General features: G+C 31.5%; 114 protein-coding genes, 1 tRNA gene and 1 pseudogene. 84 read left to right on the top strand and 32 right to left on the bottom strand.

All coding sequences use genetic code 11. The features are described from left to right. Positions 1 to 43 precede the first annotated feature (43 nt). From mnmG to OIF36_01435, 6 genes are all read right to left on the bottom strand, one after another. Positions 44 to 1,891 (bottom strand): tRNA uridine-5-carboxymethylaminomethyl(34) synthesis enzyme MnmG, encoded by a 1,848-nt coding sequence (mnmG, locus tag OIF36_01460; protein MCV6599138.1) that lies wholly within the window; start codon positions 1,889 to 1,891, stop codon positions 44 to 46. A gap of 1 nt (position 1,892) precedes the next feature. After that, positions 1,893 to 2,696: a YmdB family metallophosphoesterase gene (locus OIF36_01455; protein ID MCV6599137.1), complete on the bottom strand. Its 804-nt coding sequence runs from the start codon at positions 2,694 to 2,696 to the stop codon at positions 1,893 to 1,895. A gap of 91 nt (positions 2,697 to 2,787) precedes the next feature. After that, positions 2,788 to 4,026: a hypothetical protein gene (locus OIF36_01450; protein MCV6599136.1), complete on the bottom strand. Its 1,239-nt coding sequence runs from the start codon at positions 4,024 to 4,026 to the stop codon at positions 2,788 to 2,790. 64 nt (positions 4,027 to 4,090) lie between these two features. Further along, positions 4,091 to 5,842, bottom strand: a complete 1,752-nt coding sequence (gene argS, locus OIF36_01445) for an arginine--tRNA ligase (GenBank protein MCV6599135.1) — start codon at positions 5,840 to 5,842, stop codon at positions 4,091 to 4,093. Between the two features lie 177 nt (positions 5,843 to 6,019). Continuing rightward, a complete protein-coding gene (gene gpmI, locus OIF36_01440; protein MCV6599134.1) occupies positions 6,020 to 7,537 on the bottom strand; it encodes a 2,3-bisphosphoglycerate-independent phosphoglycerate mutase in 1,518 nt (505 codons plus the stop codon). A gap of 71 nt (positions 7,538 to 7,608) precedes the next feature. Next, the gene (locus OIF36_01435; GenBank protein ID MCV6599133.1) at positions 7,609 to 8,457 is read right to left on the bottom strand and encodes a hypothetical protein; all 849 of its coding nucleotides are present in this window, start codon (positions 8,455 to 8,457) and stop codon (positions 7,609 to 7,611) included. Positions 8,458 to 8,600: 143 nt separating this feature from the next. Between OIF36_01435 and OIF36_01430 the strand changes: the two genes are divergently transcribed. Next, positions 8,601 to 9,500, top strand: a complete 900-nt coding sequence (locus OIF36_01430; protein MCV6599132.1) for a sugar phosphate nucleotidyltransferase — start codon at positions 8,601 to 8,603, stop codon at positions 9,498 to 9,500. Position 9,501: 1 nt separating this feature from the next. On the opposite strand, the gene recJ is transcribed toward OIF36_01430, so the two are convergent. Genes recJ through OIF36_01415 form a run of 3 tightly spaced genes read right to left on the bottom strand, consistent with a single transcriptional unit; the run spans position 9,502 to position 12,345 of the window. Next, positions 9,502 to 11,241, bottom strand: coding sequence for a single-stranded-DNA-specific exonuclease RecJ (gene recJ, locus OIF36_01425; protein MCV6599131.1), 1,740 nt, complete (start codon positions 11,239 to 11,241; stop codon positions 9,502 to 9,504). 29 nt (positions 11,242 to 11,270) lie between these two features. After that, on the bottom strand, positions 11,271 to 11,957 hold the full coding sequence (locus OIF36_01420) for a hypothetical protein (protein ID MCV6599130.1): 687 nt from the start codon (positions 11,955 to 11,957) through the stop codon (positions 11,271 to 11,273). Positions 11,958 to 11,997: 40 nt separating this feature from the next. Beyond that, the gene (locus OIF36_01415) at positions 11,998 to 12,345 is read right to left on the bottom strand and encodes an HIT domain-containing protein (GenBank protein MCV6599129.1); all 348 of its coding nucleotides are present in this window, start codon (positions 12,343 to 12,345) and stop codon (positions 11,998 to 12,000) included. 88 nt (positions 12,346 to 12,433) lie between these two features. Between OIF36_01415 and OIF36_01410 the strand changes: the two genes are divergently transcribed. From OIF36_01410 to OIF36_01375, 8 genes are all read left to right on the top strand, one after another. After that, positions 12,434 to 13,720: a serine protease gene (locus tag OIF36_01410; GenBank protein MCV6599128.1), complete on the top strand. Its 1,287-nt coding sequence runs from the start codon at positions 12,434 to 12,436 to the stop codon at positions 13,718 to 13,720. Positions 13,721 to 13,793: 73 nt separating this feature from the next. Beyond that, positions 13,794 to 17,222: a response regulator gene (locus OIF36_01405; protein ID MCV6599127.1), complete on the top strand. Its 3,429-nt coding sequence runs from the start codon at positions 13,794 to 13,796 to the stop codon at positions 17,220 to 17,222. A 143-nt stretch (positions 17,223 to 17,365) separates the two neighbouring features. Then, entirely contained in the window at positions 17,366 to 18,769 is a 1,404-nt protein-coding gene (gene sufB, locus OIF36_01400; protein MCV6599126.1) for a Fe-S cluster assembly protein SufB, read from the top strand. Between the two features lie 13 nt (positions 18,770 to 18,782). Then, on the top strand, positions 18,783 to 19,514 hold the full coding sequence (gene sufC, locus OIF36_01395; GenBank protein MCV6599125.1) for a Fe-S cluster assembly ATPase SufC: 732 nt from the start codon (positions 18,783 to 18,785) through the stop codon (positions 19,512 to 19,514). Further along, positions 19,514 to 20,200 (top strand): SufD family Fe-S cluster assembly protein, encoded by a 687-nt coding sequence (locus OIF36_01390; protein ID MCV6599124.1) that lies wholly within the window; start codon positions 19,514 to 19,516, stop codon positions 20,198 to 20,200. Before sufC ends, OIF36_01390 begins: the two co-directional genes overlap by 1 nt. Further along, entirely contained in the window at positions 20,193 to 20,816 is a 624-nt protein-coding gene (locus tag OIF36_01385) for a DnaJ domain-containing protein (GenBank protein MCV6599123.1), read from the top strand. Before OIF36_01390 ends, OIF36_01385 begins: the two co-directional genes overlap by 8 nt. 1 nt (position 20,817) lies before the next feature. Then, entirely contained in the window at positions 20,818 to 22,110 is a 1,293-nt protein-coding gene (gene rsmB / locus OIF36_01380) for a 16S rRNA (cytosine(967)-C(5))-methyltransferase RsmB (protein ID MCV6599122.1), read from the top strand. Positions 22,111 to 22,168: 58 nt separating this feature from the next. Continuing rightward, the gene (locus tag OIF36_01375) at positions 22,169 to 22,933 is read left to right on the top strand and encodes a TatD family hydrolase (GenBank protein MCV6599121.1); all 765 of its coding nucleotides are present in this window, start codon (positions 22,169 to 22,171) and stop codon (positions 22,931 to 22,933) included. A gap of 43 nt (positions 22,934 to 22,976) precedes the next feature. On the opposite strand, the gene map is transcribed toward OIF36_01375, so the two are convergent. Together map and OIF36_01365 are read right to left on the bottom strand one after the other, a co-directional pair. Continuing rightward, a complete protein-coding gene (gene map / locus OIF36_01370; protein ID MCV6599120.1) occupies positions 22,977 to 23,777 on the bottom strand; it encodes a type I methionyl aminopeptidase in 801 nt (266 codons plus the stop codon). Then, positions 23,774 to 24,349, bottom strand: a complete 576-nt coding sequence (locus OIF36_01365; GenBank protein MCV6599119.1) for an epoxyqueuosine reductase QueH — start codon at positions 24,347 to 24,349, stop codon at positions 23,774 to 23,776. Before OIF36_01365 ends, map begins: the two co-directional genes overlap by 4 nt. A gap of 51 nt (positions 24,350 to 24,400) precedes the next feature. On the opposite strand from OIF36_01365, the gene OIF36_01360 reads away from it, so the two are divergent. Continuing rightward, entirely contained in the window at positions 24,401 to 24,781 is a 381-nt protein-coding gene (locus tag OIF36_01360; GenBank protein MCV6599118.1) for a PQ-loop domain-containing transporter, read from the top strand. A 90-nt stretch (positions 24,782 to 24,871) separates the two neighbouring features. Continuing rightward, a complete protein-coding gene (locus tag OIF36_01355; protein MCV6599117.1) occupies positions 24,872 to 25,150 on the top strand; it encodes a hypothetical protein in 279 nt (92 codons plus the stop codon). Here OIF36_01355 and OIF36_01350 read toward each other — a convergent pair. Further along, a complete protein-coding gene (locus tag OIF36_01350; GenBank protein MCV6599116.1) occupies positions 25,147 to 25,809 on the bottom strand; it encodes a M48 family metallopeptidase in 663 nt (220 codons plus the stop codon). The two genes, OIF36_01355 and OIF36_01350, sit on opposite strands and share 4 nt — an antisense overlap. A gap of 108 nt (positions 25,810 to 25,917) precedes the next feature. Here OIF36_01350 and OIF36_01345 point away from each other — a divergent pair, with 108 nt between their 5' ends. From OIF36_01345 to OIF36_01335, 3 genes are read left to right on the top strand one after another with little or no spacing between them, the layout of a single operon-like run. Next, positions 25,918 to 26,424, top strand: coding sequence for a DUF3576 domain-containing protein (locus OIF36_01345; GenBank protein MCV6599115.1), 507 nt, complete (start codon positions 25,918 to 25,920; stop codon positions 26,422 to 26,424). Further along, positions 26,424 to 28,901 carry a leucine--tRNA ligase gene (leuS, locus tag OIF36_01340; GenBank protein MCV6599114.1) on the top strand — a complete coding sequence of 826 codons (2,478 nt, stop codon included), beginning with the start codon at positions 26,424 to 26,426 and terminating at the stop codon, positions 28,899 to 28,901. The genes OIF36_01345 and leuS overlap by 1 nt, the downstream gene beginning before the upstream one ends. A gap of 4 nt (positions 28,902 to 28,905) precedes the next feature. After that, positions 28,906 to 29,391 (top strand): hypothetical protein, encoded by a 486-nt coding sequence (locus OIF36_01335; GenBank protein MCV6599113.1) that lies wholly within the window; start codon positions 28,906 to 28,908, stop codon positions 29,389 to 29,391. Here OIF36_01335 and OIF36_01330 read toward each other — a convergent pair. Further along, positions 29,386 to 30,768: a hypothetical protein gene (locus OIF36_01330; protein ID MCV6599112.1), complete on the bottom strand. Its 1,383-nt coding sequence runs from the start codon at positions 30,766 to 30,768 to the stop codon at positions 29,386 to 29,388. The two genes, OIF36_01335 and OIF36_01330, sit on opposite strands and share 6 nt — an antisense overlap. A 140-nt stretch (positions 30,769 to 30,908) precedes the next feature. Between OIF36_01330 and OIF36_01325 the strand changes: the two genes are divergently transcribed. From OIF36_01325 to trxB, 3 genes are read left to right on the top strand one after another with little or no spacing between them, the layout of a single operon-like run. Further along, positions 30,909 to 31,352, top strand: coding sequence for a transcription antitermination factor NusB (locus OIF36_01325; protein MCV6599111.1), 444 nt, complete (start codon positions 30,909 to 30,911; stop codon positions 31,350 to 31,352). Between the two features lie 46 nt (positions 31,353 to 31,398). Then, positions 31,399 to 32,364, top strand: coding sequence for a mitochondrial fission ELM1 family protein (locus OIF36_01320; protein MCV6599110.1), 966 nt, complete (start codon positions 31,399 to 31,401; stop codon positions 32,362 to 32,364). After that, positions 32,348 to 33,268, top strand: coding sequence for a thioredoxin-disulfide reductase (gene trxB, locus OIF36_01315; GenBank protein MCV6599109.1), 921 nt, complete (start codon positions 32,348 to 32,350; stop codon positions 33,266 to 33,268). The genes OIF36_01320 and trxB overlap by 17 nt, the downstream gene beginning before the upstream one ends. Before the next feature lie 51 nt (positions 33,269 to 33,319). Here trxB and OIF36_01310 read toward each other — a convergent pair whose 3' ends face one another. Both OIF36_01310 and OIF36_01305 read right to left on the bottom strand, forming a co-directional pair. Continuing rightward, positions 33,320 to 33,622, bottom strand: coding sequence for a septum formation initiator family protein (locus tag OIF36_01310; protein ID MCV6599108.1), 303 nt, complete (start codon positions 33,620 to 33,622; stop codon positions 33,320 to 33,322). Then, positions 33,615 to 34,265, bottom strand: coding sequence for a hypothetical protein (locus tag OIF36_01305; protein MCV6599107.1), 651 nt, complete (start codon positions 34,263 to 34,265; stop codon positions 33,615 to 33,617). Before OIF36_01305 ends, OIF36_01310 begins: the two co-directional genes overlap by 8 nt. A 181-nt stretch (positions 34,266 to 34,446) precedes the next feature. On the opposite strand from OIF36_01305, the gene OIF36_01300 reads away from it, so the two are divergent. The 9 genes from OIF36_01300 (at position 34,447) to OIF36_01260 (ending at position 43,842) form a co-directional block, all read left to right on the top strand. Then, positions 34,447 to 35,343, top strand: coding sequence for an RluA family pseudouridine synthase (locus tag OIF36_01300; protein MCV6599106.1), 897 nt, complete (start codon positions 34,447 to 34,449; stop codon positions 35,341 to 35,343). Positions 35,344 to 35,419: 76 nt separating this feature from the next. Then, positions 35,420 to 36,163: a 3-oxoacyl-[acyl-carrier-protein] reductase gene (gene fabG, locus OIF36_01295; protein MCV6599105.1), complete on the top strand. Its 744-nt coding sequence runs from the start codon at positions 35,420 to 35,422 to the stop codon at positions 36,161 to 36,163. A gap of 339 nt (positions 36,164 to 36,502) precedes the next feature. Next, complete coding sequence (gyrB, locus tag OIF36_01290) at positions 36,503 to 38,923, top strand: DNA topoisomerase (ATP-hydrolyzing) subunit B (GenBank protein ID MCV6599104.1); 2,421 nt, start codon at positions 36,503 to 36,505, stop codon at positions 38,921 to 38,923. Positions 38,924 to 39,068: 145 nt separating this feature from the next. Beyond that, a complete protein-coding gene (lpxC, locus tag OIF36_01285) occupies positions 39,069 to 40,019 on the top strand; it encodes a UDP-3-O-acyl-N-acetylglucosamine deacetylase (protein MCV6599103.1) in 951 nt (316 codons plus the stop codon). Between the two features lie 121 nt (positions 40,020 to 40,140). Further along, positions 40,141 to 40,389, top strand: coding sequence for a hypothetical protein (locus tag OIF36_01280; GenBank protein MCV6599102.1), 249 nt, complete (start codon positions 40,141 to 40,143; stop codon positions 40,387 to 40,389). A gap of 1 nt (position 40,390) precedes the next feature. Next, the gene (locus OIF36_01275) at positions 40,391 to 40,936 is read left to right on the top strand and encodes a hypothetical protein (GenBank protein ID MCV6599101.1); all 546 of its coding nucleotides are present in this window, start codon (positions 40,391 to 40,393) and stop codon (positions 40,934 to 40,936) included. Positions 40,937 to 40,951: 15 nt separating this feature from the next. After that, the gene (locus tag OIF36_01270) at positions 40,952 to 41,560 is read left to right on the top strand and encodes a hypothetical protein (GenBank protein MCV6599100.1); all 609 of its coding nucleotides are present in this window, start codon (positions 40,952 to 40,954) and stop codon (positions 41,558 to 41,560) included. An 85-nt stretch (positions 41,561 to 41,645) separates the two neighbouring features. Next, the gene (locus OIF36_01265) at positions 41,646 to 42,587 is read left to right on the top strand and encodes an acetyl-CoA carboxylase carboxyltransferase subunit alpha (protein ID MCV6599099.1); all 942 of its coding nucleotides are present in this window, start codon (positions 41,646 to 41,648) and stop codon (positions 42,585 to 42,587) included. A gap of 79 nt (positions 42,588 to 42,666) precedes the next feature. After that, entirely contained in the window at positions 42,667 to 43,842 is a 1,176-nt protein-coding gene (locus tag OIF36_01260) for a cyclic nucleotide-gated ion channel/potassium channel family protein (GenBank protein MCV6599098.1), read from the top strand. Positions 43,843 to 43,870: 28 nt separating this feature from the next. Here OIF36_01260 and ligA read toward each other — a convergent pair whose 3' ends face one another. Then, positions 43,871 to 45,970 (bottom strand): NAD-dependent DNA ligase LigA, encoded by a 2,100-nt coding sequence (ligA, locus tag OIF36_01255; GenBank protein ID MCV6599097.1) that lies wholly within the window; start codon positions 45,968 to 45,970, stop codon positions 43,871 to 43,873. A 95-nt stretch (positions 45,971 to 46,065) separates the two neighbouring features. Here ligA and OIF36_01250 point away from each other — a divergent pair, with 95 nt between their 5' ends. Genes OIF36_01250 through OIF36_01240 form a run of 3 tightly spaced genes read left to right on the top strand, consistent with a single transcriptional unit; the run spans position 46,066 to position 48,140 of the window. Further along, positions 46,066 to 47,016 carry an RluA family pseudouridine synthase gene (locus OIF36_01250; protein MCV6599096.1) on the top strand — a complete coding sequence of 317 codons (951 nt, stop codon included), beginning with the start codon at positions 46,066 to 46,068 and terminating at the stop codon, positions 47,014 to 47,016. Positions 47,017 to 47,026: 10 nt separating this feature from the next. Next, positions 47,027 to 47,242 carry an exodeoxyribonuclease VII small subunit gene (gene xseB / locus OIF36_01245; protein MCV6599095.1) on the top strand — a complete coding sequence of 72 codons (216 nt, stop codon included), beginning with the start codon at positions 47,027 to 47,029 and terminating at the stop codon, positions 47,240 to 47,242. Position 47,243: 1 nt separating this feature from the next. Next, positions 47,244 to 48,140, top strand: coding sequence for a polyprenyl synthetase family protein (locus tag OIF36_01240; GenBank protein ID MCV6599094.1), 897 nt, complete (start codon positions 47,244 to 47,246; stop codon positions 48,138 to 48,140). A 31-nt stretch (positions 48,141 to 48,171) separates the two neighbouring features. Here the strand turns inward: OIF36_01240 and OIF36_01235 are convergent, their stop codons facing one another. Then, complete coding sequence (locus OIF36_01235; GenBank protein MCV6599093.1) at positions 48,172 to 49,101, bottom strand: class I SAM-dependent methyltransferase; 930 nt, start codon at positions 49,099 to 49,101, stop codon at positions 48,172 to 48,174. 463 nt (positions 49,102 to 49,564) lie between these two features. On the opposite strand from OIF36_01235, the gene OIF36_01230 reads away from it, so the two are divergent. After that, complete coding sequence (locus OIF36_01230) at positions 49,565 to 50,137, top strand: hypothetical protein (protein ID MCV6599092.1); 573 nt, start codon at positions 49,565 to 49,567, stop codon at positions 50,135 to 50,137. Continuing rightward, positions 50,137 to 50,760 (top strand): DUF2778 domain-containing protein, encoded by a 624-nt coding sequence (locus OIF36_01225; protein MCV6599091.1) that lies wholly within the window; start codon positions 50,137 to 50,139, stop codon positions 50,758 to 50,760. Before OIF36_01230 ends, OIF36_01225 begins: the two co-directional genes overlap by 1 nt. A 967-nt stretch (positions 50,761 to 51,727) precedes the next feature. Here OIF36_01225 and OIF36_01220 read toward each other — a convergent pair. From OIF36_01220 to OIF36_01210, 3 genes are all read right to left on the bottom strand, one after another. Continuing rightward, positions 51,728 to 51,818 (bottom strand) — tRNA-Ser (locus tag OIF36_01220). A gap of 236 nt (positions 51,819 to 52,054) precedes the next feature. Then, a complete protein-coding gene (gene typA / locus OIF36_01215) occupies positions 52,055 to 53,872 on the bottom strand; it encodes a translational GTPase TypA (GenBank protein ID MCV6599090.1) in 1,818 nt (605 codons plus the stop codon). A gap of 71 nt (positions 53,873 to 53,943) precedes the next feature. Next, positions 53,944 to 55,200 carry a DEAD/DEAH box helicase gene (locus tag OIF36_01210; GenBank protein ID MCV6599089.1) on the bottom strand — a complete coding sequence of 419 codons (1,257 nt, stop codon included), beginning with the start codon at positions 55,198 to 55,200 and terminating at the stop codon, positions 53,944 to 53,946. Between the two features lie 371 nt (positions 55,201 to 55,571). On the opposite strand from OIF36_01210, the gene OIF36_01205 reads away from it, so the two are divergent. Both OIF36_01205 and OIF36_01200 read left to right on the top strand, forming a co-directional pair. Next, positions 55,572 to 56,453, top strand: a complete 882-nt coding sequence (locus OIF36_01205; GenBank protein MCV6599088.1) for a LysR substrate-binding domain-containing protein — start codon at positions 55,572 to 55,574, stop codon at positions 56,451 to 56,453. A gap of 98 nt (positions 56,454 to 56,551) precedes the next feature. After that, positions 56,552 to 57,154 (top strand): peroxiredoxin, encoded by a 603-nt coding sequence (locus tag OIF36_01200; protein ID MCV6599087.1) that lies wholly within the window; start codon positions 56,552 to 56,554, stop codon positions 57,152 to 57,154. 61 nt (positions 57,155 to 57,215) lie between these two features. Here the strand turns inward: OIF36_01200 and OIF36_01195 are convergent, their stop codons facing one another. Continuing rightward, complete coding sequence (locus OIF36_01195; protein ID MCV6599086.1) at positions 57,216 to 57,656, bottom strand: tRNA (cytidine(34)-2'-O)-methyltransferase; 441 nt, start codon at positions 57,654 to 57,656, stop codon at positions 57,216 to 57,218. Between the two features lie 179 nt (positions 57,657 to 57,835). On the opposite strand from OIF36_01195, the gene OIF36_01190 reads away from it, so the two are divergent. From OIF36_01190 to OIF36_01165, 6 genes are all read left to right on the top strand, one after another. Continuing rightward, positions 57,836 to 58,306, top strand: a complete 471-nt coding sequence (locus tag OIF36_01190; protein MCV6599085.1) for an Lrp/AsnC family transcriptional regulator — start codon at positions 57,836 to 57,838, stop codon at positions 58,304 to 58,306. Positions 58,307 to 58,443: 137 nt separating this feature from the next. Further along, entirely contained in the window at positions 58,444 to 58,674 is a 231-nt protein-coding gene (locus OIF36_01185; GenBank protein ID MCV6599084.1) for an acyl carrier protein, read from the top strand. Positions 58,675 to 58,830: 156 nt separating this feature from the next. Next, a complete protein-coding gene (gene fabF / locus OIF36_01180) occupies positions 58,831 to 60,099 on the top strand; it encodes a beta-ketoacyl-ACP synthase II (protein MCV6599083.1) in 1,269 nt (422 codons plus the stop codon). A gap of 150 nt (positions 60,100 to 60,249) precedes the next feature. Then, positions 60,250 to 61,230: an endolytic transglycosylase MltG gene (mltG, locus tag OIF36_01175; protein MCV6599082.1), complete on the top strand. Its 981-nt coding sequence runs from the start codon at positions 60,250 to 60,252 to the stop codon at positions 61,228 to 61,230. 63 nt (positions 61,231 to 61,293) lie between these two features. Further along, complete coding sequence (locus tag OIF36_01170; protein ID MCV6599081.1) at positions 61,294 to 61,659, top strand: hypothetical protein; 366 nt, start codon at positions 61,294 to 61,296, stop codon at positions 61,657 to 61,659. Positions 61,660 to 61,665: 6 nt separating this feature from the next. Further along, on the top strand, positions 61,666 to 62,016 hold the full coding sequence (locus tag OIF36_01165; GenBank protein MCV6599080.1) for a hypothetical protein: 351 nt from the start codon (positions 61,666 to 61,668) through the stop codon (positions 62,014 to 62,016). Here the strand turns inward: OIF36_01165 and OIF36_01160 are convergent. Next, positions 62,013 to 62,897, bottom strand: coding sequence for a hypothetical protein (locus OIF36_01160; GenBank protein MCV6599079.1), 885 nt, complete (start codon positions 62,895 to 62,897; stop codon positions 62,013 to 62,015). The genes OIF36_01165 and OIF36_01160 overlap by 4 nt on opposite strands. Positions 62,898 to 62,900: 3 nt before the next feature. Continuing rightward, entirely contained in the window at positions 62,901 to 64,124 is a 1,224-nt protein-coding gene (locus OIF36_01155; GenBank protein MCV6599078.1) for a DNA recombination protein RmuC, read from the bottom strand. Between the two features lie 87 nt (positions 64,125 to 64,211). Between OIF36_01155 and OIF36_01150 the strand changes: the two genes are divergently transcribed. Both OIF36_01150 and OIF36_01145 read left to right on the top strand, forming a co-directional pair. After that, on the top strand, positions 64,212 to 66,473 hold the full coding sequence (locus tag OIF36_01150) for a DNA translocase FtsK 4TM domain-containing protein (GenBank protein ID MCV6599077.1): 2,262 nt from the start codon (positions 64,212 to 64,214) through the stop codon (positions 66,471 to 66,473). Between the two features lie 78 nt (positions 66,474 to 66,551). Beyond that, complete coding sequence (locus OIF36_01145) at positions 66,552 to 68,069, top strand: YifB family Mg chelatase-like AAA ATPase (protein ID MCV6599076.1); 1,518 nt, start codon at positions 66,552 to 66,554, stop codon at positions 68,067 to 68,069. On the opposite strand, the gene OIF36_01140 is transcribed toward OIF36_01145, so the two are convergent. Next, positions 68,066 to 68,410: a hypothetical protein gene (locus tag OIF36_01140; GenBank protein ID MCV6599075.1), complete on the bottom strand. Its 345-nt coding sequence runs from the start codon at positions 68,408 to 68,410 to the stop codon at positions 68,066 to 68,068. The genes OIF36_01145 and OIF36_01140 overlap by 4 nt on opposite strands. Before the next feature lie 202 nt (positions 68,411 to 68,612). Here OIF36_01140 and rpsM point away from each other — a divergent pair, with 202 nt between their 5' ends. The 8 genes and pseudogenes from rpsM to OIF36_01100 all read left to right on the top strand — a co-directional run bounded on the left by rpsM (position 68,613) and on the right by OIF36_01100 (position 75,050). Then, entirely contained in the window at positions 68,613 to 68,984 is a 372-nt protein-coding gene (gene rpsM, locus OIF36_01135) for a 30S ribosomal protein S13 (protein MCV6599074.1), read from the top strand. Between the two features lie 181 nt (positions 68,985 to 69,165). Continuing rightward, positions 69,166 to 69,558 carry a 30S ribosomal protein S11 gene (gene rpsK / locus OIF36_01130; protein MCV6599073.1) on the top strand — a complete coding sequence of 131 codons (393 nt, stop codon included), beginning with the start codon at positions 69,166 to 69,168 and terminating at the stop codon, positions 69,556 to 69,558. A 39-nt stretch (positions 69,559 to 69,597) separates the two neighbouring features. Further along, positions 69,598 to 70,614 carry a DNA-directed RNA polymerase subunit alpha gene (locus tag OIF36_01125; protein ID MCV6599072.1) on the top strand — a complete coding sequence of 339 codons (1,017 nt, stop codon included), beginning with the start codon at positions 69,598 to 69,600 and terminating at the stop codon, positions 70,612 to 70,614. Between the two features lie 140 nt (positions 70,615 to 70,754). Continuing rightward, positions 70,755 to 71,138: pseudogene (gene rplQ, locus OIF36_01120) on the top strand (50S ribosomal protein L17). A 299-nt stretch (positions 71,139 to 71,437) separates the two neighbouring features. Next, positions 71,438 to 72,079: a histidine phosphatase family protein gene (locus OIF36_01115; GenBank protein MCV6599071.1), complete on the top strand. Its 642-nt coding sequence runs from the start codon at positions 71,438 to 71,440 to the stop codon at positions 72,077 to 72,079. A 180-nt stretch (positions 72,080 to 72,259) separates the two neighbouring features. Further along, entirely contained in the window at positions 72,260 to 73,939 is a 1,680-nt protein-coding gene (metG, locus tag OIF36_01110; protein MCV6599070.1) for a methionine--tRNA ligase, read from the top strand. 6 nt (positions 73,940 to 73,945) lie between these two features. Then, positions 73,946 to 74,722, top strand: coding sequence for a BPL-N domain-containing protein (locus OIF36_01105; protein MCV6599069.1), 777 nt, complete (start codon positions 73,946 to 73,948; stop codon positions 74,720 to 74,722). Beyond that, the gene (locus OIF36_01100; GenBank protein MCV6599068.1) at positions 74,694 to 75,050 is read left to right on the top strand and encodes an ASCH domain-containing protein; all 357 of its coding nucleotides are present in this window, start codon (positions 74,694 to 74,696) and stop codon (positions 75,048 to 75,050) included. The genes OIF36_01105 and OIF36_01100 overlap by 29 nt, the downstream gene beginning before the upstream one ends. Here OIF36_01100 and OIF36_01095 read toward each other — a convergent pair. Then, on the bottom strand, positions 75,037 to 75,645 hold the full coding sequence (locus OIF36_01095) for a hypothetical protein (GenBank protein MCV6599067.1): 609 nt from the start codon (positions 75,643 to 75,645) through the stop codon (positions 75,037 to 75,039). The genes OIF36_01100 and OIF36_01095 overlap by 14 nt on opposite strands. 181 nt (positions 75,646 to 75,826) lie before the next feature. Between OIF36_01095 and rseP the strand changes: the two genes are divergently transcribed. The 15 genes from rseP (at position 75,827) to OIF36_01020 (ending at position 94,573) form a co-directional block, all read left to right on the top strand. Further along, positions 75,827 to 76,969, top strand: coding sequence for an RIP metalloprotease RseP (gene rseP / locus OIF36_01090; protein ID MCV6599066.1), 1,143 nt, complete (start codon positions 75,827 to 75,829; stop codon positions 76,967 to 76,969). A 5-nt stretch (positions 76,970 to 76,974) separates the two neighbouring features. Beyond that, positions 76,975 to 79,227 carry an outer membrane protein assembly factor BamA gene (gene bamA / locus OIF36_01085; protein ID MCV6599065.1) on the top strand — a complete coding sequence of 751 codons (2,253 nt, stop codon included), beginning with the start codon at positions 76,975 to 76,977 and terminating at the stop codon, positions 79,225 to 79,227. Positions 79,228 to 79,291: 64 nt separating this feature from the next. Continuing rightward, complete coding sequence (locus OIF36_01080; protein ID MCV6599064.1) at positions 79,292 to 79,837, top strand: OmpH family outer membrane protein; 546 nt, start codon at positions 79,292 to 79,294, stop codon at positions 79,835 to 79,837. 2 nt (positions 79,838 to 79,839) lie between these two features. After that, positions 79,840 to 80,862, top strand: a complete 1,023-nt coding sequence (gene lpxD / locus OIF36_01075; GenBank protein MCV6599063.1) for a UDP-3-O-(3-hydroxymyristoyl)glucosamine N-acyltransferase — start codon at positions 79,840 to 79,842, stop codon at positions 80,860 to 80,862. Position 80,863: 1 nt separating this feature from the next. Beyond that, entirely contained in the window at positions 80,864 to 81,322 is a 459-nt protein-coding gene (gene fabZ / locus OIF36_01070; GenBank protein ID MCV6599062.1) for a 3-hydroxyacyl-ACP dehydratase FabZ, read from the top strand. 488 nt (positions 81,323 to 81,810) lie between these two features. Further along, a complete protein-coding gene (locus OIF36_01065; GenBank protein MCV6599061.1) occupies positions 81,811 to 85,563 on the top strand; it encodes a hypothetical protein in 3,753 nt (1,250 codons plus the stop codon). A gap of 99 nt (positions 85,564 to 85,662) precedes the next feature. Further along, entirely contained in the window at positions 85,663 to 86,700 is a 1,038-nt protein-coding gene (gene ruvB / locus OIF36_01060; protein MCV6599060.1) for a Holliday junction branch migration DNA helicase RuvB, read from the top strand. Between the two features lie 81 nt (positions 86,701 to 86,781). Beyond that, a complete protein-coding gene (rpe, locus tag OIF36_01055) occupies positions 86,782 to 87,417 on the top strand; it encodes a ribulose-phosphate 3-epimerase (GenBank protein MCV6599059.1) in 636 nt (211 codons plus the stop codon). A 1-nt stretch (position 87,418) separates the two neighbouring features. Next, positions 87,419 to 88,990 (top strand): heparinase II/III family protein, encoded by a 1,572-nt coding sequence (locus OIF36_01050; GenBank protein ID MCV6599058.1) that lies wholly within the window; start codon positions 87,419 to 87,421, stop codon positions 88,988 to 88,990. Positions 88,991 to 89,202: 212 nt separating this feature from the next. Then, positions 89,203 to 89,949: a 3-deoxy-manno-octulosonate cytidylyltransferase gene (locus OIF36_01045; GenBank protein MCV6599057.1), complete on the top strand. Its 747-nt coding sequence runs from the start codon at positions 89,203 to 89,205 to the stop codon at positions 89,947 to 89,949. A 140-nt stretch (positions 89,950 to 90,089) separates the two neighbouring features. Next, entirely contained in the window at positions 90,090 to 91,448 is a 1,359-nt protein-coding gene (gene radA / locus OIF36_01040) for a DNA repair protein RadA (protein ID MCV6599056.1), read from the top strand. A gap of 9 nt (positions 91,449 to 91,457) precedes the next feature. Next, positions 91,458 to 92,072 carry a CvpA family protein gene (locus OIF36_01035; GenBank protein ID MCV6599055.1) on the top strand — a complete coding sequence of 205 codons (615 nt, stop codon included), beginning with the start codon at positions 91,458 to 91,460 and terminating at the stop codon, positions 92,070 to 92,072. Beyond that, positions 92,047 to 92,757, top strand: coding sequence for a hypothetical protein (locus OIF36_01030; protein ID MCV6599054.1), 711 nt, complete (start codon positions 92,047 to 92,049; stop codon positions 92,755 to 92,757). Before OIF36_01035 ends, OIF36_01030 begins: the two co-directional genes overlap by 26 nt. A gap of 45 nt (positions 92,758 to 92,802) precedes the next feature. Continuing rightward, the gene (locus tag OIF36_01025) at positions 92,803 to 93,408 is read left to right on the top strand and encodes an outer membrane lipoprotein carrier protein LolA (protein MCV6599053.1); all 606 of its coding nucleotides are present in this window, start codon (positions 92,803 to 92,805) and stop codon (positions 93,406 to 93,408) included. Between the two features lie 106 nt (positions 93,409 to 93,514). Further along, positions 93,515 to 94,573: a hypothetical protein gene (locus tag OIF36_01020; GenBank protein ID MCV6599052.1), complete on the top strand. Its 1,059-nt coding sequence runs from the start codon at positions 93,515 to 93,517 to the stop codon at positions 94,571 to 94,573. Positions 94,574 to 94,576: 3 nt separating this feature from the next. On the opposite strand, the gene OIF36_01015 is transcribed toward OIF36_01020, so the two are convergent. Beyond that, on the bottom strand, positions 94,577 to 95,251 hold the full coding sequence (locus OIF36_01015; protein MCV6599051.1) for an MgtC/SapB family protein: 675 nt from the start codon (positions 95,249 to 95,251) through the stop codon (positions 94,577 to 94,579). Positions 95,252 to 95,395: 144 nt separating this feature from the next. On the opposite strand from OIF36_01015, the gene hfq reads away from it, so the two are divergent. From hfq to OIF36_00990, 5 genes are all read left to right on the top strand, one after another. Next, a complete protein-coding gene (gene hfq / locus OIF36_01010) occupies positions 95,396 to 95,596 on the top strand; it encodes an RNA chaperone Hfq (GenBank protein ID MCV6599050.1) in 201 nt (66 codons plus the stop codon). 16 nt (positions 95,597 to 95,612) lie between these two features. After that, positions 95,613 to 95,810, top strand: a complete 198-nt coding sequence (locus OIF36_01005; protein ID MCV6599049.1) for a hypothetical protein — start codon at positions 95,613 to 95,615, stop codon at positions 95,808 to 95,810. 2 nt (positions 95,811 to 95,812) lie between these two features. Further along, positions 95,813 to 96,010, top strand: coding sequence for a ribbon-helix-helix domain-containing protein (locus OIF36_01000; protein MCV6599048.1), 198 nt, complete (start codon positions 95,813 to 95,815; stop codon positions 96,008 to 96,010). Between the two features lie 68 nt (positions 96,011 to 96,078). Then, complete coding sequence (locus OIF36_00995; GenBank protein ID MCV6599047.1) at positions 96,079 to 96,687, top strand: hypothetical protein; 609 nt, start codon at positions 96,079 to 96,081, stop codon at positions 96,685 to 96,687. A gap of 12 nt (positions 96,688 to 96,699) precedes the next feature. Next, positions 96,700 to 97,941: a PQQ-like beta-propeller repeat protein gene (locus OIF36_00990; protein ID MCV6599046.1), complete on the top strand. Its 1,242-nt coding sequence runs from the start codon at positions 96,700 to 96,702 to the stop codon at positions 97,939 to 97,941. On the opposite strand, the gene OIF36_00985 is transcribed toward OIF36_00990, so the two are convergent. Continuing rightward, positions 97,933 to 98,349 carry a cell wall hydrolase gene (locus tag OIF36_00985; GenBank protein MCV6599045.1) on the bottom strand — a complete coding sequence of 139 codons (417 nt, stop codon included), beginning with the start codon at positions 98,347 to 98,349 and terminating at the stop codon, positions 97,933 to 97,935. The genes OIF36_00990 and OIF36_00985 overlap by 9 nt on opposite strands. Positions 98,350 to 98,353: 4 nt before the next feature. Further along, the gene (locus OIF36_00980) at positions 98,354 to 98,692 is read right to left on the bottom strand and encodes a hypothetical protein (GenBank protein ID MCV6599044.1); all 339 of its coding nucleotides are present in this window, start codon (positions 98,690 to 98,692) and stop codon (positions 98,354 to 98,356) included. A gap of 145 nt (positions 98,693 to 98,837) precedes the next feature. Between OIF36_00980 and OIF36_00975 the strand changes: the two genes are divergently transcribed. The 11 genes from OIF36_00975 (at position 98,838) to OIF36_00925 (ending at position 107,856) form a co-directional block, all read left to right on the top strand. Then, positions 98,838 to 100,367, top strand: a complete 1,530-nt coding sequence (locus OIF36_00975; protein ID MCV6599043.1) for a dipeptide ABC transporter ATP-binding protein — start codon at positions 98,838 to 98,840, stop codon at positions 100,365 to 100,367. A gap of 104 nt (positions 100,368 to 100,471) precedes the next feature. Beyond that, positions 100,472 to 100,882: a hypothetical protein gene (locus tag OIF36_00970; GenBank protein MCV6599042.1), complete on the top strand. Its 411-nt coding sequence runs from the start codon at positions 100,472 to 100,474 to the stop codon at positions 100,880 to 100,882. Between the two features lie 33 nt (positions 100,883 to 100,915). Next, a complete protein-coding gene (locus tag OIF36_00965) occupies positions 100,916 to 101,293 on the top strand; it encodes a hypothetical protein (GenBank protein MCV6599041.1) in 378 nt (125 codons plus the stop codon). Positions 101,294 to 101,688: 395 nt separating this feature from the next. Then, entirely contained in the window at positions 101,689 to 102,795 is a 1,107-nt protein-coding gene (tgt, locus tag OIF36_00960; GenBank protein ID MCV6599040.1) for a tRNA guanosine(34) transglycosylase Tgt, read from the top strand. Positions 102,796 to 103,027: 232 nt separating this feature from the next. Then, the gene (locus OIF36_00955) at positions 103,028 to 103,855 is read left to right on the top strand and encodes a hypothetical protein (GenBank protein ID MCV6599039.1); all 828 of its coding nucleotides are present in this window, start codon (positions 103,028 to 103,030) and stop codon (positions 103,853 to 103,855) included. Next, positions 103,848 to 104,672, top strand: coding sequence for a GNAT family N-acetyltransferase (locus OIF36_00950; GenBank protein MCV6599038.1), 825 nt, complete (start codon positions 103,848 to 103,850; stop codon positions 104,670 to 104,672). Before OIF36_00955 ends, OIF36_00950 begins: the two co-directional genes overlap by 8 nt. After that, entirely contained in the window at positions 104,653 to 105,501 is an 849-nt protein-coding gene (locus tag OIF36_00945) for a succinylglutamate desuccinylase/aspartoacylase family protein (protein ID MCV6599037.1), read from the top strand. Before OIF36_00950 ends, OIF36_00945 begins: the two co-directional genes overlap by 20 nt. A 57-nt stretch (positions 105,502 to 105,558) precedes the next feature. Next, complete coding sequence (gene rbfA / locus OIF36_00940) at positions 105,559 to 105,936, top strand: 30S ribosome-binding factor RbfA (protein MCV6599036.1); 378 nt, start codon at positions 105,559 to 105,561, stop codon at positions 105,934 to 105,936. A 2-nt stretch (positions 105,937 to 105,938) separates the two neighbouring features. Continuing rightward, entirely contained in the window at positions 105,939 to 106,439 is a 501-nt protein-coding gene (def, locus tag OIF36_00935; GenBank protein ID MCV6599035.1) for a peptide deformylase, read from the top strand. 326 nt (positions 106,440 to 106,765) lie between these two features. Beyond that, on the top strand, positions 106,766 to 107,584 hold the full coding sequence (locus OIF36_00930) for a phage capsid protein (GenBank protein ID MCV6599034.1): 819 nt from the start codon (positions 106,766 to 106,768) through the stop codon (positions 107,582 to 107,584). 17 nt (positions 107,585 to 107,601) lie between these two features. After that, a complete protein-coding gene (locus tag OIF36_00925; GenBank protein ID MCV6599033.1) occupies positions 107,602 to 107,856 on the top strand; it encodes a hypothetical protein in 255 nt (84 codons plus the stop codon). A 59-nt stretch (positions 107,857 to 107,915) separates the two neighbouring features. Here the strand turns inward: OIF36_00925 and aspS are convergent, their stop codons facing one another. After that, positions 107,916 to 109,736, bottom strand: coding sequence for an aspartate--tRNA ligase (gene aspS, locus OIF36_00920; protein MCV6599032.1), 1,821 nt, complete (start codon positions 109,734 to 109,736; stop codon positions 107,916 to 107,918). Positions 109,737 to 110,062: 326 nt separating this feature from the next. Between aspS and rpmB the strand changes: the two genes are divergently transcribed. Next, a complete protein-coding gene (gene rpmB / locus OIF36_00915; GenBank protein ID MCV6599031.1) occupies positions 110,063 to 110,368 on the top strand; it encodes a 50S ribosomal protein L28 in 306 nt (101 codons plus the stop codon). Positions 110,369 to 110,445: 77 nt separating this feature from the next. Next, on the top strand, positions 110,446 to 111,477 hold the full coding sequence (queA, locus tag OIF36_00910) for a tRNA preQ1(34) S-adenosylmethionine ribosyltransferase-isomerase QueA (protein ID MCV6599030.1): 1,032 nt from the start codon (positions 110,446 to 110,448) through the stop codon (positions 111,475 to 111,477). On the opposite strand, the gene OIF36_00905 is transcribed toward queA, so the two are convergent. The 3 genes from OIF36_00905 to OIF36_00895 form a co-directional block, all read right to left on the bottom strand. Next, complete coding sequence (locus OIF36_00905) at positions 111,416 to 111,655, bottom strand: hypothetical protein (protein ID MCV6599029.1); 240 nt, start codon at positions 111,653 to 111,655, stop codon at positions 111,416 to 111,418. The two genes, queA and OIF36_00905, sit on opposite strands and share 62 nt — an antisense overlap. A gap of 63 nt (positions 111,656 to 111,718) precedes the next feature. Then, a complete protein-coding gene (locus OIF36_00900) occupies positions 111,719 to 111,994 on the bottom strand; it encodes a hypothetical protein (GenBank protein ID MCV6599028.1) in 276 nt (91 codons plus the stop codon). 292 nt (positions 111,995 to 112,286) lie between these two features. Next, the gene (locus OIF36_00895) at positions 112,287 to 113,648 is read right to left on the bottom strand and encodes a hypothetical protein (GenBank protein ID MCV6599027.1); all 1,362 of its coding nucleotides are present in this window, start codon (positions 113,646 to 113,648) and stop codon (positions 112,287 to 112,289) included. A 276-nt stretch (positions 113,649 to 113,924) separates the two neighbouring features. On the opposite strand from OIF36_00895, the gene OIF36_00890 reads away from it, so the two are divergent. Beyond that, positions 113,925 to 114,650 (top strand): rRNA pseudouridine synthase, encoded by a 726-nt coding sequence (locus OIF36_00890; GenBank protein MCV6599026.1) that lies wholly within the window; start codon positions 113,925 to 113,927, stop codon positions 114,648 to 114,650. A 175-nt stretch (positions 114,651 to 114,825) separates the two neighbouring features. Then, on the top strand, positions 114,826 to 115,343 hold a 518-nt coding region (locus tag OIF36_00885), incomplete at its 3' end, for a hypothetical protein (GenBank protein MCV6599025.1).

Raw genomic sequence — 115,343 nt, 5'->3', positions numbered from 1 at the left:
AAAAAAGTTAAAATATGTTTTTTCAGTGTTTCACATGAAACATTTATTGTTTTTTTACATATCTTAATAGAGCAATTATAGCAGCAGGAGTTACTCCCGATATTCTAGAGGCCATTCCAATAGTGCTTGGTCTTGCTTGCTCCAGTTTTTGAATTATTTCATTTGATAAAGACCCTATATCAAAGTAATTTATATTGTCAGGAATTTCTAAAGCTTCATCTTTTTTAAAGGCTTTAATATCTGCTTCAATTCTTTTTAAATAACCCGAGTATTTAGCATCTATTTCTATCTGGTTTTTAATTTCTGCTGGTATTTCTTTTAATTCACTCCACACACTTTCGATGTCGTTAAATGAAATGCTAGCAAATGTCAATAAATCAAAAGCTGTTCTTCTTTTACCATCTTTGTTTATTTCTATACCTTTTTTAGAAAGCTCATTTGGAGTTGCATTTAAGCTATTAAGCATTACTTTGCTCTCAATCAATATTTTCATTTTTTGATGAAAGAATTCAACTCTTTCAGGAGAAATACAGCCTACTTCTTCACCTTTTTTGGTAAGTCTTTGATCTGCATTATCTGCTCTTAAAACCAAGCGATATTCTGCTCTTGATGTAAACATTCTATAAGGTTCTTTTGTCCCTTTTGTGATTAAATCATCTATCATTACTCCAATGTAGGCATCTGACCTATCTAATATAAACTTTTTGTCTATTTCTTGTGATTTTAAGGAAGCATTTACACCTGCAATTAATCCTAATCCTCCAGCCTCTTCATAACCTGTTGTTCCGATTATTTGTCCCGCTAAAAACAAGCCTTTTATTTTCTTTGTTTCTAGTGTCGCTTTTACTTCTCTTGGATCAATGAAATCGTACTCAATAGCATAAGCTGGTTGAGTCATAACTGCATTTTCTAATCCTGGAATAGTTTTTAAAAATTTTTCTTGTACATCGACTGGTAGAGATGTTGAAATACCATTTGGATAAACTAAATTAGAGTTTAATCCTTCAGGCTCTAGGAATACTTGATGTCTTTCTTTGTCGGCAAATCTTGTTATTTTGTCTTCTATTGATGGGCAATATCTAGGTCCTACCCCTTCAATTTGTCCTGTGAATAAAGGGGCTCTGTCGAAGTTTTCTCTTAATATCTTATGGCCTTCTTCATTTGTGTATGTAATTGCACAAGATATTTGAGGTGTTGTAACCTCTTTAGTCATATATGAAAAAGGAACAGGAGGTATATCTCCTTTTTGCTCTTCTAATATATCCCAATTTATAGTATCTCTTTGTATTCGGCAAGGAGTCCCTGTTTTAAGTCTATCAATATTGAAGCCCACTCCTTGTAAAGATGGGGTTAGGCCTTTGCATGTTGGGTCATTTACTCTACCACCTTCTTTAGTTTCTGTACCTATGTGCATTACACCATTTAAGAATGTACCTGTGGTTAGTATAACGGCTTTTGAGTTGTATTTATCACCATTTTTGTCAACAACTCCTTTTATTTTTCCGCTTTCTATAATCAGGTCTTCAACAGCGGTCTCTATTATGTCTAAGTTGTTGTAATTATTAAGTATTCTTTGCATTTCTGCTTTATATAAGTCTCTGTCGGCTTGAGCTCTAGGTCCTTGCACAGCAGGTCCTTTAGATTTATTAAGAACTCTAAATTGAATTCCTGCTTTATCTATTACTTTTGCCATTAGACCATCTAAAGCATCTATTTCTCTAACGATATGACCTTTGCCTAATCCTCCTATTGCAGGATTGCAAGACATTTCTCCAATTGTTGATTTCTTATGTGTTATTAAAGCTGTTTTAGCTCCAGCTCTAGCACTAGCTGCAGCAGCTTCACAGCCAGCATGTCCACCACCTACTACAATTACATCGTATTCTATCATTTTATAATTCAACTCTTTCTAAAAAACCATCAATTTTAATTTGTTCTACTGATTTACATAAACCGCTTTCATCTGTTTCAAATATGCAAGCAACAAAAGAAGCTTCCCCCTTTGAAACTTCAAATGGACCATTAGGAACTTTAGATATTAGCTTATGTAGACCTCCTTCGGTTTTCATTCCAATCATAGAGTTATAATCTCCACACATTCCTGCATCAGTTATATAACCAGTACCTTTTTCCATTATGTGCAGATCTGCAGTAGGAACATGAGTATGAGAGCCCGCAACAGCAGAAACTCTACCGTCTAAATAATGCCCAATCCCCATTTTTTCACTTGTAGCTTCTGCATGAAAATCTACAAAAATGGCATCAATATTATTCCCTAAAGAGAATTTCTCCATTATTTTATCTGCAGCAACAAACGGAGAATCATAAGTATCCATATAAATTTGTCCAATTAAATTTATTACCAGAATTTTTTTACCATTTTTTTCATAAACTTCAAAACCTCTTCCAATTGAACCTAAAGGAAAGTTCTCAGGTCTTAAAATTCTTTTATCTGATGATATAAAGTGAAATCCTGCTCTGTTTTTAAAAGTGTGGTTTCCTCCTGTAAAGCAGTCTATACCCGCTTCAAAAAGAGGCTTACATTGCTCTTCTTGTATTCCGTATCCGTGAGAAATATGCTCTCCGTTTGCTACCACAAAGTCAATGTTTTTTTCTTTTATTAATGTTGGTAGATGTTTAATTATTGACTTTCTTCCAGTTTTGCCAATTACATCTCCGATAAATAATATCTTCATAAAATATCTTTCTAACTCAATTGTATTGAGATTTTCATTATAACATAAAAAATATATTTTTCAATAGTGCTTATTTAAATGCTTTTAAGGCTTATTTTAGATGTTCTGGGAAGAATATCATAAGTATGCCTAGAATTACTAATATAGAGCCTCCTATAAGCTTACAAATTCTCATATACTTGTCTCCAACATATTTGTCTATAGCAAATATTGCTAGTCCAAATACGATAAAGTCATCTATCATGAAGAATACATCATACAAAATAATATAAACTTGCTTCATGAACCCTGATATTCCTGCATTTGCTAGAACTTGAGAAAACACCGCTGGTATCCCTGCAGAGCACATAAACTCCATAGAGTTTACAACAAAAGCAAGTCCAATTAAGCTTAGAATTGTTGCAACAGTTATTTCTGCATGAGCAAGACTCTTAATCTTATTTTTTGTTCTGTTTTTGCTTTCTAGATTTCCCACTTTGCAAATCATGTCTTCTTTTAGGAAGTATTGTTTTAAATCCATTAATCCAAAGTAAATAGCCACTATACCAATTATTAAGCTAACAATTCTTATAGCACCAACCATTAGGAATGCTGATAACCAGAAGTTTAGCAAAATATAGTAAAGTATAGCTTCTGCAGTAACAAATGTTCCTACGATTAGCCACATTTTCTTTTTATCTTTCATTGTCATTATTATAGATATTAGATATATTAATACCCACATAGCACAAGGATTGAAACCGTCAACTAGACCTAAAGTTATAGCTAGAAGAGGAAGGGATTTATCTAAAGAAACTACACCAAAAGAAGTCTCTATTTGCTTTAGCTCTTCTGATTTAGAAGTATCTTCTACAGAGCTAGTTTTTTTTTTGCTCTCATTGGAGAAGAAAGCATTATCTATAGTTTCTTCAATTTTCTTTCCTACACCTTGAGGATTATCAAAGCCTATAATAACTTCTTCATTGATGAAGATTGTAGGAGTTCCTAATCGATTAGGATTATGTCCTGCCATAATCATATGTTCTTTAAATCTAGCAAGCTCAACATCTTTTGTTATATCGTGTGAATCGAATGTAACTGTAGGATATTTTTGTTTTAGCTCATCTTCAACAAAGTCTTTTAAATCATGACAATGAGGGCAATAAGGAGATTCAAAAATCTTAACAATCTGCGATGAATTCTGCTCAACTGCTTCAATAGAAGTTGTCTCCTCAATAGTATCAGAGTTGAAAATCGTTGTTTGATTCTCCGTTACTAAGAATATAAACAGAGCTGTTAATATAGCTAGAACTGCTGATTGAAATTTATTTTGTTTAATCCAATTTATCATTTTATTTCCTCTTTCATTTTTTGTATTAAAAGAATATAGACCTTTTGTTTTTAAAAGTCAATTTCTATCCTCTTAGCATTTTGTAAGGGCTTTCAATTCCCAATAATCCTAAAGAAGTTATTAATATTTCTCTAACTGTTTTAGCTAAGTGCAGACGAGATAATTTTTCTTCCTCATTTTCATTATTAAGTATTGGGCAAGCTGTATAAAAAGAGCTAAAGCTTTTAGCTAACTCATAAGAGTAATCAGCTATAAAGTAAGGATCTTTGTTTTCATAAGCCTTACTTACTGCTTTAGCGAAAGCATCTATTTGTATAGAAAGAGCTCTTTCTTCTTTTTCTTTTATAACTATTTTAGAATCTAGAGCAAGTCCTTCTGCTTTATCTAAAATTGAATTTATTCTTGCTATTGCATATTGCATATAAGGGCCTGTTTTACCTTCAAACGATAAGATAGCATCCATGTCAAACACATAGTCGGAAGTTCTAGGGTTTTTCATATCATTGAATTTTAGAGCTCCAACAGATATTTGTTTTGCTAAAGTGTTAATTTCTTCTTCTGAGTGTTCTGCTCCTGCTTTTGGAAGTATATCTTTTGCTTTATTGAAGGCTTCTTCTATTAAAGATCGAAGAGTAGCAACTCCTCCATCTCTAGTAGCGAAAGGTTTTCCGTTTTTCCCATTTACAGTTCCAAATCCACAGAAAACAATTGGATTGTTTTCTTTTATTATTTTAGACTTTTTAGCCGCTAAAGATATTTGTTCCATATGTAAGCTTTGTCTTGCATCCATAAAGTATAAAACTTTATCAGCTTTGTAATGATTTATTCTTCTGTGTAATGCTGCTAAATCAGAAGAGTGATATGTATATCCCCCATCTGTTTTAACTATCAGAACAGGAGGTAAAGTTTTATTTGTTTCAAATTCTTTTAATGAAATAATTTTAGCTCCAGAGTCCATTTCAGTATAAGGTTCTAGTTCTGCCATTAGATAGTTATCAAGAATATCTTGAGCCATAGACTCACCTTCCCAAACATCAAAGCTAATGTCTAGTCTAGATAGTAATTGTTTTAGATCATTAATAGATATGTTAACAAAATGTTTCCATAAGGCTCTGTATCCTGCTCGTCCCCCTTGTAGCTCAGCTGTAGCAATCCTTGCTTTTGTCGCTGCTTCTTCATCTTCTTTACAACGAAGGTTAGCCCTTACATATAAAGCTCCTAACTCTTCAACTGTTAAAGGTGATTCTTCAGGATAATCCTCAGTCTTGTTTTTATCGAAATAACATAACTCTGGTTGCTCTATTTCTAATTCACAAATTATTTTACCTAATGGAGTTCCCCAATCTCCCAAGTGGTTGTCTGCAATTGTTTCGTTTCCACAAAATTGTTCGATTTTCTTCACAGATTCTCCAATTACAGAACGAAGGTGTCCTACATGAAGCTCTTTAGCTAGATTAGGAGAACAATAATCTAACATAACAGTTTGTTTTGCATCATATTTAACAAAACCATGTTTTTTATCGCTATCAATTTGCTCTACAACGGAAGATAGGAAATAATTTTTTAGAGTCAGGTTTATAAATCCTGGCCCCGCTATTTCAGCAGACTCAATAACATCACTGTTTTTTAAATTTTCAACAATTTCAGAAGCGATTTCTCTAGGATTTCTTCCTGCTTTTTTTGCTAATGGTAGTGCATCATTACACTGAAAGTCAGCATGAGTCGAAGGCTTAACACCTAGTAAATCTTCATTAAATCCAGCTTTTTCAAAAGCCGTTTTAATCACTTCATTTATTTTGTTTTCTATTAATGTCATTTCTATTTTTCCTTTCATTTTACCGTTAGGCAAAATTCCTTTAAACTCGTTATTCTGAACGGGCTTTGCCGTGAGCTAGAATCTCGAAATTTTATAAGAGATAAAATAAAACCCCTTATAACTAAGGGGTTTTATACAACAAATAAATTTAATTTGCAAGCCTATTAAATAAACTAACTAGAAAAGACTTTCTTCAGTCATTTCTGCAGGCTGTTCAACCTCCATTAATTTTAATATTGTTGGAGCAATGTTAGCAAGTTTCCCGCCCTCTGGCATTAGATTAACATCTCCACATTCAATTGCAATTAAAGGAACTAGATTAGTTGTGTGAGCAGTGAATGGGCAATTGCCTTCTTCATCCCACATTTTTTCACTATTACCGTGATCAGCAGTCATAAGCATCGCACCACTTTGAGATTTAACAGCCTCTACAACTTTACCTACACATGTGTCAACTGTTTCTACAGCTTTAACAGCAGCTTCAAGAACTCCAGTGTGTCCAACCATATCGCAGTTAGCAAAGTTCACAACTACTAAGTCATATTTTCCAGAGTTAATAGCATCAACTAATTTGTCGCAAACCTCTGGAGCAGACATCTCTGGTTGTAAATCATAAGTTTCAACTTTTGGAGAATTTACAAGAATTCTATCTTCTCCTTCATATACTTTTTCTTCTCCACCATTTAGGAAGAATGTTACATGAGCATATTTCTCTGTCTCTGCAATTCTTAATTGGTTTAATCCCTTGTCAGAAACAACTTTACCAAGAACATTTTTTAACTCTTCTGGAGGAAAGATTGTGTCCATAAAATCATTATGTTCAGATGAGTATTCAGTCATCCCTGCTTTTGTTGAGAATTCTATAACTTTATCCCTATCAAAACCTTCGAAGCTTTTTTGGAATAATGCTTTTGTGATTTCTCTAGCTCTATCAGCACGGAAGTTAGCAAAAATGAAAGCATCTCCGTCTTCCATTCCTTTATATCCTTCAATAACACAAGGTATCACAAACTCATCAGTTTTCCCGTTTTCATATGAGTCTTTTATTGCTTTATCTGCACAACAGAAAGATTCTCCTGTTGCTGAAACTATAGCATTATAAGCAGGTTCTACACGATTCCAGTTGTTGTCTCTATCCATCCCATAAAAACGACCAGCTATTGTAGCTATAGAAACATTTTCCATTTTTTCGATTCTTTTTTCAAAATCTGCTAAAAAATCTATAGCACTTGATGGAGGTGTATCTCTACCGTCAAGTAAAGCATGAACTTTTACAGTTACTCCTTGTTCTGAAAATGCTTTTGCTAAAGCTTCTATTTGGTCTATATGAGAGTGAACTCCACCTGAAGAAAGTAATCCAGATATATGGCAAGTTTTACCGTTCTCTTTAAGAGTAGCAATTGCATTTGCTAAAACTGCTTGATCTTTTAAAGTATCTTCTTTAATGGTTTTTTCAATTTTTGGTAAGTCTTGTAATACAACTCTACCTGCTCCGATATTCATGTGCCCTACTTCAGAGTTACCCATTTGACCATCTGGCAAACCAACATCTAATCCGCTCGCAGAGATTAAAGTATGAGGGTATTTCTCAAAAAGAGAATCTATGTTTGGAGTCTTTGCTAATTCAATAGCATTAAATTCTTTGTTTGGATTGTGTCCGAATCCATCTAATATACATAAAACTACAGGTTTCATTTATAGCCCTTTCTAATATTTTTTATTTCCAAGAGTTTTATACAATAAAAATAAAAAAAAAGAAAGTAATTTTATTTTACGAATCGTCTTATGACAAACCAGCTGTTTTCACTTTTGCCTAATGGAGCATGATTTAAAGGAACTTTTGTTTCAAATAGTTCTTCAAATCTTTCTCTAATTGGAGTTATTACTACTCCTCCGCCTTTACTTAATCTTGATTCAATGGTTTCTTCAGAGTTTAATATTAACACTATATGACCTTGATGAACTATTATATCAAGAGGTTTTACCATTTTAATTATATCATCAATACTTTTATCTTCTATGCCTACAGGGTCTCCAAATGTTCTTAACCAAGATGAGTTTCTAGGTGTATAGCCATCTGTTATATAGTATAAGAGTCCTGTACAGTCTAGACCTTGTAGAAAGAATTGTTTTTTGTCTTGTTTGTTTAATTTTGATAAGTCTTTACCTCTTGAATAAAATTTTCTATTTTCAGTTATTCCTTGTAAAGTGTTGCCTCCCCATATATATGGTATTAACTCTTTTTGAGTTTGCTTCTTTATCTTGTTAAGTTTTTCTAATAAATCTTCTTTGTTTGGTAAAATAAGTTTTCTAGCTCTGGGTTTTATAAACTTTGTTTTTACACTTCTAGCATCTATATAAAAATAGAAGTCTTTAGGAGTGTTCCAATATTCAGGAGTTTGAGCTTTATATAATTCTATATTATTAACCTTAATTTTTTCTGCAATCTTCCATACTGTCCCAGGGAATGTTTGAGCTTCAATCTCTCTAACAAGATTTGATTTATCTCTTGCTATTAGCTTGTTATCTTTTATTTCATAAGCTTTATATAAATCTTTAGTGTTATAAATTGTTGTGGGTATAACTGATATAGCATAGTTCCCAAATAAGTGCACAATAATAAATGTAGCAAATATTATAAATAGCAATATATATAGTTTATTTTTTCTCATAATTACAAATTGTAATTGTTTTAGAATTTAATTGCAATATTTTTATTGTTGCTATAGAAAATAAATATATTAAAAAGGAGAATAATATGACAACAATAAATGATATAGAATTTATAATACCATGTGCAGGATTAAGTACAAGAAATTATCCTCAATCAAAAGGACTTCCTCATAAATCTTTACTGCCATTTGGCTCTTATAGATTAATAGATCATATTCTGAAAGATATATTTAAAATAGGTGGAAGAAACATAACTATAATAGTTTCAAATGAAGAAGTTATACATGCTTTTAAAAATGCTTTTAAAGATGATTCTGATATACAGAAAAAATTAGAAGCTAAGGGCAGATTTGATATTCTAGATGTTGTAAGAGAAGTGGAAATTCCAGAGGATGCAGATATAAAATATGTTATTCAAGAGAAAGCTTTGGGGACGGGGCAGTGTTTAGCTCTTGCTTATGACCAATCAGAAGGAAGACATGGTGTTATGATCTTCCCAGATGATATCTATATATCAAAAGATGAAAGTAATACAAATTTAAATAAATTTATTAATAACTTCTTAAATGATGACAAAAGAATATTGGTTCAGGGCATTAAAAGAGAAGATGTATCTAATAATGCTATATTAGTAGAGGGAAGACTTGTTGAAAAGCCGAAGAATCCAACTACAAATATTGGAGGATTTTCTCCTGTAGCTATTCCTAAAGAGTGCATGAAAAATACTCATGAAATAATATCTAAATATATAGCAGAAGTTGAAGAGCATAATCAAGAGTGGTTTCATGTTGATGCAATTAATGACTTCTTAGATAAGTATGAAAATGAAGGTTTTTCTATTGATATGCCTGTAAAGGATGATGAGGATTTATATATGGATACAGGGTCAAGACCTCTTTATGAAAAAGCATTTTTGAGATCTTTAATCCTTCTTTCAAAAGATAAAGAACAACATATGGAAGAAATAAAAGAGTTTCTAAATTAGCTTATTTTGCATCTTCTATAATTAATTGAATTGTTTCTCGACCGTTCCAAGAGTTTGTATTTAAAGTTCCAACAACTGATATTGGATTGTTGGACTTATCTAATAGGAAGTCTCCTATTTTTGTATCTATAACATTAAAGGCAATGGCTTCTAGGGTTCCTTTTGTATATGGGGAACTTAGAAAACATTTGATATGTTTGCCAGCTAATACGATTGTTTTGGCTATTTTTAATTCTTGAAAGCAGAATCTAGGTTGAGGATTTCCATTCCCAAATGGAGACATTAAATCTATAGCTTCTATTAAATCTTTGTTCGCTCCTTTTATAGATATTACAGAATCTATTTTTAAAGTTTTTACTATTTCTTTGCCATCAGTAGCTTTTGCTATTTGTTTACTTATAAAGTTCTTAACTTCTTCGATTCTATCTATATCACAAGAGAAACCTGCAGCCATTTTATGACCGCCTCCGTCTTTTATAAGACCTTTTTGTTTTCCAAGTACTACTATGGCTCCAATATCTACACCACTTACAGACCTTCCTGAACCATAAGCAACTCCTTTTTCACAGCATAATACAAAAGAAGGCTTATTAAATTTTTCTTTTAGTCTTGATGCAACAATTCCTAAAACTCCACTATGCCAATCAGGATTATATACAAATGAAAGATTGCTTTTTAGCTCTCTGTTTTCAATTTCATCGCTTAAATAGGCTAGAGCTTCTTCATGTATTCGACTCTCTATTTCTTTTCTATCTTCGTTTAGGCTATTAAGCTTTTTAGCAATTTCAAAAGCTTCATTATAATTTTTTGAAGTCATTAATTTTGTTGCTAAGAAAGACTCTCCTAATCTGCCTCCAGCATTTATTCTTGGGCCAAAAACATAACCTAAATGATAAGTGTCTATCTTTTTGTTTATGTCTAATAAATCTATTAAAGCTTTTAAACCGCAATTGCTTTGTTTGTTTAGAATCTTTAGCCCTTGAGACACAAAAACTCTATTTATATCTACTAGTTTCATAACATCACATATAGTTCCTAAAGCAACTAAATCTAATAGGTATACTAAATTAGGTTTTTCTCTATTTTTGAAATAACCACGATTTTCAAGCTCTCTATTTACAGCAACACAAACTAAAAATGCAACAGCAACACCAGCTATGCCATCAAGTCCAGAGTTGTCATCAAGTCTTTTAGGGTTTACAATTGCTTCAGCTTTAGGAAGCCTTTCTTCTGCCATATGATGATCTGTTATAACCACTTTTATATTTGTATTATCTATAACATCAAAAGCAGATGTTCCGCAGTCAACAGTTACTATTAAATCTGTGTCTTTTTCGAGTCTTTTAAAAACTTCTGCATTTGGACCATAGCCTTCATTTAACTTATTTGGTATATAAAAATCTACATTTGTATCTAACTGTTTTAAAAAATTTATAAATACAGATGTAGCTGTTCCTCCATCTACATCATAATCTCCATATATTACTATTTTTTCTTTTTTCTCAATAGAGTCGCAGATTATTTTACAAGCTTTTTCGCAATCTTTTAATGTGTATGGATCTGGCATTTGATCTTTTAGTGTAGGGTTTATGAATTTGTCATAATTATCAACAGTTATGTCTCTTGATACTAAAAGAGAAGCTATGTTTGCATCTATGCCTTTGACTTGCGAAAGGTGTAAAACATCTCTTTCAGATGCTTCTTTAAATTCCCATTTTTGCTTTAATACAGATAAACTCATTCTATGCTCCTCATGATTTCACAATTTTGTTAGTAGTACAGATATACTTCTGCATTAAGGTTTTTAGATGAATTTTTTCTATTTACATATACCATTGAAGGGTCAATTCCCATTAATAGTAGTGTAGAGATAGTCTCTTCAATAAATGCATCATTTGAATCTTTATTGAAAGATAGTAATATAGGTTTTATATTTATAATACGATCTTTTGCGATTAGTTCTATAGCTGATAAATCATCAGCAGATATTTCATTTTTAATTGAAGCGGATAGTAAGGCTCTTTGATCTTTATATTCTTTCGGTAAGTTTCTGCTCATTATATCTGAAACAGTAAATTGCAATAACTCGTCATCAAAGCCAGAGAAGATTGACTCTGTTATAATTGCAGAGTTACTTTCTATAACAGTAGTTTTTGATAAAAGATCTCTTTTCTGATTATCTATGTCAGCTTTTTTAGGGAAGTTTTTAGGCTCTGTTGGGATGTCTTTTATATTAGGAAACTCTCCAACTTTTAACTCTTTTATCTGAGGTCGATTAGAGCTTTCTTCTTTTTCTGCTACTATTGTTTCTTCTTTATACTCTTTAACTGCTTGAGCTTTTTTATATTCTGGTTTTATATCTTCTGCGTACATAACTTTACCACCAAAAATATTATATTTCTGGTAAGAGCAAGAAGTGCACAGCAATAAAATTAATACAAATAAATTCTTTTTCATAATTCAACCTTTAAAGAACAAATTAGTATGTAAGCATGTTTTAGTCAAGTTTTATTTTATTCCCACTTAATATATGCATGTGGAAATGAGGAATTTCTTGTCCACCTTTTTCACCGCAATTTGAAAGTATTTGACAGCCTAATTCAATGTTTTTTTCTCTTATTATATTTGATATAGCCTTAAAGAAATTAGATATTTCTATATCACTAGCATTAGAATTGAAGTGGGCAAAATTGATATATTCTCCTTTTGGTATTGCTACGATATGAACTTCAGACTTTGGATACAAGTCATTAAATGCTAAACAATATTCATCTTCATAAACTGTATCGTTAGGTATTTCCCCTCTTAATATCTTTGCAAATATATTATTTTTATCGTATTCCATAAAATTCCTCTTGTAAATTTGTTAAATTTTCTTTAATGTATTTCGTCATGATTATAGGATAATTTTTTTAAAAAAGAAAGATTAAAAAATGAAAAAAATAATTACATGTTTTTTTATGCTTTTTGCTATTAGCTCTTGTAATAAAATGCAAATAATAAAGCCTGAATTAATAGAGTATCATAATAGATATGAAAACAATCTGCCAGAGCCAATAATTTTAGATAAAGTTTCTTACTCTTTACCCCGAGGAGCAATTATAGGTAAAAGAATGCTTAGTTTAAAGTGTTCTTCTTCTTTAGACAGTTTGGTTTGGAAGGGGATTAGAAAAATTGCTAAAGAAATGAGTTATCAAGATTTGTTTTTTGAAGAAATGAGCCTAAGAGGATATGATGTAGTCGGAGATCCTGGCTTAATGTATGGAGTAACCTCTGATAAAAAAAGAGCTAGGTATAGAATTGGAGCTCAAATTAGAGGCATTAAATTGAATGAATGCAACCATAGAAGTTTTTATTGGCTCAAAGGTGTTTCTGGAGAGGGAGAAATGACTGTTTTTTGGCAAGTTTATTCAGTGGCGAAAAAAGAAATAGTTATGAGTATAAAAACTAGAGGGTATTATAAATTAAAAAATAGAAACTTATTTGGAAGAGAGGTTTTGTTAAACGAAGCCTTTGCCTCAGCGGCTAATAAGTTAGCAAATAATGAAGAGTTTCAAAAATTAATATTTTCAAAACCAAGAAATAAAAGAAGTTTAAGAGAAAAGTGGCCTTTTAAAGGTTTAGAGATAAAAAAAGCAAATAACTTTAAAGATAAAATACAGAAAAATATGAATCGAGTAATGGACTCTACGGTTTTTATAAGAACGGCAACGGGTCATGGAAGCGGGTTTTTTATCTCTAAAGATGGTTATTTGTTAACAAATTATCATGTTGTTGGGGATGTTGATTCTGTTGTTGTGGAAAATCAAAACGGTTTAGTAATGGATGCAGATATTATACGGGTTCATAAATCTAGAGACATTGCTTTATTAAAAGTAGATGTACCTGAGGGATTAAAATTACCTTTTTTACCTATAAGAGATCAGCAAGCTGAGCTAGGAGAAACGGTCTATGCGGTTGGAACCCCTTTGTTAACATCTTTAAAAAACACTCTTTCTAAGGGAATGGTAAGTTCTTGGAGGCAAGAAGAAGGATCTAATTATGAATTAATTCAAACAGATATTGATGTGCAAGCTGGAAATAGCGGAGGTCCTTTGCTAGATGATAAGGGAAATCTATTAGCAATTTGTGTTTCTGGTATAGGCGAATATTCAATAGGGATTAATTTCTTTATTCCTATAAAAGATGCTATTAATAAGCTTAACATAGTGTTTAATTGATTTTTTACTTGAAAATATGCTTTAAATGATTTAATAATAAAAAATATATATATTTATTAGGAGAATCTCATTTATGTACTCTTGGATGGAATCAATAAGTCATTTAGACTCAGGTTTGGTTGTAGCCTTAACATACACTAACTTTAAATTTTTTAAAATACTAAAGAGCAATAAGTTTTTATGGTCTTTTTTACTTTTTATTTCAGGGCTTTTAGCTATATATGTTAAACAAATAGCGGGGATAGAAGTAGAGGTTTTTAACTTAAACTTATCAATAACAGATATTGCTGTAATATCAAATTTTCTAATGTTGGTTTGGGCTATATTTTTCATATCTTTTTGTAAAAGCATATTTAGTACAAAATTAACAAATGAAAAAATAAATAAGAATATAAATGCACTAATAGTTTGTTTGGTGTTCTTAATTGCAATGAATTTTATTCCGACCATTAGATTTAAAATAAAAGAGACAATTAGTTTTGCAAGTATGATTATTGCATTGTTTACATGCTTTGTTACAGGTAGCTATTATTCGTCTGTACAACCAAAAACAGTTTCTAAATACTGTTTTTCTTGTTTGTTAGCGGGTGCAGCATTAATACCTCTTTTCTTATTTGATGTTTTTCAAATGAAATCTATAGAGAAGTCTTTTGTTTATAACTTTGTGCTATATATGGCTCCGATAGTTTATTGCTTGTTTTTCTCAGTATTTTTGTCAGCAATTCTAGAGAATGTGAGGTTTTTGAAAGCAAGATCTTTAAGAATTAGAGCTAAAAAAGAAGAGATATTAAGAAAAAAAGCAGAAGAGAGACATTTTAAAGAAGTTTCAGAACAGGCTCATAAAATGAAAATTATAGAGCAAGAAAAAGAAGTTGAAGCAAATCTATTGCTTAAAATGGCTGAAAGAGGTAAAGCGATTCAACAGATTGCTGATAAAGCAAGTGCTGAGAGTGAATCTAAGTCTGGTTATATTGCTTTCTTAAGTCATGAGGTTAGAACTCCTTTGAATGGTATTATGGGTATGGTTAGGATGTTAGCTAATACTGAGTTAGATAAAAAACAACAAGAATTCCTAGATAACTTGACTTATTCTGGTGAGGCACTGTTATCACTACTTAATGATGTGTTGGATTTCTCAAAGCTTTCTTCTGGACATATGGAGCTGGAAGACATTCCTTTTGATTTACATAAGTTTATAGATAATATTGTTCTAACTATGAAGGCTAGAGCAGAACAACAAGGAATAGAGCTAAAAGCTGATTTTGATAATACTATTCCTCAATTTATAAATGGTGACCCAACAAGGCTTAGACAGGTTATGCTTAACCTGATAGGTAACTCTATTAAGTTTACAAAAGAGGGTGGGGTTTATGTTTCTCTAAGAAGTATAAAAAGATCAGGAGAGAGATGTAAGATTAGAGCAGAGGTCCGTGATACAGGTATTGGTATTCCAGAAGATGCGAAAGATAAGTTGTTCCAAGAGTTTGTGCAGGCTGATAAATCAACTACAAGAAACTTTGGTGGAACTGGACTAGGTCTAAGTATATGTAAGAAGCTTGTTGTTGCTATGGGAGGAGAAATAGGAGTTATTTCTAAAGAAGGCGATGGTTCAACATTCTGGTGGGAAGTTGAATTCGATATAGCTGATGCAATTGAAGAAAAAACAGAGCAAATGGACTATATGGAGAACCAAAAAGATAGGTCTTATGAAGTACTTGTTGTTGAGGATGATGCTATTTCTCAAAAAGTTGTAGGGTCATACTTATCTTCAAATGGTCAATTGCCTAAATATGCTTCTGATGGAGCAAGTGCTATACGTATGGTAGATGCTGGCGATGTTGATTTTGTATTCTTAGATATGGGCTTGCCAGATATGAATGGTATAGAAGTTTGTAAGTATATAAGACAAAAAGAAGGTGTGGAAAATATGCCTGTTGTTGCTCTTACTGGTAATGTGGCGGAAGCAGACAGGAAAAGATATATGGAGCAAGGTGTGAACTTCTGTTTAGGCAAGCCTGTTTCTCCAGAAGATATTCAACAAGCTCTTTTTGAAATATTTAAGTTAATAGATGAAAAAGATGAAGGTAAGTCTTCAGAAGAAGGTGGTCCTCAAAAGAATAATAAAAAGACAAAAGCCAAAAAAGAAGAAAAACTTAAAGAAGTAAAAGAAGAACTAAAAGAAGATGATACAGAGAAGAAGAAAAAAGATTTGAATCAAGTATCTGAAGATGGCTCTAATAAAATAGATAGAGTTCTTATAGTAGAAGATGATGCTATTTCTCAAAAAATTATTGAAGGCTATTTAAAGAATGATGCCCATACTACTAAAGTTGCAGGAAGTGGTAAAGAGGCTATAGATTGGATTAAAGCAGAAGAGTTTGACCTTATACTTATGGATATAAATATGCCTGGTATGAGTGGGTTGGAAACAACAAAAAGAATAAGGTCTTTAGAGGATAAGAAAAAGGCTGAGGTTCCTATTATTGCTGTTACAGGTAATGTTTCTGAAGAGGATATACAAGATTGCAGAAAAGCTGGGATGAATGATTTCATTGGTAAGCCTGTCGACCCAGATTATCTAAGAGGTGCTATGCTTAGAATGGCAAATGTAGATGCTGTTGGTTCAGGATTCTCTTTTGAGAGTGTTAACAAAAACTTAGAAAAGAATAAAATACCTGTTCCAAAACATAAAAACCCAGTATCTTTAGAGGTATCTGTGCAAATTGAGAAAAATGAAGAAGTTAAAGGACTTCCTTATGTTCTTGTTGTCGAGGATGATCCTGTTTCTCAAAAGATAGTATCTGAATATTTGGTGTCCTTTAAATATAATCCAGTAGTTGTTGGGTCTGCGGAAGAAGGTTTGAGCCTAATAGATAAGAATAACTTCTTAGCGATATTGATGGATATTGATTTGCCCGGTATTAGTGGATTAGAAGCTACTAAAAAAATTAGATCTTTAACAGATGAAATGAAGGCAAATACACCTGTGATAGCTATAACAGGTAATATAAAACAAAAAGATGTAGAGTTATGTAGAGAAGTAGGGATGAATGACTTTATAGGTAAACCAATTAACCCTAACTATTTAAAGGGTGCGTTAGAAAGGAACAGAGGATCTGTGGAAAAAATAGATTTACAAGAAGAAGAATTAATGAAGCATTTAGATATGGAAGTGTTAGGAAATCTTAAGAAAAGTTTCTCTTTAGATGTTTTCCAAGGTCTTGTTGCTCAATTTGGAGCATCTTCACAAGAGGCACAAAAAGACTTGCTAGAAGCAATATCTGAGAATGATAGAGATCAAATAAAATCAAAAGCTCATTTGCTAAAAGGAATGTCTAGAAATATTGGTCTTAAAATTGTTGGTAACTTTATGGAAGCTCTTGAAAAAGACTCTCAAAAAGAAGAAATGCAAGATTTAAAAGATATGGCTGTAGAAGCAGACGAAGTATTAGAAGAAGCAAAAGCAGCTCTTAATGCTTGGCTTGAAAATTGGACTGATTAATTTTAGCATAAAGAACAGTGTAAATAGAGAAAAAGATTTCGATCTTTTTCTCTATTTTTTTATCCGCTTGATTTTATAAAATTTTATTTTTTATTTAAAACAATAATTGATTTTATTTTCTTTTTCTGTTATAAAAAAGCTCTATGGAAGAAATAAAAAAAGTTGCAAATAGCCATTATAAATATGGTTTTGTAAGTGAGATAAAAAGCAATAAGATACCAAAGGGGCTTAATGAAGAAATTATTAAACTTATTTCTTCTAAAAAAGAAGAACCAGAGTGGTTGTTAGAGTTTAGACTTAATGCTTATAGCAAATGGTTGCAAATGAAAGAGCCTAAGTGGGCTAAGCTAGATTATCCAGAAATAGATTATCAAGATATTTTCTATTATTCAGAACCAGAGAATAAAGAAGATAAAGAGCTTAAAGAAACTTATGAAAAATTAGGTGTTCCTATAAATGAGACTCAGGAAAATAAAATTGCAGTTGATGCTGTTTTTGATAGTGTCTCTGTAATTACTACTCATAGAAAAGAGTTGGAAGATTTAGGCATAATTTTCTGTTCGTTCTCATCTGCTGTAAAGAATCATCCAGAGCTAGTTAAGAAATATTTAGCTACAGTTGTTCCTGCAACTGATAACTATTTCGCTTGTTTGAATTCTGCGGTATTTTCTGATGGTAGTTTTGTTTACATTCCTAAAGGTGTTAAATGCCCAATGGATCTATCCACATATTTTAGAATTAATAGTGAAAAAACAGGGCAGTTTGAGAGAACTCTAATCGTGGCAGATGAGGGTGCTTCTGTATCTTACTTGGAAGGTTGTACAGCTCCTCAAAGAGATGAAAATCAATTGCATTCAGCTGTTGTTGAATTAGTTGCTCTTGATGGTGCTGATATTAAATACTCCACAGTACAAAATTGGTTTGCAGGAGATGAGCAGGGCAATGGTGGTATATATAACTTTGTTACCAAAAGGGGAACTGCTTACAATAATGCAAAAATTAGTTGGGCTCAAATTGAAACAGGATCTGCTATAACATGGAAGTACCCTAGTTGTATTCTTAAAGGAGATAATTCAATAGGAGAGTTCTATTCAATAGCTATAACTAATAATTATCAGCAAGCTGATACAGGAACAAAGATGATACATATTGGGAAGAATACAACCTCTAAGATTATTGCAAAAACTATTAGCTGTGGTAAATCGGAATCTTCATATAGAGGAATGGTAAAAGTGCTAAAAAATGCAGAAAATGCCAGAAATTATACTCAATGTGATAGCCTTCTTATAGGAGATAAATGTGGTGCTCATACATTCCCAGTGGTAGAGAATGATAACAAAAGCTCAATATTAGAGCATGAAGCTACTACATCTAAGATTTCAGAACAACAGTTGTTTTACTGTCAGCAAAGAGGTGTAAAAGAAGAGGATGCAGTATCTCTTATAGTAAATGGATTTTGTGCAGATGTTATGACTAAGATGCCATTAGAGTTTGCCTCTGAAGCACAAGAATTGATTAGTTTATCCCTAGAAGGATCAGTAGGTTAGATAGGAAATAAAAATGCTAAAAATAGAAAACTTAAAAGTAAAAGTACAAGATAAAGAAATTATCAAGGGATTGAGCTTAGATATTAATCCTGGGGAGGTTCATGCTATAATGGGTCCTAATGGAGCAGGTAAGTCTACACTTTCTTATACTCTTGCAGGTAAAGAGGGTTATGAGGTAACTGATGGTCATGTAGATTTTAAAGGTCATAACCTATTAAACATGAGTATTGATGAAAGAGCAAATAATGGTTTATTCTTAGCTTTTCAGTATCCAGTTGAGATAGAAGGTGTTACAAATAATACATTTTTAAGAATGGCAATAAACTCAAAGAGAAAGTTTCTTGGAGAAAAAGAAATGAATACTTTAGAGTTTATGAAAGCTCTATCAGCAAGTATTAAAGATTTACATATTCATTCTGATATGGGTAAAAGAGGAGTTAATTCTGGATTCTCAGGTGGAGAAAAGAAAAGAAATGAAGTCTTGCAAATGACTATGCTACAGCCAGATATGATAATTATGGATGAGACGGATTCGGGCTTGGATATTGATGCTCTACGAGAAGTCGCAGACGGTGTTAATAGACTTAGAAGTGAAGGTAGGTCGTTCTTAATTATTACTCACTATCAACGATTGTTAGATTATATACAGCCAGATTTTATTCATGTTTTAGCAGATGGAAAAATAACTAAAACAGGTGATAAGAATCTTGCTCTTGAGCTGGAAGAGACAGGGTATAAATCATAATGCTTAATGTAACAGAAAATACAGAACATAGAATTATAGATGCTCACAGTGAAGATGTCATTGTCGTAAAAAGAAATGCAAGACTATATCTGTATTTATTAGATAGTGAAGATGATGTTTGCCTAAAAGTAAAACAAGAAGAAAAATCTTATTTTGAAACTTTTTTCATAAATAAAGCTAATAGTATAGATATTAGTGTCAATATGGAGTCAGAAAATTGTGAAGCGAATATAGCGGGTGTTTACTCTTTAAAAGATAAACAAGAAGCTAATATTAACATAAATGTTTTCCATGATAAGCCAAAATGTTCTTCCTCAATAAATATTAGAGGTATTGCAAAAGACAAATCAAGAGCAAATCTTCTAATGAAGAGTTTGGTTGCTGAAGGAGCTGTTAAAACAGAAGCTAAACAGTTGCACAGAGCTATGGTACTATCAGATGATGCAAAAATTATGGCTAAACCAGAGTTAGAAATTTATAATGATGATGTTCAGTGTGCTCATGGTAATACGGTTGGAAACTTGGATAAAACAGCAGTGTTCTATTTGCAAAGTAGAGGGATTCCAGAATCCTTGGCAAGAGAAATGCTGATTGATGGATTTTTAGATGAAGCTGTAAAGTTTGTTAGTGATAATTCTATAAAAGAGAAAATATTTGATCTTATAAACGAGAATAAAAATGATTAAGAAAATCATAGGCAAGATAAAAGAAATAAATCAGCAGATAAACACAACTTCTGCTATCGTGTCTTTGTCTGCTAAAGTTGCTCGTGCTGGAGATGATGATTTGTTCTTAAAAAAGAAAGTTTTTTTTGATATCTTTAAATCAAAGAAAGAGGAAATAGGCAATGTTGAAAGAATATTTGATTTATCCTCTAAAGAAATTAAAGGGTTTGATTTGCATGCAAAGGTTCTTTATAAAAAATTTAAGAAATACCCAGAAGTCTTGGAAGAGTTATTGTCAGCTTTTATACAAATAGCTAAAGCAAATGGTAAGCTTAGTGATGAGGCTTTAGAAGAGATAAGAAGTGTTGCAAAAATATTTCAAATAGATAATAGTTCTTTTTTAAGGATTTGTAATATAAATAATGTTTATGATTTATCAAATCCGTACTTCATTTTAGGAGTTAATGAGGGAGTTTCTAAAGAAGAGCTTAAATTAAGATATCATTATCTTGTGAAAAAATATCATCCAGATCATTTAATTGCTTGCGGAATGCCTGTAGAAATGATAAGTCTTTTAGAAAAGAAAATGGCAGAAATAAACAAAGCTTACGAGCTAATTAAAGAAAAGAAAAAATAATATGACAGAAGTAAGTAGAGTTGTAGCAGCTCAAATATTAAAGAATTGTATAAATGACAAAAAGAGTTTAATCCATGCAATTAATAGTAACTCAAAATATGCAAAACTAAAGCAAAATGATAAAAATTTTGCAATGCTATTGGTTAATGAGTGCTTAAGACATATGGGGCAATTAGATGTTGTCATTAATAAGTTTTTAGCAAATCCTAAAAGAGTGCCAATTGACATCATGTATGTTCTAAGAGTAGCGGCAGCTGAACACTTTTTTGCAGAGTCTCCAGATTATGCCGTGGTTAATAATGCAGTAAATGCAACTCAATTTATGAAGAAAACAAAATTAAAAGGTTTGGTTAATGCTGTAGTTAGAAAAATATGTAAAATAGATAATCTAAATAATATTGATGTTTCCCAAAATTTCCCTAAATGGTTAGTTGAGTCATGGACAAAACAATATGGTATAGAAAAAACAAAAAGTATTATGGAATATTCTCTGAAGAGATATCCTTTGTACATTAATGTTAAATCAAATCCAGATAAATGGGAAAAGGAATTAGAAGCAGAAGTTGTATATTCTAAGGCTTCAAGTGAATTTGGGTCTTTGTTGAAATGTAGAGATAGCATGAATGTCCCAAATGCAAGTGGATTCTCAGCAGGAGAGTGGTGGGTTCAAGGGTTTGAGAGCTCTTTGCCTGCAAGGTTGCTAGGTGATATAAGATCTAAAAGAGTATTAGATTGTTGTGCTGCTCCAGGAGGAAAAACTGCTCAGCTTGCAAATGCTAGAGCAGATGTAATAGCAATAGACAAGAATAATAAAAGATTAAAAATTCTTTCAGAGAATATGGAAAGATTAAGCTTTGATGTTAAAATTGAAGAGGCAGATGCAACTAAATATGACGAGGGTAATTTTGATGCTATTTTGATTGATGCTCCGTGCTCTGCTACGGGGACAATTAGAAAAAATCCCGATGCTTTATATTTTAAAAAGCCTCAGCAGATAAAAGATTTGGTAATTTTACAAAAAGATATTCTAAAGAATATTTCTAATCTTCTTCAAGTAGGAGGAACTATGATTTATTCTACATGTTCTCTGCAAAAAGAAGAAGGTGAAGAGCAGATTAAAAACTTCTTAGATAGTAATAAGAATTTTGAACTACTTCCGGTAAAACCTGAAGAGGTTGAGGGATTATCCTCAATTATAAATAAAGAAGGTATGATTAGAATAATACCTTCAGATATAAATGAGCATATATCAAGCGATGGGTTCTTTATTGCAAGATTAAAAAGGATAAAGTAATTTATTATATCATTAATAGCTTTTTAGCTTGTTGATGATTATAAAAGAAAGGTGAATTATGATTATAGATACTCATTGTCATTTAGATGAATTGACACCATTAGAGCTTAAGCAAGTTATAGATAATGCAAAAGCGGTTGGTGTTGAAAAGATGATAACTATTGCAGCAGAGAGAAGAGAATTCGAGATATCACAAAAAATAGCAGAAGAAAATGATAGCCTTTATTTTGCAGTTGGGATTCATCCAGAAGCTTTAGAACAAGATTTGGAAAAAGTTTATAACGATTTAATCTCTTTTTCAAAGCATCCAAAATGTGTTGCTATTGGAGAAAGTGGACTAGATTATTCATATAAAGATATTTGTAAAGAATCTCAAAAAGCTAATTTTATTAAGCATATAAAGGCTAGTGAAGATACAGGTTTACCTCTTGTTATTCATAATAGGGACTCAGATGAAGATATGATGAGAATTATGGATAAGTATCATACAGGAAAATCAAAAGTTATTATACATTGTTTTTCTGCTGGGATTGAGTTGGCAAAATGGGCGATTGAAAAAGGGTACTATATCTCTATATCTGGAATAGTAACTTTTAAAAATGGGTCTAATGTTAGAGATGCAGTTTGCTTATGTCCTATAGAACAACTTTTAGTAGAGACTGATTCTCCATATTTAGCACCTGTTCCTTATAGGGGTAAAAAGTGTGAACCTGCTTATGTGATTGAGACTTTTAAAAAGGTAGCAATGTTAAAGGGTGTTGAAGAAGATGCTTTAGAAAAACAGCTTGAAGATAATTTTAAAAATATTTTTTTAAAAGCTTAAGTGCTTTTAAATAGAAGTTAATCCAAAATCTTATGTAAATATATTATTTATATGGAGGTTTGTCTAAGCCTTTAGGGGAAGATGTGAATATTTCAACACCATCTTTTGTGACTCCGATAGAATGCTCAAATTGAGCAGATAGGCTTCTGTCTTTTGTTACAGCTGTCCATCCATCGCTTAGTATTTTAGCATCGTATTTACCAGCATTGATCATAGGCTCTATTGTGAAGAACATCCCTTCTTCTAGAGTTATATTGTTATGCAATTTGCTTTTATAATGTAGTACCATAGGCTGAGTATGAAATTCTTTACCCAATCCATGTCCGCAAAAATCCCTAACTATAGAAAAGTTATAAGGTTTTGTTACTTGTTCAATTATTTCACCAACTTCATAAAGTTTCATTCCTGGTCTAACAGCATTAATCGCAGCCATAAGAGCCTCGTAAGTTTTATCAATTAACTTTTGAGCTCTTACAGATGTTTTTCCTACTGTAAACATTCTGCTAGTATCTCCGTACCAACCGTTTAATATAACCGTTACATCAATGTTTAAAATATCACCATCTTTAAGTACTGTTTTTTCATCAGGTATGCCATGGCAAATTACATTGTTAAGGGAAATACAAACTTCTTTAGGGTATCCATTATAATTTAAAGGGGCTGCTATAGCTCCATTATCTTTTATGAACTTTGCACATAAATCATTAAGCTCTAATGTTGATATGCCTTCTTTAACAAAATCTGTTATATAGTCAAGTGTTTCAGCTGCTAGCTTACCAGCTTTTCTCATGCCATCAAAATCTTTTTCTGACCAAATTGGAATATTGTCTTTATTTTTTATCATTTTAAAGCATCTCCGATAGAATAGAAGCAACCGCAATATCTTTGTCTATAAAAGTTCTCTTCACGAGATATTTTATTTGGCTCTTCTTGGTTTATAATTTCTCTCCAGTTTTGAGCCCAAAAATCAACATTTTTAAATTCTTTTACCGCTTCTTTACCAGAGTTTGTAACTATTATAAAGTCTTTAAATTTAGATATTGATAGAGTTGATGATATTATATCAAAGTCATTTTTAGAAGCATATTTGGCTGTTTTATATAATCTATGATTTATACACTTACAGCATCTCTTGCCTCTTTCTGGTTGTAATTCTAATCCTCTTACTGCTTCTTCCCATTGTTTTTTGCTTTTTTCATCTTCAGCTATTATAAGCGGAACTTTAATTTTTTTACAATATCTAATTAACTCCTGTTTTCTCTTCTCATATTCTTTTGAAGGGAAGATGTTAGGGTTGTAGAAAAAAACAGTAAAATCAATACCAGAGTTTTTTAACTCTTTAGCAATAGCACAACAGCAAGGTGCACAACATGCATGTAATAGGAGTTTTTTATTTTTTTCTGGTAATTTAATCATATTTAAGCTATAACATAAAAAATAAAAAAATCAAGTAAAAAGGTAATAAAAATGGATATTAATTTCGCTTTTGAGTTTTTCTCATGGACTGCTATATTTATAGTTTCAATAGCATATTGGTTGCAGGTAATAAAAATTCATAAACATAAAGAGGTGAGGGATTTATCTTTATACTCTTATTCTGTTTTAACATTGGGTTACTTCATGCTTTTGATCGAATCAGTATGTCATTTCAATTTAATCATTTTTGCTAAATCTTTAGCTGTTTTTATACCTTGTTTGTTGATTGTTTTTTTAATTCAGCATAACAAGCATTGTGAATGGGTCGATGAAGATAACTTTAAATGTATTCATTGTGGTAAAGTTTTGCAACCGTATCACTTGTTTTGTTCATCATGTGGTAAATCAACATTAAGAAAAAAATATAAATAAGTTAAAATAAACTTTGTGTTTTTTGAAAATATGTGTTATTTATATAACATATATTGGTAATGTTATTAGTTTAATAAGAAAGAGGTAGTTTTGATATTAAAGGGTATTGAAGGTAGTAGTGTTGTTGTTAAGAGAGATGAAAGTTTAGATAAATATCTTATTTGTTTGTTAAAAGAGATTGCAAATGGTTGTGTTAAAGGGTCTAAAGTTGTTGCCGACAACTTTGTAGTTCATGGAGATCATGGCTACTCTTTTGAAATCGGGGGAATGCACTATACAATGGTTGAGGGTATGGATTTTACCCCAATGTTTGATAGAATTATTAAAACTAGATCTTATAGAAAATATAAATTAAAATTAGCGGCTTAATTCTTAGAGTCTAAAATGTTTTTAGCTGTTTTCCAGTTTGGAAACTTCATTTCTACTAGATTATGAAAATCTTTAGAGTGATTGTTGTGAGTTTTATGTGCTAGTTCGTGTATTATCACATAATCTATACATAATGAGGGATACATAATAAGTTTCCAGTTGATTTTTATTTGATCAGATAAACCTTTTTTATGATAAGATCCCCAACGACTTTTAAATTCTCTAATTTTTAATGGAGGAGCTTTTTTATAATCAAAAAGCGTGGCATTGCTTTTATATCTATCTGAGATAAATTCTGTAGCTTCCTTTTTAAACCAGTTAATTAATAATTTCTCATGATTTTTAATGTCATCTTTTTTTGAGAAAACTATTATTTCCTCATCATCTAGTATAACTTTGTCTTGTAAAGACTTGTTCACTATTATTAGTTTGTAGTTGTTCCCTAAGAATGGGATAATGTCTCCATGATTAAATGAAAGTTTAGGTTTCTTGCTTTCTATGTCTAAATGTTTGTTTATCCAAGATTGTTTTTCTTGAATTAAATCAGCAATCATTTTATCAGAGCACTTTAAAGGAGCCTTGACAATAACCTCTCCGTTTTGTACTTTTATAGAAAGAGTTTTTCTAGAGCTCTTATATATCTTGTAATCTATATTCATAATTAAAATAAATAACATTTGTGTAAAAATATATCAAATAAAAAAAGAGTTTGAAAAAAAATAAAAAAAATGCTAAAAGAATACTACTAATATATTAGGAGATTTATTATGAAAAAAATATACCTTTCAGTGTTAATGCTAAGCATTTTATCTGCTTGTGGTGGTGAAGCTGTATATCCTACAAGAGTAAGAGGTGAGGCTCAAGCTGTTTATGGCAAGCACGATAAAGCTTTTGGAGAAGATGGTTTAGATATATTCTCTAATGAAGAGGAAAAGCAAAATATAGGTATAGGTGTTAATGCTTTCTTATGGAGAGCAACTTTAGATGTTGTTTCTTTCATGCCTGTTGCTTCTGCTGATCCATTTGGAGGAGTTATTCTAACAGATTGGAAAACTTCATTAAAAGATGAAGGCTATAGGTATAAGTTAAACATATATATTTTAGACAAACAGCTTAGAGCAGATGGTGTTAAAGTGTCTGTATTTAAGCAAAAGAGAGATGAGAATGGTCAATGGCAAGATGTAGATATAGATGATGCAATGGCTACTCAAATTGAAGATTCAATATTAACAAAAGCAAGAGAACTTAAAATACAAGAGGTGAAAGCTAACTAATGGAAAATGAAAAATATAACTTTAAAGTAATTGAAGAAAAATGGCAAAAGTATTGGGAAGAAAATAATACTTTTAAAACAGAGATAGATAATGACAAAGAAAAATATTATACTCTGATAGAGTTCCCATACCCTTCAGGATCTGGATTGCATGTTGGACACCCTAGATCGAACGGAGCTATGGATGCTGTGTCAAGAAAAAGAAGAATGGAAGGATATAATGTTCTTTTCCCAATGGGGTTTGATGCTTTTGGTGCTCCTGCTGAACATTATGCTATTAAAACAGGAATACATCCAAGAGAAGCTGTTGATGAATGTAAATCTATATTTACAAAACAGTTGAAAAAACTTGGTTACAGCTTTGATTGGGATAGAGTTGTTTCTACAACAGATCCTGATTTTGTAAAATGGACACAATGGATGTTTTTGAAATTCTATAAGTCTGGTTTGGCTTATAAAGCTGATAGCACAATTAACTGGTGTGATCATTGTAAAAGAGCCTGGACAAATGAAGAGCTTGAAGGTGGAAATTGTGAAAGGTGTAAAGGTCCAGTAGAACAAAGAGTTAAGTCGCAATGGACTTTGAAAATGCAAGACTATTCAGAAAAGCTTTTGGAAGGCTTAGAGACAGTTGATTACTCAGAGAGTATTAAGACCTCTCAACAAAACTGGATTGGTAAATCTGTTGGTGCAGAAATTGATTTTAAAATTAACTTAGGTGAAGAAAAGCTTTCTGTTTTCACAACTAGAGCAGATACATGTTTTGGTGTTACTTTTATGGCAGTGTGTCCTGAGCATGAATTATTAACAAAATATATGAGCTCTTTTGGTAATGCAGAAGAAGTTAAATCTTATATCGATGAAGCTAGACATAAAACAGATTTAGAAAGACAAATCGCAGCTGGTGAAGCTAAGGTTAAAACAGGTGTTGAAATTCAAGGATTAAAAGCTATTAATCCATTCAATGGAAAAGAAATTCCTGTATTCGTAGCTGATTATGTTTTGTCAGGTTATGGTACGGGTGCTATCATGGCAGTTCCTGCTCATGATCAAAGAGATTATGATTTTGCTAAAGCATATAACTTAGATATAGTTCCTGTTTTAGAAGGAGGAAATATTGAAGAGGAAGCTTGGACACAAGAAGGTGCTCATATTAATTCTGAATTCTTAAATGGTATGGGTAAACAAGAGGCTATTGATGCTGCAATATCTTTCCTAGAAGAAAAAGAGTGTGGTAAAAAAGCAATTAACTATAAAATGGGTGATTGGTTATTTACTCGTCAAAGATATTGGGGAGAACCAATACCTATGATTAATTGTCCAAAGTGTGGTTGGGTTACAGTTCCAGAAAAAGAACTTCCTTTAGAATTGCCAGAAATGGATGAATTTTTACCAACAGATGATGCTGATGCTCCATTAGCAAGAGCTACTGATTGGGTTAATTGTACATGTCCAAAATGTGGCGAATCTGCTAAAAGAGAAACAGATACAATGCCTGGTTGGGCTGGCTCTTCTTGGTATTTCTTAAGATATATGGATCCTAAGAATGATGATGCATTCGCAAGTCAAGAAGCATTGGATTATTGGGGCAAGGTTGATTGGTATAATGGTGGACAAGAACATACGACTCGTCATTTATTATACTCTCGCTTCTGGTATAAAGCTTTAAGAGATGCTGCAACAGGAGATAATCCAAATAACTATAGCTACTTAAAAGATGATGATAATATTTGTACAGCAGTATTGCCAGAATATGAACCATACAATAAGAGAACATTCCAAGGTTTGATTTTAGGCTCAAATGGGGAGAAAATGTCAAAGTCTCGTGGTAATGTTGTAAATCCAGATGATGTTATTGCAGAATATGGAGCTGATGCTCTTAGAATTTATGAAATGTTTATCGGTCCATTTGAGCAAGCAGTTGCTTGGAATGAAAACTCTTTAGTTGGAGTGTTTAGATTCTTAAAAAGAGTTTGGGCTATGCAAGATAAATTAGGTGATGTTGAGTTATCAGACAAAGATGAAAATGTTCTTCATTCTACAATTAAAAATGTAAGTGAAAGAGTAGAAACAAATTCTCATAACACAGTTATATCTGCTTTAATGGAAATGCTAAATTACATGGCTGATAAAGATGTTGTTTCTAAGGAAATGTATGCTCCATTTATTCAAATGTTATCTCTATATGCACCTCATATTTCAGAGGAAATTTGGGAAGTTTTGGGTAATAAAGAAAGCATTGCTTTCGCTTGTTGGCCTAAGTATGATGAAGAGAAAACAAAATCATCTACAGTTACAATAGGTGTGCAAGTTATGGGTAAACTTCGTAGTGAAGTAGAATTAGCTCCAGATGCATCAGAAGATGATGCAAAAGAGCTGGCTCTTTCTGATCCAAAAGTTCAAAAATTTATAGAAGGTAAAACAGTGAGAAAATTCATCTATGTTCCTGGTAGAATTATCAACATTGTTGCAAACTAGTATTATGAAAAAATATTTAATAATTTTAATGCTAATGGTTTTATGCTCTTGTGGGTTTAAACCTTTGTATCATAAAAACGAAGCTCCTCTTGGGAAAGTATCTGTTTCTCGAGAGGTGTTCGTAGATGTTATTCCAAATCGTGAAGGTCAAATTTTAAGAAGTTTATTAAAAAATAGAATATCAACAGCAGGTGCTGGAGCTAGATATAAACTTAGAGTAAAACTTAGAATAACTTCAACTGATTTAGGACTTAATATAGATGATGTTGCAACGAGAAAAGTGCTTTGGATGAAAGCTGATTTCCAAATGTTAGAACAAGGTAAGGTCATAATGAAAGGAACAACTTCTAATAATGTTTCCTATGCTATTAATGATAATGAGTTTACTACAATGACAGCAAGAGGTAATGAGATTGAGAAATCTTTGGAGCTTATTGCTGATGATATAAAATTAAAAGTATCAGCTTTCTTAAATCAAATAGATCTATAAAGGTTTTAAATCCATTTTATAGAGTTCTTCATATTTCTTTTTAATACGAAGTTGTTCTTCTTTTTGTAGTCTTTCGTATCTTTCGTCCTTGTCTTCAAATTTATTATCTAAAAGAACTTTTCTTTCTTCTAGATATTCATTACCTATATAACGATGGTCTTGCCAGCGGTTTTCAAGAATATCAAGAACTTCTCCCATCTGGTTTAGATCAACATGGTTATCATCAGATATTTGTAGTTCAAATAACAAATAATTATAGAATCTCTCTCCTAGCCATTCCCATTGCTTTGTTACAGGGTATTTCTTACCCATTATATACATTTGATATAATACGAACTCTCCTGGGTTGTTTTCATCTTCATCGTAAACCATATGAATAAGGTCAAACATATGTATATGCTTAGTCTTTCTCTCCCCTTTTTGCATGTATTTTATGTTTGCATCTATTTTATTGTTTTTTCTATCTCTATCAATAGAGTATATTAAAGCACCATCTTTAAGTTTTTTCTCCATATTGAAGCTGTCGTTTCCATAATTTGGATCCAAAAACTCTTTTGCTTGTCTTTTGAGTTCTTTACTTAACTCATCATTTTTAAGCTGTATTTTGCTAACAAGATTCTTTAATATATCTTCTTCTGTTAAGCCGTCAGTATCTATGCTATTTAAATCGCTATCTTCTAAGGCTTGGATTAAACACTTATAAATTATATTGTTACTGAGATCTTCTTTATGTAGCTTCCTATCAGAGTCTAAACCTTTTTCTTTTTTCCATATTTTATATTTGTTTTCCTCTGCTATCTCTTTATCTTTTTCTTTTTGCTCATCAGAGGCAAATATATCAGGAACCTCATGAGCTATCTCTTTAATGAATCCGTCATAATGTTTGCGGTCATGGTCTTTCCCATCTACAACTTCTCCTGCTATATGAGAAAAAAGTTTTTCAGCAAAGATTAGATTAGCTGGATATGGAACATACTCTAATCCTAAAATATTTATTTTTTTTGCTTGTATTTTTTCATTGCTATCTTCATCGTATTCAATTGTTACAAAGTTCTCAAATGGAGTGTGTTTACCGAATCCGTCATCCATTGTCCTATCGATTCTTGCAACAACTTTGTTTTTATGTCTGTATATATGAATTTCTTTGTAAAACTTTTTATCTTCTCTTGTTACAAAATCAAATGAGTCGTCATTACCTTTGCCTTTAGCAATAAAGTCTCTAACTTCTTCAATCAGCTTAGACTTTTGTTCTTTGTTATGAGCTTTTATATTTGATGTAAGTCTCTTTATCAAGTCTAGAGGAGTCTCTTTCCAGACCTCTTTTTCTAGATGATGGTCTTTCAAAAAAGCTATTTCAGATTTAATTTCATTAATCATATTTGTTTTTCTCTTGTTTTCCTCTTTGTATTAAAATTCTAGCATTAAAAAATATAAAAAACAAACTTTTTTTGACCTTGATTTTTTGAGCCTTTTGTTGTATAAAGTTCTTCAATAAGAAAATACAGAAAAGGATTTATATGACATCTATAATTGGAAAAGAATATATTATGGCCGCTAGGCTTGGAGCAGTACAACTGTTATATCAAATGCAAACAACAGGAGTATCTGCAAAAAGAGCTCTTTTGGATAAAGATGATTACTTTACAGGTAAAGATTTAGACGGTATTAATTTTAATCCAGCGAATCTAGATCTTTTAACAAAAATAGTTGAAGGTTATGATAATAGAAAAGAAGATGTAGATGGAATAATATCTTCAGTTTCAAAATATGAAATGGATAGATTGGAAATAATACTTCAGTGTATATTGAGAGCTGGAGTTTATGAACTTTTAGAAAATACAAGTGAATATACAAAGCCAAATATAATTTCTTCTTATCTAGATGTAACAAATGCTTTCTATGATAAGAAAGAAATAGGGATTGTAAATGTAATACTTGATAAAATAGCTAAATCTATTTAGCTATTTTTTCTTTTAATTTTATTTAAAGAGTGTTAGGATTTTAATTATGATTAAAAATAAAAAATGTTGGGTTGTAACTGATGGAAAAATAGGAACTCTTAATCAGTGTATAGGGTTAGCAGATAATCTTGTAGATTCTTATCAAATAAAAACAATTACATTAAAAAAAATATGGGATAAAATCAATCCATATATTAGAATTGATTCTATAAATCCTACTACAGAAAAATTCTCAGATAAATATCCTGATATATTAATTGTATCGGGTAGAAAAGCTGTTTCTGTAGGGTTGCATATTAAGAAAAAAAATCCAAAAACTATTTTAATTTGCATACAAGATCCTAGAGTGTCTAGAAAGAAGTTTGACTATATTGTTATTCCAGAACACGATTCTCTAAGAGCAAAAAATGTTATTTTAACAACAGGAGCTATGCATAAGCTTACAGATAAAAAGATAAAATCTGAAGGAAAAAGGTTTGCACATTTATTTAAAAGCTTTAAAAACAAAAAAACAATTGCGGTGCTTATTGGTGGCAATTCAAGAAATCATACTATGGATTTAGAGTTAACCAAAAAAATATGTGATGATATTAAGGAAGCTTCTAAAAAACTACGAGCAAATATTGTATTAACAGCTTCAAGAAGAACTCCTGAGGTTTGTTTTGATTTAATAAAAAAAGAATTTAAAAGGAAGAGAAATACTTATATTTATGATAATGTAAGCGATAATCCTTATTTTGCTTTTATGGATATTGCAGATTATATATTTGTTTCTAGTGATTCTATGTCTATGTTAAGTGAGGCTACTTTTACAGGTAAGCCCGTTTACTTAATTGAACTAAAGGGTGGAAGTAAAAAATTTGATAAATTTCATTGCGAGCTGAAAAAAAAGAAAATCATAAGAGTGCTTGGAAAAGATAAAATAGAAGATTACTCTTATGCTAGAGTTGAAAATGCAAAAGATGTTGCTATGCAAATTGAAGGAGAGATAAAGAATGACAGTAAAAAGTAAAGTTATTGTTCTTGGAACAGGTCCTGCAGGATATACAGCAGGTGTTTATATGGGTAGAGCAAATCTAAACCCAATAATTTTATCAGGAGATGTTGAGGGAGGTCAATTAACAAAAACTACAGATGTTGAGAATTACCCAGGATTTCCAGAAGGAATACAAGGTTTTGATTTAATGATGAAGATGAAGTCTCAAGCTGAAAGATTTGGAGCAGAGATTAAGAGAGACACAATTACAGGAGTCGATTTCTCAAAAAGACCATTTATTCTTAAATCTGATAATGAAACTTATGAAGCAGACTCTGTTGTTATTGCTACAGGTGCAAAACCAAGGACTTTTGGAATTGAATCTGAAGAAAAATATTTAAATAAAGGTGTGTCTTATTGTGCTACTTGTGACGGGTTCTTTTTTAAAGGTAAGACTGTAGCTGTTTTAGGTGGCGGAGATACCGCTGTGGAAGAAGCTTTGTACTTAACAAACTTTTGTAAAAAAGTTTATTTAATACATAGAAGAGATGCTCTAAGAGCAGAAAAAATACAACAGCAAAAGCTATTTGATAATGATAAAATAGAAATCGTTTGGGACTCATTAGTGCAAGAGTTCGTAGGCGATGGAGAAAAATTATCAGCAGTTAGAGTTAAAAATAAAAACACAGAAGAAGTGTCTGATGTTGAAGTGGACGGTGCTTTTGTTGCGATTGGTTATGTTCCAAATAGTCAAATTTTTCAAGGTTCATTAGATATTGATGAGCTAGGTTATATTAAAGTAAAAGAGTATTCAACAGAGACTAGTGTTGAGGGTGTTTTTGCTTGTGGTGATGTTACAGAGCCTAATTATAAGCAAGCTGTTATAGCAGCAGGAACTGGAGCTAAAGCTTCAATAGAAGTTGAAAAGTTCTTAGCTTAAATATATTTAGTGTTTAATAAAAATAAACTCCTCTAATCAGAGGAGTTTGTTTTATTTGTAATATATAACAACCTCATCTTTATCAACATATCCAAGATTTCTTCGAACTTGTTCATCTAGTAAGTCTTTGTCTAGACTATGGCTCTTTAAAGAGTTTATATTGTTTGATAACTTTGTATTGCTGTTTTCTATGTTTTCAAGTTCTTTAGATTGTACAACAATTTCTCTTTGTATTTTAGAGTGTTCAATAAAGCCATATCGTCCAAATAGGAAGTAAAACATAAAATATATTATAAATATAACCAATATTGCACTAGTTATGTTTTTTTTATTTATTTTGTTTGAGTTAAACATTTAGATATCTCTTTATTAAAGCTACATATGAATTGTATTCGTTTTTAACTTTTTGAGTAATTTCTTTTAATTCTCTTTCTTTTTGGAAGTAGAATTCTTGCTTTTGAGCTATAATTTCTGCACCCATGTTGTCTTGCACTAATATCTCTTTTTTATTCTTGTCATTAAGAGTTCTTAATGTTTCTGGTAGTAGAACTAGATATGAGTCTTCACTAATAGAATCTAACTCTTCTTCTGAAAAGTTTATAATCAAAAAGTGTTTTAAAACATTTAAGTCTTTTGAGATTTTATCTACATGCATTCTCAATAATTCACTTTTATATCTATTGTTATTATTTCTTAGTAAAGAAATTAAATCTTCAATTTGTTTTAGTTCTGATTTTTTAAACCTAAGGTTTTTAAGTAAGTCATCTAGAAAAAGCAGAATCTCTTCATTTGAAGCAAAGGCTGATATTTTTCTATATATTAACAAATCATATTGTTTGTTTTTCTTAAAAGCTCCAAAATTTCTGTCTATTATATATAAAATTTTTATAATTGTTAATGATATAAGTACAGTTAAAAAGAATAAATGCCAGAATTCGATGTTATCCCACATTTTGTCTATAAATATAGTTTTTAGTACTGTTAATATTTTTCCCATAATGCTTGTTTTTCCTTTTCGCAAGTATTATAAAAAAGCAGTTCTCTAAAATCAAGAAAAAAATAAAATAACAGTGAAGTAAGCTATAAAAGCTTGCATTGTTAACATTATAACATTCATAAAGTCCTCCCCCTGAACTTTTTTATTGTAATAACATGTAATTTATTATAAAATCGTTAATATGATAAAAAAGATTGAAAAAGATTACGATAATAGCAGGTTAGATAGGTGGTTATTAAAAAATAAGCTTGTTAATTCTGCAGTAGAGGCTCAAAAGTTTATAAGAACAGGTAAGGTTAAAGTTAATGGGAAAAAAGTTAAAATAAATGCAAGAGTTTGTTTTAATGATGAGGTTTGTTGTCCAGAAGTTGAAGTTATAAAGTCTAAAAAGAAAAAGTATGAGCCAAACGAAAGAGATAGAAAATTATTAATTGAATCTGTTTTGTATAGGGATGATAATGTTATAGTTATTAATAAGCCGGAGGGGCTTGCAGTGCAAGGAGGTTCTGGCTCTTTTAAAAATTTAGATTCTATGCTTGAGGTTTTAAGATTTGGGAATAAAGAAAATCCAAAGCTTGTTCATAGATTAGATAAGAAAACATCTGGAGTTTTAATTCTTGCTAGAAACAATAAAACAGCTCATAAAATGTTAGAAGGCTTTAAACAGAAAACAATTAAAAAGGTTTATGTCGCATGGGGGTGGGGCAGTACCAGCAAAAAAGAAGGGGTTATAAATTATCCTTTAATGAAGAAGTTAGGAAATAATGAAAGAGTAGTTGTTAGTGTAAATGGTAAGGAAGCGGTTACAAGGTATAAGGTTTTAGATAAATATGAGAATAAAGCTACTCTGTTTGAATTATATCCAGAGACAGGAAGAATGCATCAAATTAGGGTTCATTTGCAAAAGATAGGTTGTCCTATAATTGGCGATGGTAAATATGGTGGTAAGAAAGTTTATCTTAAAGAGTTTAAAGATAGAATGTATTTACATGCTAAGAAAATAACTTTTCCAAACCCATCAAATGAAGAGAAAATGATTAGTGTAGAGGCTCCTTTGCCTGACTGCTTCTCAAGATAAAACTTGCTTTTTTAAATAAAAAAGGTTATAAGATTACAAGTTCTAAAGAATATTTAATAACTTAAGGAGAAATATAATGTTCGATTTAACAGGTAAAGTTATGTTACTAACTGGTGCCGCTGGTGGTATTGGAAGAAAAATTGCAGAAACTGCATTTGCTCAAGGAGCAACTTTGGTTTTAACTGATAGAGGTGCTGAAGGTCTTGATGCTTTAAAAGCTTCTCTAGGTGATGACTCAAGAGTATTCACAATCGTAAAAGATTTAGCAACAGAAGATGATGCTAAAGCTCTTATTGAAGAGTCTGTGGAAATTGCTGGGGCTGTTGACATTTTAGTTAACAATGCTGGTATTACAAGAGATGGTTTAGCAATGAGAATGTCAGATGCTGATTGGGATTCAGTTTTAAGTGTTAACTTAAGAATGCCATTCTTCCTGTCAAAAGCTGCTATCAAACCAATGATGAAAAATAGATATGGAAGAATTATCAATATGGCTTCTATTGTTGGTGTTACAGGTAACCCAGGTCAATGTAACTACTCTGCATCAAAAGGTGGATTAATTGCTATGGGTAAATCTCTTTCTGTAGAAGTTGCTACAAGAGGAATTACAGTTAATGCTATCGCACCTGGATTTATTGCAACTCCAATGACAGATAAACTAACTCAAGAGCAAAAAGATGCTCTTACAGTTAACATTCCTATGAAACAATTAGGATCATCTCAAGATATAGCTAATACTGTTATTTTCCTAGCTTCAGAAGAGTCAGGATACATTACAGGTCAAACTATTAATGTTAACGGTGGAATGGCAAGAGTATAAAATAGATTTTAATTCAATTTTAGATAATTGTTAAAGCCTCGATCTTTTGGTCGGGGCTTTATTTATTGTGTTATTATATACAATAAACAATCTTAACTTTTTTTATATAAGCTAATTTAACCTTTCTCAACATAGCTTAAACATCATTTTTATTTATTTATTTTTAATTAAGTCTATGCATAACTCGTTTTTAAACATGTTTTTAGAAGGGGAAGAAAAAAACTCGACAATATCAATGACTTAGCTGAGGGGAAAAGATGGTTTTTTTGCATTTTTCCTTTGCATTCCGAATCGTAAATGTGTTAAAAATAAATAAACTAAAATATAAAAGAGGGAATTATGACAGAAGAAGTTAAAAAAGAAGAATATGGCGCTAAGTCAATTAAAGTTTTAAGAGGTCTTGATGCTGTTAGAAAAAGACCAGGTATGTATATTGGTGATACAGATGATGGTTCTGGTTTGCATCACATGGTTTATGAAGTATCAGATAATGCTATTGATGAAGCTCTTGCAGGTCATTGTGATAGAGTTGATATTATGATTAATGAAGATGGTTCTGTAACTGTTAGAGATAATGGTCGTGGTATTCCTGTTGGTATTCATCCAGAAGAAGGTGTTTCAGCTGCTGAAGTTATTATGACTCAACTTCATGCCGGTGGTAAATTTGACAGTAACTCATATAAAGTGTCTGGTGGTTTGCATGGTGTGGGTGTTTCTGTTGTTAATGCCTTGTCAAAATGGCTAGAATTAAGAATTTGGAGAGATGATAAAGAACATATCGCAAGATTTGAACATGGTGATTGTGTTGATCACTTAAAAGTTGTAGGAGACACTGTAGGTAAAAAAGGAACAGAAATTACTTTTATGCCTAGTGATGAGACTTTCTCAACTATTGAGTTTAATATTAAAACATTAGAAACTAGATATAGAGAGTTATCTTTTTTAAGTTCAGGTGTTAGAATCTTTTTGACTGATAAAAGAGAAGAAGAGCCAAAAGAAATAGAGTTTTATTGTGAAGATGGATTAAGATCTTTTGTTGAATATCTAAACAAGTCTAAAAATCCGATTCACCCTGAACCAGTTTACGGCTGTTCAGAGAAAGATGACATTACAGTTGAGTTTTCATTGCAGTGGACTGATTCTTATCATGAAACTTGTTTATGTTTTACAAATAATATTCCTCAAAAAGATGGAGGAACTCACTTGGCTGGTTTAAGAGCTTCTTTAACAAGAACAATTAATAGTTATATTCAAGAAACAGGACTTGCGAAGAAAGAGAAAGCATCTCTTTCTGGTGATGATATGAGAGAAGGTTTAACATGTGTTCTTTCTGTAAAAGTTCCAGATCCTAAATTCTCATCTCAAACAAAAGATAAGCTTGTTTCATCTGAAGTTCGTCCAGTTGTGGAAAGCCAAGTTGGAGCAGCTCTTAATGAATGGTTCGAAGAGCATCCAGCAGAGGCTAAGAATATTATTATGAAAGCTATAGAGGCTGCAAATGCTAGAGAGGCAGCTAGAAAAGCTAGAGATTTAACAAGAAGAAAAGGTGCTCTGGATATGGCATCTCTTCCTGGTAAACTAGCAGACTGTCAAGAAAAAGACCCAGCTTTATCAGAATTATTCATAGTTGAGGGAGACTCTGCTGGTGGTTCTGCTAAACAAGGTAGAGATAGAAAAACTCAAGCTATTCTTCCTCTAAAAGGTAAGATTCTTAATGTAGAAAGAGCTAGATTTGATAGAATGCTTAGTTCTCAAGAAATAGGAACTCTTGTTACTGCAATGGGGACATCTATAGGGCCAGAAGAATTTAATGTTGATAAACTTAGATATCATAAAATCATTATTATGACGGATGCCGATGTTGATGGTGCTCATATTAGAACTCTTTTATTGACTCTATTTTATAGACACTTTGCAGAGCTTGTTGAGAGAGGGCATATATATATTGCTCAACCTCCTCTGTATAAGGTTAAGAAAGGTCAAAGTGAGCTATACCTTAAAGATGATAGAGAAATGGATCATTATTTAATATCTTCCGCTTCAGAGCATATGGTATTTACAGATGCTAGAGGTGTTCAAATGGCAGATGTCGATTTGCAGGAGGCTGTAAGAGAAGCTAAGTCAGCTAATTCATATATCTCTAGGTTGAAAAAAATAATTGATAATGAGGTTCTAATTGAACAAATGGCAATAAAATATTTGTTTGATATGAAAGTGCTTGACGACCCAGAGCATGCAAAACAACAAGCTCTTAAAGTTGTGGCAAGAATGGATGCTAGAGAAGAGGGCGGAGTTAAGGCTTGGAGTGTTGATGTATTCCCTGATAAGTATGTGTTTACTAAAACAGTAAGAGGAGTATCTTCTTCTTATGTTCTGGATGCAGAAACAATTGAAACACATGATGCTAAAAAGCTAAACGAAATGGCTGAGTTATTAAGAGAAAAATATATTACTCCAGGTAAAATCTTCAATAAAGGTGAAATTTATGGAGAAATTATGGGGCCTATTGATTTATGCACAAAAGTTATAGATTTAGCTAAAAAAGGTATTTCAATTCAAAGATATAAAGGTCTTGGTGAAATGAATCCTGAACAACTTTGGGAAACAACTCTAGATCCAAATGTGAGATCTCTGCTTCAAGTTACAATTGATGATGCAGCTACTGCTGATGAGACTTTCTCTACTTTGATGGGCGATGTGGTTGAACCAAGAAGAGAATTTATACAAAGTAATGCTCTAAATTCAAACATTGATATATAATATATATCTTTAATTTTATTAAAAGCTCTCTCTAATTTATTGATAAGAGGGAGCTTTTTTTATAAAACATTACAAAATGTAACACAAAATTTGTTTACTCCTATTTATAGTCGTGATAAATATGAAGTCAGGAAGGTGAATTTTTATGAATAAAGTTATTGAAATGCCAAGAAAAAATAAAAGCAATATATTGTTTCAACAAACAATACAAGATGAAATACATTGTAATGGTATTGGATTGCATTCAGGTAAAGACATAAATATGACATTTATGCCAGCTGAAGCTAATACAGGGATTGTTTTTGTCAGAACTGACTTAGAAGATGGAAAAAATATAATAAACGCAACATGGGATAATGTTGTTGATACTAAGTTATGTACAGTTGTTGCAAATGAATTTGGAGCAAGTGTTGGTACTGTAGAGCATTTAGTCTCTGCTGTTAGAGGTTGTGGTATAGATAACATCTTAATTGAAATTGATGGTGCAGAAGTTCCTATTATGGATGGTTCTTCAGAACCTTTTGTATTCTTATTTGATTGTGCTGGCATCAAGCAACAAAATGAGAAAAGAAAAGCAATTAAAGTTTTAAAAGAAATTGTTGTTGATGAGGGAAATAAATCTGTGGTTATGACTCCTGCAGAAAAGAGCTCATTTAGTTTTTCAATTGATTTTGATAGTAAAGCTATTGGTAAACAAGATAAAGACATGCATTTAGATGAAACAGCTTTTAAGAAAGAGATTTCTAGAGCAAGAACTTTTGGTATGCTTAAGGATGTTGAAGCTTTAAAATCTATGGGGCTAGCTTTGGGTGGGTCTTTAGAAAATGCTGTTGTGGTAGAAGATGATAAGATTTTAAACGAAAATGGTTTAAGGTATGCAGATGAGTTTGTTCGTCATAAAATTCTAGATTCAATTGGTGATTTGTTCTTGGCTGGAGCTCCTATAATAGGTAAATTCCATGGGATAAAATCAGGACATGACTTAAATAATAAGCTATTAAGAGCTATCTTTGCAGATAAATCAGCATGGGAAATGGTTGATATGACTGTTGAAGATGAAATGAATGCTGCCTTTAATCTAAAAATGGCAATGTAGTCAAAAATATAAATATATTTAATGTATAAAAAACATAGGTTTAACCCTATGTTTTTTGTATTGAAAAAAATGAAATTTTATGATATAATTAATCTTAACTTAATAATAAAAGGTAACTAATATGGAAAAATTTAAAAGAGAAGCAATCAGGGCTATTTTAAAAGCAAAACCAGAAGAAATTGTAGCTTTGGCTCACTCTCTTCCTGTAAAAAATTTAATAAATAATGCTTCTATACTAATTTCTAAATGTCCAAAGGAACAAAAAGAGGGATTGAAAAAGTATATATCTGATGTAAGAAGAAAAGAAGAATCTGTTTCTTTATCTGGTAAGGGTCTGATAAAAACTAAAGCTTTAGACTTAGGGGTTTAAAATGTCTAATAAATATAAGGCTGAGTTCGAAAAAGAATCTTATAAAAAAGCTAAAGCTAGGATTTTAATATCCATGATGGCTTCTGAAAAAAAGGGGTATAAGAATAGTGTTTCTATGCTATATTCAGAAATCATGGGTGAAGAATTCAGATATGATAGACATATATTGAAGCAGGCTCTTAAATCTGCTAACTTAATTGAAATAGTTGATGTTATGTCTCATATGCCGAAAGATTTTGCAGAGAAAATTGAAAATAGAGATTTAATGTTTTTTGCAATAGAGCGAGCTAATGATAAAGGAGTTGATATGGTAGATGTGGCTAAATCTCTTCCTGCAGGTGTTATTGCGGATAAAAGAATTAGGTCTGAAATTGAAGTTAAGGGTTATCAGCAAATAAAAGAAACTGGTGGTTCTCTTGATGATTTTAGAGACTTCATAGAGGATATTAAGTATATTGAATATCAAAAATTACATAATAATAATGTAAAAATAAAAACACTAAGTGGAAAAGTTATACCAAGAGGAAAGTTGTTATCGATAATCTAAGAAAGGTGAAAATAAATGTCAGAGAGAGTTTTAACAATAGCAGAAGTTAAGAAAATGAAAAAAAGAACAGCAGAAAAAAGTAAATTAATAGCTAGAACTATTAAAGAGTATAAAGATAACTTAAAAGATAGAAATATTCTAAGAGAAGACTTAGTTGAAGAGACAATTAACTTAATCACTGTTCATCAAGGATTATTTAGCTCAAGTAGAGTTCCAGAATTATTTAAAGATTTGATACCTGAAGATATTAAAGAGCACAGATGTGTGGTAGAGAAGGGTTTGGAAGTGTGTGACTGTAGAAGAATTCCTTTCCTTTTAGATAGTTTGTCAGATCTCTTTATGTCAAGAGGTGAAAATGAAGATCTAGTTGTTACAGGTATTGAAAAACATGCATCTGGTTATGCTGATAACTTTTATGAAGAAGTTCTTGAAAGAGCTTTACCACTAGAGGTTCTTGAAAGAAGCAGTGTTCAAAATGCTATGAATAGAGGCTTTTTAAAGAAATATGAAGAAGAATACTCATTCTCAGAGAGAGAAAACTCTATTAAATATGATAAAGCTAAAGAAGTTAAGCCTAAGCTTTCTTTTACTTCTGATGCTAAAAGACAGTTAGTTTTAAACTAATTAAATTTTTTTGATATAAAAAACTCTAGCATTTTTTTTATAATTGTGTTAGGGTTTTTCTTGTCGCTAACAAAAAACAGGAAGAATTATGATTTTAGATTTTGAAAAAGATATATCTGAATTAGAGAATAAGATTAAAGAGCTGAAACTTTTATCATGTGAGAATAAAGTAGATATAGGCTCAGAAATTGAAAAATTAAGTGTTAAACTAGAAAAACATTTAAAATCAACTTATGAAAAGTTGACTCCAGAACAAAAGGTTCAGGTTGCTAGACATCCAGATAGACCTCACACAAAAGATTATATAGAATACTTTGTAGAAGATTTTATGCCAATTGCTGGTGATAGACTGTTCTCTGAAGATGAAGCTATTATAAGTGGTATCGGTCGTATTGGTGGGGTTACTTGTATGATACTAGGCCAAGAAAAAGGTTCTGACACAGAAAGCAGAATTAAACATAACTTTGGTATGACTTGCCCTGAGGGTTATAGAAAAGCTCAAAGACTTATGCAACTTGCAGATAGATACAATATACCAGTAATTACTCTAGTTGATACAGCTGGTGCTTATCCAGGGCTTGGAGCTGAAGAAAGAGGACAAGCAGAAGCAATTGCTAAATCAATGGAGGTTTCTTTTGATGTTCAAGTCCCAATTATCTCAGTTGTTATCGGAGAAGGTGGATCTGGTGGTGCTATAGCTATTGCAACAGCAAATAAAGTTATTATGTTAGAAAACTCTGTTTATTCTGTTATCTCTCCAGAAGGTTGTGCTTCAATTCTTTGGAGAAGTGGGAAGTTCACAAAAGATGCTGCAAATGCTCTTAGATTAACAGCAAAAGACTTAAAAGAGTTAGGTATTATTGATGAAATTATTAAAGAGCCTATAGGTGGTGCTCATAGATTTAGAAACCAAATGATGGATGCAGTTAAAGAAACAATTTTAGCATCTCTTAAATCTTATGAGAACATGTCTAGAGAAGAAATTCGTGAAGACAGAAGAAATAAGTTCTTTGAAATGACTAAATAATCTATTTAACAGAAATTAAATATTTGACAAAAAATGAAATCTCTTGTATTTTTAAGAAAAACAAGGGATTTTATTTTTTATGGTAAGACTAAGACAAAAAACATTTGACATACTATCTGATAATAATAGATATAATGATGGGTACAACATATTTAGAGTTTTTATTATATCTCTAATACTGTTTAATGTTTTCTCCCTTTGTTTAGATAGTGTAGAAGCTATAAATCAAGGTTTCTCAATGTGGTTTAAATCAATAGATTTAACAGCAAAAGCTGTTTTCTTTGTTGAGTTTATATTGAGACTTTGGTCTTGTGTGGAAGATAGAAGAGAAGAAAATCGCCATCCAGTTTTTGGTAGATTGAAGTTTATGACACAATTTTTGTCTGTAATAGACTTTTTAGCTTTTATACCTTGGTTCCTATTTCCTATTAATCCAAATACAGCTTTAATTCTAGAGCTTGTTGTGATACTTAAGATTATTAGGTATTCTCCAGCATTGAAAACTCTGGGGGAAGTGCTTTACTATGAGAGAAAACCTGTGTTTGCTGCATTGTTTACAATGCTTATAGTATTTGTTTTCGCTTCAGGTGTTATTTGGGTGCTTGAGAAGGATGTTCAACCAGATACATTCTCTAGCATTCCTGCTTCTATGTGGTGGTCAGTTGCTACTATGACAACAGTTGGTTATGGAGATATTGTGCCTTTAACTCCAGCGGGTAGAATGTTTGGTGGTATAATTGCGGTTATGGGTATTGCTATGTTTACTTTGCCTGCAGGTTTGTTAGCTGCTGGTTTTGCAAGAGAGATAAAAAGAAAAGACTTTATGTTAAACTTTTCCATGGTGTCAAAAGTGCCTTTCTTTAAGGGGCTTGATCCAGAGAGACTTGCTCAGATTACTTCCGTATTGAAGCAAAAACTTGTTCCTGCTAGATTTGTAGTAATTCAAAAAGGAGAAATATCAAATGCTCTTTACTTTATTGCAAAGGGTGAAATGGAAATGGATCTTTCGCATGGTGTTGTAAGTTTAGGAGAAGGAGAATTTTTTGGAGAAGTTAGTGCTCTTGGCGGTGGTGGAATCAGAACTGCTAGTGTAACCTCTGTTACAGAGAGTACTCTGCTTGTTCTTAAGAATGATGATTTGCAAAAATTAGTTGATGGTTGGCCGGAAATCAAAGACAAGTTAAGGCAGGCTATGGCTAATAAGCATTACAACCAGAAAAAACTTTATGAATCTTGGTTGGAAAATGTATCTTAATAAATAGATTTATTATATTATATAAAAATTAGGATTTAATAATTTCAAGCCATTGGTCTTCAGAGATAATCTCTATACCCAATTCTTGAGCTTTTTTAAGCTTAGATCCAGACTCTTCGCCAGCGACCACTAGATTAGTTTTCTTAGAAACACTATTTGAGACTTTAGCTCCCATTTTTTCAGCATTTGCTTTAGCTTCTGCTCTGCTCATTTTAGATAAGCTACCTGTAAATACAATAGTTTTATTAGTTATAGCTGTTTGAGCTGTGTGTATTTCATAGTTTGTTACATTTATTAAAGATACTAGTTTCTCTATTTCTTTGATATTGTGTTTTTCTTTAAAGAAAGCAATTATTTCTTGAGCAACTTTATCACCTATACCATCTATATTTAATAGAGAGTTAAACTCTTCAGATTCTTCAACTGTTGCTTTTTGCATTGACTCTAAAAAGTTTTCTATACTTGTATATCTTTTAGATAGTAGTTTAGCATTTTGCTCTCCTACATATCTTATTCCTAAAGCATAGATAAACTTGTTTAATATAATAGTTCTTTTTTCATTAATGCCATTTATCATGTTGTTATATGATAGCTGTCCCCAACCTTCCCAATTTTGAATTGGAGTATGTAGTTTTGAGTTTTTCTCCTCAATGTTGAATAGGTCTGATGGAGTCTTTATAATGCCTTTTTCGAATAAAAGTTCTATAACTTTGTCTCCCATGCCGTCAATATCAAAAGCATTTTTGCTTGTAAAGTGTTTTATTTTTTCAACTTGTTGAGCCGGACAGGTTAGTCCTCCAACACATCTTCTTATAATATCTTCACCAATTCTTATAGCCTCGCTTCCACAAGAAGGGCATTTTGTAGGGAATTTAAATTCTTTAGAATCTACATCATGTTTTTTCACCTCTGTGATTTGAGGAATAACATCACCAGCTCTTTGAACTATTACAGTATCTCCAACTCTTATATCTTTTCTTATTATTTCATCTTCATTGTGTAGTGTGGCTCTAGAGATAATAACCCCACCGATGTTTACAGGCTCTAATTCTGCAACAGGAGTTAATGCTCCAGTTCTTCCGACTTGAATAGTTATATCTTTTATAACAGTTATGCCTTTTTCTGCTGGGAACTTATGAGCAATTGCCCACCTAGGAGCTCTTCCTACAAAACCAAGTCTATCAATGTAATGCATTTCGTTTACTTTATAAACAGTTCCATCAATGTCATATCCCATGAATGGTCTAGCTTCTTGAACTTTTTGATAATAATATATTAAATCATTTATATCTGAAAAAGTTTGTGCTGGGCCATTTAATTGGAATCCCCATTTAAATAAGTTCTTCCTGAAGCTTTCAATAGTATCTCCTATGCTTTCAGAGTGCTCTCCCCAACCATAAGCACAAAAGTGCAATTTTCTTTTTGCTGTTATTTTACTATCTAATTGTCTTAAAGATCCTGCAGCAGCATTTCTTGGGTTTGCAAATAACTTCTTACCTTCTTTTTCTTGTCTTTCATTTAAAGAAAAGAAGTCTTTTGTTCTCATGTAAACTTCACCTCTAATTTCTAAAACATTAGGTGCATCATCTGGTAAAAATTTAGGTACATCATTAAGAGTCATGATGTTTTTGGTTATGTCTTCACCGAACTCTCCATCTCCTCTTGTTAGAGCTCTAATTAGTTGCCTATTTTCATATCTAAGAGAGCAAGCTAGTCCGTCAACCTTTGTTTCTGCTATTAACTCTGGGTCGTCATTTATTCCTAAGAATCTCTTTACTTTATCTAAAAAATCTCTAACATCTTGCTCGCTGAAGGCATTTCCAAGAGATAACATAGCTTCAGTATGTTTTACTTTTTTAAACTTAGATGAAGCTTTTGAGCCTACCTTTTTGCTAGGAGTATTTTTTAAAATTAACTTAGGAAATCGTTTTTCAATTTTTTCATTTCTTCTTCTTAGAGAGTCATATTCTCCATCAGTTATTTCTGGGCTGTCATCACTGTGATATTTCTCATCGTGATAAGATATTTCTTCAGCTAGAGATTGTAACTCTATAAGTGCATCAGCTTCTACCAGTTTATCTACTGGTATGCTCCTAAACATAGATGCTATCGGTTTCTTTTTAGCCATAATTTCATAATAAACTAAAAAAATATTTTTGCAATCTTTAAAGTATCAAAAAGAAATAATTTGTCTTTTGTAAAAATCTATTGTATAAAAGCTGTATGTTAAAAGTTCAAATATCAGAAGAGTTAAATAAAAAAAGATTGGATTTCTGTTTGGCGAAATCTCTGCCAGAAATATCCAGAAACCAATTAAAGAATTACATAGAGAATGATTATGTAAAAAGTAAAAATTATGAAAAAATATCTCCAGCAACAAAAGTTAAAAAAGGAGATGTGTTTTTCGTTGAAATTCCAGAAGTTAAAGAGGCAATCCCAGAACCACAAGATATACCTATAAACATCGTTTATGAAGATGATGATGTTCTAGTTATCAATAAAGAAGTAGGTATGGTTGTGCATCCTGCTGTTGGTAATTATGATGGGACTCTAGTAAATGCTATACTGTTCCATTGTAAAGATAGCCTTTCTGGCATAGGTGGAGTACAAAGACCGGGAATTGTTCATCGTTTAGATAAAGATACAAGTGGCTTGATGATCGTTGCGAAAAACGATAAAGCACATAAACATTTATCAAAGCAGTTAGAAAAGAGAAAGCTTTCTAGAGTTTATAATGCTATTGTTTGGGGAAATCCATCTCCATCATCAGGAACAATCCTAACTAACATTGGAAGAAGTAAAACGAATCGTAAAAAAATGTCTGTTCTGGGTGAAGATGCTGGTAAAGAGGCAATCACAAATTATAAGACTCTTAAAACATTTGAGAGAAAGCTTTGTTTAGTTGAATGTAAACTTGAAACAGGAAGGACTCATCAAATAAGAGTTCATATGACTCATATAGGTTGTCCTCTTTTAGGAGATCAAGTTTATGGTAGAAGCAAAATCAATAAATATAAATTTACAGATGAACAAAAGGCGATATTGAGATGCTTTGATAGACAAGCTTTGCATGCAAAAGAAATAGCTTTTATTCATCCTAGTACAAAAGAGGAGATGCACTTTATAAGTGAGATTCCAGAAGATATGATGAGTGTGATAGGGGTTTTTAAATAAGGAGAAAGATATGGATACTAATTTTGAAGATGCTTTAAAAGAGCTAGAACTAATTGTTAAATCTATGGAAAGCGGACAAGGTAAACTTGAAGATGCTTTGGCTAATTATGAAAAAGGTGTTAAGCTCGCATCAATCTGTGAAACTAGATTAAAAGAAGCAAAAACAAAACTTGAAAAAATTGCCGTTAGTAGTAACGGAGAAGTATCAAAAGAAGAGGATATGTAACATGAATATCAGCAAAGCTTTATCATCAGAAATAAAAAGAGTAGTTAAAGATATTGAGGCTGAAATGCTGGCTTTAATCCCAAATGGAACGGAAGAAGAGAGTTTCCTATATGAATCCATGAGATATTCTTCTATGGCAAAGGCTAAAAGAATTAGAGCATTTTTAGTAGTAGAAACATCAAAGCTATTTGGAGTTTCTAGAAAAGAGGCTTTAAAAGTGGCTAGTGCAATAGAGTTCGTGCATGCTTATTCTCTTATTCATGATGACCTTCCTTCTATGGACGATGCCGATACTAGAAGAGGACAGCCCGCAAACCATATAAGATATGATGAGGCAACTGCTATACTTACTGGTGATGCTTTAATACCCTTAGCTTATGAGATTATTTCTAATCCAAGCAATATATCGGATGCTGAATTAAGAAGCGAAATTGCTTTAGAACTCTCAAAAACAATTGGAGCAAAGGGGATGGTTGCTGGTCAAATACTAGACTTACTATCTGAAAAAAGATCTTTGTCCTTTGAGACAATGAAAAGAATGGAGTTTCTTAAAACAGGTAAAATGTTTATATTCTCTTGTTTGGCTGGAGCTATATTGGGAAAGGCTTCTAAAGAGGAGCGAAAAGCTTTGTATAATTATGCAACAAAATTTGGCATTGTTTTTCAAATAACGGATGATATATTAGATGTTATTGGTGATGAAAAATTAGTAGGTAAGCCATTACGAAGAGATGAGGCTAATAAGAAAACAACATTTATTTCTATGTATGGGCTGGAAGAAGCACAAATAGCAGTTGATAAATTAACTCAGGAAGCTTGTGATGAGTTAAAGATATTTAACAAAGATGTAAGTTTGTTAATAGAGCTAGCTCAATATCTAGCTGGTAGAACACATTAGTACTTAGATTTTTTTTGTATAAGGTTTTGAATTAACTAATTGAAGGTATATATGAATGTCTTGCATTAGATATTGTCGCCATGTTTTCTATATCCCAAGTTTCATCTAATTGCTGAGGGTTTATTTTTCCAGATTTTATTATAGCTTCACTCATCCAAGTTGAGGCTTTTAGTGCAAATTGAACCTGCATGCCTAAGCTTGTTGCTAATGCTGTAAAATCTTTAGGGCTCCAAGCTGATTTATAATTCATGCTTTGTTTAGTAGATTCCTCTTTTTTAGTTTTTGTATTTCCATTTAAAGAATTTAAAAAAGAGCATGTAAGCATTGATGGTTTAGGTGATTTTGCTATTTCTTGTAAAATAAGCTTAACTTTATCATGTTCTAAATATGGAAACAATCCTTTAGCCATAACTAAAGTTGGTTTATCTTTTAAAAAGTTTTGTATTTTAGAAATATCATTCTCCAATGATAAGTTCAAAGGAACTTCTTTAGAGTTATAGAATAGCTCAGGTCTTTTCTCTTGCAATAACCATTTTCTTTGACTTAAAATTTCCTCGCTATCAATATTTATAGTTTCTAAATTGTTATTATAAGCATATAAATCCGGTATAAAATCAAGACCAGCCCTTAAATTTACTATAGATAAGTCTGAGCCATAAATGCTGTGCATTTGAGAGAATTGTTCACGAAATATTCTATTTCTTTCTGCATACTGATATGCTAATCCATGAGAAAAAGTATCTAGAATTTTTATAGCAAATCCTGGTGTTTTAGTTCCTAAAAGGGATACACCTCTATGTAAAATGCTAGCACTTTTAACTCTTTCTAAAGAGTCTTTTAATAAATTCATTTCTGCTTCGGGAATAAAGCCTTTATGTTTCTTTCCTACTGCAAAAACCCCAGCTAATAAAACAGTTGTTAAAGTAGTATCTATTTTTTTGTTTTCGCTCATCTTTAACATATTTTTTATCTCCTTAATTTTGTTTAATTATAAAACAATCTTTGTTCTGTGCACTGTTAATATATCATAAAATTAGCATGTTTGCAACTTTTTTAATATTGTGAGAAAGTTAATTATAATAATATGCTAAAATTATATTTTGTATGCAGTCTTTAATAGTAATCAGAATTAATTTGATAATGCTTTTCTCTGCGAATTTTAAATAGATTTAAACCTACTTTCTTTTTAATCTCTAATTCCATATATCCTCCTGGTTTAGTTGTTTTAGCGACTCGAGTCGCGGCACAACACAACAAAGCCATAACTTTCAGAGAAAGTCCAGCAAAAAAGACAATAAAGCGAATAAAACAAATAAATTATTTTTTACTTGACAAGTTAGGAATAATGTCCTATAGAAGGTAATTAGAAAAAGAAATACCTATGCTCTGTCGCAAGACAGGGCTTTTTTATTGGAGCAAATATAATGATAAATTTTAATTATGAAAATATTAAAAAGGCTTATAAACAACACCTTTTTGAGCAAGAGATTAAATCCTTTTTAAAAAGAGAATATGGTATTGAAGAAAGGCCTATAAAGAAAGTCGCTAAAAAACCAGAACTAAAAAAGCAAGTAATTGAAGAAGAACCTCCTGTGGTAGCAATAAAAGAGAATAAAGTAATAAAACCCTCTTCAACTAAAGAGAAAATATCTGAATTAAATGAATTTCTGCAGACTCATTCAAAGAGAGTAGGAAAAGAACAAGCTTTAAAAGATTTGCAAAGAGGATTAAATATTCTCACAGGATATAAAAAAGAACATCAAATAACAGAAATCATAGCTCTAAAAGAGGATGGAATTTTAGGTAATAAAACTAAATCTTTTTTAGAAAAAATTTGCTCTTTTTATCCTTTGTTAGAAATTAAAAGAGCTATTAAGGATGGAGCTTTTAACAATGTTTATGCTGAATACTGCTGGGGGAAAAAGAAAATTAATTTAGATAAAAAATTAACAGAAGTAAATAATAATTTACCAATCTCAAGAAAAGGAGAAAAATAATGCAACAATATGAAATTTATGATTGGGTTTATCAAAACGAAGGAGACAATATTTGTGATAAATGCAAAGAACATCAAGGAAAAAGGTTTGATAAAATGCAAGATGCTCCTAAACTACCTATACATCCAAATTGTAGATGCCATTTAAAGAAAATATATCAAAGAGAAGGAAAACCTTATTTATTATTTAATGGCAAAATTTTAAAACTCATTTGGGCGGAAGAGGTTATTAAATCTTGGAATGGTGTTTCTGGTAAACCAGGATATCAACATCCTGAAGATACTGATAAAAAAAATAAAGGTCCAATTCCTGAAGGAGAATATAAAGTAAGACCTGATATTCAGTATACTGATAATAGAAGTGATTGGGATAAATTTAAAGGTATATTTTATGGTGGAACTTTTCCGGGAGGGGAAAAGTCATGGGGAGATGGAAGAGTATGGCTTGATCCCAAAAAGGGAACTGATACAAAAGGAAGAAGTGGGTTTTCTATCCATGGAGGTACATATCCTGGTTCTATAGGATGCATAGATCTAACATCTGAAATAAAAAGTTTTTTAGAAGAATTTAGATCAATATCAGAAATAGGAACTATTGATTTAATAGTTCAATATAAAAAATAATTGCATTATATAAGCCTATATGTTAAACAATTATTATTATGAATAAATTTAGAAAAATTGCAAATAATATACCAAGCATAATTTTTATACTAGGGCTTTTCGGTTTTATAACAATTAGTATAATATCCATAAAAAATTACATGATTTCTATATTTAACGAAGATTATTATAACAAATATGTATGTATAAAAGGGGATTGCCCTAATGTTTATTTTTCTTTACTTATGATATTTTTGATTGTTTTTTTGTATTCCTTTATATTTTGGAAAACAAAAAATAATGTTTTAGATATTAAGAATAAACTAAAAAGTCGCTTCATATGTATTGGTTATTATTTTTGCATGGCTATAATATACTTTATGTATTACAATTTTATATTGTCTTTTAGCATATATATTAATTACAAACTTTCGTTATGAATAGAATTTTAAATTATAAAAGGTCGTAATAATACAACCATGAAAAAACAAATATATATATTAATAATATTTTGTGTTCTAATTCTTGGTTCTTATTTGTATGGTGAGCTATCACAATTCCAGCATTCGGATTTGTTTTTTCTCGCAAACTTTCAATACGGCTTTTGAAAAAAGCTATAATATCAGCATTTGGATCGACAGAGCTTTTTCCTGACAATCCTTGTTCGTAGATATTTCTCCATGGATCTATGACAATGATGTCTATATCTTGATTTGAGAAATGTTTATTAACTTCCTTCGCTATTTTATCTATTCCTAATTCATCGAATATAAATTGAAAAATATTATGTAAAGAGAGGGATTACTTTTATCAGAAACTAAGGTTTCTTCAAAAGTTGCAATCACTAACATTTCATGCGGGCTCTGCCCTATGAAATGAAGTTCAATTGTCGAACCATTCGTAAATCAAAGATTTACTCATAAAGTTTCTAATCCTAACTTCACTCCTATAAACAAAAAAGCCGTGCTATGCACGACTTTTTTATTTATGGCGGAGAGAGAGGGATTCGAACCCTCGATAGGGGGTTGCCCTATACACCCTTAGCAGGGGCGCGCTTTCAGCCACTCAGCCACCTCTCCTTATATAACCAATTGTGAAGCTAGATTTAAAAAACTATTTAACTCTAACTTAAAAGCTCCACGATTTCCCTCGGTACTTCGCCTTTTAGGCTCGTATTCGGGCAAAAGACTAAGTCTTCTTGCAGTCGCTTTGCTTCTTGAGAAGACTAAGCGTATTTTCAGCCACTCAGCCACCTCTCCTTATTTATTCCAGTAAGCTACTCCATTTTTATAAAAAATGCAAGCTTTTTTATAATCTATTTGTTTTTAGCTCTTAAAGCTTTTTTCCTGTCAATAGCACTTAAATGTTTTTTTCTAAGTCTCATACTCTCAGGAGTAACTTCAACTAATTCATCATCATGAATGTATGAAATTGCCTCTTCTAAGCTCATTGTAATCGGGGTTGTAAGCTTAACAGCCTCATCTTTACCAGAAGCACGGATGTTTGTAAGTTGCTTACCTTTAATAGGGTTTACTTCCAAATCATTGCTTTGAGAATGTTCTCCAATAATCATGCCATCATAAACTTTTACACCAGCATCAATGAACATTACACCTCTTGCTTCTAAGTTGAATAAAGCAAATGGAGCTGCGACTCCGTTTCCCATAGAGATTAGAACTCCTGATCTATATTTCTCAATTTCTCCTTTAAACGGTTCGTAGTTATGGAATAATCTATTCATAACACCAGTTCCTCTTGTATCTGTTCTAAACTCAGATAAATAACCGATTAGACCTCTTGATGGAGTATAGAATGTTATTCTTGTTTTTCCATCGCCAGAAGGTCTTAAGTCTGACATAATACCTTTTCTTTTATTCATTTTCTCAATAACTATACCAGAGAACTCATCTTCAACATCGATAATAACTTCTTCAATTGGCTCTAGTTTTTGACCGTCTTCATATTTATAAACAACATGAGGTCTTGAGATAGAAAGTTCGAATCCTTCTCTTCTAAGAGTTTCTATTAGCACTCCTAATTGTAGTTCTCCACGACCAGATACAATAAAGCTATTTTTATCTTCAGTTTCTTCAACTTTTAGAGCTACATTGCTTTCAGCTTCTTTAAATAATCTTGCTGCAATTACTCTTGAAGTAAGTTTATCTCCTTCTTGACCTGCGAACGGAGAATCGTTAACAGAGAATGTCATTGAAAGTGTAGGAGGATCGATTGGGTGTGCTTCAAAAGCCTTTTCTACTGATAAATCACAAATTGTATCTGCTACAGTTGCTTTTGATAATCCAGCTATAGAAATAATGTCTCCAGCGATAGCTTCACTTACAGATGTTCTTTCTACTCCACGGAAAGCCATAATTTTTGTAACCTTGCCTTGTTCTATTGTCTTACCATCAAGAGAGATAGCTTTAATAGGAGAGCCAACTTTTATGTTTCCGTTATAAACTTTACCTGTTAGAACTCTGCCAACATAAGGATCTGATTCTATAAGAGTCGTTAGCATAGCAAATGGTTTTTCAGGAGCACAAGTTGGTGCAGGAACATGATCTATTATTAAGTCAAATAACGGGGACAAATCTTTAGGAGTATCATTTTCATAATCTTCCACAGCCCAACCATCTCTTCCAACTGCAAACAGTGTTGGGAAGTCTAGTTGTTCGTCATTCGCTCCAATTTTGTCAAATAAATCGAAAACTTCATCATGAACTTCGTGAGGTCTTGCATCTCCTCTATCAACTTTGTTTACAACTACCATCGGCTTTAGCCCTAAGCCTAAAGCTTTTGTTAAAACAAATTTAGTTTGAGGTAGGCATCCTTCTGCAGAATCAACTAGCAATACAACTCCGTCAACCATACTTAGTATTCTTTCTACTTCTCCTCCAAAGTCAGCATGACCAGGAGTGTCAACAATGTTGATTCTATAGTTTTTCCACTCAATTGAAGTGCATTTAGCAGAAATTGTTATTCCTCTTTCTTTTTCTAAATCGTTAGAGTCCATAACTCTGTCAGCCATTTCTTTATGAGCTTCAAAAGCTCCACTTTGTTTCAGCATATTGTCAACAAGAGTGGTTTTGCCATGATCAACATGGGCAATGATTGCTATATTTCTAAATTCCATGATATTTCCTTTTTATTATTTGCAATAAATGTATATTAAAGTTGACAATTTGTCAATGTTTATTGAACTTACTAGCTCTTTCTTTTCCCCTTATTCTTTGAGGTCTTGTTTTTATGATTTTTCATATGACCGTCTCTTTTAGATGTTTTCTTATCTTTTCCAGGATTGCCTTTTTTGTTTTTCTTATAAAGAGAGTTATTCTTCTTTTTCTTTTTTCTTTTTTTCTTGGTGTCTTTTGGAGAAGCTTCTTCTCCTTGTAAGAATCTTTGTATTGCACACCATTTATGCTCATCTTTTCTAGAAATTATAGAAATAGACTCACCTTCTTTTCCTGCTCTAGCAGTTCTCCCTATGCGATGTATATAATCTTCAGGACTGTCAGGTAGATCGTAATTAATAACATGATCGATATGAGGTATGTCTAATCCTCTAGAGGCAACATCTGTAGCAATTAATATTTTAAACTTAGCATCTCTAAATCTTTTTACTACTCTTTCTCTTTTATTTTGTCTTAAGCCTCCATGAAGATAGTCGGCTTTATAATTAGTGTTTTTGTGTAGCTTAGTATGTAACTTTTCTGTATTTCTTTGTGTTCTTGCAAAGATAATTACAGATCCTGAAGCTCTTTTTAACTCTTTAATTAATTCTTCAAATCTTTCTTCAGTGTTTATAATTTTTTCTTTTATTTTATCAACTATAGTATTTGCTTCTCCAGAAGAAATTCTAGCAGGGTCTTTTAAATACTTTTCTGAAACTTTTATGATTCCTTTTGGTAGAGTTGCAGAGAACATAATTGTTTGCTTCTCTTTTGGCATATGAGTAATTATTTCATCTATTTGAACTCCAAAGCCCATGTCTAGCATTCTATCAGTTTCGTCTAAAATTAAATAGTGAGCATTGTCTAATTTTAGGGATTTTCTTTTTGATAAGTGATCATTGATTCTCCCAGGTGTACCAATTATAAGTTTAGGATTATGTTTTAATTGAGCAACCTGTTTAGGCATGCTATCACCACCTATAAGTAAAGCTGTATGTTTGTTTGTGCCCATCATTTCATTCGCTACAGACCAAACTTGTTTCGCTAGCTCTCTTGTTGGAGCTATGATTAAGGCTCTATGCCCCTTGTTATTATTTAGTAGGGTTAAAATGGGTATTAAAAATGCAGCTGTTTTCCCAGTACCTGTTTGGGATGATGCTAGAATATCTTTACCAGCTAATACTGCAGGAATAGTTTGTGCTTGTATATCTGTAGCGGTAATGTAATTCATTTTAGCTAGCCTTGTTTTAAGTTGTTTTGATATATCAAATGTATCAAATTTTTTTGTCATGTTTTTTATGTCTTTCTATTTTGCCTCTTTCTATAAAAGAGGTGTTTGTTTTGATGTGTATTTATTTTGCCTAAATATAGTGATCAAAACTATATTGCAATAATAGTTTAAGCACTTTTACAATGTAATCTGTTTGGATTGAGATTGATAAGAAAAATATTTACTCTTTTTTGAGTATATTAAATTTCTTTCATCATTCGTATTGGAGAGGAATAATAATTTCAAAATGATTTACCCGTTTAGAGAAGCTAATATATGTGGAAAGGCTATAAAAGTCAAGTTTTTGTTTCTCTTATTATTAAAAGCTAAATAGTCTTGACATGTTAATTAAAACTTAATAGAATAAATCTATTGAGAAAAGAGGGGTAAGTATGAACTTAAGAGATTTAAAATATTTAATTGCTGTTGCAAAACATAAGCATTTCGGTAAAGCTGCAGAGGCCTGTTTTGTTAGTCAGCCAACATTAAGTTATCAGATAAAAAAATTAGAAGAATATTTAGGAGTTAAAATATTCGATAGAGATAAAACAAATGTTTTTGTTACTCCTGTTGGTAGAGAAATTCTAGAAAAGGCAGAGAAGATTGTTTTCGAATCAGAGCAAATAATTAATGTAGCAAAATTATCTCAAAATCCTTTTGGTTCAGAGCTAACTGTGGGTGTTATTCCAACAATTGCCCCATATCTTTTGCCTAAGGTAACTGGTGAGTTAAGGGTAAAATATCCTGATTTAAAAATGCTCATAAAAGAGGATACTACGAATAATCTTTTGAAAGATTTAGAAGAGAATCGTATAGATGTAATGGTGCAGGCTTTGCCAATTGAAATAGGGGGTTTTAAATATAAAGAATTTCATAGAGATGAGTTCTTGGTTGCAGTTCCTGATAGTCATGAATGGGCAAAAAGAAAATCTATAAAAAAAGAAGAATTGAATGGAGAAAATGTTCTTCTCTTAGAAAAAGAGCATTGCTTAACAGGGCATATAATGGAGCAATTATGTCAAATTAAAGCTGTGAACAATAAATATGATTTTAGAGCCACTAGTTTAGAAACTTTGAGACATATGGTTTTGGGTGGTGTTGCTATAACTATAATGCCTAAGATTGCTATTAATAATAATTTTAAGGGGATATCTTATATACCTTTTTCTAATCCTAAACCTTATAGAACACTGGCTCTTGTTTGGAAAGAGAGCTCTGCTAGAGATTCTCTTATAGAAGATTTAGCTTCAGATCTTGAAGATATGTTGTCATAGATTATTTCTATCAGACTTATACAAAAAATCAATTTTACAATTTTTTTTTAAAGAGTTATAAATATTTACGAGATAAAAATAATTCAAGGAGAAAAAATATGTCAGTTTTAGTTGGTAAAAAAGCCCCTGATTTTACAGCGGCAGCAGTATTAGGAAATAATTCAATTGATGAAAAATTCAATTTAACAGAATATTTGGATGGGAGCATGGGTGTATTATTCTTTTACCCCTTAGATTTTACATTTGTGTGCCCATCTGAAATTATAGCATTCAATAAAAGACTAAAAGAATTCGAATCGAGAGGTGTAAAGGTTATAGCTGCTTCAGTTGACTCTCATTTTTCACATTTAGCTTGGAAAAAGACTCCAGTTAATAAAGGTGGAATTGGAGATATACAATACCCTATAGTTGCAGATATTACGAAAAGTATTTCAAGAGATTATGATGTTTTGTGTGACGAATCGGTTGCATTTAGAGGAACTTTTTTGATTGACCAAGAAGGAGTGGTAAGACATCAAGTAATTAACGACCTACCTTTGGGGAGAAATGTAGATGAAGCTCTTAGAATGGTTGATGCTTTAATCTTCCATCAAAAACACGGAGAAGTATGTCCAGCGGGATGGAATAAAGGTGAAGATGGTATGAAAGCTGATGCAGAAGGTGTATCAAAATACCTATCTGATCATGAGCAAGACTTATAGCCAAAAGAGAGAGGAGAGGAAAAAACAGCACTCTTTGCCCAGAGTGCTGTTTTTATTTTTATTATTTAGTTTGTCTTAGCCCCTCGGATAATACTATAGCTGCACTAATTGCAACATTTATACTGCGAGCCTCTTTAACCATATCAATTCTAACTCTCTTATCAACAACATTATGAACGGTTTCAGGAACTCCTGCTGATTCTCTGCCTAAAATTAGAATATCATTATTATTATATTCTAAATCAAGATAGTTTTCAGAGCTTTTAGTTGTTAATAAAATTAGACGGCTCTCAGAGTTCTTTTCTAAAAATTCTTCCCAGCTTTTATAGCGATTTACTTTTAGTAATCCTCCATAGTCCATTAAAGATCTTTTGAATCTTTTATCTTCTAAACTAAAAGAGCAAGGCTCGATAATATCTAGTTCAACACCTAAGCAAGCACATAATCTCATTAATGTCCCAGTGTTTTGAGGAATATCTGGTTGGTATAAAGCTAATTTCATATTTTTCTCCTTCTTATAGTGTTTTTTTTTATTATCATCTTTTTATTTTAATAGCAATTTTTTTCAGAAAAACATTGATTTTTTCGAAAAAACATTGTAATTATATTTCAAACAACGGTGTCGTTGTTCAAGTTAATAAAAATAATAATAAAAATAAAAATTAAGGAAAATTTCATCAAATGAAAACTTTAGAAAAATTAGACAAGATTGATAGACAAATCTTGAAGCTTATGCAAGAAAACGGTAGAATAACTAATATAGATCTAGCAAATAAAGTTGGTATCTCAGCTCCTCCATGTCTTAGAAGAGTTAAAGCTTTAGAAGATGCTGGTCTTATAACTTCTTATCATGCAGAAGTTGATGCAAAGCAATTAGGTTATGGTGTGAATATATTCGCTTTCGTTGAAATGAATAATCACACAGAAGAAGCTCTGGCTACTTTCGAAAAAACAATGAAAGAGTGGGATGTTGTTCTTGAATACTTCATGTTAGCAGGTGATGCTGACTACATATTGAGAATCGTTGCTAAAGATTGGGAAGACTATCAAAAGTTCTTAACTAAAGAGCTATTAGTTCAGCCAAATGTTGGGCATGTTAAATCTGTATTGTCAATCAGAGGATATAAAAACCACACAGGGATTCCTGTATAGGTTATCTAATAAAAACAAAGGGTTAGTTTTGGGTGTTTTAAAAAAACTTGACAATCAAAATTAAGTATGTTAATTATTTTCTCAGTTTTTTAGAAAATTTCTAAGAAACAAGAAACAACAAAAAAAAGGAAAAAAAAATGAGCGATATAGCAAATAAAGTTAAAGACATCGTTGTAGAACAACTAGGTGTTGAAGCAGATAAAGTAGTAGAAAGTGCAAACTTCATCGATGATCTAGGTGCAGATTCACTAGATACTGTTGAATTAGTAATGGCATTTGAAGAAGAATTTGATGTTGAAATTCCAGATGATGCTGCTGAAGGTATTAAAACAGTTGCTGATGCTGTTAAATTCATCGAAGCTGCTTAATTCTATAAAAGCTTAAATAAAAAAGCCAGAAGTTAATATCTTCTGGCTTTTTTGTTTTTACTTGACTTTTAGGCGTTTCTTACTATAATACATAGGAAATTGTAAAACAAAAGACATGAATTAGCATGGCTAGAAATATGTTGGAAAGGTAAAATAATGAAAAGAGTTGTAATCACTGGATTAGGAACAGTTTCTGCATTAGGTGTTGGTACTGATTATGTGTGGAATAGATTGGTTAAAGGTGAATCTGGTATTAAAAACATGAATGAAAAGTTTGATGCTTCAGATTTAACTTCTCAAGTAGCGGGTATTGTGCCTCGTGGAGAGGGAGAAGGAGAATTTAACTTAGAAGATTATATCCCTAGAAAAGATACTAAAAAAATGGATGATTTCATCATCTATGGAATAGCAGCGGCTAGAGAAGCTGTTAAGGATTCAGGTTGGGTTGCTGAAACAGATGAGCAAAAAGAGAGAACTGGTGTAATGGTTGGTTCAGGTATTGGTGGTTTAGAGAGAATCCATGATACTGCGATTGCAATGAATGCAAAAGGTCCAAGAAGAGTTTCTCCTTTCTTTATTCCTGCTTGTTTAATCAACCTTGTTTCAGGACATATCTCAATAGAACATGGTTTTAAAGGGCCAAATCATTCAGCTGTTACAGCTTGTGCTACAGGAACTCATGCTATTGCTGATGCTGCAAGAGTTATTGCTTGTGGAGAAGCTGATGTAATTGTTGCTGGTGGTGCTGAGTCTTCAGTATGTAAGTTAGCAGTTGCTGGTTTTGCTTCTGCAAAAGCTTTATCAACTTCTTATAACGATACTCCAGAAACAGCATCAAGACCATTTGATAAATCAAGAGATGGTTTTGTTATTGCTGAAGGTGCTGGTGTGGTTGTTCTTGAAGAACTAGAACATGCTTTAGCTCGTGGGGCTAAAATTTATGGAGAAGTTGCTGGATGGGGATACTCAGGAGATGCTTATCATATGACTTCACCTGCTCCAGGAGGAGAAGGCGGATACCGTGCTATGAAAGCAGCGGTTGCAAAAGCTGAAATTAATCCTGCAGATATTGATTATATCAATACTCATGGAACATCAACTCCAACGGGTGATGGTTTAGAAATAACAGCTATTAAAAAATTATTAGGAGATAATGCTGGTAAAGTTTCAATCTCTTCTACAAAATCTATGCTAGGTCACTCTTTAGGTGCTACAGGTGCAATGGAAGCTATTTTCTGTCTAAAAGCTATGGAAAACAGCATTGTTCCTCCAACAATTAACCTAAAAGATCCTGATGATTTTGCTGAAGGTTTAGATTTGACTCCAAATGTAGCAAAAGAAAGAAATATTGATATTGCTCTTTCAAATTCATTTGGATTTGGTGGAACTAATGCGACATTAATCTTTAAAAAATATCAAGGTTAGATTTTAATTAATTTATACATGATTGCAAAAACCCCGGCTTATTAGTCGGGGTTTTTACTTCTGTGCTTATTCTTTATAAAACTTATAACTAATAAATATCTTAATAAATTTATTTGACAATGGGTGGGTTTAGCTATACATATAAAATGTATGAAAAAGATTTTAACTATATTATTAATTTTTATTTTATTAGCAGTGACTGGAGCTTTTGCTGTAGTTAAGTATATTAACTTTCAGTATAAGAAACCAATTGCTTTATTAGAAGAGCAGATAATTACTATAAATAAAGGGGATCCCATATCTAAGATTTCGGATAATTTATTTGCTAGTGATTTTAATAAAATTATATTTTCTAAACTTGCAATTGTTAAAGGTAGAGATGGTGATATTAAAACAGGAGAGTTTTTAATACCTAAAGAGGCATCTATCAAAAATATACTAGATATTATTACTTCTAATAATACTATTAATTATAAAATAACTATAGTAGAGGGGTATCAAAAATATCAAATTCGTAATATTTTTACAGGTATTGATAATTTATCAGGAGAAATTCCTGAAATAAAAAAAGAAGGAGTGTTTCTACCTGATACCTATCTTTATAAAAGTGGAGATACAAAAGAATCTATATTAAATAGAGCAAAAGACTCTATGAATAAATATTTAGATGAAGTTTGGTTGAAAAGAGATAAAACAACTCCGCTAAAAAGTAAATATGAAGCTTTAGTTTTAGCTTCTATTATAGAGAAAGAAACTTCTCAGAAAGATGAGTATAAAGTCGTTGCCTCTGTTTTTATAAACAGGTTAAATAAGAGAATGAAATTGCAAGCGGACTCTACCTCTATTTATGGTATTACAAATGGAGAGAAAAAGTTTAATCGTAAATTATATAAAGGTGATTTAGCTAAAAAAAATGAGTTCAATACATATTATATCAAAGGATTACCTAAAAAACCAATTTGCAATCCAAGTCGTAAAGCAATTGATGCCGCAGTTAATCCTGCAAAAACTAAATATTTATATTTTGTGGCGGATGGCACAGGAGGGCATGTCTTCTCTAAAACCTCCAAAGAACATGAGAGAAATGTTGTAAGATGGCGAAAAATAAAGAAAAAAAGGTTGAATAAATAATCTTTGTATTTTGGTTAAATTTGTGTTAACATGTTCGTATAGAAATAATATGAGGAAGATATAATGAACTCAGATATAACATGTGATGTTGAAACATTGCTTAAGATGGCATCTAACTGTAACTATATAGATGCGGCTATTGAAGGGGTAAAGGCAGTTGATTTAGAGGAAAATCCTGAGGCTATAGTTGCTATGGTTGCTATGGTTGAAGTTGTTAAATACTCTAGTTCAAGTAATAGGCTTAATAATGTTATAAAACATAAAATTCTGGAAAGTGCTAAAAATGGTAATAAAGCTTCTAAAGAGGCTTTGTCAGAAATATTCTCTGATAATAATGGTAGAGTGGCTCATCCTACTATAGGCAAGTTTTATGATACCTTAAAAACAACTGAAGATAGAAGAGCTTTCCTTTCTTGTTTTATGGGGTAAAAAATTATGAATGATAAAAAGTTTATAAGAAGAGCTTGTAATACAATGGAATTTTATAATGTGATTGATGAAGTTAGAACAACGAACTTTAAGGATAATCCTCAAGCGGTGTCAACTTTTATAAAATCATTTGATAACAAATATATTCATTATCAAATAACACAAGTTATACTTGAGAGGCTTAGTATTGAGGGTTATGAAGGTAATAATGTGGATTGCAAAAAAGCAATTAGCTCATATTTTAGAACAAAGTCAGGTGCTGTTAATAGGGATAAAGTCAAAGACTATTACTTATTATTAAAAGATCCTAATAAGGTTAGGCAGAGAAGAGCTTTTTTACAATGTGTGATGAGCTAAAAAGTTAACACAATAAATATTATTGCAAATATTGCTAATATAATACCTTTTTTAGGAGGTATTTTACTTTTTATTTTAAGTTTCTTTTCCAATAAAACAATCCATATTATTTGAGTGTTTACAATTAGATTAACATAGGAAGGATTTGAAATTGCTTTAAAAGCACTATTCATTAAAATTTTGCTTAAAAGAACGATTAAAGTAAAAGTTATGCCTGATTTCATAATTTTTTTATCAAAAACATTAAGTAATAAATCTTCCTTTACATGACCTTTTAAGTGTCGAATGTGCATAAGGTAATTAATTGTCCCAATTAATAGTGCTTGTATGCAGGTGTAATAGCTTATTGCTTGTAAGTATGTAACATATTTTAATGCAAAGAAAGTTAAGAAAGCTTGAAGAGTGTAAAAAATAAATATAGGGATGCTTTTTAAAACAGCTTTATGTGTTTTTTTGTTGTATCCTAAGGCAAATATTGTGAATATCATTCCTATTAAGCATAAAGCTGCTCCAGTGGCTTTGTAAGGAGTATTGCTTGTAAATTCCAAAAACTTTGAAGGAGTAATTATCCACCAAGCAATAGCAATAATGACTGGAGGGATTGTTAAAAGCTTAGATGTTATATCAGCACCATACTTATTTATAACTCTGGATGTTTTTCTGAAAGATGCTGATGCAATTATTCCGTTGCAAAGAGCTAATGCATAAAACATTAAAGATGTTGGATGAGGTATGAATATTAAAAAAGGCATGATTATAATAGCTAGCCCTAGCCCCCTATAAATTGCGAGAACATCTGGACCTGCTTTGAATTGCTGAGTCAGCATTGCACTTACTGTTTGAACAAATGATAATAAAATTGATAAGAATATTCCTAACATTTTTTATTCTTTCCCTTCGTTTATTGTTAATGATTTTGCTTGAGTATCAATGCTTTCTATAATATTGATGTTTTTATCGATGTTTCCTATTCCTAGACCTTTAAATCTTCTTGCTGCTGGAAACACTTTTCTTTCTAAAGAGCCAACAGCTTTATTGTAATTATCTACGGCAGAGTTTAGGCCTTTCCCTATTTTTGTCATGTGGTTTGAATACACAGAGAGTCTTTCAAATAAATCCTCACCTAGTTTAGATATCTCTCTAGCATTATTAGCTAGAGCTTCTTGTCTCCAGCCATAAGCCACAGCTTTTAAAAGAGCAATTAGTGTGGTAGGAGTTGCAAGAACAACATTCATTGAAGTGCCTGTTTCGATAAGACTAGGATCTTGTTGTAGAGCCATAGAGAAAAAGTTTTCATCTGGTAAGAACATCACTACAAACTCTGGAGTGTTATCTAGTTTTGACCAGTAAGATTTTTTACCCAAATCTTTCATGTGCTCTCTAACAACTTTAGCATGATTATGAAGAAGAGCTTCTTTTTTGTTTTCTTCATCGCAATTCATCGCATCCATATAAGACTCAAGAGGAGTTTTTGCATCAATAACAATAACTTTATCTCCTGGTAAATTTACTATTACATCAGGGAATTGACGACCTTCTTCAGAATTTATAAAAGTTTGCTCTTTGAAGTCAACATAGTCAACCATGCCAGCTAGTTCTACAACTCTTTTTAATTGCATCTCTCCCCATTGCCCTTTTGCTTTAGGTGCTTTTAGAGCATTTAATAGAAAGTTTGTTTCTTGATGTAAGTGTTTTATATTTTGAGATAATGCTTCATATGCTCCGTGTCTTTCTTTTTCAATATCTCTAATTTGTTTATCAAACTTTACTAGAGATTCATGAACAGGGTTTAATAAATTTTCTATGCTTTTTTGTCTTTTTTCTAAATCAACAGAGGCATCTTTATTAAAGCTAGAAAGAGTTTCTTTAGCTAGGTCTAAAAAGGCTTTGTTGTTAGAGTGCAAAACATCTTGACTCATTGCCTTAAAAGAGTTGGACATTTCCTCTTTATTCTCTTTTAAAGACTTTAGGTTTTCTTCTGCTTGTTTTTTCTCCAGTTTTAGCTTTATATTATTTTCTTTTAGCTTAGATAGTTGTGATTGTTTTGTTACATATATTATAAAAGCTCCTAAAATAGCCCCTAATATTATTGATAAAAATATATGCATAATACCTCTCCTTTAAATATTTTTTCAAAGGCTAACACAAAAATAAAAATATTGCTATTTTTTTTTCTTTGTTTATAATACATAAGCATGAAAAAGAAAAATAAAGAAAATTTATATAATTTATTAACAAAAATAACTGCTTATGTGGGGTGGTTGTTTTCTCTTTGCTTGATAGTATCGTTTTTAACATATAGTGCAAAAGATCCATCAATAAACTCTGTAGGAGCTGATAAGGTAAATAATCTTTTAGGAGTGTTTGGCTCTTATATCTCAGATTTTTTTATAGTATCTATAGGCCTTTCAGCATTCTTAATTCCAGTGTTTTTATCTGCTCTTGCTTATAAGTTTTATAAACATAAAAGAGTATCATTTCTAAAAACAAAATTTATTTGTTTTATGCTATCTGCTATTTTCTTATCAGTATCAATCGCTAAAATACCTGCTTTTTATAACTATGATTTAGTGGGAGGTTTTTTAGGTGCTAGTGCTTTAAGTGAAATATCTGATGCAATGAATGGATTCCCTCAAATGATAATATCTTATATTGCAGGAGTTCTATCATTCATTTTTGTATTAGTAGCTGTCGGCTTCACTCCATCAGAATACTATGCTTTCTTTAAAATGGTTTATAAGCATATTATCTTACTGGGGGATGCAATCCTTGCTATGCTTAAACCTTTTTTGCTAGCTATGGCAAAAGTTATTTTTAAAAAGAAGAAGCCAGTTGCTCCAACTAAGAAGAAATCAAAACCTAGAGTTGCTAAAGCTGCTCCAAAAGTTAAAAAGGGTAAAAAAGAAGATGCTGAGAAAAAGCCATCTCTTAACTTTGAAATGTCTTTAAAAGATATGGATATTATTCCTCCTATATCTTTGTTGGATATGCCTAAGAATGCAAATAAACATCTAGATGTTCCTGTGGAGTCATTGCAAAATAATGCTTCTGTTCTTATGCAAATATTAAATGACTATGGTGTTAAAGGTGAAATAGTTGATATTAAGCCTGGTCCTGTTGTTACTCTTTATGAATTGGAACCAGCGGCGGGAATAAAAGCATCGAGAGTTATTGCTTTGGCAGATGATGTCGCTCTAAAAATGAGTGCAATATCTGTGAGAGTTGCATTAATACCTGGTAGAAATGTTATAGGTATTGAAATACCAAATGACAATAGAGAAACCGTTTACTTAAAAGAGCTGGTTTCTTCTCATAAATATGAAACTGCAAAAATGAAACTACCTTTAATCTTGGGTAAAGACATTAGTGGTTCTTTAATTCTAGGGGATTTGGCAAAAATGCCTCACTTGCTTGTTGCGGGTACAACTGGTTCTGGTAAATCAGTGGCTGTAAATACAATGATATTATCTTTGATATATAAAATGCCTCCTGAAAAATGCCGTTTAATAATGGTTGATCCAAAAATGTTAGAATTATCTGTTTATGATGATATTCCTCATTTGTTAACTCCTGTTGTTACGGATTCTAAAAAAGCGGTGGTTGCTTTGAAATGGGCCGTTCATGAAATGGAAGATAGATATAGAGCTATGTCTAAACTTGGAGTAAGAAATCTAGAGGGCTATAATAAGAGAATAAAAGAGGCCATAGATAGAGGTGAGGTTATCACAAATGAAATTCAGACAGGATTTGATAGTGAAACAGGTAAGCCTGTATTTGAAAGACAGCCAATTGAGCTTAAAGAGTTGCCTTATATAGTAATTATAGTTGATGAATTTGCGGACTTAATGATGGTTGCAGGTAAAGAGATAGATGCTTGTATCCAAAGATTGGCACAAATGGCAAGGGCTGCTGGAATTCATATGATTATGGCTACTCAAAGACCTTCTGTTGATGTTGTAACAGGAACAATTAAAGCAAACTTCCCATCAAGAATATCTTTTGCGGTGTCTTCTAAAATTGATAGTAGAACAATTCTAGGAGAAGGTGGTGCAGAGCAATTGTTAGGTATGGGTGATATGCTATATATGGAATCTGGACGAAAAGCAAAAAGAGTCCATGGCCCTTTTGTTGGAGATAAAGAAGTAGAAAGAGTTGTTAAATTTCTAAAAGATAAAAGTGATCCTAATTATATTGACTCTGTTACAAAAGATGATGAGAACGAAGATATTAGCTATTTTGGTGCTGGAGCAATAGGTGGTAATACTTCTGCGGTTGATGCTCTTTATGATAGAGCTGTGCAAATAGTTATAGAAGATCAAAAGGCTTCAATTAGTTATGTTCAAAGAAAACTAAGTATTGGTTATAATAGAGCTGCTAAAATTGTTGAAGAGATGGAAGCTCAAGGAGTTATATCCCCAGCTAACAGAACTGGAAGAAGAGAAGTTTTAGCTAAGTAATTTTATAAAAGCCTTGCAAAGTATTTGGCTCTGTGTTAATTGTTAACACATTGTTAATTAAAGTCCTTTGAGGTAAATATGGTAGCAAGAGTTCAGACAGTAGCTTTTCATGGAATAGAAATAAAAGATATAGATGTGCAGGTGCAAATAACATCTGGTTTACCTGCTTTTTCAATTGTAGGTTTGCCAGATAAGGCTGTTGCAGAAAGTAGAGAAAGGGTTAGGTCAGCTCTTCATTCTTTAGGTATATCATTGCCTGCAAATAGAATTATTATTAATTTGGCTCCTGCAAATGTTGTAAAAGAAGGTTCTCATTTTGACTTGCCAATAGCATTGGGATTGCTTTCTGTTTTAGGAGTTATTCCTAATGATGCTTTAGATGAATATGTGGTTGTTGGAGAGCTGGCATTAGATGCTGGAGTGTCTTCAGTTAATGGTGTTCTGCCATCAGCTATACATGCTATGAGTAAAGATAAAGGGATAATTTGTCCTAAGAATTGTGGAAGTGAAGCGATGTGGGCGGGAGATAGTATAGATGTTTTAGCTCCAGCTAATTTGTTAGAGTTAATAAATCATTTTAAAGGAACTCAGAGTTTAGAAACTCCAGATAAGATTGAAGAGGTGGAGGAAGCTTTTGCTTTTGATATGTCAGATGTAAAAGGACAAGAAATAGCTAAAAGAGCTTTAGAAATAGTTGCTGCAGGTGGGCATAATATGCTTATGGTTGGCCCTCCCGGTTCGGGTAAATCAATGCTTGCTTCAAGGTTGCCAAGTATATTGCCTCCATTAACAGCAAGAGAGTCATTAGAAACATCAATGATACACTCAATTGCTGGGATGCTTGAAGGTGGTAAAATATTAAGAACAAGACCTTATAGAGATCCTCATCATTCAGCATCTTTGCCATCTCTAATAGGAGGCGGGGCAAAAGCAAAACCAGGAGAGGTGTCAATTGCTCATAATGGAGTTCTGTTTTTAGATGAATTACCAGAGTTCTCTAGGCAGTCTTTAGAAACTTTAAGACAACCATTAGAAACAAAAAAAGCTGTTATATCAAGAGCAAACTCTCACATCACTTATCCAGCAGATTTCCAATTGATTTGTGCTATGAATCCTTGTAAGTGTGGTTATTTTGGAGATAAAGAGCATGAGTGCTCAAGAGCTCCTAAGTGTGCAATTGAATATCAAAATAGAATATCTGGACCTTTGTACGATAGAATAGATGTTCATGTTGAGGTTTCTGCTGTTAAAATATTTGAATTAGCTAAAATGGAGTCTGGAGAGGATTCTGCGACTATAAGAAAAAGAGTTCTAAGAGCTAGAAAAATCCAAGAAGAAAGATATAAGGCTATGGGGCTTGAAATTAGAACTAATAGTTTATTATCAGGTAAGGCTCTTGAAGAGGTTTGTAATGCAGATTCTGATGCAACTGAGTTATTAAATCATACAGCAGAGAAAATGGGCTTGTCCGCTAGAGCTTATTATAGAATTTTAAAAGTTGCTAGAACTATTGCAGATATGGAGGCAAAAGAAGTGATATCTAAACTTCATATAGCTGAAGCTCTTAGTTATAGAAGAAAAAAGATTGTTCATTAATTGTGTGTTGGTCTAGGAGCCCTGACTTTTGAATTATTTACTCTAGAGATTTTTTGAGGTGCATAGTTAACGGCTCTAGCTACATAGATTCCACTTTTTACTTTGTTGTGCCAATCTCTAATTACTTGCTTGTACTCTCTAGTTAGTTCTCGGTCTATCTTTCCCGGAAAGATTTCAGCCTTATCTTCTTTTCTTTGAATTATAATTCTTGTATCATCTAAAAAATGTTTCATTGCTTTTTTATCTTCTTTAGATGCATTCTTATAGGTGTTTTTAAATAATCGTCTCATTTTATCAGAAACGAACTTTATTTTTTTTAAATTTAAATCTGTTCTAAACATAACAGCCTCCTTTTAGATGATGTTAATGTTAACAACTTTTTTTAAAAAATGCAAATTTGAGCCCGCCTGAAAATAATCTTGACTTTAAATAGCTTTTATTGTATAAGTAGGAGTTCATAAATTTTTTTTATGAGTAGAGTGAAAAAAGCTACTTTTTTAAGAGCTTTTTTTAGTGTTAAATTATTAAAAACAAGGAAAAAATATGGCTCGTATATTTGGGGTTAATATTCCGGACAACAAAAGAGCAGTTATATCTTTGACATACCTTCACGGTATTGGTAGAACAACTGCACAAAAAATCTTAGAGAAAGTAAAAATTAATCTTTCTACAAGAGTTAAAGATTTGACGGAAGATGAACTAAACAAAATCAGAAAAGAAATCGATTCGCAAGAAATCTTAATCGAAGGTGATCTTAGAAGAGAAGTTGCAACAAACATTAAAAGACTTCAAGACATGAAATCTTATCGTGGGATGAGACACAGAAAAAGATTACCAGTTAGAGGTCAAAGAACTAGCACAAATGCTAGAACTCGTAAAGGTAAAGCAATCGCTATCGCTGGTAAGAAAAAATAATTATTCTTTTTTGTTGGGGCATGTTGGATTAATTTTTCGTTAAAGTACTAATTCGTATTACACACTCAAAATTAAAACTACGATTTCCTCACTAGAAAAAGAATAAGATTAAATATAAAATATTAATAACAGAATTTAATTTTAAATTCTAAACAAAATAAAAAAGAAAGGGACGGTAGATATGGCTGGTAAATCAACAGGTCGTGTACGTCGAAGAGAGAAAAAGAATATTACCTCTGGAATTGTACACATAAACTCTACTTTTAATAACACAATGGTTACAATTACGGATGAACAAGGTAATGCAATATCTTGGGCTTCATCTGGTGCTCAAGGATTTAAAGGCTCTAAAAAAGCAACTCCTTATGCTTCTCAGTTAACAGCAGAAGATGCTGGTAAGAAAGCTATGGAACATGGTTTAAAAACTTTAGCTGTTAAGCTTAAAGGTCCAGGTTCAGGAAGAGAAGCTGCTGTAAGAGCTCTACAAGGTTTAGGTCTTGTTATTACTTCAATTGAAGATGTTACACCAATTCCTCATAATGGTTGTAGACCTCCAAAAAGAAGAAGAGTGTAATTTATTAAGATAAAAATCCATTTGAAAGGGGTATTTTAAATGATACAAAAAAACTGGAAAGAGTTAATCAAACCTGAAAAAGTTAAAGTTATTGAAAGAAACGAAAGCAGAACAAAAAATGTTGTTGAAATCGAGCCTTTGGAAAGAGGTTACGGTTTAACTTTGGGTAATGCTTTAAGAAGAGTTCTTTTATCTTCTTTACAAGGTGCTGCTATCACTGCAATCAAAATTGACGGTATAGTTCACGAATTCTCAACTGCAGCTGGAGTTAGAGAAGATGTTACGGATATGGTTTTGAACATCAAAGGTATCAATGTAAAAGTTGAAAGCTTAGGTCAAAAAACTATGACTTTAAATGCTCAAGGTCCTTGTGAAGTTACTGCTGGAATGATTAGCGCAAATGGAGATGTTGAAATCTTAAACCCTAACCATGTGATTTGTCACTTGGATAAAGGTTCTGAATTAAACATGGAATTCTTTGTAAATACTGGAAAAGGATATGTTCCTGCTTCAGCTCAAAGCAAAGATGATCTTCCTTTAGGTGTTCTACCAATTGATGCTTTATATTCACCAATTAAAAAAGTGTCTTATAAAGTTGAAAATGCTAGGGTTGGTCAAATTACAGACTATGATAAACTTGTTATGGATGTTGAGACAGATGGTTCTTTAGAAGCTCCTGATGCTATCGCATTAGCTGCTAGAATTTTACAAGATCAGTTAGCTGTTCTTGTTAATTTTGAAGATCCTGAAGAAGAAACAGTTGAAGCTGTTGAAGAATCTCTACCATTTAGCAAACATTTATTAAGAAGAGTTTCTGAACTAGAACTTTCAGTTAGATCAGTAAATTGTCTACAAAATGATAACATCATTTATATTGGTGATTTAGTAATGAAAACAGAAGGTGATATGTTAAGAACTCCAAACTTTGGTAGAAAATCTCTAAACGAGATCAAAGAAGTTCTTGGTGAAATGGGATTACATCTAGGTATGGATGTTGAATCTTGGCCACCAGAAAATATTGATGAATTAATCAGTAAACTTGATTTAAACGATTAAGTTTATTTTAAGAAACAAATCGAAGGGCATACTGCCCTTCGTGTTTTTCTGAAAAATCCGTTAATTCGGGCAGAGAAACTAATTTAATCCTTATATAGGAAAACCTAATATAAGGGCACAAAGCATAAAGGAGAAAAAATATGCGACATGGAATGAAAGGTAGAAAATTAAACAGAACTTCTTCTCATAGAAAAGCTCTATTCAAAAATCTATCAAATGCTTTATTAAAGCACGAACAAATTAAAACAACTCTTCCAAAAGCAAAAGATCTAAGATCTGTTGTTGAAAAAATTATCACTTTATCAAAAAATGATACTGTTGCTAATAGAAGAAGAGCTATGTCTAAACTTCAAGACAAAGAAATGGTTGCAAAACTTTTCACTGTTTTGGGTCCAAGATATAAAGATAGAAACGGTGGATACACTAGAGTTCTAAAAGCTGGTTTCAGATATGGTGATATGGCTCCAATGGCTATCATTGAGCTTGTTGACAGAGATGTAACTGCAAAAGGTAAAGACTCTGGTCAAGTTGTTGAAGTTGCTGAAGAAGTAAAAGAAGCTCCTAAAAAAGAAGAAGCTAAAAAGCCTGCAGCTAAAAAGGCTCCAGCTAAAAAAACAGCTGAGAAAAAAGCTCCTGCTAAAAAAGCAACAGCAAAAAAATCTCCAGCTAAGAAAGCAACAAAAAAAGAAGAAAAATAATTCTTTAAAGTTTTGTATAAAAACAAGCCACAAAATGTATATTTTGTGGCTTGTTTGTTTTTTTGAATAAATTATGCTATACTCCTTTTACAACTGAGAGTTTTACAACTTGAAAGGAGGAGGGGATGAAAGACATTTTTTTGATTCGTCATGGAGAATCAGAATCTAATAAAGATATAAAAGTTCTTTTAAGAAAGAGAGATGAAAGTGTTAATCTTACTTTTAGAGGTATGATGCAGTGCACAGAAGCAGGAGCTTTTTTAAAAGAGTATTTATTAGCAAATAATCTGATAGAGAACAATTTTTTAAGTTATTACTCTCCTTATAAAAGAGCAACTCAATCTCATGATTTGATAATGCAAGAGTTGGAAGGTATAAAGTTATCAGAATCGCAGCTTGTTGAAGAAATAGTTGAACAACAGTTTGGTTTTGATTCTGTAAATACAGAGAATGGTTTACATAAGTTAAAAGAAGAGTATTATAATTCTATAGAAAAAGATGGGTATTTTTTCGCAAAAACCTCGAGAGGAGAATCTCCGGGGTGTGTAATTGATAGAGTTAAGCCTTTCATTGAAGAGAGTATATTAAATGCAGATGATACATCTATTATAATTGTTGCTCATGCGACATCTATAAGAGCTATTTCTCATTACTTATTAAATGCAAAAGTTGAAGATTTTGAACAAACTCCTGCAAATAGTGCAATTAAACATTTGAGAGTATCAAGAGGTTTATGTGAGGATAAAGGTTGGATTTATACCCCATAATAAACAGTATGTTTACACTAAAAACTTGAAATTTTTTCATATGTGTGATAACTTCTTTCCATTATGAAAAAAGAATTACTAAAACGAATGCCTTAGGGCTGTATAATATGTTTAATACTAATGCTCAAATTAGTAAAAATTAGTCAATTCGAATAAATAAAATCTCAAGGAAAAATAAAAATGAAAAAAGAAAAAATTTTAGTAACATCAGCATTGCCATATGTTAATGGATCTCAACACTTAGGTCACTTGGTTGGCTGTTGGTTACCATCTGATATATATGCAAGATTTAAAAGAGCTCAAGGAAATGAAGTTCTTTATGTTTGTGGAGCAGATGAATATGGAACTCCAACTGAAGTAGGTGCTGAAAAAGAAGGTATGGAAATCAAAGATTATTGTGATAAGTACTATGCCTTACAAACTAAATTTGTAGAAGCTTTTAATCTATCGTTAGATCATTATGGAAGAACTGCTACAGAAAAGCATACAGAACTAGTGCAAAAGATCTTTAAAGAACTGCATGAGGCAGGGTTTATGAAAGAGAAAGAAATTGAGCAAGTTTACTCAATTGATGATAAAAGATTTTTAGCAGATAGATATGTTGAGGGAACTTGTCCAAAATGTGGTTATGAAAAAGCTCGTGGTGATCAGTGTGATGGATGTTGTGAATTAATGAATGCCGCTGAATTAATTAACCCTTATTCTACAATATCAGGATCAACTAATATTGAAGTTAGAAAAACAAAACATATTTTCTTAGCATTAGAGGATATGCAACATTTCGTTGATAAATGGATAGGAACTAGAACTGGTTGGCATAAGACAGCTTTAGGAATTGCTAATAAATGGCTTAAAGAAGGTTTGCATGATAGATGTATTACTCGTGATTTAAAATGGGGGGTTCCAATTCCTCTAGATGGTTATGAAGGTAAGGTTTTCTATGTTTGGTTTGATGCTCCATGGGGGTATGTGTCTATATCTCAAGAATGGGCTGAAAAAACAGGAGGAAGCTGGGAAAAATTCTGGTTAGAAGATGATACTAAATATGTTCAATTTATGGGTAAAGATAATGTGCCATTCCACTCTGTTTTCTTCCCAGCTGAAGAACTAGCAGCTAAAGATAATTGGAAAACTGTTGATATATTAAAGGGATCAAATTTCTTAAACTTTGCAGGAGGTAAATTCTCAAAGTCTTATGGTAATGGATTCTCAGCATTAGATGCTGTGGAGGAATATCCTGCAGATTATTGGAGATATTGGACTATTGCAAATTATCCAGAAAATGATGATTCAGAGTTCTCATTTGATAAGTTTGCTGAACAAATCAATAAAGATTTAAATGATGTTTTAGGAAATTTTGTTCTTAGAGTTATGAAGTTCTGTCGCTCAAAGTTTGGTGAAGTTGTTCCTGAAGGTAATGGTGCTACAGAAGTTGAAGAAAAATTATTCGCAACATTAGAAACAAAAGTTAAAGAATATAATGAGCATTTAGAAAATGTTGAATTTAGAAAAGCTATGTCATCTTTAAGAGAAATTTGGTCAGAAGGAAATGAATATATAGCTTCTGCTGCTCCTTGGACAGAGTTTAAAACAAATCCAGAAAGAGCTGGAGAAATAATTAAAACATCTTTAAACTTGATTAGATTATTTGCTAATTTAGCAGCTCCAATTATGCCAATAATATCTAAACAAATCTTATCATTTGTTTCTACAGAAGAGAACAATGTATGGTGTGATGATAGTGTTTCTGAATACTTATCTACTCTTAAATCAGGTGATGAAATTAGAGTTCCTGATTCCCTGTTTGAAAAAATAACAGATGAAAGAGTTGAAGAGTTGAAAGAAAAATACTCTGCTTAGATTGTTATGCAACAGGGACTGGTTTATATATATGATGATGCGGGTTGTAAAGGTGTTTACGAACTAGAGTCATGTATAAAAAGAAATATCCCTAACTGCAAGATAGTTAAAGTAAATGCAGAAGAAATAAAAGGAGGAATCTTGAAGAAGAATCCTCCTTCTGCTTTTTTTATAGGTGGTGGTCAAGCAAGATGGTATATAAATAGGCTGGGTAAAGAAGGAAGAAAAGAGATTATAGATTATTCTAATAAAAAAGATTCTTTATCTTTTTTTATATGTGCTGGAGCTTATTATGCATCTTCTTTTACAGATTTTAAAAATAATAAAAAAAGATATAATGAAAGAATAATGCTTGGTAAAAAGAGGGGGCAGTTAGCTCTCTTTACAGGAATGTCTAAAGGCAGGTTTTCAGAAAATAAAGATATTGTTTCTATTAAAAAAATACAATCGGATGACGGAGTATTTAATACATTTTATTTCATGGGTCCTGATTTTGATAACTTGGCAGATAGTGATAAAGTGATTGCTACTTTTTCAGATGTAAAAAAGCCTGCAGTTATAAAATGTGGAGAAAATAAAAATATTGTTCTGTCATCTATTCATTTTGAATACCCTGATGAAGTTTTAAAAACTTTATCTTGGAGTTATAAAAATATTAATCAAGATAGCTTAGCTAAAATAATTATGAAGCCCTTGATAGATAAAATTAATTGTTCTACAATAGGATTAAATTGCAAAAAAGGAGGGAAAGATTATGATCTTTATTGCTTGCAAAAAACATAAAATAAAAGTTGCTCCAAAATATTATGACTTAGTAAAGTCAGGAAAAAAGAAAATGATTCTTCTTTTGGGAAATAGAAAAAGAAAACAAATAAAAATTGGTGATGATATAATTTTTATTGATACTAAAAAAAGAAAAATTAATAAAAAAGTAATAGATATAAAAATAGATAAATCTTTTAAAGATCTTTTGACAAAAATAGATGTAAAGAAAACTGGATTCAAAACTTCTAAAGAAGTTTTAGAAGTTTTAAATAAAGTTTTTACTCAAAGAAAACAAGAAAAGTATAATGTATTAGCTATAGAAATATCTGAGTCTAATCAGAAGTAAAAGATATTCCTGAAATAAAGTCGGTATTGTTTTTACTTATTTGTAAATCAGGTCTGTCCTCGGTAGCTTCTTTTTTACTTAAATGAAGTCTTCTTTCTATTGTTATGTTTTGGCATAAATCATTTATTTCTTTAAAAGAGGCTCTTTCTGTAGCGGCTTTTAAAGATCCGTCTTGATAATATTCTAGAGAACCTTGTTTTGGTGCAGATTTATTTGAATCAATATCTTTTTCTGAAGAATAGTGGTGTTTTTTCATTGTTAAGTCAGAATGGTGATCCCATTTTTGAACTTTATGACTGATAACTTCTCCGTTTAATTTTATTTCAATATCAGATTTTGTCATAAGATTGTTATAATCGTATTCAAAATTGCAGGTAGTCTCCTTCTTATCAAGATTGCTTTCCTCTAACTTATAAGAATATAGTTTCTCTCCGCTTAACATTAAAATGTTATGCTCAAAAATCATAGCTTTTTTGTCTTTTGACTTTCTTAATATTTTTTCGTCTATGTTGCCGTTAGGTAATTTTACAGACTTTTCGTATTGTTGGCTTTGTTTATTTAATATTAAACCGTATTCTTTTATAAAGTTTTTCATCTTATTTTTCTCCCCGTGTTAGATGATTCGTAAATAAGATATAATACTTATGGATGATTTTCAAGATAATATTTATATTTTTTTGTTTTAAGGTATATTGTGAAATTAGTTTAAAAAGCTTTACATTGTTTTTAAAATCATGCTATATATAATTTTATTAAAAATTGAATGTGAGGGAAAAATGCAATTCTTATTATCTTCTTTAGAGTATATTATACCATTTATTTTAGTATTATCTGTTTTAATATTTGTTCATGAATTTGGGCATTACATTGTTGCTAAATGGTGTGGGGTTAAAATAGAAGAGTTTTCATTAGGGTTTGGTAAAAAGCTTATATCTAGATTTGATAAATCGGGAACAGAGTGGAAAATATGTGTGGTACCATTTGGTGGTTATGTTAAAATGTTTGGAGATTCTGATGGCTCCTCAAAGCCAGATGAAGAAAAAATAAAGAACATGACAGAAGAGGAAAAAGAAGTCTCTTTCCCATATAAAAAACTATATCAAAAATCAGCAATTGTTTTCGCAGGTCCTTTTTTTAATTATATATTTGCGATTATGTGCTTTCTATTTCTATTTATGACTTATGGAGAGCAGTTTACAAAACCAATTGTTTCAGAGATAAAAGCAGATTCTGCAGCAAGTATATCTGGGTTGCAAATAAATGATGAAATAGTAGAGTTTAATGGAGATGAAATTGAAAAATTTGAGGATGTGCAAGCTATAGCATCTCTTAATTTTGAGAAAGAAATGCCTATATCTGTAAAAAGAGATGGTGAGCTTATAAACTTATATATAACTCCAAAATCAGAAACTAGAAAAAATATATTTGGTACTGAGGAAAAAAGAGGCTTTATTGGTATCACATCTTATGATGTTTCTTTTATAAGGCATTCTAATATTTTTATTGCGATTAGTAGATCATTTAAAAATGCAAATAAAATAATGTTAGGGACTTTAGAAGCTGTAGGGCAGATGATAACAGGTCAAAGGTCTTCTGCAGAATTAGGAGGTCCTTTAAAGATTGCTAAGCTTTCAAAAGATTTCGCTTCTAGAGGAGTGGCTTCTTTAATTTACTTTATTTCAGTATTATCTTTAAATTTAGGATTGATTAATCTATTTCCTGTGCCTGTTCTTGATGGGGGGCATCTATTGTTCTTTGGAATTGAAGCATTGATTAGAAAACCTGTAAATGCAAAAATTCAAGATGTTTTGTTTAAAATTGGTATGGGATTAATATTAATTTTAGCGATATTTATAACTTTTAATGACTTAAAATCTCTTTCAATAATTGATTTTATAAAAAATTTGTTTTATAAGTAATAATTATGAAAAGATTTAAATTAATAATTATAATATTACTTATCAATTGTGGCCTTGCAAATGCAAAGACTATTGACAATATAAATGTAAGCGGGAATAAGAGAATTGAAACAGAAACTGTTATATCTTATTTGGCTCTTAACATCGGAGATGAGATTTCAAATAAAGAACTGTCAAAATCTTTAAAAAACTTATATGCAACAAACTTATTTGCAGACATATCTATATCGGAAGAAAAAGGAACTATATATGTTAGAGTTCTAGAAAACCCTATAGTAAATGAAATAGCATTTGAAGGAAATGTGAGAATAAAAAATGATTTTCTACAAAGAGAATTAAGTTTGTACACAAGATCTGTTTATACTAAATCTAAAGTGCAAAATAATTTAGAGAGACTAAAGCAAATATATGAAAAATCAGGATACTTTGGAGCTACAATAAATCCTAAAATTATAGTTTTAGATGACAATAGAGTTAATGTAGTTTTTGAGATAAAGGAGGGAACAAGAGCTAAAATCAGAAAAATAAATATTATTGGTAATGAGAATTACTCAGATGACTTGCTAAAAGATAAAATATCAACTAAAGAATCAAGGTGGTATAAGTTCTTAAGTGGTAATACATCATATGATGCAGATAGGATTGATTATGATAAAGAGCTTCTCAGAAGATTTTATCTTTCTAGAGGTTATGCTGATTTCCAAGTTCAATCAATAACATCTAAGCTTACAAAAGACAAGAAGAGTTTTTATATAACAGTTAAAGTCGAAGAAGGTGAAAGATATAGATTCTCTAAAGTTGAAACAAAAGCTCTTTTGAAAGATGTTAATCAAGAAGAAATAAATAGTATTGTGAATGAACTAACCAAAACTGGTGATTGGTATAGCTCTAATAAGATTGAAAAAGCTGTTCTAGCTCTTACTAAAAGTTTAGAAAATCAGCAATATGCATTTGTTAAGGTTTCTCCAGATGTTAGTAAAAATGATGATAATAAAGAGATTTCAATAGTTTATAATATTGGAGAAGGGCAAAAAGTTTTTGTTAATAATATTAATGTTTCTGGTAACGAAAGAACAAGAGATGAAGTTATAAGAAGAGAGTTTAAACTTATCGAAGGAGATGCTTTCAATAGAGATAAGTTAATAAAAACAGAAAGAGACTTAAGAAATCTAGATTTCTTTGATAAAGTTAATGTTAAGGTTAAAGAGGTTGATAAAGGTTTAACAGATATAAATGTTAATGTTTCAGAGAAATCTACAGGTGAGTTCTCTATGGGGGCTGGCTTCTCTACAGAGGATGGTGCATTAGCTGACTTCTCAATTTCAGAGGACAACTTCTTAGGTAAAGGGCAAAAAGTTAAGCTGGGTACTGTATTGTCTGGAAAATCTCAACAAATAGATTTCGGTTTCACTGAACCATATTTCTTAAACAGAGATTTATCAGCTGGGTTTGATATATTTAATGTTGAAAAAGATTATCAAGATGAGAGCTCTTACGATAAAAAAATGACAGGTTTTGCTTTAAGACTGGGGTATCCTCTGAAGGAAGATTTAAGGCAAAATATTGCTTATAATTTTGAGAAAAGCAATATATATAATGTCGGAAAAGATGCTTCTACATATATAAAAGAGCAAGCTGGTAACTCTACTAAATCATCTATTTCAAGTGTGTTAACATATGATACAAGAGATTCTGCTTTTGATCCAACAGAAGGTGCTTTGTTGAAAATGTCTAATGAACTTGCAGGTTTAGGTGGGCTTAAATTTATAAAGAATACTGTGGGAGGAGGATTCTATTATCCTCTATCAGATCAGTGGATATTCAGTAACTATACAGAGGCAGGTAATGTTTTTGCATATGGAGGAGATGATATTAATATATCAGATAGATTTTTCATAGGTGGTAAGACTTTAAGAGGTTTCGAGAGAAGTGGTATAGGTCCAAGAGATAAGAAAACTGATGATGCTTTGGGTGGAGAGAATTATATTAAGAACTCTATGGAGCTATCTTTCCCATTAGGTGTATCTCAAGATTTAGGTTTAAAAGGTTATTCATTCTTAGATGCAGGAACTCTTTGGGGAGCAACAAGCAGTTCTTCAAATATACATGATGATTCTTCTGTGAGAGCTTCATTTGGTGTTGGTCTTGCATGGAAATCTCCTATGGGTCCTTTGAGAATAAATCTGGCATTTCCTTTCTTAAAAGAAGACTATGATAAAGATGAAGTGTTCTCCTTTACATTCGGAACAAGGTTTTAATTATATCAATTGACTTTATGGCTAACATGCTATATAACTAATCTTTATATAAGAAGGAGACTTGATGAGAAATTTTAAATTCATATTACTGATATTGGCTTTCATATTATCAACTAATGCTAAAGCTGAAAATACTAAAATCGGAGTTGTAGATTTTGGTCTTATTATGAATTCTGCAAATGTTACTAAAGCAATAAATGCTCAAATAGATGCTAAGAAAAATGAGTTTCTGACAAAAGATAAAGAGGCTCAAAAAATTATTGTTAAAAAACAACAATCCTTGGTTGAGAAAAAAGCAATTCTTCCTAAAGAGGTGTTTGAATCTGAAAGAGAAGCATTGGAAAAAGAAATAAAATTTGCTCAGGAAAAATCAAAAGAAAATAGAGAGATATTAAATAATGGAATAAAAAAATCAAGAGTGTTTCTTGATGGAGCTATAAGAAAGTATATAGCAAAAATAGCTAAAGATAAAAATATAGATTTAGTTTTACCAAAAGAACAAGTTGTGATTTCATCAAAAAATCTTTCTATAACAAAAGAAGTCTTAGATTTAGTTAATAAAGATTTAAAAGAAGTAAAAATAAATTTTGCAGATAGTAAGGAAAAATAAAGATGCCGGATAAAAGATTTTTTAATAATAGAGGACCTTTCTCTGTTGAAGAGTTAGCAAAACTTTCAGATAGTGAAGTATTTCCAAAAGGAAGTGAGCTTAAAGAGGTGCAAGATGTTGCTCCAATTAATATCGCAGATGTTAATGATATAAGTTTCATTGATAATAAGAAATATATTGAAGATTTTAAAAAATCAAAAGCTGGAGTATGTATCGCTCACCCTGCAATGAAAGATTTTGCTCCAGAAGGAATGATTTTACTTTTAAATAGCAATCCTTATATGGCTTATGCTAATATAGCTACCGCTTTTTATGCTCCTGAGAGTAGAAAAGGTGTTCACAAGAAAGCATTTATAGATAAATCTGCAAAACTAGGTAAAAATTGTTTTGTTGGAGCAGGTGCTGTTATTGGTAAGAATGTGCAAATAGGGGATGATTGTGAGATTGAAGCAAATGCTACAATCGCTGATGGAGTTGTAATAGGTAATAATACTACAATTGGTGCAAATGCAAGTGTAACTCATGCAATTATAGGTAATGATTGCTATATATATACTGGAGCAAGAATTGGGCAAGACGGTTTTGGGTTTGCTATGAGTGCTAAAGGACATAAAAGAATTCCTCAAATGGGGAGAGTAATAATTGAAGACAGAGTGGAAATCGGTGCGAATACTACAATCGATAGAGGTGCCGGACCAGATACACTTATTAAAAGTGGAGCTATGATAGATAACCTTGTTCAACTAGGTCATAATGTTGAAGTAGGAGAGAACAGTGTTATTGTTTCTCAGGTTGGAGTTTCTGGCTCAACTAAAATAGGTAAGTTCTGTGTTCTAGCTGGTCAAGCTGGAATAGCAGGGCACCTTAAAATAGAAGATGGTGCAAAAATTGCAGCTCAATCTGGAGTTATTAGTAATATATCTGCTGGAGAAGAAGTTATGGGATGTCCAGCAATCCCAATAAAACAATTTTTTAAGCAAGCTGCTTATTTAAAAAGAATTATCAAAAAAAGAAAGGCAAAGTAAAATGACATTAGAAAATAGACAAATTGATATTGTAGAAATTATGAAAAAGATACCACATAGATATCCTATGTTACTTGTTGATAGAATAACTGAAATTAATGAGAATGGTTGCATTGGTAGAAAAAATGTAACAATGAATGAAGGAATTTTCCAAGGGCATTTCCCTGGAGCTCCAATTTTTCCAGGTGTTTTAACAGTTGAAGCAATGGCTCAAACAGCTGCTGTTTATGTTATGACTCTTCTAGAAGATGAGGGTGAGCAAGATAACCTTGTTTACTTTATGTCAATTGATAAAGTTAAATTTAGAAAACCTATTACTCCAGGTGATACTGTTGAGTTCCATATTGAGAAAGTAGCTCAAAAAGGTCCTGTATGGAGCTTTGCTGGTGTAGCTAAAGTTGATGGTAAAGTTGCTTCTCAGGCTGAATTCAAAGCAATGATTACTCCAAGAGAAAAATAGATTTTAATCTTAATTTATTTTAAAAGATTAAACCCCCATTGCAATACTTAAATGTATAGCAAGGGGGTTTAACTTTCATCTAAATTAATTTAAAATCTATTCTTTCCTTTTTTAGTTTTTATATGTACTACACGGGGGCTTTTTCATAATCTAAAATTTCTTAAAATCTATTTTTCTTTTCTATATCATTTTGAACAAAGTGAAGAATCTTTTCACCATGCTATTTTATTATATCGTCATTCTGAGTGTAACGAAGAATCTTTTCATGCTTGTGTAATATTAATTTACATCCAGTAACACAGTGAGATTCTTCAACTTCCACACAAGTGTGTTCGCTCAGAATGCCGAAGAGGTATAGGTGAGAATTGTGAATGAAATTGGCGACAGGGCTTATGGCATGATTATAAAAAAATAATGAATTAAGCTTGACAAAAAGTAAATTTATTTCTAAATTGTGGCTATATTCTATCATAATAAGGAGCTATAATATGAAAAAAATAATATCATTTTTTTGTTTAACACTAACTTTCTTTTCATTTATAAAAGATGCAAAAGCTAAGGAGTTTTACTATTTTCATACATTAACAGGGTTGCTTAATGCTCCTTGTGTAAATGCTCCATTTTGTGAAGGTTCTTCAGGAGAAAGTGGAAATGAAGAAGTAAAAATTGATTTAGCTATCAATGATGTGGCTAAATTTAATAGTGTATCTTGGGAGGGGGAAATAACAGTTCCTTTCACTATTAATCTAACAGGTAATGCTAATGTTGATGATGTTGTTATGTCTTCAACAATTAATCCAAGTAGTTTTATAAGTAAAGTTGAATTTACAGGTTCTGGTGCGAACAGAAATATGGTTATTACTAAAGTAAGTGCTCCTTTGTCAAAAGATGTTTTTGAAATTCAAGCTTCTTTAGGAGGAGAGCAAAAAGATACAGCATCAATAAATGTTCAGTTGGCTGGAAATTGTAACAATCCTATTGATAAAGATGGTCATACTATTTACTGTAATGCAACTGGAAATGTTTATCTTTTATCTAGTGTAGATGATTTATTACATATATCTAAAAATCAAAAAGATTCTGCATTGGGCTCTTTCATATTAAGTGGTGCTTTTGAACTAACAAATGATATTACTTTCGATTCAAATTTCTCAAATGTTGATTGGAATGGCTCTGGAGTGATTGGAGATGATGGAGATGAAAATGGCTGGATGCCTATAGGTTCTGATGAAGTAGCAATCTCTTCAAAAACTAATAACTCTTTAAAAATAACAGCAAAAAAGATAAAAGATTTCTTCTCTATAGCTAATAGTTATGCTCTTGGGATGGCTCCAGGAGGAGGCTCTTCTGCTTTCTCTGGAGAATTTTATGGTAAAGAGTATTCTATAAAGAATCTTTATATAAATAGATCATCTGAAAGCCAAGGTTTCTTTGGTAAGACTGATGGAGCACTTGTAAGGAACTTAGAAATTTCTAATGCAAATATTTCAGGGTATAGAATGGTCGGTGCTTTGGTTGGATATGCAAATAATACAAGTATTGAAACTTGTTCATCGTCTGGGCAAATTAAGGCAGGTAATTCTAGATCTGGAGGGCTTTTAGGAGAAATAAATAATTCAAATATATTGAATAGTTTTTCTACAGCAAATTTAGTAGAGTATGTTAACCCTTATGATGAAAATGATAAAAGAGCCTCTCATGATGCGGGTGGTTTAATAGGAAGAGCTTTCTCTTCAGATGTTAATGGTTGCTATGCAAAAGGTTCTGTTAAAGCAGAGGTTTATGCAGGCGGTTTGATAGGATATGTGGAAATTAATACTACTATTTCATCAAGTTATGCTACAGGAAATGTGGAAAGTGAACATCAAGCTGGTGGTCTTGTTGGCTCTTCATCTGGGGATATTAATAATTGCTATGCAACTGGAGATGTAATCGGAACTAATGATGTAGGTGGTTTAGTGGGAACATCTGGTTCAAATATATCAAATTCTTATGCTACAGGTAGTGTTTTGTCTGATAATAAACAAACATATGATGATCCTGGGACAGATGTTTTCTTTGTTACTACGGCTGGTGGATTAGTTGGTCGTTTAGACTCATCAAACAAAACAATTTCATCAAGTTATGCTACAGGAGCAGTTACATCAAAATTTGAAGGAGCTTTCCAAAGTTCTGATAATGTTAACCCATTAGCGGGTGGTCTTGTTGGATTGCTTAATGGTAGTACAAAAATATTAGATTCTTATGCAACAGGTAATGTTAAGGCTGAAAGCTCTTTAGTTGATTCTTATGCTGGCGGATTAGTTGCTAGAGTTTTAAGTGGAGCGATAGTGGAATCTAGTTATGCGAAGGGTTCAGTGTCATCAATTGGTAAGTCAAGTGGTGCTGCTTATGCAGGTGGGTTGATAGGGGCTACACAATTTAAAGGATATGCCTCAAGTAATGTTCAGATAAAAAATAGTTATGCGGCTTGGTCTTCATCTCCTTCTGTTAGTTCGTCATCAACATCTTATGTTGGTGGTTTAATTGGAGCTAAAGAAGCAGGAACTAATGGAACAACAGTTATAAGTAATATTCAAAATAAATGCTCAGGTATCGCATCACCATCACCCGTTTCTTGTAGTGTTGATGATGCTAAAATTATAAAAACTTCTTGGAATGATAGTATTTGGGAAAGGCTTGAAGATATTTCACCAAAACTAGAATGGGAAAATTCAGGAAATGTGTCAAGTAATTTGCCAGAAGTTCCATTTGCTTGTGATGTAAATACATTTTTAAATAATTTAGATAAAATTACAGAGGGTTCTGGACCTTTTGCATATGATGTATACTTAATTGGTGGTTTAGCAGGTAATGCAGATTTGGCTAAAAAACAACTTTTATGTTTATCTAAATTTTCAAATGATCCTATATCATTAGGTAATGGTGAGACTTATAAGCTTACAGCTAATGTTGATTTTGGATCGCCTGATTCTGTTGATTGGGATAGCTCTGGAGTAATTGGAGATGCAGGAGATGCAAATGGTTGGATACCTATGGGAACAGAAAGTAATCCATTTAGGAGTGATATAGAAGGAAATAATAAAACAATTTCTAATTTATACATAAATAGAAAAGCTCCATATCAAGGGCTAATTGGTTATACTAGTGGAGTTTTTGTTGAAGAGTTAACTCTTAATAATGTTATTATTGATGCTCAACAATCAGGAAATGTTTCTGGAGAATACATAGGAGCTCTAGCTGGTTATGCAGAAGATGTTATATTCCAAGATATTACAATAAATGTTAATAGTATAAAAGGTTATAATTATGTAGGAGGCTTGGTCGGTAAAGCAGTTAAAGAAGGTGAGTACCAGACAGAAATACTTTTTGCAACAGTTAACTCTGGGGATATCTATGCAGAAAATAATTATGTTGGTGGTATAGCAGGAAGTCTTTTCAGATCTTTAATACAAAACTCAAGCTCTAGTTCAGATATAGAGAGTGATCATTATACCGCTGGAGGACTTGTTGGTTATTTAAAAGGTAAAGTTGAGGATAGTTATGCAACTGGATCTGTAGATGGATATAAATATACAGGAGGTCTTGTTGGTAGACAATCCTCTAGCCCAGATATAACTGTTCATGTTAAAAGATGTTATGCAACAGGTAATGTGGAATCTTCAAATGATTATGTTGGAGGCTTGATTGGTTACATAAGTGATGGAGATGGTGGTAATACAACTGTAGAAAAAAGTTATGCAACAGGTAATGTAGATTCTTCTAATGATGAAGGTAATGGAGGTTTAATTGGTTATGCTAAGGATAGTGCAATAATTAAAAACTGCTATGCAACTGGAAATGTTAAAAGTGGTGCTAAATATGTTGGGGGTTTGATTGGCTATTCAAATGCAACTATAACTAATTGTTATGCTACAGGAGAAGTTAAAGGCTCAGATTCAAGAATTGGAGGTTTAGTTGGTTATGCTTCTTCAGATTCTGATATAACAAATAGTTATGCAAATTGGTCTGTTGCTCCTTCAGGGCCTTCATATATTGGGGGGCTAATTGGAAGAATAAGTAGTAGTGGTATTAATATGGATAATGAGAGCGGATATTGTGAATATATCAATGAATCTACACCAACTTCATGCTCTTCATCTAATATATCTTCTATTCAAGGTGGAGCTAATTATGGAGCTTGGGATAGCTCAATTTGGAATTTGACAGGTTCAAGTCCAACACTAAAAAATATGCCTTAATTTTAAAAATGAGCTTCTAAAATAAAGAAGCTCATTTTTTATTAAGCTATTATATAATATTACTTGATTTTCTGAAGCTTTCCATTTAATAATATAGCTATGGAACAAGAATACAAAATAACTGATGCTGATAAAAAGTCAGAAGATTATATAGAAAGTCATATAAGACCGTCTAAATTAAAAGATTTTACAGGACAAGAACAAACTAAAGCAAATTTAGATATTTTTATAAAATCTGCTTTAGATAGAGGTGAAGCTCTTGACCATGTTCTTTTATATGGACCTCCAGGGTTAGGGAAAACGACTTTATCTCAAATTGTGTCTCATGAATTAGGTGTAGGTTTTCGTTCTACATCAGGTCCAGTAATAGCAAAGTCTGGAGATTTAGCTGCAATCTTGACAAATTTAGAGCCTAATGATGTTTTATTTATTGATGAAATACACAGGCTAAATCCAGCTGTGGAAGAAATATTATATCCAGCTATGGAGGATTTTCAACTGGATTTAATAATTGGAGAAGGTCCTTCAGCAAGGTCTGTGAAAATTGATTTGCCTAAATTTACTTTAGTTGGAGCGACTACTAGATTGGGATTATTAACTACTCCTTTGAGAGATAGATTTGGTATTCCTTTGAGAATGAATTTTTATACTCCTAAAGAGCTGACTAAAATTATTATGAGAGCCGCTAAGATTATGGGAGCTAATATAAATGAAGAAGGTGCTTTGGAAGTTGCTAAAAGATCAAGAGGAACTCCTAGAGTTGCAAATAGGCTTTTAAGAAGAGTTAGAGATTTTGCTACAGTAAAAAATCATCATATTATAGATGCAAAAATAGCAGATGAGTCTTTATCAAGATTAGATGTTGATAGTATGGGGCTTGATAGTATGGATAGAAGGTATTTAACTTGTATTGTTGAAAACTATGGAGGAGGTCCTGTTGGTGTTGAAACAATATCTGCTGTTCTAGCAGAGCAAAGAGATATGGTTGAGGATGTAATAGAGCCTTACTTAATGCAACAAGGTCTTATTCAAAGAACTCCAAGGGGAAGAGTTATTTCTGAAAAGGGATATAAATATTTAGGTCTAAAACCAAAAGTTAATGTATCTGCTCAATTCGATATGATTGAAGAGGAATAGAATTATGGAAACCATCAATATTAATATAGTTTTATAATCTTCAACGAGTTAAGTGTATAAAAAATAAGAAAGTAATTAGTTATGACAAAAATATCACCGTCAATATTATCAGCTGATTTTGCAAATCTAAAAAAAGAAATAAAAGCAATTGATAAAGCTGGAGCAGATTATATTCACTTAGATGTTATGGATGGAAATTTTGTACCAAATATATCTTTCGGAGCTCCAATTATCTCGGCTGTTAGATCTTATACAAATAAAGTTTTTGATGTGCATTTAATGATAGAAAATGTTGATAAATATTATCAGTCATTTGTTAATGCAGGAGTAGATATAATTACTTTTCATATTGAAAATACAAAATCTCCAGCTAAGCTTATTAAAGCTATTAAGTCAGAAGGTGTAAAGGTTGGTATTGCATTAAAGCCTGATACTCCAGTATCTAAAATAAAGAGATATTTAAAAGATATTGATTTAGTTTTAGTTATGTCTGTTGAACCTGGGTTCGGAGGGCAAAAGTATATTCCTCAAGATAAAAAAATAAAAGAGCTAAAAAAACTATCAAAGGGTATGGATTTAGAGATATCTATTGATGGAGGAATAAATGATAAAACAGCTGTAAAAGCAAAAAAAGCTGGTGTAGATATTCTCGTTGCTGGAAGTTTTGTTTTTAAATCTAAAAGTTATAAAAAAGCTATCAAGGTTCTAAGAGGATAAGATGACGGAATGTAAAAAAAAATCAGCTTGGTTTCTTAAATCTCGTTTGTATTATTTTCTTTTAGGTAAGCCTAATTTTGATAGGCTTAACAATATTATTTGTTATAAGAGAAAAGGAACTATTGAAAAAGGCTTAAAGATAATATTAACTAAACAGTTTGATTATGGTGGGCAAAATATTACAGTTAATAGTTTTAAGAAAATGTTCAAGGCTTCAAAAGAAAACAACAATCTTTGGGATATGCAAATAAATTCTTTTGCATGGTTAAGAGATTTGCAAGAAGTAGGCTCTAATGATGCTAGGTTGTGTGCTAGAAAACTGATAAATGATTGGATAAAAGAAAACTCAACTTGCAATGAAATGAATTGGCAAAGCCAACTTATAGGGAAAAGATTATTTTTCTTAATAAGTAACTATAATTTTTATGGGCGAAGTGCCAGCCGCGAGTTTAAGCATATGCTTTTTAATTCTATGCATAAACAACAAGAATTTTTAAGAAAGCAAATTAAAAACTGCAAAGAAATCGATGGTTATAATTTTTTGCAAGGTTTGAAAGGCTTGCTTTTTTCTTATATATATATACCTAAGCAAAAAGAAAGAGTTAAAGAGATTTTACCTCTTTTAGAAAAAAGTTTGCATAAACAAATTTTAGAAGAAGGTTGTCATAAATCGAGAAATATATTTTTAACATTTAAGACTCTTAGGTCTTTGGTTGAGATTGATTATGTATTAAAAAGCTCGAAGTATGGATCTCCTAAGTTTTTGGATTTATATATTAGAGCAATAACTAAATTCCTAAAATCTGTTATTTATAAAGATGGAGAGCTTCCTGTTTTCAATGATAGCTTTGAATATGAGTTAGATAAAATAAGCGATGTGTTCTCTAAGTTGAATTTCAGAGTTAAAACTTTGGATTCTTTCCCGATTTCAGGATATGAAAAATTGCAAGGAGATAAAACTAATATATTGATTTCAACTTCTACAGAAGAAAAAGATAGTAGACATTTTGGTGTAGGCTCTTTTGAAATGCAATATGATAAAAAAAGAATAGTTGTGAATTGTGGAGCTTGTATTTACAAAGAAAATTGGAAAAGAGCTCTTCAAGAAACAGATGCTCATAGTGTTGTTTGTATAGGGAAAAAAGATAATAAATCATCAAGCTCAATTGTTACAAGAAGAGTTAATAAAAATAGTAAGTCTATAACTATTAAAAACAATGGTTATGAAAAAAATTGTAAAGCTAAACTGTCAAGAAAGATATTATTGTCTAATGATGGTAAAACAATAATGGGAAGAGATGTAATAAATAATAATGTTAAAAATGCTGTTGTGATTCGATTTCATTTGCACCCAAGTGTATCCATTTCTCATACCAATAATAAAAGACATCTAATGCTAAAAGTTGGTAAAAGTTCTGGCTGGTTGTTTAAAACATCAGAAGAGAATATTTCAATAGAAAATAGTATATATTTTGGAAAAGATAAATCTCCTCAACAAACAAAACAGATTGTAATAAAGTATAAGTTGTCTAGAGGCGAGAGTGTAATAAATTGGATGTTTGAAAAACTCTAAATTAGTTGTTTATATGGGAAATATATGATTAATTTATCGTTCAAATACTACTTTGTACTATACACTCAAAATTAATTTATAAAATATTTAACTAAAATTAGTTGAAACTCTACTTAAGTATAAATTTTTATATAAATAATTATCTTGAAATTTTTAATCTTTTTTTGTATAAATACTTTTATATAATACTTAACTAATATAAGGAAATAAAAATGACAGTAAATAATCCAATAATAATAATTCCATCAAGAATGCCTTCAACTAGGTTACCAAATAAACCTTTGGCTGATATAAATGGTAAAACTTTGGTGGAGCATGTATATGATAGAGCTATGGAGGCAGATTTTGCAGAAGTTCTCGTTGCCTGTGATGATCAAAGAATAGTAGATGTTATAGAAGCTGCAGGTGGTAAAGCTGTTTTAACAGATCCTGAATTGCCATCAGGTTCAGATAGAATTTTTGCGGCATTACAAAAATTTGATCCAGAAGGTAAGTATGATTCTATTATCAATTTACAAGGGGATGAACCAACAGTAAATCCAGAAAATGTAAAAAAAGCTTTTGATTTATTACAAAACTCTGGTTGTGATATGACAACTCTAGGTTCTTACTTTGTGAGTCAAGAGGATATTGAAAATCCTGGAAATGTAAAAGCAATTGCTGAAATAAAAGAGGGAGAAGATACTGGTAGAGCTCTATATTTTTCTAGAAATGTTGCTCCATCAAATACAGGTTTTGAAGGTAAGTATATCCATCATATTGGGCTTTATGCTTATACAAGAGAAGCTTTAGCAAGTTTTGTTGCATCTCCACAGGGTGAGTTGGAAAAAAGAGAAAAGTTAGAGCAATTAAGAGCTTTAGGTATGGGTATGTCTATGCAAATAGGGATTGTAGATGAAAGACCTCTTGGTGTTGATACTCTAGAAGATTTAGAAAGAGCTCGTCAAGAGTTAAAATAAATTAAAGTAACTTTATATGATTGTAAAAACCCTAGCTTTAGGCTGGGGTTTTTGCTTAAAGACAATGGACATAAAATTAATTTACAATCTATTTTAAATTTTAACTTTCAAAATTTTATAAAATAATATATAACTAAATCATGGCTAAGAATAAAGTGCAATTTGTCTGTCAATCATGTGGCTCCGTTTATGCAAAATGGAGTGGTAAATGTGATGCTTGTGGAGAATGGAATACTATTGTAGAAGAAGTTATTGCGGAGACTCCAAAGGGGTTGACAGCAAAAGGAAAAGGTAGAGAGTTAGATTTAGTTTCTTTTTCAGGAGCTAATGAAATAGCTCCTAGAAAGAAAACTGGTATTGCAGAATTGGATAGGGCTCTTGGTGGAGGTCTTGTAGAGGGCTCTGCTATATTGATAGGTGGAGATCCGGGAATCGGTAAATCAACATTGTTATTACAGGCAGTTGGGACTCTATCTGAGAGTTATAGTTGTTTTTATATATCTGGAGAGGAATCTGTTAATCAAATTCGTATGAGAGCTTCTCGTGTTGGAGTCCCTTCAGATAAAGCAGAACTATGCTCTGCCAATAGTGTTAGGGATATTATAAAAACTCTAGATAGAAATGATTGTCCAGATGTTGCTATAATAGATTCTATACAAACTATGTTTGTTGATAATATAGATTCTGCTCCTGGGACGGTCTCTCAAGTTAGAGCATCAGCATCGGAGCTGATTAAAGTTGCTAAAAAAAGAAATATAGTATTATTAATTGTTGGGCATGTAACTAAAGATGGTCAGATTGCTGGTCCTAGAGTTTTAGAGCATATGGTGGACACTGTTTTATATTTTGAAGGAGATAGAGGTCATCAATTTAGAATATTAAGAGCTGTTAAAAATAGATTTGGAGCATCCGATGAAATCGGAGTTTTTGAAATGGCAGATAAAGGATTGTTAGAAGTAACTAACCCATCAAAACTATTTCTATCTGATAGGGATTTTAATGTGCCGGGTACTGTGGTTTTTGCTGGAGTAGAGGGCACTAGACCAATGTTGGTTGAAGTTCAAGCTTTGTTGTCTAAGTCTGTGTATGGTAATCCTGTTAGAGCAGTCGTTGGTTGGGATAAAAATAGGCTAAGTTTAATTTTGGCTGTTTTAGAATCAAGAGCTGGAATTGTTGTTGGTGCAAATGATGTTTATTTAAATGTTGCGGGTGGTTTGAAAATATCAGAACCTGGAGCAGATTTATCTATTGCAGCGGCGATTATAAGTTCTGCATTTAGTAAACCTATAGATAAAGATACAATTATTTTAGGGGAAGTAGGGCTAACAGGAGAAGTTAGACCTGTATCTAATTTAAACTCTAGATTAAAAGAGGCTTCAAAGTTAGGATTTAAAAATGCAATTATTCCTTCTAAAAGTGTTAAAATAGTTGACAAAAATATAAAAATTGTAGAAATTAGTCATATTAGAGACTTAATACCTTTATTTAAGAATAGTTAGGAGATTTTAGTGATAGAGATTTTTGATGTAGTGGTGGGTGTGATTATGACAGTATCTGTTGTAATGGCTTTCTTTAGAGGATTTGTGAAAGAGTTGTTTACTATACTTTCATGGTTAATTGCTACAGTGTTAACAGTTTATTTATCTCCAGTTATTCAAAATATGATAAAGGTTTCTGAAGGTAAGAAGGCTTTCTATGATGCTCTGGTTATACTAGCTATTTTTTCTTTGGCTATGGTGATTCTATCTTTTATATTTGGTAGAATTATTCATCACTTAAAAAAGAATGACGGGTTGTTTCTAGATAGATCTTTAGGGACTTTGTTTGGGATTGTGAGAGGATCTTTATTAATTTGCTTGTCTTATATATTTGTTGTTGGTTTTGTTTATGAGTATAGACCAGAATGGGTTAGAGGAAAAAGTGTTAAGTTAGTTGAAATAGGAGCAAAAAATTTAGTTAAGTTGAATCCTAAGAATATGAATATAGATTTTGATAATGTTTTTTCTAAGGTTAAAAATGTTGGAAAAGAAAATAAAGAAGAAAAACAAGAAGGTTACTCTGATAGAACAAGAAAACAAGTGGAAGATTTAATAAAAAATGGTATATTACAGCAAACGAAATAGAAGAAAAAGAAATAATAGAAGAGTTTTGACTCTTTTTATAATAGGGATGATGCTATACTTCTCTTTTAATTTAGGAAGAGCTAAGAGTCAGGGAAATTTAAATTATTGCAATTATGAACTTCAAGAAGCTGTAAAGTCTGTTTCTAATATGGAAAAGAAAAGAATTCAGTTTCAAAAGGATATAGAAAAATTACATATAGAAAAAAATATTATACAAGATAAATATAACAGATTAGTAGAAAATGATGAGCTTCTAGAGTTTTTCAAAAGTGTAAAAAATAAAATGACAGCAGGAGTCGAACTTAGTAGAATAGATAGAGTTGTTAGCGATCTTAAATCAGATAGGAAATGCTCTAAAGCAATAAATAAAAGATTTATTGTAAAGACTCCTTTGTATAAAGGGGATGTTAAAAATACCAATGTTTCTTTTGAGAAAGGTGTTTTTGATATAACCGCAGATGGATATAGTTTTATAAATGAAAATAAAAAACCAGAATCATGGTTTGATGTTAAAAAGCCTTTGGTTGTTAGTTTTAATGCAAAAAATGGAACTGAAGTTATTAAAGAACATTTGCCTATTAAAAAGTCAATTGTTTTAGATAATAAAGAATATTTTTTTGAAATAGAAACTTCAAAGTCCAAAGGCTTTGTTAATATATTAGAGTATAATTGTAATTATCCGTAAAACAAATTGTTGACTATTAACTTTATGTGTTCTATATAATATATTATGAAAAAAACATTTTTAGCACTATTATTTTTATTGATTTCATCTGTGGCAAAAGCAGATGAGTTGTCAATAGTGAAAAAAGCAGAGAACTCTTTAAATGCTTTGAAAACAGCACATGGCATGTTTAAGCAATATAATGCAGATGGCTCTATATTTACAGGAGAGTTTTGGATCCAAAAACCTGGTAAAATTAGATTTGAATACTCTTATCCTAACCAAAACTTCATAGTTTCTAATGGCTCTTTTATTTTCTTTTGGGATGATAGCTTGAAACAACAAACAAATGCTCCGTTGTCTTATACTCCTGCTGGAATTATTTTAAATGATAAAATTAATCTGTTAGATGATTCTGATATAGAGGTGAGTAATTTTAAAGAATATAAAGAATCTTATGAGGTTTCTCTAAGGTCAAAAGAAAATAAAGATATAGGAGTTGTTACATTGTCTTTTTCTGAGAAAGACAATAAATTATTTAAATGGAAAGTTGTGGACTTAAATGGAGGGGAAACTATAATGGTTTTAGAAGATGTTTCTTTTGATGTAAATATAGACAAGAAAAAATTTAGATTTAAAGACCCTACAAAGAATCCTTTTAAACTAAATTAATTTTTTACTTTACTTAAAGAGAAAAATTATATAAAATTATAATCCATAAGTTATAGGGATGCTATTTATGAAAAAGAAATTTATTTTTATATTTTGTTGTGCGCTAATGTTTAGCTCTCAGTCTTTTGCTGGGACAACGGTTGCTTCTAAAATACTTTCATCTTTAATTCCTGCTGTATTTGATAAACAACAAATGTGGCAAGATTCTTTTGATAAAAGAATAGATTCAGATGCTCAAATGTTAGAGAGTATTAAAGCTATATCTGATATTCAAGTTAAACAAGAAGAAATATCTAAGCAAAATACAATTGAAAACCCTAATCCAGACCTAAATGGTAACTTAACCAGAAAAACAGCTGAGAGCTCAAAATGGAAGAAAGCTAATTCACAAGAAAAATATCTTTCAGGTCTAATGAATCAGAGTTCTGTTTCTACAATGACTGATAAGAAGAATAATATTCAAGCTTCAGATAGAATGCTATCAGATAATATAGATAGCTTATTAGAAGAAAATGAGGATGACCCTATAAAAAATAAGCTTATAAATGCTGCTACAATATTCTACCCTAAAACATATAAGAATATAGAGAAGAAAAAAGAGGGCTATGAATCTCAAGTAACTAAACCAAAAGAAAGTGGAATAGAAAGTCAACTAGTAGATGCAAGAAACACCGCAAATATGGTTGTAGGGCCTCAAGACACTAAAAATGTTTCCAGTGATGCTGTTCTAGCTAATCCAAAATCTAGTGTAGATAAATTTGATTCTTTGGCTATGTTGGCGAGAAAATCTTTAGCTTTTTCAGGTTTGAACAAACAAATAGCATTAAGAACAAATGTAAAAGGAGGCGGATTAGGTCTTTATATTAAAAACTTTGTTGCAGATCTTAATGAAAAAACAGGAAGAGATGATTTTACTGAATATACAAAAGAAATGCCTGATGATGTTTCTAAATACGAATTTATGGATTTTCTTTTTTCTAAAGTTATGTTAAATCCTTCTTGGCATTTTTCTTTAAGCTCTATGCCTAAAAAAGAGCTAGAGACTCAAAAAATACAAATGTATGCAATGTTAAATATTTTGAATTGGGAGACATCTCAAATGCTTAAAAAGATATTGGCTACATCTGCAACAGATTTAGCGGTAAGTGTTGATAAAGGGCTTTAAGTCTTATTTTATTTCATCCCAAGAAATTCTATTTATATCTGAATCGATAGCTAAAGAGTGAGTTATTTTTTCAATTTTTTTACTCTGTTTAGATAATATAACAGCATCTAAAACACATTCTTTTTTACTTGAACCTTCACATTCAATTTTTATATCTTTAGCAGTTAGTTTATGCTTTTCTATTTGTGCAAGTAAAATCTTTTTAATTTTATTCTCTGATGATGGTGCGAATGACATTCTTAAAACATACTCAGATTCTTCAGAATTAACTCCATCCATAACAAGAGCAATCGGTCTTAATAATGTATTAATTGTCATAACAAATATTGATACTATTCCAGCTTCTAGGAAGTAGTGCATGCCAACAAGCATACCCGCTGCCGCAGAGCACCAAAGAGTGGCTGCTGTTGTTAAGCCTTTAATGTTGAAGCCATCTTTTAAAATAACTCCTCCACCAATAAAGCCAATACCTGATACTATTTGTGCAGATACTCTTAAATCTGTTCCGTATTTAGCATAGTTTTGGAAGTCGAATAATGTAAATGCACATGCTCCTAATGCAACTAAAGAGTTTGTTTTTAATCCTGCTGTCCTGTGATGAATCTGTCTTTCACTACCAATTGCAAATCCGCATATTGTCGCAACAATTAGCCTTGTTAAAACATCAAATATTGGCATCTTTTTTACTCCCTTTATTTATTAATATTTCATTTTCTGTAAATACTAAATTAATTATTTAATAAATTCAAGAAAATAATCTTTACTAAATGTTTAAAATGTTTTATAAAAATAGATAGACTAATAAAAAATGGAGGCAAGAATATGGCAGATATTCAAACTAACTTTTTAAATAAGATAAAAAAAGAAGAGCAAGCAGTAACTATTTTTTTGGTTAATGGAGTTAAATTGAATGGTACAATCATTTCATTTGATAACTCTACTATCGTTTTGCAAAAAGATAATAATACTCAGTTAGTTTATAAACAAGCTATATCTACAGTTATGCCAGCTAAGGCTAATTAAACATAGGAGGCGAGTTATGCCTAATGATAAACTTGAAGATAAAATTAAGAAATTAGAAGAGAAACTTTCAGAAGTCGAAAAACAAATTGTTGAGACTAAAAGCTGTAAGCATGTTTGCTTTATTACATATCATAAATTAAAATTACAGAAAAAGATTGTTAAAGCAGAGGTTAAAAAGTTAAAAGCAAAAACAATTCCAGATATAATTGCTTAGCTATGAAGAAGGTATCTATAAATATAAATGGTCATAATACAAGTTTTACTATAGAAGAAGAGTTTTGGGCTGAGTTTAAGAAAATATCAGAAACAAGATCTCAATCTATAAAATCACTGGTGTCAGAGATCGATGAGTTAAAAGAAAGTGGAAATTTATCTAGTGCTATAAGAGTTTTTATTTTAAAGAATCATGTATAATAAATCTTGATTTTGTATTAATAAAATGTTAGGCATAAGAAATATAAAAATAATTAAGGAGAGTAATAATGGTTGATGTATTTACAGAAGTAGATGATGAATTAAAAAATGAAGAGATGAATAAATGGTTGAAGAAATTTGCACCTAAAGTTATAGCTTTGGCTATTATTGTTGTTTTATTTACAGCAGGTAGAGTTATATATAGTAATTATGAAATATCTCACAATGAAGAGCAAACAGAAATTCTTTCAGAAGTTGTTAATAATAATTCTTCAGAGCTTATGAGCTTAGAGGGAAGTCATAAATTGCTTGCTAATTTTGCAAAAGCAGGAGATTTAGTTGATGAGGGGAAGAGTGAAGAAGCTAACTCTATATATAAAGATATTATGAATGATAAAGATATTGATAAAGAATATACAGATTTAGCATCTATTTATTTTGTGCAAAATACTCTTAATCAAGATGGAGCAGACTTAAAAGAGGCTCATGAAGTAATAAAGGGATTTTTAAATAAAGAAAGTGTTTATTTTTATGTGGCATCAGAACTTAATGCTTTAATAGAGCTTAAAAATGATAATGTAGAAATTGCTAAAGCTATTTTTACTACTTTATCAAATGACTATGATGCTCCAGAAGAAATAAGAAGTAGAGCTGAAAAAATTAGAACTTTATACTAAGGAAAAATATAAATGAACTTGAAACTATTAATAAGCTTATTTTTTGTAATGTTTTTACAAGCCTGTTCAGATGTCTGGCTTGGAGAGGCAGAAAATGAAATTAAGCTTACAGGGAATAGAATAGATCTTTTATCTGGCTATAATGTTAACTCAAATTTTGAAGAAGATTCTATAGATTTAGAAGTTCCGAAGAGTTTTTCTGATTTGGCAAAAGAGTGGAAAGTTGATTTAGGCACTAGAAATAGTAAAGTAGTTTATTCTCCAGTTATTGATTCTGAAAATGTTTATGTCTTAAATGACTTTGGCAAAGTTTCTTGTATAAACAAAGTTAGTGGCAAGAGAGTTTGGGAAGTGTTAGTGTCAAGAAAAAGAGAGGATACTTCAGGTATAACTGGCGGTGGTTTGTTTGTAAATGGTAATGCAATTTATGTCTCTACAGGTTTTGGCGATTTACTAGCTTTGTCTAAGTTAAATGGTGGTATGATTTGGAGATATAAGTCAATAGCTCCTTTTAATAGTGCTCCATTTGTTAAAGATAATAAAGTTTTTGTTGTTAATAGAGAGAATGAAACTATAGCTCTTAATGAAAAAGATGGTGTAATAGCTTGGAAACATAAAGGTGCTCCAGAAGATGCATCTTTTATATCAGAGCTTAAAATTACAAGCTATAAAAATAATATAGTTCCTACATATACATCAGGAGAGATTTTTGTGCTTTCTTCTGAAAATGGTATTGAAAAGGTTAGTGATGAGTTAAACTCTATTTCTAAAACAAACTTTATAAATAGTATTAGTAATATAACTTCGTCAAATGTTGTGGTTAGCGATAAACTTATTGCTTCTGGTTTAGGAAATCAAACTGTAGGTATTGATTTAACTAATGGTCGTAGAATATGGAGTAATAGAATTAAGGCGGAGAGTACTCCAGTCTTTAAAGGAAAATATATATTCTTAATAAACTCTAATAATGAGCTTATGGCTATGTCCTCAGAAACTGGAGGCTTATTCTGGAGTGTAAATCTAAATGATTTATCCTCTGATATAGAATATGACTGGAGTAGCATCTCTATTTATAAAAACAATATAGTTTTAACTTCTTTAAATGATAAAGTATTGTTTTTATCTGCCTTAAACGGAGAAGTTATTTTTTCAAAAAATATCGCAAGCTCTTCAAAACTAGCTCCAATTTTTGAGAATAATTATATGTACATAATTGGTAGCAATGGTAAATTGTATAAATACTCTTTAAACTAGTTTATAAAACAAGTGATTGCCTATTTCTGTTTCGGGTATTAAATCTTTTGCCCAATATGGCTCTATGTCTTTATGATGATAGTGAGTGGAACCTAGAGTTTTATCCTTTATAGCTCCCGCTATAGCTTTCCTTGCAATTCTTAAGCAAGTGGAAAACATTTTGTCCTCATGAGTAATTTTCTCAATTTTTTCTTTGTTAGGATCATCATTGTTCCAGCAACTAAATTGATAAGGTTTTTGGCATATTGATATTAAATCATTTCCCCACCAAAACTTTTCTTTATCTTTAGAAATTTTGCATCTGTTTATGATTACATTTGCAACAGCTTCTAAACCTTTTAACCCCTCTCCGCGAGCCTCTCCGAAAAGAGTTCTTGCTAGTATTTCAACCTCTTTTGATTTGCTCATGTTATTACTCCTTCTCTGAAATATAAACATTAGCATTATTAGTGCCTGCTTTTAAAACAGATATATGAGTGTCTTTTGCTTGTTTGCAATTGTTAATAGCAAAATCATAATATACTCCTGCTGGGAAAAAATGAGAGTTAGTGTCACTAACTATGTTTTCATCTCCAAATTCAATATATATGTCTTCGGTTGTGAATAAGCTTATAACTTTTGTTCCAAAGCTAAATGGAACACTATTTCTGTTCGCGGTGCTTGAGGCTATTATCTTGTGAGCTTTACCGTCTTTTAGTCTTAAAGCTGGAATAGGGTTGTTATCATCATCTTTTGGTAAAATTGTAGGCATTTTATTTCCTTTCTGTTGTTTAAATAAAAAAAATGCACCACAAAGGGTGCACTTATTGCTAATTCTGTAAAGGACTATATTCCTATTTATTGTTAATGTCAAGCTTTTTCTTGAATTTTAATTTCTATGCTTTATAAATAAGAATATGAAAATACTAGATGTAAATAATTTAAAAGTTAGTTTCGGAGAATTTAAAGCCGTAAAAAATTTAAGTTTTTATGTTAGGAAAGGCAAGGTTTCAGCTCTTGTGGGAGAGTCTGGGTCTGGTAAATCAGTGTCTTGTCTCTCTTTGTTAAACTTATTGCATGGAGCTAATGTAAAAGGGCAAGCTATTTATGATGGGGTAGATATCCTAAATTTAAGCGAAGAGGATTTAGAAGATGTTAGGGGTAAAAAGATATCATTTATTTTTCAGGAGCCAATGACATCTTTGAATCCTTTGCATAAAATAGGTAAGCAAATATCTGAAGTTTTAATTTTACATAATATAGTGCAAAATAAGAAAGATGCTTTAACAGAGACTGAAAGGCTTTTAGATTTAGTTAATATTGATAAAGGTAGGTATAATAGCTATCCTCATGAGCTTTCAGGAGGGCAAAGGCAAAGAGTTATGATTGCTATGGCTATAGCTTGTTCTCCAGATTTGTTGATAGCGGATGAGCCCACTACTGCTTTGGATGTTTCAATTCAAAAAGAGATAATAGGCTTGCTATCAGATTTGCAAAAAAGAACAGGGTTATCAATTTTGATAGTAACTCATGACTTAAATTTGGTTGAAAAATTTGCTAATGATATATTTGTAATGAATAATGGCAGATTAATCGAATTTGGGAGTCCTAAACAGATATTTAATAAGTCAAAACATGATTATACAAAGAAGTTGATAAAAGCTAGTAAAGGAACCTGTTTAAATAAAGAAGAGTTGTCTTTAGATACCGTTTTAAGAGTGAAAAATCTTTCAGTAGAGTATAAAAATGGAGTAAAAGCTGTAAAAGGTGTTTCTTTCAATTTAACAAAAGGGGCTACTCTTGCTATTATAGGAGAGTCTGGGTCTGGTAAAACTAGTATATTAAATGCTATTATGAGACTTGTTCCCATTGCTAATGGTGAAGCTTATTTTAATAATGAAAATGTTTTCTCTCTTAAATCTAAGAGACTTAGAGAAATAAGAAAAAAAATGCAGGTTGTTTTTCAAGATCCTTTTTCATCTCTTTCTCCCAGGATGAGTATCTCTCAAATAATAGAAGAGCCCTTAAAAGTGCATAAAATAGGAAATAAAGCTACTAGAAAGAAAAAGGTAGATAAAGTTTTAAGAGAAGTGAAATTACCTCTGTCCATGAAGGATAAATATCCGCATGAGTTCTCTGGAGGGCAAAGGCAAAGAATAGCAATAGCTAGAGCTTTAATATTAAATCCTGAATTGTTAATATTAGATGAACCTACCTCAGCTTTAGATGTTTGTGTGCAAGAAGATATTATTAATTTACTTAATGATATTCAAAAAGATAGAGGGCTTTCTTATATATTTGTTTCTCATGACCTTAAATTGATTAAAAATATAGCAGATTATGCAATCGTTTTAAAAGATGGAGCTGTTATTGAGCAAAATATAGCAAAAAAGTTGTTTTTTCAACCTATTGAAAAATATACAAAAAAACTATTAGAGTCTTGCTAGAAGAAAGAAAATGTAAAAAAAATTAAAAAAACTTGTTGACACTATTAAATATTTTAGTCTATAACTAAAAATAGGTTAGGTTTTAATGTATAAGGACTTATGTGGTGAAAAAGATTAATTTCGATATTATGGATGAGTTCTTAAGCAGAAAACAACTTTTCTCTATAGGAGCTTTGTCTTTAGTAGTTGGATTGGTTTTTTTTGTTATATCAATAGTCTTTATATCTAATACCTTGAAATCTGTTGCCTCTACTGATGGAGGAGAAAAGAAAGAATATGTATCGCAAGATGTATGTTTATCTTCTCTAAGAGGAATCAGAGGATTAAATACTAGACCAGATGGTGGTAAGAAAATTATTTTATCAGCTGAAGGTTTAGAAAATGCAGCTCTTAAATTAGGTGAGGCTTCGGCCGCTAGCTTAGTTTGTCCTGGATGGGAGCTTTCAAGCTTTTGTATGGGGGAGAGTTGTGAAAACGGAGAAGGTTTATTATTTGAACTTCAAGTGATAGACTAAAAATTTTTAAACTTAAAAAAAGGAAAATAAAAAATGGCAAACTTAATTATTACAATTATCGCTATCGCATTAGTAGCTGTTGCTGCTCTTATGGGTGCTTACTATGGTGGTACAGCATTTAACCAAGGTCAAGAACAAGCTGAAAGATCTACATTAATGAACGAAGCTGCTCAAGTTTCAGCTGCTATCGTAATGTACAATGCTATGGAAGATGATACATTTGACAATGGTAACTCAATTGCTGACCTTGTGTCTAACAACTATATCACATCTGCTCTTTCAGGTTGGACTGTAGCTGCTGATGCTGCTAGTATGACTAAAACAGCTAAAAAAGAAGCTTGCGCTCTTATTGCAGCAGAAACACAATTCTCTTGTGGTGCTGACGAAACAACAGTTACATATACATTCTAATATAGAATTGTATTACAGTTAGAAAAAAGAGGTTGGTCAACAACCTCTTTTTTTTATGCTTTTTTTCGCCAGTCTCAATTTTTCTCAGTCATTCTGAACAAAGTGAAGAATCCTTTCGAGCCTGTGTAATGTTGATTTATATCCAGTAACACAGAGAGATTCTTCACTACCACACAAGTGTGTCCATTCAGAATGACGGATTAAGATATGCATAGGGAGGGGTTCCCGCTTTCGAGATAATGACAGAGAGGGGGTAGGGAATGACAGAGTATCGTGATAAAAATAAAAGGATAGTGGTGGGGTAAGGCGATAATATAGAGATTGAGTTTTATGATTTGTTTTGACAAAATTATCATTCCGTTGTATATTCCTTAAAAAAATATAAGGAAAGAAAAATGACTTTAAAATACAACATAAAATGTAAAGACGGTAAGGCTCGTAGAGGAACTTTAAAAACTGCTCATGGAGATGTGCAAACTCCGGCTTTTATGCCAGTAGGAACTTGTGGGACAGTAAAAGGTATGATGCCAGAGTCTGTTGCGGAAACAGGAGCTGAAATATTATTAGGAAATACATATCACTTAATGTTAAGACCTGGTGCAGATGCTGTAGCTCATCAAGGAGGACTGCATAAAATGATGAATTGGGATAAGCCTATTTTAACTGATTCTGGTGGGTTTCAAGTTATGTCTTTAAATGAGCTTCGTAAAATTACAGAAGAAGGAGTAACATTTAAATCTCATATTGATGGTTCAAAGCATTTCTTGAGTCCAGAGGTTTCAATGGATATTCAGCATAAATTAGACAGTAATATTACTATGTGTTTTGATGAGTGTACTCCTTTTCCAGCAACTCATGATGTGGCTAGAGAATCAATGTTAATGTCAATGAGATGGGCAAAAAGAAGTAAAGATGCTTTTGTTGATAGAGATGGGTATGGTGTTTTTGGTATTCAACAAGGATCTGTATATGAAGACTTAAGAAGTGAATCGGCAGAGAAACTAAAGGAAATTGGTTTTGATGGTTATGCTATTGGCGGTCTTGCTGTTGGAGAAGGTCAAGAAGCTATGTTTTCTACTCTTGATTTTTGTGTGGACATGTTGCCAGAAGACAAGCCTAGGTATTTAATGGGAGTTGGTAAGCCAGATGATTTGGTTGGAGCTGTTCTTAGAGGTGTAGATATGTTTGACTGTGTTATGCCTTCTAGAAGTGGTAGAACAGGGCAAGCTTTTACTTTTAATGGTCCTATAAATATGAAAAATGCTAAGCATAAAACAGATTTATCTCCTGTAGAGCCAGAATGTGATTGTCCTCTTTGTACAAAATATACAAGAGCTTATTTGCATCATTTGATTAAGTGTGGAGAAATCTTGGGTGTTATGCTTCTAACATGGCATAATATTAGATTCTATGAAATGCTTATGAAAAGAATGAGAGATGCAATTGAAGGAAATAGATTGCAAGAATTTGCAGATGATTTCTTAGCTAAGTACAAAAAATAAACTTTTAACGGTTTTGTTGTAAAAAACTCTTGATTTTATTGCATTTTTGTGATATATTATTTCTACAAAACAACAAAAGGAAGAAACGATGTTTTTAAAGGGTAGAAAACTAAAAATAAGAAGAACTATTTTAACAGAGAGTTAAAAGTAGAAGTTTAGTTTTTATCTAAAATCGAAATAAAGCTCTCATTAATTATGAGAGCTTTTTTTATTAATTAAGTAAGGAAAAAAGATGGATTGTACACATATTAGAAGATTGGATCAGGAATTTGTAATTAGAATGTTAGATGTAAGAGATCTAGCTAAATCTCATGCTTTATTAAATGAGGTTGCTCAAGAAATGGCAAATCAAGATAAAAAATATCTTCATAAAAAGACTCTTTCAGAAGTTAGAAATATGTTGTTGAATGATTCACATAAAATGGCAGGAGTATTCTCCCTTGGTGATAATGGTCAAGAAGATACCTTGGTGGCAGAAATAGGATATTTTGGAGTTGATGCTAATTCTCCTAGAGACAATACTGATGCAGTTTTGCCTAATTTTAAAGCAGATAATGTTGCTAATAACGATATAAACTTTATAGGGTCTGTTTGTACTAAAAAAGAGTTTAGAGGCTTAGGTCTTTTAAAAGATTTAGATAAATTCTTAGAAGAAAGATCAGAAAGAGGATTCTCTGTTTGTATGGTTGATACTAAAAATTATAGAAGTTTCGGTCATTTCTTAGATGCAGGTTTCTTTCTTACTCAGAAAACAGTCGATCCTGATGATGGAGGAAATATCTTCTATTTTATAAAAGATTTAAAAAGAAATGATTTTAGAAGAGAGTTATTAATTAATACTTCTGCAAGTATTCCTGTAGAGTCTAGTTTTTATGATCAATTCTTAAACTCATCTTTAAGAGATGGTTTAGTAGGTGCTAAATTTAATAAAGAACAAAAAAGAATAGATTTTATAAGAGCAGATGAAGTTCTAAATCACTTTGGTTGTAATAACAAAACTAATAGGCCATCTTTAATAAGAAAAGAAACTAATATGGAAAGAGAGTTTGTTTATGCGTAAGATTTTTTTAAAAAAAGGTAAATTATTTTTAATGAGAGAACTTACATTAAGAGATGTAGAAAAATCACATAATCTTTTAAATTTAGTTGCTGAGGAAATGAAGGGTAAAGGTAAAGAAGAGTATATTATTTCAAAGTCTAAAGATAAAATTGCGGCTATTATTGATGATGATAACAATAAAATGGTTGGTATATTTTTATTAGATGAAAAACGAAAAGAAAAACAGCTAGTAGCTGAAATGGGATATTTTGGAGTTCCAGAGGATTCTGTTAGGGATGAAAGTGGAGACTTTTTGCCTAATTTTAATGCTGATGCTATAAGTAATTCAGAGTTGGATTATATAGGTAGTGTTTGTGTTCATCCAGAATTTAGAGGTATGGGCTTGTTCAAAGATATGGACTCTTTTTTAGAAGAGGGTTCTAAAAGAAGATATTCTGTAGCTACTGTCGAAATTACTAACTACAAAAGTTTTGGGCATTTTTTAGATGCTGGATTTTTATTAACTCAAACAACAGTTGATCCTTTTGATAATGCTAATATATTCTATTTAGTTAAAGATAAAGAAGAACGATTTAATTTTTCTATTAATAAAAAGAACATGATTCCTGTAAAGGTTGATGAAAGCCTTTATTGTGAAAAGATTGCTAAGATTAAGAAAGATGAAGAAATTATAGGAAGTATTTTTGATAAAAAAACAAAGACAATGTGGTTCTCTAAATCTCCAGAATTGATTGAAAAACTGGGTAATAAAAAGCCATCTTTATCATTTAGTGCTAACAAAAATAAAGGATTAGGACATGAGTCAGTTATTAGTTAAAAAAATAGAAAAAGACAATAGTATTAAAGTTCTATTCACTGGAGCTGTACATGGTAATGAACAGTGTGGGACAAAAGCAATTAATAGAGTTATTGATATGTTTGAAAGCAATGAGATTTTCTTGGAAAAAGGATCTGTTACTTTTATGCCGATATGCAATCCTAGAGCTTATGAAGAAAATACTCGTGATGTTGGAACTAACTTAAATAGAGTAATAGACATTTATGAAAATCCAAACTCTTATGAAGAGATAATTGCTAGTCAAGTGGCTGATGAAATATTAAAAGCTGATTATATGATAGATTTGCACTCTTCTTATACAGATGATGCTCCTTTTTCTTTTCTTGATTATGATACTAGTGAAAATCGTAAGCTGGTGGAAGCAAGTTGTGCTAAGTATTTTGTATCTGGTTTCCCAGAGGTTTATAAAGATAGTGATATTTGTGAAATGTCAACAGAGACTTTTGCAAACTTAAAAGGAAATACTAACTGTATAACTTTAGAGTGTGGAAATCATTATGCTAGGGAAAGTGAAGAGTTTGCTTTTAATACTATAATTAATTTATTAAAGTCTCTTGGAATGATTGATGGTAAGTTTAATTCATCTGTAGAGGTTGAGCAAATACATATAGAAGAAATGGTTTTAAAAAGAGAAAACGGTACTTTAGCAAAAGAGTTTCAAAATTTTGATTTACTTTCGAAAGGCGATTTAATAGCTACATATGAAAATGGTGAAAAAATATATGCAGAGGAAGACTCTGTCATGGTATTGCCTAATGTAGATGCTAAAATCGGACATGAGTGGTTCTACATAGCTAAAAAAAGATAAACTTGAAAAAAAATAATACTTATGCTATACAATTGGTGTTAACAGAAAGGTATATAAATGGGACAACAGTTAGGTAAAATGCCAAGCACAAGACAACTAAGAGTATCAGAACAAGTTAAACAAGTTCTGAACGAAATTTTTATACAAGGGTCTTTTAATGATAGAGACCTTAAGAAAGCTATTGTCTCAATTAATGAAGTTAAGATTTCTCCAGATCTAAAAAATGCTACAGCATATGTTTCTATTATTGGAGAGAAATATCCTCATAAGGCTATTAAAGCTCTTAATAAAGCGGATGCTTATTTCAAAAAAGAAATGTCTAGAAAGCTTAATCTTAAATACACACCAAAGATTAATTTCAGAGCAGATGATGTGATGGATTATGCAGAAAAAATTGAAAACCTATTATCAGGTATTCATGTTAAGGAGGACTAGAGATGTCTAAATTAGATATAGTAATAGCTCCTGCTCCAGTTCTAAAACAAGTAGCAAGCAATGTATCAGAAGTTAATGACGATATTCGTAATCTAATGGATGATATGCTTGAAACTATGTATGCTTCGAATGGTGTTGGTTTAGCTGCTCCTCAAATAGGAGTGTCTAAAAGAGTGGTTGTTATAGATGTTTCTTCAGAAAAGAACTCTCCAATGTTTCTAGTTAATCCTGTTATAAAATATAAGTCAAAAGAAACCGCTATTGAAGAAGAGGGTTGCTTGTCTATTCCAGAACAATACTCTGATGTTGAGAGGGCTAGAGAAGTTGAAGTTGAATACTTAGACTACAATGGAGAGAAGCAAATAGTTAAAGCCTCAGATGACTTGTTGACAATTTGTTTGCAACATGAAATAGATCATTTAAATGGTGTTCTTTTCTACGATCATGTCTCATCTTTAAGAAAAAACATTATACTTAGAAAGCTTAAAAAGCTAAAAAAATAATTTAGTATTTTTCATTTACTGATATTTTTTTCAAAAAAATACTTGACATTAAGAAAATATTCCTATATAAGTTTTATTCAGAAATAGGACAAGTATATCAAAAATTTGATAATCCCCTGTTTATTAAGCCCTTAAAATTAAGATTGTAATTTATATGACTCTGCTATTTGCAGAGTTTTTTTAAACTTATCATAAAAGTAAAGGATACCTTATTAGTAGTAACAAAACAATTTAACAACTAATATTAATCATTTAAATTCTCGGACTTTAAGAACACTCTTTGTTTAAAAGAAGTGAGAGTTTATTTTGGTTAGAAAGGAAAAAATATGTCAACTTCAATTGACCAAGCTTTCGTAAAACAATTCGAAAGAGAAGTTCATGAGTCATTCCAAAGAATGGGCTCTAAACTTGTAAACACAGTTAGAAGCAAAAACAATGTTTTAGGTTCTAGCACAACATTCCAAAAAATTGGAAAAGGTGTAGCTTCAACAAAAGCTAGAAACGGAACAGTTCCTGTTATGAATCTGGCTCATTCTACTGTTGAGTGTGCTCTGTCTGATTACTATGCAGGTGATTGGGTGGATAGACTTGATGAAGTAAAAACAAACATTGATGAGAGAGGTGTAATTGCAAATGCAGGAGCTTATGCTCTTGGTAGAAAAGCGGATGACCTTATCATTGCAGAACTTTCTAAATCAACAAACTATGCTGGATCAAACTCTGACGGTATGACAAAAGCTAAAATTTTAGAAGCTTTTGAAATACTAGGTGCAGCAGATGTGCCTGATGATGGTAATCGTTTTGTTGTTCTAGGACACAAGCAATTTACAGAGCTTCTTTCAATACCTGAGTTTGCAAGTGCTGAGTATGTTGGTTCTGATGAGCTTCCATTTAAAAATGCTCAAGCTAAAAAATGGCTTGGAGCTACATTTATTGCTCACTCTGGATTGCCTAAGTCATCAAATGTTAGAAAATGTTTCTTCTATCATAAAAATGCAATAGGACATGCAAGTGGAGCAGATATCAAAACAGATATTTCATGGCATGGAGATAGAGCTTCTCATTTTGTTAACAATATGATGAGTCAAGGTGCAAAAATCGTTGATACAGCAGGTGTTGTTGTAATGAGATGTTTAGAATCATAAGGAAAGGAGATTAGATTATGGCATATTCAAATGAAAATTTAAGTGTATTAGCATATTCAAACAGCTTTACCTTATGGCATTATAAGTCTGAAGACTTAAACACAGCTATTGTTGCGAACTCATATTTTGATGAGTCTGCAGATATGTTAAGAGTTGGAGATATGATATTAGTGAATGCTGATATTGATGGAACTCCTAAGAATGGATTAGTTGTGGTTACAGCTAATAGTTCTGGAGTTGTAGAAACAAAAGCTCTTGTAACATTTGCATAGTTTATAAAAAAAGCCGTCATTTTTTATGACGGCTTTAATTTTTTTAATAAAAGGAATTTTTATTCCTCTTCTTCACTTAACTCTAAAGGTAAATCAAGTTTTAAATGTAGCTCTTTTAACTGCTCTTCATTAACATTATTTGGAGCTTGCATTAATAAATCTTGAGCTTTTTGATTCATTGGGAATGCAATAACTTCTCTTATGTTAGTGTCTTCTGTTAGAATCATAATCATTCTGTCAATACCTAAAGCAGCACCACCATGAGGAGGAGCACCATATTGGAAAGCATTTAGCATTCCAGAGAATTTCTCTTCAAGAACCGATCTATCATAACCAGCAATAGCGAAAGCTTTTTCCATAACATCTGCTTTACTATTTCTTATTCCTCCAGATGCAACTTCATAACCGTTTATAACTAAGTCATATTGGTATGCAACAATATCAAGAGGATCTTTATTCATTAGATCATCCATGCCACCTTGAGGTGTTGAGAACGGGTTATGAGAGAAATCAATTTTTTGATGTTCTTCATCAAACTCATACATTGGGAAGTCAACAATCCAGCAAATTTCAATTTTACTTGTATCAATTAAATCCAATTCTTCCGCTATTTTTGTTCTAGCAAGTCCAGCAAACTTATTTGCCTCAGCAGCTTTTTTATTAGCTATGAAGAATAAAGCATCATTTGCTCCTGCTCCAGTTATTTCTTGAAGCTCAGTTTTTGCTGAATCTAAGAACTTAGACAAAGCACCTTTCGATTCGTTATTTTCATCAAATATTAAATATCCTAGACCTGGTTGTCCTTCTCCTTGAGCCCAAGCATTAAGTTTATCAAAGAAGCTTCTTGGTTTGTCAGCAACATTTGCTACTTTAATTGCTCTAACAACACCGCCTGATTGAGCGATTCCTTTAAAAGCTTTAAACTCTGTGATATCAGTTTTAAATACTTCTGTAACATTATCAATTATTAGAGGGTTTCTTAAATCTGGCTTATCACTACCATATTTTTCCATAGATTCTTTATATTTAATTCTTCTAAATGGAGCTGTAGAAACCTCTTTCTTTTCTCCTGTAAAATCAGAGAATTTTTCAAAGATGTTATATGTAACTGGCTCAATAGCTTCGAATATATCATCTTGAGTAACGAAAGACATTTCAAAGTCTAATTGATAAAACTCACCAGGAGTTCTGTCCGCTCTACCATCTTCATCACGGAAACATGGAGCTATTTGGAAGTATCTATCAAAGCCTGCAACCATAAGTAATTGCTTGAATTGTTGTGGTGCTTGAGGCAATGCATAAAATTGTCCTGGATGAACTCTTGATGGAACTAGATAATCTCTTGCTCCTTCAGGAGATGATGCAGTAAGGATTGGAGTGTTAAACTCTGTGAATCCTTGTCCAACCATTTGTTCTCTAATGAAAGCATTCATTGCAGATCTTAAACGAATCTTTCTTTGCATTTTAGGTCTTCTTAAATCTAAGAAACGATATTTTAATCTTGTTTCTTCTCCAGAATCCTCTTCGCTATTAACTTGTAGTGGTAAAACTGCAGATTCTGAAAGAATTTCAAATTTATCTACAGTAACTTCAATATCTCCTGTTTCCATCTTTGGATTTACAGTTCCTTCAAGCCTATCCACAACTTTACCTGTGATTGTTATTACAGATTCATTTCTAGTGTGCTCAGCTTTTTCTAGTATATCTTTATTTTCTTCTATATTTACAACACATTGAGTAACTCCATAAGTATCTCTAAGGTCTATGAATAAAAGACCCCCATGGTCTCTTTTTCTGTGAATCCAACCAGATAGCTTCACTTCTTCCCCAACATTAGCTTTTCTAAGCTCGTTGCATTTGTGTGTTCTATATGTATGCATATTATTTTCTTTCTTTTTTAAGTTAATGTAAGGGCGATAGTTCAACCGCGGTGCCACCTTACTTTAAAAAAGCTTTTAATATTTTTAAAAACTCTTTCCTTAAAAAGCTGTAACGGGCTTACCCGGAGGATTCTACTTGGTTTTACCTTTCTTTCCTCAGCTCCCTGTTGTTTGCAGATCGTAGCAGATGAAGTTATTTATACTATATATATGTGCATTTTGTCAAGAAATTAGAAAAATCTTGACTTTTTTATATATATGATATATTGTGACATTTCCACGAATTAAGAATATTTTGAAAAAATCGCATAAAGAGGATAAAAATAATGGCTAAAGTATGTCCAATTACAGGGAAAAAAGTAATTTCAGGTAGAACTATCTCTATTACAAGAAGTCAAATTTCTGGAAGAACAAAAAGAAAATTCAATGTAAATTTACAAAAAACATCATTCTATAGTGAAGCTATGGACAAAATGATTAAATTAAGAGTAACAGCTGCTGGTATCAGAACTGTTGAGAAAAAAGGTGGAATCGATGCATATCTATTAGGTATGGATAATAACAAACTAGATTCTTCTTTGAAAAAAATTAAAAAGAATGTTGAAAAAGCGATTGCTCGTAAATCAGCTTAGTTTTTTTAATAAACTTGAAAAAAATAAAACTCTCTGTTATATTGCAGAGAGTTTTTTTAATGATTAAGGAAAAATAAATGAAAGTATCAGATTTTGATTTCGAACTACCTAAAGAAAAGATAGCGGTTAGACCTGCAGAGCCTAGAGACTCTGCTAAAATGCTTTGTGTTAAAGGAAATAAGATAGAAGATAAAATATTCTATGAAATAATTGATGAATTAAATGCAGGAGATTGTTTAGTTTTAAATGATACAAAAGTAATACCAGTTAGAATTAAGGGAAAAAGAGATGCTGTTAAAATTGAAGCTACTTTGCATAAAATGTATGATGAAAAGAGTTGGTGGGCTTTTGCAAAACCTGGCAAAAGACTAAAAATTGATAATACAGTTGTTTTTGGAGAAGGGTTTACAGCTAAAGTAATTCGTAAAGATGATCATAATGGGGTATTGTTTGAATTTAATAAATCAGGGCAAGAGCTATTTAATGCTTTAGAGAATAATGGTGTGATGCCTCTTCCTCCATATATTGAGAGATTAAATGGAAGCGATAAGCAAGATGCTTCAGATTATCAAACTGTATATGCTTCAAATGAAGGGGCTGTGGCTGCTCCGACGGCTGGTCTGCATTTTACAGAGAATTTACTAGAAGAAATCAAGAATAAAGGAATCGAGATAGTTTATGTAACTCTTCATGTTGGAGCAGGAACATTTATGCCAGTTAAAGTAGAAAATACAGAAGATCATATTATGCATTCTGAATATGGTGTTATAACTCAAGAAAAAGCGGATAAGCTAAATGATGTTCATAAAAATGGAGGCAAAATAATTGCGGTTGGGACAACTTCTATGAGATTATTAGAAAGTGCTGTTGATGAAAAGGGAATCATTAAAGCTTTTGCTCAAGAGACAGATATATTTATTACTCCTGGTTATAAGTTTAGGGCTGTAGATAAGTTAATAACAAACTTTCACTTACCTAAATCTACTCTATTTATGTTGATTTGTGCTTTTGCAGGGACTGATAACATGAGAAAAGCATATAGCCATGCTATGCAGCAGGATTATAAGTTCTATTCTTATGGTGATGCTTGCTTCTTAGAGAAGGCATAACTTCCTCTTTTTTTGCTTTTTCTTCATTAGGATCAGCTTTTTGGACTTTTATTTTTTCAGAGGTGATTTTTGTATCTCCACATATTTGACACTTATGTAGAGTGTATTTAGTGTTGCCTTCTGTTTTAGACATTATTTCTAACCAATAACATATATGTAGTTCTTTTTTAGATTTCATAATAAGTCTCCTATAAGAATATATTTCATATATTAAAGGTAGTTTCTCATAATGTCAAACTTTTTATATATTCATATTCAAGCTAGTTTCTTTTTTTCTAGATTTAAGTTTTTTAGGACTGTGCTTCTTCATCGCAGAACCAAAAATTTTATGATATAATTCTAATTCATTTTTTTTCTTAAAATCTTGATGAGTTGCAACTTCTGTTTTAAATCTTTTTGCTCCACACATATAACAGCAATATAAAGTTGCTTTATAGTCATTTTTAACTCTTAATATTTTTTCTTCCCATGAATGTGGGCAGTAATTCATATAATAGCTTTTATAATCTTCTTTCATTTTCATCCTTATCTATACTTTTTTAGAACGAGTTTGATAACATATTTTTTAAACCATGTAAATAAGAAATATATAATTTTTATACTTTATACAAATCTTGCAAAAAATAATTAAGTATATTATAAGGTTAAAGCTGTAGATAAGTTAATAGCAAGCTTTCACTTATCTAAGTTTACATTGTTTATGTTGATTTGTACTTTTGCAGGGGCTGATAACATGAAAAAAGCATATAATTATGCTATGTGACAGAGCTATAATCTCTACTCTTATGTCTGTGCTTGCTAGAGAAGGTTTAACTATTTCCACCAGAGGAAGAGCCACTATTACTTGAACCGCTTCCTGCAAAACTTGGTGTTGGAGTTAAAACAGGTGTGTTAGGTGTAGTTTTATTAGAGTTACTCATATTTGTTAATGATGTTTTTGCTGAGGTTATTGCAACAGAGTTTCCACTAACTTCTATTGAAGAAGTAGTAATGTTAGGACTTGAACTTGTTTCCCCTAGTGCATTAGTATTAATGATTTCAGCATTGCTTATAGTGATGTTTTGAGTTGAGTTATTGTCCCAAGAGTTCTTCATAACATTTGAAGATGCTTCAGTCATGTTTTTAATCTCTGTCGAATTTGCAATTTTTTCAGCAGCAGCTATAAGTTGCTCATCTGATGCAAGTTGAGGTTCTTTTAATATCTCTTTATTAACCGTTTCTTCAGGGGTATCTTTTTCTTCCATTTTTATTAATAAGGCACCTGCTCTTGTTAACATATTCTCATTGTTTGCAGAGTCTTTAACTTCTTGATGCTTTAATTGAGGTCTGCTTGTCTTTATTTCTGGTTTCTCTAATTTTTTTTCTTCTATTTCAGTTTTTGCCTCTGTTTTCGCATTTTCTTTATTTTTAATAGTATTGCTATTAATATTTTTTTCTATATTATCTTTAATAATCTCTTTTGTTTCAGTTTTAGGCTCTTCTAATGCTTCTTTAAGGGGCTTTATATTATTATATATAGTGTTTTCAGGGTTTTTTATAGAAGTTGCATTAGATTTATAATTGCTTGTTTCCTTCTCTGCAATAATTGTTAAGTTTTTATCTTCATAATTTGATTCAGCAACCTTTTCCTTGATTTCTTTTGGATTTTGTTCTTGTTTATCGATTTTTTCTGCGACAAAGTTAGCTTTTTGAACAGTTGTTTCTATGATAACTTTAGGGTTTTCTAAAATTTTCTCTTTAATGTTTTCGGAAGTTTCTTTTGAGTGTATTATTCTATTATATATTTCTTTCTCAGCTATTTTGATAGCATTTGCATTTGTTTTATCAATGCTTGATTTCTCTATTGCAATAGTTGTTAACTTTTGAGCTTCAGAGCTTGATATGCTAATTTGCTCTTTGACCGTCTTTTCTTTTTCTGCTGGTTTAATGTTTTGTTCTTCTGTATAATTTTTTTGAACTTCTTCATTTTTTGTAAAGTTATTAGGATTGTCATCAAAAGAAGATTGTTGTTTCTTCTTTTGAAATCTTTTTATTTCTATATGGTCGCATTTAGGACAAGCATAATGTATTTCTATGAAGTTTTCTTTATTAATAACATTCTTTTCAATCCACTCATCATATCTGGAAAAAGGATGAGAACACATTTCAGGCTTTAAAGTATAGTTTTTCATAATAAGCCTCCTTTTTTATATGCATATTATATCATAAAAAAATATTAAAACAAATTCTTTTTTAATATTTTATAAAAGCGGTATGTTTTTGACACCGTACTTTTATTGACTTGCCTTTTTTTATGTTATGTAGTATGTTCTTCTTTAATAATTAAATTCGAACAAATTGACTTTTTATAAGATTTTTTCTTTTAGATTGTCAAAATAGAGTGTGCAGTGTATGCGACCTCCTCGAGTCGAGATTTTGACAAAAATAAAAGGGAAAAAATATAAAGAATGGAAAATAAAGGTGAAAGAATAGCGAAAGTTATCGCAAGAGCAGGAGTTTGTTCTCGTCGAGAAGCAGAAAAACTCATTGAGCAAGGAAGAATATCAATTAATGGTAAAGGAGTAAAAACTCCAGCTACATTCGTAACAGATACAGATGATATAAGATTTGATGGGGAAAGAATCCGTAAGGCTGAAAAGACTAGATTGTGGGTGTATTATAAACCTGCAGGTCTTATCTGCTCAAATAGTGATGAAAAAGGTAGGAAAAATATATTCTCTACTTTCCCCAAATACATGCCAAGAGTTATGTCTGTAGGTAGATTAGATTTAAACTCAGAGGGATTGTTGTTGCTAACAAATGATGGGAAACTCTCTAGAGAGTTAGAACTTCCAGCAAATGGACTTAAAAGAACTTATAAAGTTAGAGTTTTTGGCAAAGTAAATGAAAAAGTTTTAGATGGTCTTAAAAATGGTAAAGTAGTAAATGGAGTTAGATATGGCTCTATAATTGCAACTTTAGAAAAACAAGAAGGAGCTAATGCTTGGCTTAATGTTGAACTATCAGAAGGTAAGAATAGAGAGATTCGTAAAGTTATGGAATCTATAGGTTTATCTGTTAATAGACTTATAAGATTATCATATGGCCCATTCCACTTAGGAGAACTTAAAAAAGGTCAAATACAAGAAGTGTCATATGGGGTTATAAAAGAAAAACTGCATCAATATATATAATATGTTTTTAGTTTATACTTTTATTATTTTCAATAAAGATATAGGGTATTAAAGAATCAGAATGCAGTTAGGAGAATTCTCCTGATATATGCATTATTAAAACCTCTTGACAAATATGCGGATTTCATGCAAAAACATAGGTAATCAAAGTTAACTTTATATTTGGGAGATACCTATGTTTAAAAAATTAATGTTCATAACATTATTACTATTAACAACAAATGCTAATGCTGCTAAACAGTATTATTATTTTAATAAATTGCCAAATTTAATTAAAGCATCTTGTGATGGTAGTCCATTTACATGCTCTGGAGGAGAATCTGGTGGAGAAACTCCTGGAGAAGAAGTAGATTTATCAAAACTTAGCATATCAGTATCAAGTGAGTTAATGTTAGAAAAAGACAGTAGTTCTAAAGCTCTGCCTGTTAGTTTATCAATAAGTGACGGAGATATCAGCGGAGTAACTTTAAGTGTAGTTAAGAAAGAGGACATATCCTCGATAATAAGTGCAGTTTCTGTGAGTGATAATGATGGTTCAGATAGAGAGATAAGTGTAAGTAAAGCAAGTGGTGGAGTTTTAGGAAGAGCTACTATAACTATAACAGCAACCTCAGGCAGTACTAGTAAGAGTGTAGATGTAAGTGTATTTACAGCGGGTAATTGCCCATTAGCAAAGTCTATTGATACAATTGA

Source organism: Alphaproteobacteria bacterium (assembly GCA_025800285.1).
In the GTDB taxonomy this organism is placed as follows: domain Bacteria; phylum Pseudomonadota; class Alphaproteobacteria; order JAOXRX01; family JAOXRX01; genus JAOXRX01.
This window is presented reverse-complemented; position numbering and strand designations above follow the sequence as displayed.

Coding starts and splice junctions, on each gene's coding strand:
- OIF36_01280 (MCV6599102.1), top strand. CDS start 40,141: ATGGAAAAATTTAAAAGAGAAGCAATCAGGGCTATTTTAAAAGCAAAA.
- leuS (MCV6599114.1), top strand. CDS start 26,424: ATGGAAAATGAAAAATATAACTTTAAAGTAATTGAAGAAAAATGGCAA.
- rpsM (MCV6599074.1), top strand. CDS start 68,613: ATGGCTCGTATATTTGGGGTTAATATTCCGGACAACAAAAGAGCAGTT.
- rseP (MCV6599066.1), top strand. CDS start 75,827: ATGCAATTCTTATTATCTTCTTTAGAGTATATTATACCATTTATTTTA.
- OIF36_01455 (MCV6599137.1), bottom strand. CDS start 2,696: ATGAAGATATTATTTATCGGAGATGTAATTGGCAAAACTGGAAGAAAG.
- OIF36_01415 (MCV6599129.1), bottom strand. CDS start 12,345: ATGGAATACGATAAAAATAATATATTTGCAAAGATATTAAGAGGGGAA.
- mltG (MCV6599082.1), top strand. CDS start 60,250: ATGAAAAAGATTTTAACTATATTATTAATTTTTATTTTATTAGCAGTG.
- OIF36_01410 (MCV6599128.1), top strand. CDS start 12,434: ATGAAAAAAATAATTACATGTTTTTTTATGCTTTTTGCTATTAGCTCT.
- OIF36_01360 (MCV6599118.1), top strand. CDS start 24,401: ATGGATATTAATTTCGCTTTTGAGTTTTTCTCATGGACTGCTATATTT.
- OIF36_01150 (MCV6599077.1), top strand. CDS start 64,212: ATGAAAAAGAAAAATAAAGAAAATTTATATAATTTATTAACAAAAATA.
- gyrB (MCV6599104.1), top strand. CDS start 36,503: ATGACAGAAGAAGTTAAAAAAGAAGAATATGGCGCTAAGTCAATTAAA.
- recJ (MCV6599131.1), bottom strand. CDS start 11,241: ATGAGTTTATCTGTATTAAAGCAAAAATGGGAATTTAAAGAAGCATCT.
- typA (MCV6599090.1), bottom strand. CDS start 53,872: ATGGAATTTAGAAATATAGCAATCATTGCCCATGTTGATCATGGCAAA.
- argS (MCV6599135.1), bottom strand. CDS start 5,842: ATGACATTAATAGAAAACAAAATAAATGAAGTGATTAAAACGGCTTTT.
- OIF36_01345 (MCV6599115.1), top strand. CDS start 25,918: ATGAAAAAAATATACCTTTCAGTGTTAATGCTAAGCATTTTATCTGCT.
- fabG (MCV6599105.1), top strand. CDS start 35,420: ATGTTCGATTTAACAGGTAAAGTTATGTTACTAACTGGTGCCGCTGGT.
- ligA (MCV6599097.1), bottom strand. CDS start 45,970: ATGGCTAAAAAGAAACCGATAGCATCTATGTTTAGGAGCATACCAGTA.
- OIF36_01375 (MCV6599121.1), top strand. CDS start 22,169: ATGATTATAGATACTCATTGTCATTTAGATGAATTGACACCATTAGAG.
- OIF36_00985 (MCV6599045.1), bottom strand. CDS start 98,349: ATGAGCAAATCAAAAGAGGTTGAAATACTAGCAAGAACTCTTTTCGGA.
- OIF36_01300 (MCV6599106.1), top strand. CDS start 34,447: ATGATAAAAAAGATTGAAAAAGATTACGATAATAGCAGGTTAGATAGG.
- sufC (MCV6599125.1), top strand. CDS start 18,783: ATGCTAAAAATAGAAAACTTAAAAGTAAAAGTACAAGATAAAGAAATT.
- trxB (MCV6599109.1), top strand. CDS start 32,348: ATGACAGTAAAAAGTAAAGTTATTGTTCTTGGAACAGGTCCTGCAGGA.
- OIF36_01230 (MCV6599092.1), top strand. CDS start 49,565: ATGATAAATTTTAATTATGAAAATATTAAAAAGGCTTATAAACAACAC.
- OIF36_00980 (MCV6599044.1), bottom strand. CDS start 98,692: ATGCCTACAATTTTACCAAAAGATGATGATAACAACCCTATTCCAGCT.
- OIF36_00905 (MCV6599029.1), bottom strand. CDS start 111,655: ATGAAATCTAAAAAAGAACTACATATATGTTATTGGTTAGAAATAATG.
- gpmI (MCV6599134.1), bottom strand. CDS start 7,537: ATGAAACCTGTAGTTTTATGTATATTAGATGGATTCGGACACAATCCA.
- fabZ (MCV6599062.1), top strand. CDS start 80,864: ATGACATTAGAAAATAGACAAATTGATATTGTAGAAATTATGAAAAAG.
- OIF36_01240 (MCV6599094.1), top strand. CDS start 47,244: ATGAATATCAGCAAAGCTTTATCATCAGAAATAAAAAGAGTAGTTAAA.
- mnmG (MCV6599138.1), bottom strand. CDS start 1,891: ATGATAGAATACGATGTAATTGTAGTAGGTGGTGGACATGCTGGCTGT.
- OIF36_01105 (MCV6599069.1), top strand. CDS start 73,946: ATGCAACAGGGACTGGTTTATATATATGATGATGCGGGTTGTAAAGGT.
- OIF36_00930 (MCV6599034.1), top strand. CDS start 106,766: ATGTCAACTTCAATTGACCAAGCTTTCGTAAAACAATTCGAAAGAGAA.
- OIF36_01195 (MCV6599086.1), bottom strand. CDS start 57,656: ATGAAATTAGCTTTATACCAACCAGATATTCCTCAAAACACTGGGACA.
- OIF36_01235 (MCV6599093.1), bottom strand. CDS start 49,101: ATGTTAAAGATGAGCGAAAACAAAAAAATAGATACTACTTTAACAACT.
- OIF36_00890 (MCV6599026.1), top strand. CDS start 113,925: ATGGAAAATAAAGGTGAAAGAATAGCGAAAGTTATCGCAAGAGCAGGA.
- ruvB (MCV6599060.1), top strand. CDS start 85,663: ATGGAACAAGAATACAAAATAACTGATGCTGATAAAAAGTCAGAAGAT.
- OIF36_00945 (MCV6599037.1), top strand. CDS start 104,653: ATGAGTCAGTTATTAGTTAAAAAAATAGAAAAAGACAATAGTATTAAA.
- OIF36_01270 (MCV6599100.1), top strand. CDS start 40,952: ATGTCAGAGAGAGTTTTAACAATAGCAGAAGTTAAGAAAATGAAAAAA.
- OIF36_01310 (MCV6599108.1), bottom strand. CDS start 33,622: ATGTTTAACTCAAACAAAATAAATAAAAAAAACATAACTAGTGCAATA.
- OIF36_01205 (MCV6599088.1), top strand. CDS start 55,572: ATGAACTTAAGAGATTTAAAATATTTAATTGCTGTTGCAAAACATAAG.
- tgt (MCV6599040.1), top strand. CDS start 101,689: ATGACTTTAAAATACAACATAAAATGTAAAGACGGTAAGGCTCGTAGA.
- OIF36_01225 (MCV6599091.1), top strand. CDS start 50,137: ATGCAACAATATGAAATTTATGATTGGGTTTATCAAAACGAAGGAGAC.
- OIF36_01160 (MCV6599079.1), bottom strand. CDS start 62,897: ATGTTAGGAATATTCTTATCAATTTTATTATCATTTGTTCAAACAGTA.
- OIF36_01190 (MCV6599085.1), top strand. CDS start 57,836: ATGAAAACTTTAGAAAAATTAGACAAGATTGATAGACAAATCTTGAAG.
- metG (MCV6599070.1), top strand. CDS start 72,260: ATGAAAAAAGAAAAAATTTTAGTAACATCAGCATTGCCATATGTTAAT.
- OIF36_01430 (MCV6599132.1), top strand. CDS start 8,601: ATGACAACAATAAATGATATAGAATTTATAATACCATGTGCAGGATTA.
- OIF36_01015 (MCV6599051.1), bottom strand. CDS start 95,251: ATGCCAATATTTGATGTTTTAACAAGGCTAATTGTTGCGACAATATGC.
- xseB (MCV6599095.1), top strand. CDS start 47,027: ATGGATACTAATTTTGAAGATGCTTTAAAAGAGCTAGAACTAATTGTT.
- rsmB (MCV6599122.1), top strand. CDS start 20,818: ATGACAGAAGTAAGTAGAGTTGTAGCAGCTCAAATATTAAAGAATTGT.
- OIF36_01125 (MCV6599072.1), top strand. CDS start 69,598: ATGATACAAAAAAACTGGAAAGAGTTAATCAAACCTGAAAAAGTTAAA.
- rpmB (MCV6599031.1), top strand. CDS start 110,063: ATGGCTAAAGTATGTCCAATTACAGGGAAAAAAGTAATTTCAGGTAGA.
- OIF36_01200 (MCV6599087.1), top strand. CDS start 56,552: ATGTCAGTTTTAGTTGGTAAAAAAGCCCCTGATTTTACAGCGGCAGCA.
- radA (MCV6599056.1), top strand. CDS start 90,090: ATGGCTAAGAATAAAGTGCAATTTGTCTGTCAATCATGTGGCTCCGTT.
- OIF36_01050 (MCV6599058.1), top strand. CDS start 87,419: ATGACGGAATGTAAAAAAAAATCAGCTTGGTTTCTTAAATCTCGTTTG.
- OIF36_01420 (MCV6599130.1), bottom strand. CDS start 11,957: ATGAAAAAGAATTTATTTGTATTAATTTTATTGCTGTGCACTTCTTGC.
- rpsK (MCV6599073.1), top strand. CDS start 69,166: ATGGCTGGTAAATCAACAGGTCGTGTACGTCGAAGAGAGAAAAAGAAT.
- OIF36_00950 (MCV6599038.1), top strand. CDS start 103,848: ATGCGTAAGATTTTTTTAAAAAAAGGTAAATTATTTTTAATGAGAGAA.
- OIF36_01405 (MCV6599127.1), top strand. CDS start 13,794: ATGTACTCTTGGATGGAATCAATAAGTCATTTAGACTCAGGTTTGGTT.
- bamA (MCV6599065.1), top strand. CDS start 76,975: ATGAAAAGATTTAAATTAATAATTATAATATTACTTATCAATTGTGGC.
- OIF36_01275 (MCV6599101.1), top strand. CDS start 40,391: ATGTCTAATAAATATAAGGCTGAGTTCGAAAAAGAATCTTATAAAAAA.
- OIF36_01030 (MCV6599054.1), top strand. CDS start 92,047: ATGGTATATTACAGCAAACGAAATAGAAGAAAAAGAAATAATAGAAGA.
- OIF36_00995 (MCV6599047.1), top strand. CDS start 96,079: ATGGTTGATGTATTTACAGAAGTAGATGATGAATTAAAAAATGAAGAG.
- queA (MCV6599030.1), top strand. CDS start 110,446: ATGAAAGTATCAGATTTTGATTTCGAACTACCTAAAGAAAAGATAGCG.
- OIF36_00965 (MCV6599041.1), top strand. CDS start 100,916: ATGGCAAACTTAATTATTACAATTATCGCTATCGCATTAGTAGCTGTT.
- OIF36_01100 (MCV6599068.1), top strand. CDS start 74,694: ATGATCTTTATTGCTTGCAAAAAACATAAAATAAAAGTTGCTCCAAAA.
- OIF36_01025 (MCV6599053.1), top strand. CDS start 92,803: ATGAAAAAAACATTTTTAGCACTATTATTTTTATTGATTTCATCTGTG.
- fabF (MCV6599083.1), top strand. CDS start 58,831: ATGAAAAGAGTTGTAATCACTGGATTAGGAACAGTTTCTGCATTAGGT.
- OIF36_01335 (MCV6599113.1), top strand. CDS start 28,906: ATGAAAAAATATTTAATAATTTTAATGCTAATGGTTTTATGCTCTTGT.
- OIF36_01140 (MCV6599075.1), bottom strand. CDS start 68,410: ATGTTTAGAACAGATTTAAATTTAAAAAAAATAAAGTTCGTTTCTGAT.
- OIF36_01170 (MCV6599081.1), top strand. CDS start 61,294: ATGAACTCAGATATAACATGTGATGTTGAAACATTGCTTAAGATGGCA.
- OIF36_00895 (MCV6599027.1), bottom strand. CDS start 113,648: ATGAAAAACTATACTTTAAAGCCTGAAATGTGTTCTCATCCTTTTTCC.
- OIF36_00975 (MCV6599043.1), top strand. CDS start 98,838: ATGAAAATACTAGATGTAAATAATTTAAAAGTTAGTTTCGGAGAATTT.
- OIF36_01385 (MCV6599123.1), top strand. CDS start 20,193: ATGATTAAGAAAATCATAGGCAAGATAAAAGAAATAAATCAGCAGATA.
- OIF36_01325 (MCV6599111.1), top strand. CDS start 30,909: ATGACATCTATAATTGGAAAAGAATATATTATGGCCGCTAGGCTTGGA.
- lpxC (MCV6599103.1), top strand. CDS start 39,069: ATGAATAAAGTTATTGAAATGCCAAGAAAAAATAAAAGCAATATATTG.
- OIF36_01165 (MCV6599080.1), top strand. CDS start 61,666: ATGAATGATAAAAAGTTTATAAGAAGAGCTTGTAATACAATGGAATTT.
- map (MCV6599120.1), bottom strand. CDS start 23,777: ATGATAAAAAATAAAGACAATATTCCAATTTGGTCAGAAAAAGATTTT.
- OIF36_00925 (MCV6599033.1), top strand. CDS start 107,602: ATGGCATATTCAAATGAAAATTTAAGTGTATTAGCATATTCAAACAGC.
- OIF36_01095 (MCV6599067.1), bottom strand. CDS start 75,645: ATGAAAAACTTTATAAAAGAATACGGTTTAATATTAAATAAACAAAGC.
- def (MCV6599035.1), top strand. CDS start 105,939: ATGTCTAAATTAGATATAGTAATAGCTCCTGCTCCAGTTCTAAAACAA.
- OIF36_01450 (MCV6599136.1), bottom strand. CDS start 4,026: ATGATAAATTGGATTAAACAAAATAAATTTCAATCAGCAGTTCTAGCT.
- OIF36_01330 (MCV6599112.1), bottom strand. CDS start 30,768: ATGATTAATGAAATTAAATCTGAAATAGCTTTTTTGAAAGACCATCAT.
- OIF36_01250 (MCV6599096.1), top strand. CDS start 46,066: ATGTTAAAAGTTCAAATATCAGAAGAGTTAAATAAAAAAAGATTGGAT.
- OIF36_01185 (MCV6599084.1), top strand. CDS start 58,444: ATGAGCGATATAGCAAATAAAGTTAAAGACATCGTTGTAGAACAACTA.
- OIF36_01000 (MCV6599048.1), top strand. CDS start 95,813: ATGAAGAAGGTATCTATAAATATAAATGGTCATAATACAAGTTTTACT.
- OIF36_01390 (MCV6599124.1), top strand. CDS start 19,514: ATGCTTAATGTAACAGAAAATACAGAACATAGAATTATAGATGCTCAC.
- OIF36_01260 (MCV6599098.1), top strand. CDS start 42,667: ATGGTAAGACTAAGACAAAAAACATTTGACATACTATCTGATAATAAT.
- OIF36_01320 (MCV6599110.1), top strand. CDS start 31,399: ATGATTAAAAATAAAAAATGTTGGGTTGTAACTGATGGAAAAATAGGA.
- OIF36_01365 (MCV6599119.1), bottom strand. CDS start 24,349: ATGATTAAATTACCAGAAAAAAATAAAAAACTCCTATTACATGCATGT.
- aspS (MCV6599032.1), bottom strand. CDS start 109,736: ATGCATACATATAGAACACACAAATGCAACGAGCTTAGAAAAGCTAAT.
- sufB (MCV6599126.1), top strand. CDS start 17,366: ATGGAAGAAATAAAAAAAGTTGCAAATAGCCATTATAAATATGGTTTT.
- lpxD (MCV6599063.1), top strand. CDS start 79,840: ATGCCGGATAAAAGATTTTTTAATAATAGAGGACCTTTCTCTGTTGAA.
- OIF36_01305 (MCV6599107.1), bottom strand. CDS start 34,265: ATGGGAAAAATATTAACAGTACTAAAAACTATATTTATAGACAAAATG.
- OIF36_01350 (MCV6599116.1), bottom strand. CDS start 25,809: ATGAATATAGATTACAAGATATATAAGAGCTCTAGAAAAACTCTTTCT.
- rpe (MCV6599059.1), top strand. CDS start 86,782: ATGACAAAAATATCACCGTCAATATTATCAGCTGATTTTGCAAATCTA.
- OIF36_01080 (MCV6599064.1), top strand. CDS start 79,292: ATGAGAAATTTTAAATTCATATTACTGATATTGGCTTTCATATTATCA.
- OIF36_01020 (MCV6599052.1), top strand. CDS start 93,515: ATGTTTAGCTCTCAGTCTTTTGCTGGGACAACGGTTGCTTCTAAAATA.
- OIF36_01005 (MCV6599049.1), top strand. CDS start 95,613: ATGCCTAATGATAAACTTGAAGATAAAATTAAGAAATTAGAAGAGAAA.
- OIF36_01045 (MCV6599057.1), top strand. CDS start 89,203: ATGACAGTAAATAATCCAATAATAATAATTCCATCAAGAATGCCTTCA.
- OIF36_01155 (MCV6599078.1), bottom strand. CDS start 64,124: ATGCATATATTTTTATCAATAATATTAGGGGCTATTTTAGGAGCTTTT.
- OIF36_00900 (MCV6599028.1), bottom strand. CDS start 111,994: ATGAAAGAAGATTATAAAAGCTATTATATGAATTACTGCCCACATTCA.
- OIF36_00955 (MCV6599039.1), top strand. CDS start 103,028: ATGGATTGTACACATATTAGAAGATTGGATCAGGAATTTGTAATTAGA.
- OIF36_01065 (MCV6599061.1), top strand. CDS start 81,811: ATGAAAAAAATAATATCATTTTTTTGTTTAACACTAACTTTCTTTTCA.
- hfq (MCV6599050.1), top strand. CDS start 95,396: ATGGCAGATATTCAAACTAACTTTTTAAATAAGATAAAAAAAGAAGAG.
- OIF36_01210 (MCV6599089.1), bottom strand. CDS start 55,200: ATGACAAAAAAATTTGATACATTTGATATATCAAAACAACTTAAAACA.
- OIF36_01115 (MCV6599071.1), top strand. CDS start 71,438: ATGAAAGACATTTTTTTGATTCGTCATGGAGAATCAGAATCTAATAAA.
- rbfA (MCV6599036.1), top strand. CDS start 105,559: ATGGGACAACAGTTAGGTAAAATGCCAAGCACAAGACAACTAAGAGTA.
- OIF36_01145 (MCV6599076.1), top strand. CDS start 66,552: ATGGTAGCAAGAGTTCAGACAGTAGCTTTTCATGGAATAGAAATAAAA.
- OIF36_00990 (MCV6599046.1), top strand. CDS start 96,700: ATGAACTTGAAACTATTAATAAGCTTATTTTTTGTAATGTTTTTACAA.